At 46.1% G+C, this 112,304-nt stretch carries 116 protein-coding genes, 2 tRNA genes and 2 pseudogenes (2 of these 120 cut by a window edge); 75 read left to right on the forward strand and 45 right to left on the reverse strand.

Features of this window, described 5'->3' with window-relative positions; genetic code table 11:
• From ICV90_RS02030 to ICV90_RS02045, 4 genes are all read left to right on the forward strand, one after another.
• Positions 1-176, forward strand: partial view of an ABC transporter substrate-binding protein gene (locus tag ICV90_RS02030; protein WP_215359281.1) — the end only. 1,009 nt of this gene lie to the left of the window's left edge; only the last 176 of its 1,185 coding nucleotides appear in the window; the start codon falls outside the window, past its left edge; the stop codon is at positions 174-176.
• A 141-nt stretch (positions 177-317) separates the two neighbouring features.
• Positions 318-1,196 (forward strand): branched-chain amino acid ABC transporter permease, encoded by an 879-nt coding sequence (locus ICV90_RS02035; RefSeq protein ID WP_215359283.1) that lies wholly within the window; start codon positions 318-320, stop codon positions 1,194-1,196.
• A 2-nt stretch (positions 1,197-1,198) separates the two neighbouring features.
• Positions 1,199-3,127 (forward strand): ATP-binding cassette domain-containing protein, encoded by a 1,929-nt coding sequence (locus tag ICV90_RS02040; RefSeq protein WP_215360301.1) that lies wholly within the window; start codon positions 1,199-1,201, stop codon positions 3,125-3,127.
• Between the two features lie 30 nt (positions 3,128-3,157).
• The gene (locus ICV90_RS02045; RefSeq protein ID WP_215359285.1) at positions 3,158-3,886 is read left to right on the forward strand and encodes an ABC transporter ATP-binding protein; all 729 of its coding nucleotides are present in this window, start codon (positions 3,158-3,160) and stop codon (positions 3,884-3,886) included.
• A 161-nt stretch (positions 3,887-4,047) separates the two neighbouring features.
• Here ICV90_RS02045 and ICV90_RS02050 read toward each other — a convergent pair whose 3' ends face one another.
• Together ICV90_RS02050 and ICV90_RS02055 are read right to left on the reverse strand one after the other, a co-directional pair.
• Positions 4,048-4,863: a sulfite exporter TauE/SafE family protein gene (locus tag ICV90_RS02050; protein ID WP_215359287.1), complete on the reverse strand. Its 816-nt coding sequence runs from the start codon at positions 4,861-4,863 to the stop codon at positions 4,048-4,050.
• Positions 4,864-4,866: 3 nt separating this feature from the next.
• Positions 4,867-6,111 carry an FAD/NAD(P)-binding oxidoreductase gene (locus ICV90_RS02055; protein ID WP_215359289.1) on the reverse strand — a complete coding sequence of 415 codons (1,245 nt, stop codon included), beginning with the start codon at positions 6,109-6,111 and terminating at the stop codon, positions 4,867-4,869.
• A 146-nt stretch (positions 6,112-6,257) separates the two neighbouring features.
• Between ICV90_RS02055 and ICV90_RS02060 the strand changes: the two genes are divergently transcribed.
• Together ICV90_RS02060 and ICV90_RS02065 are read left to right on the forward strand one after the other, a co-directional pair.
• On the forward strand, positions 6,258-7,118 hold the full coding sequence (locus ICV90_RS02060) for an MBL fold metallo-hydrolase (RefSeq protein WP_215359291.1): 861 nt from the start codon (positions 6,258-6,260) through the stop codon (positions 7,116-7,118).
• Between the two features lie 44 nt (positions 7,119-7,162).
• Complete coding sequence (locus ICV90_RS02065; protein ID WP_369411868.1) at positions 7,163-7,444, forward strand: metalloregulator ArsR/SmtB family transcription factor; 282 nt, start codon at positions 7,163-7,165, stop codon at positions 7,442-7,444.
• A gap of 24 nt (positions 7,445-7,468) precedes the next feature.
• On the opposite strand, the gene ICV90_RS02070 is transcribed toward ICV90_RS02065, so the two are convergent.
• From ICV90_RS02070 to ICV90_RS02090, 5 genes are all read right to left on the reverse strand, one after another.
• On the reverse strand, positions 7,469-7,876 hold the full coding sequence (locus ICV90_RS02070; protein ID WP_251367764.1) for a hypothetical protein: 408 nt from the start codon (positions 7,874-7,876) through the stop codon (positions 7,469-7,471).
• Between the two features lie 14 nt (positions 7,877-7,890).
• Positions 7,891-8,712 (reverse strand): FAD:protein FMN transferase, encoded by an 822-nt coding sequence (locus tag ICV90_RS02075; protein ID WP_215359297.1) that lies wholly within the window; start codon positions 8,710-8,712, stop codon positions 7,891-7,893.
• Between the two features lie 2 nt (positions 8,713-8,714).
• The gene (locus tag ICV90_RS02080) at positions 8,715-9,230 is read right to left on the reverse strand and encodes an FMN-binding protein (RefSeq protein WP_251367765.1); all 516 of its coding nucleotides are present in this window, start codon (positions 9,228-9,230) and stop codon (positions 8,715-8,717) included.
• 65 nt (positions 9,231-9,295) lie between these two features.
• Positions 9,296-9,475 carry a hypothetical protein gene (locus ICV90_RS02085; protein WP_215321555.1) on the reverse strand — a complete coding sequence of 60 codons (180 nt, stop codon included), beginning with the start codon at positions 9,473-9,475 and terminating at the stop codon, positions 9,296-9,298.
• Between the two features lie 12 nt (positions 9,476-9,487).
• Positions 9,488-10,402 carry a DUF6662 family protein gene (locus ICV90_RS02090; protein ID WP_215359300.1) on the reverse strand — a complete coding sequence of 305 codons (915 nt, stop codon included), beginning with the start codon at positions 10,400-10,402 and terminating at the stop codon, positions 9,488-9,490.
• A gap of 151 nt (positions 10,403-10,553) precedes the next feature.
• Here ICV90_RS02090 and ICV90_RS02095 point away from each other — a divergent pair, with 151 nt between their 5' ends.
• On the forward strand, positions 10,554-10,796 hold the full coding sequence (locus ICV90_RS02095; protein ID WP_215359302.1) for a DUF3820 family protein: 243 nt from the start codon (positions 10,554-10,556) through the stop codon (positions 10,794-10,796).
• Here the strand turns inward: ICV90_RS02095 and ICV90_RS02100 are convergent.
• Positions 10,788-11,810 (reverse strand): DNA/RNA non-specific endonuclease, encoded by a 1,023-nt coding sequence (locus tag ICV90_RS02100; RefSeq protein WP_215359304.1) that lies wholly within the window; start codon positions 11,808-11,810, stop codon positions 10,788-10,790. The two genes, ICV90_RS02095 and ICV90_RS02100, sit on opposite strands and share 9 nt — an antisense overlap.
• A gap of 509 nt (positions 11,811-12,319) precedes the next feature.
• On the opposite strand from ICV90_RS02100, the gene ICV90_RS02105 reads away from it, so the two are divergent.
• Positions 12,320-13,312 carry a transglycosylase SLT domain-containing protein gene (locus ICV90_RS02105; protein ID WP_215359306.1) on the forward strand — a complete coding sequence of 331 codons (993 nt, stop codon included), beginning with the start codon at positions 12,320-12,322 and terminating at the stop codon, positions 13,310-13,312.
• An 82-nt stretch (positions 13,313-13,394) separates the two neighbouring features.
• On the opposite strand, the gene ICV90_RS02110 is transcribed toward ICV90_RS02105, so the two are convergent.
• The gene (locus ICV90_RS02110) at positions 13,395-13,742 is read right to left on the reverse strand and encodes an FKBP-type peptidyl-prolyl cis-trans isomerase (protein ID WP_215359308.1); all 348 of its coding nucleotides are present in this window, start codon (positions 13,740-13,742) and stop codon (positions 13,395-13,397) included.
• 87 nt (positions 13,743-13,829) lie between these two features.
• Here ICV90_RS02110 and ICV90_RS02115 point away from each other — a divergent pair, with 87 nt between their 5' ends.
• A complete protein-coding gene (locus tag ICV90_RS02115) occupies positions 13,830-14,846 on the forward strand; it encodes a DUF6352 family protein (protein WP_215359310.1) in 1,017 nt (338 codons plus the stop codon).
• Here ICV90_RS02115 and ICV90_RS02120 read toward each other — a convergent pair.
• Positions 14,843-16,039, reverse strand: a complete 1,197-nt coding sequence (locus tag ICV90_RS02120; RefSeq protein WP_215359312.1) for an MFS transporter — start codon at positions 16,037-16,039, stop codon at positions 14,843-14,845. The two genes, ICV90_RS02115 and ICV90_RS02120, sit on opposite strands and share 4 nt — an antisense overlap.
• Positions 16,040-16,274: 235 nt before the next feature.
• On the opposite strand from ICV90_RS02120, the gene ICV90_RS02125 reads away from it, so the two are divergent.
• The 6 genes from ICV90_RS02125 (at position 16,275) to ICV90_RS02150 (ending at position 21,769) form a co-directional block, all read left to right on the forward strand.
• Positions 16,275-18,509, forward strand: coding sequence for an NADP-dependent isocitrate dehydrogenase (locus ICV90_RS02125; protein ID WP_215359314.1), 2,235 nt, complete (start codon positions 16,275-16,277; stop codon positions 18,507-18,509).
• Between the two features lie 100 nt (positions 18,510-18,609).
• Complete coding sequence (locus tag ICV90_RS02130) at positions 18,610-19,017, forward strand: BLUF domain-containing protein (RefSeq protein ID WP_215359316.1); 408 nt, start codon at positions 18,610-18,612, stop codon at positions 19,015-19,017.
• Between the two features lie 56 nt (positions 19,018-19,073).
• Complete coding sequence (gene msrP, locus ICV90_RS02135) at positions 19,074-20,036, forward strand: protein-methionine-sulfoxide reductase catalytic subunit MsrP (protein ID WP_215359317.1); 963 nt, start codon at positions 19,074-19,076, stop codon at positions 20,034-20,036.
• 2 nt (positions 20,037-20,038) lie between these two features.
• Positions 20,039-20,599: a lipocalin family protein gene (locus ICV90_RS02140; RefSeq protein ID WP_215359319.1), complete on the forward strand. Its 561-nt coding sequence runs from the start codon at positions 20,039-20,041 to the stop codon at positions 20,597-20,599.
• An 18-nt stretch (positions 20,600-20,617) separates the two neighbouring features.
• Positions 20,618-21,541 carry an MBL fold metallo-hydrolase gene (locus tag ICV90_RS02145; protein WP_215359321.1) on the forward strand — a complete coding sequence of 308 codons (924 nt, stop codon included), beginning with the start codon at positions 20,618-20,620 and terminating at the stop codon, positions 21,539-21,541.
• A 72-nt stretch (positions 21,542-21,613) separates the two neighbouring features.
• A complete protein-coding gene (locus ICV90_RS02150; protein WP_215359323.1) occupies positions 21,614-21,769 on the forward strand; it encodes a hypothetical protein in 156 nt (51 codons plus the stop codon).
• On the opposite strand, the gene ICV90_RS02155 is transcribed toward ICV90_RS02150, so the two are convergent.
• The gene (locus ICV90_RS02155) at positions 21,752-22,276 is read right to left on the reverse strand and encodes a hypothetical protein (RefSeq protein ID WP_215359325.1); all 525 of its coding nucleotides are present in this window, start codon (positions 22,274-22,276) and stop codon (positions 21,752-21,754) included. The genes ICV90_RS02150 and ICV90_RS02155 overlap by 18 nt on opposite strands.
• Positions 22,277-22,413: 137 nt before the next feature.
• Here ICV90_RS02155 and ICV90_RS02160 point away from each other — a divergent pair, with 137 nt between their 5' ends.
• A complete protein-coding gene (locus ICV90_RS02160) occupies positions 22,414-23,184 on the forward strand; it encodes an SDR family NAD(P)-dependent oxidoreductase (RefSeq protein ID WP_215359327.1) in 771 nt (256 codons plus the stop codon).
• On the opposite strand, the gene ICV90_RS02165 is transcribed toward ICV90_RS02160, so the two are convergent.
• Positions 23,181-23,723, reverse strand: coding sequence for a DUF2889 domain-containing protein (locus ICV90_RS02165; RefSeq protein WP_215359329.1), 543 nt, complete (start codon positions 23,721-23,723; stop codon positions 23,181-23,183). The two genes, ICV90_RS02160 and ICV90_RS02165, sit on opposite strands and share 4 nt — an antisense overlap.
• Positions 23,724-23,825: 102 nt before the next feature.
• Between ICV90_RS02165 and ICV90_RS02170 the strand changes: the two genes are divergently transcribed.
• Together ICV90_RS02170 and ICV90_RS02175 are read left to right on the forward strand one after the other, a co-directional pair.
• Positions 23,826-24,551 carry a pseudouridine synthase gene (locus ICV90_RS02170; protein WP_215359331.1) on the forward strand — a complete coding sequence of 242 codons (726 nt, stop codon included), beginning with the start codon at positions 23,826-23,828 and terminating at the stop codon, positions 24,549-24,551.
• Between the two features lie 15 nt (positions 24,552-24,566).
• Complete coding sequence (locus ICV90_RS02175) at positions 24,567-24,854, forward strand: 4a-hydroxytetrahydrobiopterin dehydratase (protein ID WP_215359333.1); 288 nt, start codon at positions 24,567-24,569, stop codon at positions 24,852-24,854.
• Here the strand turns inward: ICV90_RS02175 and ICV90_RS02180 are convergent, their stop codons facing one another.
• Positions 24,855-25,070 (reverse strand): hypothetical protein, encoded by a 216-nt coding sequence (locus tag ICV90_RS02180; protein WP_068322043.1) that lies wholly within the window; start codon positions 25,068-25,070, stop codon positions 24,855-24,857. It abuts the gene before it with no gap.
• A 143-nt stretch (positions 25,071-25,213) separates the two neighbouring features.
• On the opposite strand from ICV90_RS02180, the gene ICV90_RS02185 reads away from it, so the two are divergent.
• The 4 genes from ICV90_RS02185 to ICV90_RS02200 all read left to right on the forward strand — a co-directional run bounded on the left by ICV90_RS02185 (position 25,214) and on the right by ICV90_RS02200 (position 28,999).
• Positions 25,214-25,711 (forward strand): (2Fe-2S)-binding protein, encoded by a 498-nt coding sequence (locus ICV90_RS02185; RefSeq protein ID WP_215359335.1) that lies wholly within the window; start codon positions 25,214-25,216, stop codon positions 25,709-25,711.
• A 10-nt stretch (positions 25,712-25,721) separates the two neighbouring features.
• Entirely contained in the window at positions 25,722-27,953 is a 2,232-nt protein-coding gene (locus ICV90_RS02190) for a xanthine dehydrogenase family protein molybdopterin-binding subunit (protein ID WP_215359337.1), read from the forward strand.
• An 83-nt stretch (positions 27,954-28,036) separates the two neighbouring features.
• On the forward strand, positions 28,037-28,642 hold the full coding sequence (locus ICV90_RS02195) for a sulfite oxidase heme-binding subunit YedZ (RefSeq protein WP_215359339.1): 606 nt from the start codon (positions 28,037-28,039) through the stop codon (positions 28,640-28,642).
• 30 nt (positions 28,643-28,672) lie between these two features.
• Positions 28,673-28,999 carry a hypothetical protein gene (locus ICV90_RS02200; protein ID WP_251367766.1) on the forward strand — a complete coding sequence of 109 codons (327 nt, stop codon included), beginning with the start codon at positions 28,673-28,675 and terminating at the stop codon, positions 28,997-28,999.
• On the opposite strand, the gene ICV90_RS02205 is transcribed toward ICV90_RS02200, so the two are convergent.
• A complete protein-coding gene (locus ICV90_RS02205; RefSeq protein ID WP_215359341.1) occupies positions 28,996-29,616 on the reverse strand; it encodes an SOS response-associated peptidase in 621 nt (206 codons plus the stop codon). The two genes, ICV90_RS02200 and ICV90_RS02205, sit on opposite strands and share 4 nt — an antisense overlap.
• Before the next feature lie 84 nt (positions 29,617-29,700).
• On the opposite strand from ICV90_RS02205, the gene ICV90_RS02210 reads away from it, so the two are divergent.
• Positions 29,701-30,543 (forward strand): peptidylprolyl isomerase, encoded by an 843-nt coding sequence (locus ICV90_RS02210; protein WP_251367767.1) that lies wholly within the window; start codon positions 29,701-29,703, stop codon positions 30,541-30,543.
• Positions 30,544-30,609: 66 nt separating this feature from the next.
• On the opposite strand, the pseudogene ICV90_RS02215 reads toward ICV90_RS02210, so the two are convergent.
• From ICV90_RS02215 to fdxA, 5 genes and pseudogenes are all read right to left on the reverse strand, one after another.
• Positions 30,610-31,970 (reverse strand): annotated as a pseudogene (locus ICV90_RS02215) (IS3 family transposase).
• A gap of 67 nt (positions 31,971-32,037) precedes the next feature.
• Entirely contained in the window at positions 32,038-32,526 is a 489-nt protein-coding gene (locus ICV90_RS02220) for a dihydrofolate reductase (RefSeq protein WP_215359343.1), read from the reverse strand.
• Positions 32,527-32,537: 11 nt separating this feature from the next.
• Positions 32,538-33,332 carry a thymidylate synthase gene (locus ICV90_RS02225; protein ID WP_215359345.1) on the reverse strand — a complete coding sequence of 265 codons (795 nt, stop codon included), beginning with the start codon at positions 33,330-33,332 and terminating at the stop codon, positions 32,538-32,540.
• Between the two features lie 45 nt (positions 33,333-33,377).
• Complete coding sequence (locus tag ICV90_RS02230; RefSeq protein ID WP_215359347.1) at positions 33,378-34,424, reverse strand: NAD(P)/FAD-dependent oxidoreductase; 1,047 nt, start codon at positions 34,422-34,424, stop codon at positions 33,378-33,380.
• Between the two features lie 20 nt (positions 34,425-34,444).
• Positions 34,445-34,768, reverse strand: coding sequence for a ferredoxin FdxA (gene fdxA / locus ICV90_RS02235; RefSeq protein WP_215359349.1), 324 nt, complete (start codon positions 34,766-34,768; stop codon positions 34,445-34,447).
• Between the two features lie 119 nt (positions 34,769-34,887).
• Between fdxA and ICV90_RS02240 the strand changes: the two genes are divergently transcribed.
• The gene (locus ICV90_RS02240; protein WP_215359351.1) at positions 34,888-35,904 is read left to right on the forward strand and encodes a D-glycerate dehydrogenase; all 1,017 of its coding nucleotides are present in this window, start codon (positions 34,888-34,890) and stop codon (positions 35,902-35,904) included.
• Positions 35,905-35,966: 62 nt separating this feature from the next.
• Here ICV90_RS02240 and ICV90_RS02245 read toward each other — a convergent pair whose 3' ends face one another.
• The 5 genes from ICV90_RS02245 to ICV90_RS02265 form a co-directional block, all read right to left on the reverse strand.
• Positions 35,967-36,260 (reverse strand): hypothetical protein, encoded by a 294-nt coding sequence (locus tag ICV90_RS02245; protein ID WP_072583151.1) that lies wholly within the window; start codon positions 36,258-36,260, stop codon positions 35,967-35,969.
• Between the two features lie 12 nt (positions 36,261-36,272).
• On the reverse strand, positions 36,273-37,589 hold the full coding sequence (glp, locus tag ICV90_RS02250; RefSeq protein WP_215359353.1) for a gephyrin-like molybdotransferase Glp: 1,317 nt from the start codon (positions 37,587-37,589) through the stop codon (positions 36,273-36,275).
• A complete protein-coding gene (gene mobA / locus ICV90_RS02255; RefSeq protein WP_215359355.1) occupies positions 37,586-38,191 on the reverse strand; it encodes a molybdenum cofactor guanylyltransferase MobA in 606 nt (201 codons plus the stop codon). The genes glp (ICV90_RS02250) and mobA overlap by 4 nt, the downstream gene beginning before the upstream one ends.
• Complete coding sequence (gene moaA, locus ICV90_RS02260; RefSeq protein WP_215359357.1) at positions 38,191-39,318, reverse strand: GTP 3',8-cyclase MoaA; 1,128 nt, start codon at positions 39,316-39,318, stop codon at positions 38,191-38,193. The genes mobA and moaA overlap by 1 nt, the downstream gene beginning before the upstream one ends.
• Before the next feature lie 93 nt (positions 39,319-39,411).
• Positions 39,412-42,036: an Rne/Rng family ribonuclease gene (locus ICV90_RS02265; RefSeq protein ID WP_215359359.1), complete on the reverse strand. Its 2,625-nt coding sequence runs from the start codon at positions 42,034-42,036 to the stop codon at positions 39,412-39,414.
• Between the two features lie 464 nt (positions 42,037-42,500).
• Here ICV90_RS02265 and ICV90_RS02270 point away from each other — a divergent pair, with 464 nt between their 5' ends.
• Genes ICV90_RS02270 through sppA form a run of 3 tightly spaced genes read left to right on the forward strand, consistent with a single transcriptional unit; the run spans position 42,501 to position 45,166 of the window.
• Positions 42,501-43,517 carry an RluA family pseudouridine synthase gene (locus tag ICV90_RS02270; RefSeq protein ID WP_215359361.1) on the forward strand — a complete coding sequence of 339 codons (1,017 nt, stop codon included), beginning with the start codon at positions 42,501-42,503 and terminating at the stop codon, positions 43,515-43,517.
• An 8-nt stretch (positions 43,518-43,525) separates the two neighbouring features.
• The gene (locus ICV90_RS02275) at positions 43,526-44,206 is read left to right on the forward strand and encodes an HAD-IA family hydrolase (RefSeq protein ID WP_215359363.1); all 681 of its coding nucleotides are present in this window, start codon (positions 43,526-43,528) and stop codon (positions 44,204-44,206) included.
• A 12-nt stretch (positions 44,207-44,218) separates the two neighbouring features.
• Entirely contained in the window at positions 44,219-45,166 is a 948-nt protein-coding gene (sppA, locus tag ICV90_RS02280; RefSeq protein WP_215359364.1) for a signal peptide peptidase SppA, read from the forward strand.
• 18 nt (positions 45,167-45,184) lie between these two features.
• Here sppA and ICV90_RS02285 read toward each other — a convergent pair whose 3' ends face one another.
• The gene (locus ICV90_RS02285) at positions 45,185-45,955 is read right to left on the reverse strand and encodes an SAM-dependent methyltransferase (RefSeq protein WP_215359366.1); all 771 of its coding nucleotides are present in this window, start codon (positions 45,953-45,955) and stop codon (positions 45,185-45,187) included.
• A 41-nt stretch (positions 45,956-45,996) separates the two neighbouring features.
• The gene (locus ICV90_RS02290; protein WP_215359368.1) at positions 45,997-46,605 is read right to left on the reverse strand and encodes a Maf family nucleotide pyrophosphatase; all 609 of its coding nucleotides are present in this window, start codon (positions 46,603-46,605) and stop codon (positions 45,997-45,999) included.
• Positions 46,606-46,647: 42 nt separating this feature from the next.
• Between ICV90_RS02290 and ICV90_RS02295 the strand changes: the two genes are divergently transcribed.
• The 17 genes from ICV90_RS02295 (at position 46,648) to nagZ (ending at position 62,017) form a co-directional block, all read left to right on the forward strand.
• Complete coding sequence (locus tag ICV90_RS02295; protein ID WP_215359369.1) at positions 46,648-47,223, forward strand: DUF177 domain-containing protein; 576 nt, start codon at positions 46,648-46,650, stop codon at positions 47,221-47,223.
• A gap of 105 nt (positions 47,224-47,328) precedes the next feature.
• On the forward strand, positions 47,329-47,508 hold the full coding sequence (rpmF, locus tag ICV90_RS02300) for a 50S ribosomal protein L32 (RefSeq protein ID WP_011902241.1): 180 nt from the start codon (positions 47,329-47,331) through the stop codon (positions 47,506-47,508).
• 83 nt (positions 47,509-47,591) lie between these two features.
• Positions 47,592-48,605 carry a phosphate acyltransferase PlsX gene (gene plsX / locus ICV90_RS02305; RefSeq protein WP_215359371.1) on the forward strand — a complete coding sequence of 338 codons (1,014 nt, stop codon included), beginning with the start codon at positions 47,592-47,594 and terminating at the stop codon, positions 48,603-48,605.
• Positions 48,602-49,588, forward strand: a complete 987-nt coding sequence (locus ICV90_RS02310; protein WP_215359373.1) for a beta-ketoacyl-ACP synthase III — start codon at positions 48,602-48,604, stop codon at positions 49,586-49,588. Before plsX ends, ICV90_RS02310 begins: the two co-directional genes overlap by 4 nt.
• 82 nt (positions 49,589-49,670) lie before the next feature.
• A complete protein-coding gene (gene fabD / locus ICV90_RS02315; RefSeq protein ID WP_215359375.1) occupies positions 49,671-50,606 on the forward strand; it encodes an ACP S-malonyltransferase in 936 nt (311 codons plus the stop codon).
• A gap of 50 nt (positions 50,607-50,656) precedes the next feature.
• Positions 50,657-51,400, forward strand: a complete 744-nt coding sequence (fabG, locus tag ICV90_RS02320) for a 3-oxoacyl-ACP reductase FabG (RefSeq protein ID WP_215359376.1) — start codon at positions 50,657-50,659, stop codon at positions 51,398-51,400.
• A gap of 101 nt (positions 51,401-51,501) precedes the next feature.
• Positions 51,502-51,741, forward strand: coding sequence for an acyl carrier protein (gene acpP, locus ICV90_RS02325; RefSeq protein ID WP_011902246.1), 240 nt, complete (start codon positions 51,502-51,504; stop codon positions 51,739-51,741).
• Between the two features lie 21 nt (positions 51,742-51,762).
• Positions 51,763-53,010 (forward strand): beta-ketoacyl-ACP synthase II, encoded by a 1,248-nt coding sequence (gene fabF, locus ICV90_RS02330; RefSeq protein WP_215359378.1) that lies wholly within the window; start codon positions 51,763-51,765, stop codon positions 53,008-53,010.
• A 50-nt stretch (positions 53,011-53,060) separates the two neighbouring features.
• Positions 53,061-54,509, forward strand: a complete 1,449-nt coding sequence (locus tag ICV90_RS02335) for a DegQ family serine endoprotease (RefSeq protein WP_215359380.1) — start codon at positions 53,061-53,063, stop codon at positions 54,507-54,509.
• Positions 54,510-54,645: 136 nt separating this feature from the next.
• Positions 54,646-56,451, forward strand: coding sequence for a translation elongation factor 4 (gene lepA, locus ICV90_RS02340; RefSeq protein ID WP_215359382.1), 1,806 nt, complete (start codon positions 54,646-54,648; stop codon positions 56,449-56,451).
• On the forward strand, positions 56,451-57,257 hold the full coding sequence (lepB, locus tag ICV90_RS02345; RefSeq protein ID WP_215359384.1) for a signal peptidase I: 807 nt from the start codon (positions 56,451-56,453) through the stop codon (positions 57,255-57,257). The genes lepA and lepB overlap by 1 nt, the downstream gene beginning before the upstream one ends.
• Before the next feature lie 5 nt (positions 57,258-57,262).
• Positions 57,263-58,054, forward strand: a complete 792-nt coding sequence (gene rnc, locus ICV90_RS02350) for a ribonuclease III (RefSeq protein WP_215359385.1) — start codon at positions 57,263-57,265, stop codon at positions 58,052-58,054.
• A 44-nt stretch (positions 58,055-58,098) separates the two neighbouring features.
• Positions 58,099-58,992: a GTPase Era gene (gene era / locus ICV90_RS02355; RefSeq protein ID WP_251367811.1), complete on the forward strand. Its 894-nt coding sequence runs from the start codon at positions 58,099-58,101 to the stop codon at positions 58,990-58,992.
• 6 nt (positions 58,993-58,998) lie between these two features.
• A complete protein-coding gene (recO, locus tag ICV90_RS02360) occupies positions 58,999-59,733 on the forward strand; it encodes a DNA repair protein RecO (protein ID WP_215359390.1) in 735 nt (244 codons plus the stop codon).
• 12 nt (positions 59,734-59,745) lie between these two features.
• On the forward strand, positions 59,746-60,489 hold the full coding sequence (pdxJ, locus tag ICV90_RS02365; protein ID WP_215359392.1) for a pyridoxine 5'-phosphate synthase: 744 nt from the start codon (positions 59,746-59,748) through the stop codon (positions 60,487-60,489).
• Positions 60,490-60,517: 28 nt separating this feature from the next.
• Entirely contained in the window at positions 60,518-60,910 is a 393-nt protein-coding gene (gene acpS, locus ICV90_RS02370; RefSeq protein WP_215359394.1) for a holo-ACP synthase, read from the forward strand.
• A 30-nt stretch (positions 60,911-60,940) separates the two neighbouring features.
• Entirely contained in the window at positions 60,941-62,017 is a 1,077-nt protein-coding gene (gene nagZ, locus ICV90_RS02375; protein WP_215359396.1) for a beta-N-acetylhexosaminidase, read from the forward strand.
• A 62-nt stretch (positions 62,018-62,079) separates the two neighbouring features.
• Here nagZ and efp read toward each other — a convergent pair whose 3' ends face one another.
• The gene (gene efp, locus ICV90_RS02380) at positions 62,080-62,640 is read right to left on the reverse strand and encodes an elongation factor P (RefSeq protein ID WP_072583128.1); all 561 of its coding nucleotides are present in this window, start codon (positions 62,638-62,640) and stop codon (positions 62,080-62,082) included.
• Positions 62,641-62,727: 87 nt separating this feature from the next.
• Complete coding sequence (earP, locus tag ICV90_RS02385) at positions 62,728-63,798, reverse strand: elongation factor P maturation arginine rhamnosyltransferase EarP (RefSeq protein WP_215359398.1); 1,071 nt, start codon at positions 63,796-63,798, stop codon at positions 62,728-62,730.
• Between earP and uvrC the strand changes: the two genes are divergently transcribed.
• From uvrC to ICV90_RS02410, 5 genes are all read left to right on the forward strand, one after another.
• Complete coding sequence (uvrC, locus tag ICV90_RS02390; RefSeq protein ID WP_215359400.1) at positions 63,797-65,707, forward strand: excinuclease ABC subunit UvrC; 1,911 nt, start codon at positions 63,797-63,799, stop codon at positions 65,705-65,707. The two genes, earP and uvrC, sit on opposite strands and share 2 nt — an antisense overlap.
• Before the next feature lie 33 nt (positions 65,708-65,740).
• Positions 65,741-66,316, forward strand: a complete 576-nt coding sequence (gene pgsA / locus ICV90_RS02395; RefSeq protein WP_215359402.1) for a CDP-diacylglycerol--glycerol-3-phosphate 3-phosphatidyltransferase — start codon at positions 65,741-65,743, stop codon at positions 66,314-66,316.
• A gap of 116 nt (positions 66,317-66,432) precedes the next feature.
• Positions 66,433-66,508, forward strand: a tRNA-Gly gene (locus ICV90_RS02400).
• Positions 66,509-66,557: 49 nt separating this feature from the next.
• Positions 66,558-66,631, forward strand: a tRNA-Cys gene (locus tag ICV90_RS02405).
• Positions 66,632-66,724: 93 nt separating this feature from the next.
• Complete coding sequence (locus tag ICV90_RS02410; protein WP_215359404.1) at positions 66,725-67,186, forward strand: hypothetical protein; 462 nt, start codon at positions 66,725-66,727, stop codon at positions 67,184-67,186.
• Positions 67,187-67,254: 68 nt separating this feature from the next.
• On the opposite strand, the gene lexA is transcribed toward ICV90_RS02410, so the two are convergent.
• Positions 67,255-67,974: a transcriptional repressor LexA gene (lexA, locus tag ICV90_RS02415; RefSeq protein ID WP_215359405.1), complete on the reverse strand. Its 720-nt coding sequence runs from the start codon at positions 67,972-67,974 to the stop codon at positions 67,255-67,257.
• Between the two features lie 59 nt (positions 67,975-68,033).
• Between lexA and ICV90_RS02420 the strand changes: the two genes are divergently transcribed.
• The 6 genes from ICV90_RS02420 to dnaB all read left to right on the forward strand — a co-directional run bounded on the left by ICV90_RS02420 (position 68,034) and on the right by dnaB (position 73,244).
• Entirely contained in the window at positions 68,034-69,110 is a 1,077-nt protein-coding gene (locus ICV90_RS02420) for an asparaginase (RefSeq protein WP_215359407.1), read from the forward strand.
• A 134-nt stretch (positions 69,111-69,244) separates the two neighbouring features.
• On the forward strand, positions 69,245-69,619 hold the full coding sequence (rpsF, locus tag ICV90_RS02425; RefSeq protein WP_072583121.1) for a 30S ribosomal protein S6: 375 nt from the start codon (positions 69,245-69,247) through the stop codon (positions 69,617-69,619).
• Between the two features lie 59 nt (positions 69,620-69,678).
• The gene (priB, locus tag ICV90_RS02430; protein ID WP_072583120.1) at positions 69,679-69,972 is read left to right on the forward strand and encodes a primosomal replication protein N; all 294 of its coding nucleotides are present in this window, start codon (positions 69,679-69,681) and stop codon (positions 69,970-69,972) included.
• A gap of 13 nt (positions 69,973-69,985) precedes the next feature.
• Positions 69,986-70,258, forward strand: coding sequence for a 30S ribosomal protein S18 (rpsR, locus tag ICV90_RS02435; protein ID WP_011902267.1), 273 nt, complete (start codon positions 69,986-69,988; stop codon positions 70,256-70,258).
• Positions 70,259-70,271: 13 nt separating this feature from the next.
• Positions 70,272-70,724, forward strand: a complete 453-nt coding sequence (gene rplI / locus ICV90_RS02440) for a 50S ribosomal protein L9 (RefSeq protein WP_072583119.1) — start codon at positions 70,272-70,274, stop codon at positions 70,722-70,724.
• A gap of 69 nt (positions 70,725-70,793) precedes the next feature.
• Complete coding sequence (dnaB, locus tag ICV90_RS02445; RefSeq protein ID WP_371743883.1) at positions 70,794-73,244, forward strand: replicative DNA helicase; 2,451 nt, start codon at positions 70,794-70,796, stop codon at positions 73,242-73,244.
• A 94-nt stretch (positions 73,245-73,338) separates the two neighbouring features.
• On the opposite strand, the gene ICV90_RS02450 is transcribed toward dnaB, so the two are convergent.
• Complete coding sequence (locus tag ICV90_RS02450) at positions 73,339-73,605, reverse strand: hypothetical protein (protein WP_215360307.1); 267 nt, start codon at positions 73,603-73,605, stop codon at positions 73,339-73,341.
• A 191-nt stretch (positions 73,606-73,796) separates the two neighbouring features.
• On the opposite strand from ICV90_RS02450, the gene ICV90_RS02455 reads away from it, so the two are divergent.
• Positions 73,797-77,039 (forward strand): autotransporter outer membrane beta-barrel domain-containing protein, encoded by a 3,243-nt coding sequence (locus tag ICV90_RS02455; RefSeq protein ID WP_215359409.1) that lies wholly within the window; start codon positions 73,797-73,799, stop codon positions 77,037-77,039.
• 33 nt (positions 77,040-77,072) lie between these two features.
• Here ICV90_RS02455 and ICV90_RS02460 read toward each other — a convergent pair.
• From ICV90_RS02460 to ICV90_RS02505, 10 genes and pseudogenes are all read right to left on the reverse strand, one after another.
• Positions 77,073-77,456 (reverse strand): annotated as a pseudogene (locus ICV90_RS02460) (C40 family peptidase); the annotation flags it as partial.
• A gap of 127 nt (positions 77,457-77,583) precedes the next feature.
• The gene (locus tag ICV90_RS02465; protein WP_215359413.1) at positions 77,584-79,245 is read right to left on the reverse strand and encodes a PhoH family protein; all 1,662 of its coding nucleotides are present in this window, start codon (positions 79,243-79,245) and stop codon (positions 77,584-77,586) included.
• Positions 79,246-79,477: 232 nt separating this feature from the next.
• Positions 79,478-79,945 carry a peroxiredoxin gene (locus tag ICV90_RS02470; RefSeq protein WP_215359415.1) on the reverse strand — a complete coding sequence of 156 codons (468 nt, stop codon included), beginning with the start codon at positions 79,943-79,945 and terminating at the stop codon, positions 79,478-79,480.
• A 32-nt stretch (positions 79,946-79,977) separates the two neighbouring features.
• Positions 79,978-80,895 carry a polysaccharide deacetylase family protein gene (locus ICV90_RS02475; RefSeq protein WP_215359417.1) on the reverse strand — a complete coding sequence of 306 codons (918 nt, stop codon included), beginning with the start codon at positions 80,893-80,895 and terminating at the stop codon, positions 79,978-79,980.
• A 22-nt stretch (positions 80,896-80,917) separates the two neighbouring features.
• Positions 80,918-81,964 (reverse strand): bifunctional UDP-4-keto-pentose/UDP-xylose synthase, encoded by a 1,047-nt coding sequence (locus ICV90_RS02480; RefSeq protein WP_215359419.1) that lies wholly within the window; start codon positions 81,962-81,964, stop codon positions 80,918-80,920.
• A gap of 25 nt (positions 81,965-81,989) precedes the next feature.
• On the reverse strand, positions 81,990-82,859 hold the full coding sequence (locus ICV90_RS02485; RefSeq protein WP_215359421.1) for a formyltransferase: 870 nt from the start codon (positions 82,857-82,859) through the stop codon (positions 81,990-81,992).
• Positions 82,860-83,822: a glycosyltransferase gene (locus tag ICV90_RS02490; protein ID WP_215359423.1), complete on the reverse strand. Its 963-nt coding sequence runs from the start codon at positions 83,820-83,822 to the stop codon at positions 82,860-82,862.
• Between the two features lie 41 nt (positions 83,823-83,863).
• Entirely contained in the window at positions 83,864-85,018 is a 1,155-nt protein-coding gene (locus ICV90_RS02495; protein ID WP_215359425.1) for a DegT/DnrJ/EryC1/StrS aminotransferase family protein, read from the reverse strand.
• Between the two features lie 11 nt (positions 85,019-85,029).
• Complete coding sequence (locus ICV90_RS02500; RefSeq protein WP_215359427.1) at positions 85,030-86,712, reverse strand: glycosyltransferase family 39 protein; 1,683 nt, start codon at positions 86,710-86,712, stop codon at positions 85,030-85,032.
• On the reverse strand, positions 86,712-87,089 hold the full coding sequence (locus tag ICV90_RS02505) for an Mth938-like domain-containing protein (RefSeq protein WP_072583107.1): 378 nt from the start codon (positions 87,087-87,089) through the stop codon (positions 86,712-86,714). The genes ICV90_RS02500 and ICV90_RS02505 overlap by 1 nt, the downstream gene beginning before the upstream one ends.
• 79 nt (positions 87,090-87,168) lie before the next feature.
• Between ICV90_RS02505 and ICV90_RS02510 the strand changes: the two genes are divergently transcribed.
• From ICV90_RS02510 to oxlT, 8 genes are all read left to right on the forward strand, one after another.
• Positions 87,169-88,425: a pyridoxal phosphate-dependent aminotransferase gene (locus ICV90_RS02510; protein WP_215359429.1), complete on the forward strand. Its 1,257-nt coding sequence runs from the start codon at positions 87,169-87,171 to the stop codon at positions 88,423-88,425.
• Positions 88,422-89,732 (forward strand): homoserine dehydrogenase, encoded by a 1,311-nt coding sequence (locus ICV90_RS02515; RefSeq protein WP_215359431.1) that lies wholly within the window; start codon positions 88,422-88,424, stop codon positions 89,730-89,732. The genes ICV90_RS02510 and ICV90_RS02515 overlap by 4 nt, the downstream gene beginning before the upstream one ends.
• A gap of 19 nt (positions 89,733-89,751) precedes the next feature.
• On the forward strand, positions 89,752-91,194 hold the full coding sequence (gene thrC, locus ICV90_RS02520) for a threonine synthase (protein WP_215359433.1): 1,443 nt from the start codon (positions 89,752-89,754) through the stop codon (positions 91,192-91,194).
• Between the two features lie 38 nt (positions 91,195-91,232).
• Positions 91,233-92,471 (forward strand): gephyrin-like molybdotransferase Glp, encoded by a 1,239-nt coding sequence (gene glp / locus ICV90_RS02525; protein WP_251367768.1) that lies wholly within the window; start codon positions 91,233-91,235, stop codon positions 92,469-92,471.
• A gap of 18 nt (positions 92,472-92,489) precedes the next feature.
• Positions 92,490-92,747 (forward strand): molybdopterin converting factor subunit 1, encoded by a 258-nt coding sequence (moaD, locus tag ICV90_RS02530; protein WP_215359435.1) that lies wholly within the window; start codon positions 92,490-92,492, stop codon positions 92,745-92,747.
• A 1-nt stretch (position 92,748) separates the two neighbouring features.
• Positions 92,749-93,201: a molybdopterin synthase catalytic subunit MoaE gene (moaE, locus tag ICV90_RS02535; protein ID WP_215359437.1), complete on the forward strand. Its 453-nt coding sequence runs from the start codon at positions 92,749-92,751 to the stop codon at positions 93,199-93,201.
• Positions 93,201-93,782, forward strand: a complete 582-nt coding sequence (locus ICV90_RS02540; protein ID WP_215359439.1) for a hypothetical protein — start codon at positions 93,201-93,203, stop codon at positions 93,780-93,782. Before moaE ends, ICV90_RS02540 begins: the two co-directional genes overlap by 1 nt.
• Before the next feature lie 212 nt (positions 93,783-93,994).
• Positions 93,995-95,263: an oxalate/formate MFS antiporter gene (oxlT, locus tag ICV90_RS02545; protein ID WP_215359441.1), complete on the forward strand. Its 1,269-nt coding sequence runs from the start codon at positions 93,995-93,997 to the stop codon at positions 95,261-95,263.
• A 75-nt stretch (positions 95,264-95,338) separates the two neighbouring features.
• Here oxlT and ggt read toward each other — a convergent pair whose 3' ends face one another.
• A complete protein-coding gene (gene ggt / locus ICV90_RS02550; protein WP_215359443.1) occupies positions 95,339-96,937 on the reverse strand; it encodes a gamma-glutamyltransferase in 1,599 nt (532 codons plus the stop codon).
• A 70-nt stretch (positions 96,938-97,007) separates the two neighbouring features.
• Positions 97,008-97,277: a GIY-YIG nuclease family protein gene (locus tag ICV90_RS02555; RefSeq protein WP_215359445.1), complete on the reverse strand. Its 270-nt coding sequence runs from the start codon at positions 97,275-97,277 to the stop codon at positions 97,008-97,010.
• 91 nt (positions 97,278-97,368) lie between these two features.
• Here ICV90_RS02555 and clpB point away from each other — a divergent pair, with 91 nt between their 5' ends.
• Positions 97,369-99,972, forward strand: a complete 2,604-nt coding sequence (clpB, locus tag ICV90_RS02560; RefSeq protein WP_215359447.1) for an ATP-dependent chaperone ClpB — start codon at positions 97,369-97,371, stop codon at positions 99,970-99,972.
• A gap of 52 nt (positions 99,973-100,024) precedes the next feature.
• Positions 100,025-101,257, forward strand: a complete 1,233-nt coding sequence (locus ICV90_RS02565; protein ID WP_215359449.1) for an MFS transporter — start codon at positions 100,025-100,027, stop codon at positions 101,255-101,257.
• Here ICV90_RS02565 and ICV90_RS02570 read toward each other — a convergent pair.
• Positions 101,254-101,973, reverse strand: coding sequence for a 5-oxoprolinase subunit PxpA (locus ICV90_RS02570; protein ID WP_215359451.1), 720 nt, complete (start codon positions 101,971-101,973; stop codon positions 101,254-101,256). The genes ICV90_RS02565 and ICV90_RS02570 overlap by 4 nt on opposite strands.
• Complete coding sequence (locus tag ICV90_RS02575) at positions 101,973-103,715, reverse strand: urea amidolyase family protein (protein ID WP_215359453.1); 1,743 nt, start codon at positions 103,713-103,715, stop codon at positions 101,973-101,975. The genes ICV90_RS02570 and ICV90_RS02575 overlap by 1 nt, the downstream gene beginning before the upstream one ends.
• Positions 103,716-103,822: 107 nt before the next feature.
• Here ICV90_RS02575 and ICV90_RS02580 point away from each other — a divergent pair, with 107 nt between their 5' ends.
• From ICV90_RS02580 to ICV90_RS02620, 9 genes are all read left to right on the forward strand, one after another.
• Positions 103,823-105,085: an MFS transporter gene (locus ICV90_RS02580; protein WP_215359455.1), complete on the forward strand. Its 1,263-nt coding sequence runs from the start codon at positions 103,823-103,825 to the stop codon at positions 105,083-105,085.
• A 10-nt stretch (positions 105,086-105,095) separates the two neighbouring features.
• Entirely contained in the window at positions 105,096-105,962 is an 867-nt protein-coding gene (locus tag ICV90_RS02585; RefSeq protein ID WP_251367769.1) for an amidohydrolase, read from the forward strand.
• A 260-nt stretch (positions 105,963-106,222) separates the two neighbouring features.
• The gene (aceA, locus tag ICV90_RS02590) at positions 106,223-107,521 is read left to right on the forward strand and encodes an isocitrate lyase (RefSeq protein WP_215359457.1); all 1,299 of its coding nucleotides are present in this window, start codon (positions 106,223-106,225) and stop codon (positions 107,519-107,521) included.
• A 103-nt stretch (positions 107,522-107,624) separates the two neighbouring features.
• Complete coding sequence (locus ICV90_RS02595; protein WP_215359459.1) at positions 107,625-108,065, forward strand: HIT family protein; 441 nt, start codon at positions 107,625-107,627, stop codon at positions 108,063-108,065.
• Positions 108,066-108,127: 62 nt separating this feature from the next.
• Positions 108,128-108,799: a 3-oxoacid CoA-transferase subunit A gene (locus ICV90_RS02600; RefSeq protein WP_215359461.1), complete on the forward strand. Its 672-nt coding sequence runs from the start codon at positions 108,128-108,130 to the stop codon at positions 108,797-108,799.
• Positions 108,796-109,458 (forward strand): 3-oxoacid CoA-transferase subunit B, encoded by a 663-nt coding sequence (locus tag ICV90_RS02605; protein ID WP_215359463.1) that lies wholly within the window; start codon positions 108,796-108,798, stop codon positions 109,456-109,458. Before ICV90_RS02600 ends, ICV90_RS02605 begins: the two co-directional genes overlap by 4 nt.
• Positions 109,455-110,438 (forward strand): tripartite tricarboxylate transporter substrate binding protein, encoded by a 984-nt coding sequence (locus ICV90_RS02610; protein WP_215359465.1) that lies wholly within the window; start codon positions 109,455-109,457, stop codon positions 110,436-110,438. The genes ICV90_RS02605 and ICV90_RS02610 overlap by 4 nt, the downstream gene beginning before the upstream one ends.
• A gap of 24 nt (positions 110,439-110,462) precedes the next feature.
• Positions 110,463-111,632, forward strand: a complete 1,170-nt coding sequence (locus tag ICV90_RS02615) for a thiolase domain-containing protein (protein WP_215359467.1) — start codon at positions 110,463-110,465, stop codon at positions 111,630-111,632.
• Entirely contained in the window at positions 111,632-112,039 is a 408-nt protein-coding gene (locus tag ICV90_RS02620) for a Zn-ribbon domain-containing OB-fold protein (protein WP_215359469.1), read from the forward strand. The genes ICV90_RS02615 and ICV90_RS02620 overlap by 1 nt, the downstream gene beginning before the upstream one ends.
• Positions 112,040-112,140: 101 nt before the next feature.
• Here ICV90_RS02620 and ICV90_RS02625 read toward each other — a convergent pair whose 3' ends face one another.
• Positions 112,141-112,304 carry the 3' end of a tripartite tricarboxylate transporter substrate binding protein gene (locus ICV90_RS02625; protein WP_215359471.1) on the reverse strand. Its footprint extends 826 nt past the window's final position, so only the last 164 of its 990 coding nucleotides appear in the window; its start codon lies off the right edge, out of view; it ends in the stop codon at positions 112,141-112,143.

The following is a 112,304-nucleotide window of genomic DNA, read 5'->3' on the forward strand; positions in this document are numbered from 1 at the left end:
TGGCAGCATTGCAAGATCTCAAGACTCCAGTTGAAGGCGTTGTGATTACTTACAACAAGCCATTTACTGCAACTGACCATGATGCTATTAAGGCAAAAGACGTGGTTATGGGCGTAGTTGAAAGCGGTCGCGTCCAGTTCTTGAATGCTGAAGACGCAACAGCGAAAAAGAAGTAATTTAAGCTCTAGGGCAGGTAATCTAAATAATTATTTTGCACTGCAGCATTAGATAAAGCAAAACGCCGCCTACAAGCGGCGTTTTGCTTACAATGTCGGATTCGTTAATAAAACAGTTTTTAGAATATTTAGGCCAATAACATGGACATGTTTGCACAAATCCTCTCGAGCGGCATAGCGGTGGGGATGATCTACGCGGTCATCGCTTTCGGCTTTCAGCTCACATTTGCCACATCTGGCACCTTGAACTTCGGTCAGGGTGAGGCGCTGATGTTAGGTGCTCTTGTAGGTTTAACTTGCGTAGATACCTTTGGCATGAACTACTGGGTGATGATTCCAGTCGTTTGCTTATTCGGAATGATTCAAGGTAGCTTTGTTGAGCTGATCGGTGTGCGTCCTGCAATCAAGATTAAATCTGAGTTTGGTTGGATTATGTCTACTATCGCGCTCGGTATTATTTTCAAGAACGTGGCTGAAAATATTTGGGGTCGTGATGCATTGCCATTTCCATCGCCACTACCAATGGAGCCAATGAGTTTCTTGGGCGCAAATATTCTCCCAATGGAAATCTTGGTTGTCGTTGGTGCGTTAGTGATGATGTTGTTGGTGGAGTTCTTTAACCGCAAAACTATTTACGGTAAGGCGGTTGTTGCTACAGCAAACGACCGTGATGCTGCTGGCTTGATGGGTATTAATACCAGCGTAGTAATTACCTTCTCCTATGCACTTTCTTCTTTAACTGCAGCGTTTGCAGGCGTATTGATTGCGCCGTTAACTTTGACTGGCGCAACCATGGGTGGTGCGTTAGGTTTGAAGGCTTTTGCTGTAGCGATTATTGGCGGCTTATCTAGCGGCCTTGGCATTATTGTTGGTGGCTTGATTCTCGGAATCGTAGAAACAGCAACTGGTTTTTATATCTCTACTGGTTACAAAGATGTGCCTGGTTTGATTTTGTTATTGCTCGTGTTGGCGTACAAACCATCTGGTCTCTTCGGCAAATCTGCGATTAAGAAAGTTTAATGATGAAATTGAAGTCTCTAGTACCTATATTGATTGCGATTGCGGGCCTGATTTGTTTGCCCCTCTTTGTTCATAACCCTTACTACATTCACTTAGTTGAAACAATTCTGATCTACACCATTTTGTTATATGGTTTGGATATCGTTGTAGGTTATGTTGGTCAAGTTTCATTGGGGCATGCAGCCTTATTCGGAATTGGATCGTATACCGCTGGTGTTTTGTATTTCCACTTTGGCATGCCAATCTGGGTCAATATCCCAGCCGCCATTATTGTTACCGCAATCTTCGGTGGAATCCTAGCGCTACCAGCCTTGAAAGTCATTGGCCCTTATTTGGCGATGGTGACCTTGGCGTTCGGTACGATTGCGCAGATTCTAATCAATGAGATGACTTGGTTAACCGAAGGTCCTTTGGGCATCAAGATTCCAAAGCCAGAGTTAATGGGTATTCCAATGACTAAGGCCGAATTCTTCTGGTTAGTTTCCGCAGTTTTGATCATTTCTCTGATCGTAGTCGATCGTTTTGTGAAGTCCCAAATTGGCCGAGCATTCGAAGCATTGCGTGATAGCCCAATTGCTTGTGACTGTATGGGGGTATCTGTATATCGCTTTAAGGTGATCGCATTTGTGATTAGCGCTGGCTTTGCTGGTTTGGCTGGTTGCCTATATGCCTATTCAGAGCAATACATTTCACCAAACACTTATAACAATGAATTGGCTGTTCTCTTCTTACTCGGCATCATCATGGGCGGACGTAAGTCTCGCTTGGGTGCATTGCTTGGTGCTGCCATCATCGTTTTGTTGCCAAAACTCTTGGACGATATCAATCTATTCCGCATCGTTGCCTCGATTATTGCTGTTGTGGTGGTGGTAGGTGCTGGTATGGCTTTGTCTAAACAGGTAACTACTCCAAGGCGTGTAGCTGTTCCGATTGCTGGTGTAGTCGGTTTGGCAGCATTTTCATTCTGGTTGAATAGCATCTCTGATTGGCGCCTCAGTATTTTTGGCTTTATGATTTTGTTGGTGGTGTACTACTTGCAAAACGGTATCGTTGGTTTTGCGAAGAGCTTCTATCAATCTATTGTTGGCAAAGCAAAAACTACTCGTGGCGGTGACGCTGAAGTGGTGGATGATTCCATTAGCTTCATTAGTACCGTTGCTAATCAAAATACGGGCGCTGAGCTCCTGAAAGTCGACTCTGTATTAATGCAGTTCGGTGGCTTAAAGGCATTGAACAATGTTGATCTCAGCATCAAGCGCGGCACTATTCATGGTCTGATCGGTCCTAATGGATCTGGTAAGAGCACGATGATGAACGTATTGACTGGTATTTACGTACCTACGGCTGGTAACGTTCTTTACTCTGGCGAAAGTGTTGTTGGTAAGACTTCTTCTGACATCGCACTATCAGGTATCGCACGTACTTTCCAAAACGTTCAGCTCTTCGGTGAGATGACTGCTATCCAAAACATTTTAGTTGGCTTGCATCACACTTTTAAATCAAACATGGTTGAGATTGCTTTGCATCTACCGCGTTACAAGAAGGAAGAGGCTGAAGCGCACGCTCGTGCGATGGCATTGCTCAAGTTCGTTGGCTTGGATGATTTGGCGAATGAAGAGGCGCGTAACTTGCCTTACGGCAAACAGCGTTTACTCGAGATTGCCCGTGCCTTGGCGTTAGATCCTGAGTTGCTCCTCTTGGATGAGCCAGCTGCAGGTTTGACAGCTCCTGATATTAAAGAGCTCTTGCGCATTATTCGTAAGATCCGCGATAGCGGTATTACCTTCATCCTGATTGAGCATCATATGGATGTGGTGATGTCAGTTTGCGATACCGTTTCTGTATTGGACTTTGGTCAGAAGATTGCAGAAGGTAAACCAGCTGAAGTTCAGGCAGACGAGAAGGTGATTCATGCCTACTTGGGTACTTAATCACTAGAACATATTGAATCGGTAAATACCATGTTATCTATTAAGAATCTTGAAGCAGGCTACGGCAAAGTTAAAGTCCTCCATGGCATCAATATTGATGTTCCTAAAGGGCAAGTGATTACCTTGATTGGCTCAAATGGCGCTGGTAAAACTACCACCATGCGCGCTATTACCGGCATGATTAAGCCAACAGCTGGCGAAGTCACATTAGGCGGCGAAAAAATTGACGGCTACGACTCTCATAAAATCGCCCGCCTAGGTTTGGCTCACAGCCCTGAGGGTCGCCGCGTGTTTACAACGATGTCCGTAACTGACAACTTGTTGCTTGGCGCGTTTCCACGCTTCACAGGTAGCCGCCCAAAAGGTGACATCAAGCATGACTTAGAAAAGTCTCTTGAAATGTTCCCACGTCTCAAGGAACGTCGCAATCAATTGGCTGGTACTTTGTCTGGTGGTGAGCAGCAAATGTTGGCAATGGCTCGTGCCGTGATGCTGAACCCAGAGATCATTCTTTTGGATGAGCCATCTATGGGCCTAGCCCCAATCTTAGTTGAGGAAGTATTTAGAATTATTTCTAACCTCAAGTCACAAGGCGTCACCATGTTGCTAGTTGAACAGTTTGCTGCTGCTGCTTTAAATGTAGCTGACTACGGTTATGTTCTAGAGAACGGCAAGATCGCTACTCACGGACCTGCTGCAAAGCTCAAGGACGATCCTGCTGTGAAAGCGGCTTACTTGGGTGGTGCTGGTGGTCACTAAGTAGTTTTCGAAGTTGAAGAAAATAAAAAAGCCCTTAGCAATAAGGGCTTTTTCTTCTGGAGATGTAAGCTACCCCGATTTAGTTTGATAAGCGCTTTATAGCCTCTCAAATCTTTAAGCACCGAGGCTGGAGGTCTTTTGAGTGCCGCCAAAATATGGCATCAATGATTTATTGTCTTGATCATTAAGCTCACGGCAATGATTAATGTAAAGACTGCAAATATTTGCTGAATTCTAGGGCCGCTTATTTTTTTCTCCAATACTTTTCCTAGCAGGAGTCCCAATAGTGAACCGCAGGCAAAAGGAATTGCAATGGTCGTATTCAGGGTTCCAGATGCAAGGGAGATAAAGGCGCCCCCAGCAGAAACAATTGCGAGCACACCAAGTGAGGTGGCAACAATTGATTTCATCGGCAAGTCAGTGAATTTATTTAAAGCAGGAACTAGAATAAACCCCCCGCCAACACCTAGTAGACCCGATAGAAATCCAGCAGTGGCCCCAGATATCATTAGTGCACGCGCACACGGTACTGTCCAAATCAGTTTTCCGATCGATGAGTCCAGTTGACAGGGCGGACTTTTAATTTGTGGAAGGGGTTTTCCAGAAAGATTTCTGGCTACCTGTAAAAGCATCCGAATAGAAACGTACATCAACACCAGGCTAAAGAGTATTAGTAGCGGAGTGTTCGGTACCTTCTGGGCTAGCCATAAACCAACCGGGGATAAGGCCAAGCCAAAAATCGCCATCAACATAGCTGCTTTATAGCGAAGTGCTTTGGCCTTGAATCCAATAACAGCGCCTGCAAAAGCCGAAATAGTAATTGCTGTTAATGCTATCGGCCCTGCCTCTGCCATTGGCAGATGCAGAAGAAACACCAGTAAGGGTACTGATAAGATGCCGCCCCCAGCTCCCGTCAGGCCCATTAAGACACCAACAAATGCACCAATTGCTAAGGTTAGGTAGGGCAAAAAGTCCATCAATTAATTTTCAAATGGACGCGCTAACCACTCTCTTCCCTTGAGCATTGCATTCCAGTAAAGCCAAGGAAGAACATCTTTCTTTAGAATCCAAGCGAGTCTTGTGGCTTTAAGTGGATTAATGAGCCAAGGAAAAGTGGGTAAGAGTTTTCCACCAAAACCAAACTCTGCCAAAACAATTTTTCCGTTTTCTACCGTCAGTGGGCATGAGCCATAACCATCGTATTTAGTTGGCAGTGGTTTGTTGTGTTTTGCTGCTAATAAGTTCTCTGCGACGACCACAATTTGTTTTCTGGCTGCAGCAGCAGTTTTAGAGTTTGGCGACGAACAGCAATCACCAAGTCCAAAGATATTCGGGTAGCGAGTATGTTGAAGGGTAAATTGGTCTACATCTACAAAGCCATCGGCATTGGAAACGGGGCTTCCCTTGAGGCAATCTTGAGGGCCTTGTGGGGGTACTACATGTAGCATGTCAAACGATTTTTCAACCTGCGTAACATTTCCATCTGCACCTTTGACTGCAAAAATCGCTTTTTTAGATGGACCATCTACGGAAATAAGATTGGTATTGAAATTGAGTTTGGCATTGTATTTTTTGACATATTCCATAAGCGGCGGGACAAAGTCGGCTACACCAAAGAGTGCGGCACCCGCATTGTCTAATTCAACCTCAATATTTTTTAGGCTACCTTGTTGCTGCCATTCATAACAGGATAGATACATTGCCTTCTGAGGTGCTCCAGGACACTTGATTGGCATAGGAGGTTGAGTAAAAATCGCTTTTCCAGACTTCAGGCCTTGAACAAGCTCCCAGGTATACGGAGAGTACTCATAACTATAGTTAGAGGTCACCCCATTTTTACCAAGTGTTTCCTTGAGCCCGGGTATAGCATCCCAGTTTGTCTTAATGCCTGTTGCAATTGCTAGTTGCTTATATTTAACTGCAGCACCATTACTAACCAGAACTTCATTGGCCTCTGGATTGAAGCCCACAATCTTCTCTTTAATCCAGCGCACTCCTGATGGAATGAGATCTTTAGTTTGACGACGACTATTTTTGACGTTAAATGCACCGCCGCCCACTAGCGTCCAAGAGGGTTGGTAATAGTGCTCTTCAGAGGGCTCAATGATTGCGATATTTAGAGAGTGGTCTCTGGATTTCAGGCTAGCAGCTAAGCCTATGCCAGCAGCGCCACCGCCTGCAATTACTACGTCAAATACATTGGAACTCGAGTTTGCTGAAGTCATGCTATCTCCACCTCTATGTTTTATTAGATCTAGGTCAATAAAATAGCTTGAATTATAGTGATTGGCTATCAGGGTTTATGATTAGTCTACATTTTTATATAGTATTTATCATAAAATAAATTATTTACAGCCAACTGGACAAATACATGAAACCGATTGTTAAGGGATTTTTTGACCCGGATACCTGGACCGTAACTTATGTGGTTTATGAGAAACCGGGTTCACCATGTTTAATCATTGATTCAGTGCTTAATTATGACCATAAGTCAGGGCGTACTAAAACGAAATCAGCCGATGAAGTGATTGAGTTCGTCAAGGCTAATAACCTAGCTACAGAATGGATTTTAGAAACCCACGCACATGCAGATCATGTTTCAGCAGCACCGTATCTAAAATCGAAATTAGGCGGCAAGATTGCCATAGGTGATCATATCTCGGTGGTGCAGGGGGTATTTAAAAAAGTGTTTAATTTGGAAGAGGCATTTAAAGCGGACGGCTCTCAGTTTGATGACTTGCTTAAAGATGGGGAAGAAATTCACTTTGGAAATCTAAGCTTTAAGTCCCTCTTTGTTCCCGGTCATACGCCAGCCTGCATGGCATATCAAGTAGGTGATGCCATTTTTGTAGGCGATACCATGTTTATGCCTGACGTTGGAACTGCCCGATGTGATTTTCCAGGCGGTGATGCACACACGCTTTATAAGTCGATGCAAAGGATTTTGAGTTTTCCTGGTGCGACTAGATTATTTATGTGCCACGACTATCCGCCAAATGGGCGTCCAGTAAATTACGAAACAACAGTGACCGAGCAGAAGAAATCGAATATACATATGCATGATGGTATTACTGAGGATGAGTTTGTTCAGATGCGCAGTAAGCGTGACGCCACATTAGATATGCCGGTACTTATTTTGCCTTCGATCCAAATTAACATTCGCGCAGGTGATATGCCTCCGAAGGAAAGCAACGGGATTTCATATTTAAAGATTCCCCTTAACGCACTGTAATTTTCATGTTGAGCGAAAAAAAGCGAATTGCTGAGCTTAAGAAGATGCAGTCTTCTGCCACAAAGGCTTGCGAGTTCTTAAAAGTACTTTCAAACCCGAGTCGACTGATGTTGTTGTGTGAAATCGCTGTTGAGGAGCGGTGCGTTGGGGACCTGGAGGAATCAACCGGAATACATCAACCAACCTTATCGCAACAGCTGACAGTACTACGTACTAAAAAGTTGGTTAAGACACGCAGAGACGGTAAGCAAATTTATTATTCTCTTTCCAGTGACATAACGTTATCGGTCATGAACTTGCTCTACAGTCATTATTGTAAAAAATAAACCTGTTTTTACCGCTCTCACAATTTAGTTAACAATTGTTTTTGGCTTCCTAATGGCGGTTAGGTGTAATAAAAAGATAACAGCGAACAGCAGGCCAATAATCCAGTGGGTGCTAATTACTCCATCGCGGATTTCCTCTGGCCCGTAATAAAGCATTCCGCCGGTAATGAGAAGTGCAAATAGAAAGCCCAGTTGGCCAAAGCCACTCCACAACTGCTTTCTGGACTTATAGCCCGCCTTGATATGAAATGGCATTACTGATCCAAGAGCTAAGGTAGCCAGCATTGCAGCAATGCCATGAGCTGCGAGAATGCTATGGGTGCCAAGAGTAGATCTTTGGATCTGAAATTCATGCCCCAGAAGATACATCAGGCCAGTGATTGAACAAGCCATCATGCCGCAGATGACAAACGTTCTTTGCCAGCTGGACATCCTCCCAAGGCGGCTCATGCGACTATCCTCAGTGCTTGCGCTGAGAAATGGCTGAAGCACGGGTGATGCTCATTATTGGATAGGGCTAAAACCTTGGTGAGTGCATCAGCATAAACACACTCTTTTGCAAGAATGGAGAATGATCCAGCAATCTCCACATGAACCTCAGAAAAATTCTGGGCTAGAGGATTGATAATATGACTCTTCTGGCCATCTCTTTTTGCAAAGTAAAGACTGCTTGTGGCAATAGCCCCATCTTTCAAAGAACCAATATCAATTAACTCCCCAGATCTCTCAGGATGGCGCACTTGAATTGGGAGGGAGGTATTCCCAAATACCCGCAGGTCGCCACCAGCATTCACTGAACCGGATGCGATGCCTTCTGATATTAAGACTCTGACCGCCATATCTACTGCAAACCCCTTGGCGATTCCGCCCAGATCCAGGCAGACTGGGCGGGAAGACTGAATCAAGTCGGGCGCTAAGAAGTGCATATCTTCAACGCCACCAAGCTCATGATTAGAGAAGTTGATATGGCGGGGCAATAATCCTGCAGCAACCAGACGGTGACCGATTCCACAATTAAATAGGCCATCGGATTCAATATGAACTTCTTTCGCTATTCGGATAACTTGTGCAGTCCAAGGATGAATCTCAACTGCTTCCATGTGGGCACTTCGATTGATTTGGCTTAGCTCACTTTCAGGATCATGAAATCCCATGAGGTCATGAATATTTTGAATGGCTGCAAAAGCATTATCAACAGCCGCTTGCCCATCATCTTGATGTATGGAGATCTCTACAAAGGTGCCAAGAAGTGGTTTGCAACGAAGCATTGTTACTTTCCGAGGCTGGGTTTTGAATGGGTGTTCTTCAGGGCTAGGTCATATAAAACCGTTACCCGCTTCACTCCATCAGTAAGGTGTTTGCAAGAAAGTGTTGCGCCACCAATATTCTGAATATCTTGATTAAGCTTGATGGGGTCATTTACGGTCTTACCTACAAACTGTTTACGCCATTGCGCTTCTGCTACTTCATAACCATAAGATTCAATATATTCCAAAACTTCGATACCAGCGATGCCACCATTTGGGTTGATGGCAACGGCATAAGTAATCATTTCATGTTTTCCTATGACTTCGTCAACCACAAACCAGCTACCATCAGCTGCCCTCCAGATGCGCTCGCCCTGAAAGGGGTAACGAATGCTGGATGCGATACGCATCTTTTCTTGCAAATCATCCGTAATGATGACGGGATTCTTCGTCAGTATTTTGTTAGGGAAAAGAATTTTTAGAGCTTGCTCTGCAGAAACATAAATTTTTGCATGGGCAATGATTGGTGCGCTCATCATTGCTATGCCAATAAGAGCTAAGGGGTTGGGTTTCCAGATCATGGGGTGATATCTAGGTAATGTATTTAGGCAGTAAGTAATTCATTCGCTTCATTACAAAGTGCTTGAATTTCTGGGTTGATGCCTTGGACATTTGAGAGTTTGTCAAACATCATCAACGCTCTTTTCTTGGCTGTTTGACATTGGGTGGCTTGAAACTTCAGCAAATGAGCTAAAGCTGCAACTAATAGATTCTGAATTTCCATAATTTCTTTCGCTTAATTAAGTGGGAAGCCAACTTTGACAATGAATTCATTTACTGAGTGACTATCCCAGACGCGAGCATCTGAGCATTCGGCCTCTCCACCACCCATGCAGGAGCCGCCTGCAAGTTGATAGCGCCAAGCGCCAGTAACCCACCAGTCTTTGGCTGCGTAGTGCATATTGGGGCCTACAAAAGTGGCTCTTTGAACTTGATTGCGTAAATTGAGCTCTGAATAATCATTATGAAAGCGAGCCTCTACACCGGCTGACCATTTCGGGGCAAAGCGATAGCTAGCACCCACAAGGAAATCGAGCATCGATTCAGGAACATTGCCGTTCTCAATAAACTTTAAGCGCTCATTCGCGGCTACAACGTTACCTGCCAAAATCAATCGGTCATCAATAAAGTTCGATTGAAGTAAAAGTCTCGCCTCGATCTCATCTTTATTTCTTCCCCATGTCGGTTCTAAGTAAAGCCCTACACCCACAGGTGAAGTCACTGGATTAGTGATGCGATAAATCGCTTCTAGAGAGCCGCCTTCAATGCCACTTTTCTTATACGCTGTAGAGGGGTCATGCGAAGAAGGAACACCGTAACCGCCGGTACAGGTTGGGGTATCTCCGCATGCTTCTGGATTGGTGTAATTTTGATTTGCATTAGTGTAGTAAGAGTTGATATAGCCGGCAACTTGCAAGTCGTTAGTTAAACCGTATTCCAGTTCTGTCCTGGCAGTTAATGCATCGTAAGTTCCTGCTGCTTGCTGTTGATTGAGTTGCAGGCGCTGCTCAAACTCCAGCTTGCCCTTAGGCTGCAAATCTAAGGTGTAAATCCAGCCAAACACTCCCTCGCCTGCATGGGCTAAAGAAAAGTGAAGTGTGGCAACTAAGAAGAGGCTAAAGGCAAGAAGTCTATTAATGGTCAATTTCATGGTCCCTTGAGGTTGGTGGTTAGCAATCTAAATGAGAATGGTTCTCAATATAGCATTGGATGAGAATGATTCTCAACTAAATAAAATAACCATCACCTAAGAAGTGACGAAATCTATAGGCCTATTCTTTTTTACTTGTAAGATTTCCCCAATGAACGCTGAGTCCTTGGAAAAATTGGTTTTAATGAAGATGCCTTTTGGTAAGCACGCAGGGCGTGCCTTGGCTGACTTGCCGGGGAATTATTTGGCGTGGTTTGCTCGCGAAGGTTTTCCTAAAGGCGAGCTTGGTGAATTATTGGAATTAATGCATACCCTAGACCATAATGGTTTGCGTGGACTCTTGGCGCCAATCCAGCGGGCACACGGCCTACAAGCAAAATCTAAATTACTTTGAGCGAACAATCAGCGTAACGCGATTTCGTTCGTAAGTCACTGTTGACGATTCTGGAGGGCTACTTTGAATTGGGCTGACTTTTAACTTGGTCTGAGATTCAATTTGAGAGGCTATCTGTTTTGCAAGAGATTCATTGTGGTCATATTGAATTTGAATGCTCGCCACCTTGCCTGACTTGATGTTGTTAACGACATCATTGAGTTTATTTAGGGAGTAATCGTCAAAAAATATGGGATACCAACCACCTACGAGATTCTTTTGTCTCATGATTTCATGGGCCTCCGTCGATATGCTGCTCGTTTTATTGCCTTCACCTACGGGTAAGTGAAAGTCAATTCCTGTCTTTTGTATTAACTCTTGATAAGAGATGGGCGGGTTCATAGTTGCTTCATTGGTGTTTTCAATCCAATAGGCCCAAGCAGTATTTTTGTTGGAGTCATATACCAACTTGTATAAATGGCTGGGAATCGTTACGCGACTTTTGCCAATACTGCCGCGGTTTCCAATCGATCCCGTGAATACGTAAATGTCGCCAGCAGCTCTTTTGACATAAGCCCTCGTCGGCTCCTCGATATTCTTAGCCCAGATTCCCTGATTATTTTGCCTGGCCTGGGGCATCATATTGGCCAGTGAGAAAGATTGAGCCATTGAGCGTTCGTTACTCATGTCGCCTGCTGGGGCGTTATGACCCCTATCAAAGCCGCTTCCGCGGTAATCTGAGAGCAGAGCCCGTTCGGAGAAGGGTAGTCTGGCTTCTTCATAAAACTGATTACTTCTTCGAGGGTGTGTGGCAGAGAGCTGCTCCCGACTGAGCTTCTCAACGGCATAGATTGGCTTTTTATCCTGAGGGGAGTAGTAGATGGCAAAACTATCAAAACAAAGATCACGCCCCACTTGTGGACTTGTGGGTATTTGCTGGGCCGGGAACAGATCTTTGCATTCCTCAAAAGCCGCCTGCGCATTTAATGAGACTGAAACCGCTACAAGGGCAAGAAGGTGACGAAGAAATTTCATGGGCTCTTAGTGTATGGCCTTCGCTTTTCGAGCGCATCTCTTTTTATCTTGCGCTAGCTCCAGAGCTAATAAGAATCAGTGCCCCCTCAATGTTTTTCTGTCCATCAAAATGCATTTTTTCTTAAGGGATACTCTATTAATAGCGCTTGGCAATAAATACCGCCTTGCTACTACCCCTAGAAAATTACGGAGACGAAAGCACTAGATGTATGATTTTTTTTGGTTGAATTTTTGGCTAAAAACATAAAAAAGTCCCGTTTAAGCCAATTTTTTATAGAGTGAAATTAGTGCTTCCTAACTTCTATAAGATATTGATTTTATTGACTTATATATGCTTATGGAGATCCATATACGGGATCTCCCGGATTCCTAGATCAATAAGTTATTGATTTCCACTTCTTTATTCTTGACTTGATATAAGAAACTTCTTAGGATGACCCATGTTTTTTAGATATTGCAATGCAGCATAGAACGGTAGTCTAGTTTTTTTGAGGCCTTGCAAACAATGAATGAGTAAATGTTTAGCTAACAATTTGAGCGATATGCAGAATGCACAGTCAAGCACTTTGACTGCTAAAGAGCTGCTAGCGCACGCCATGGCTCCGGTCTATAGGGTCATCAATGGCCTACTCGTTTTAACTGTGTTCATGGTGGTTGGGTTTTGGCTTTCAGGCAACGGCACTAATGCTGGCGCTTTTGACCTTGCTCGTATCCTTGTTCCTGATGAAGCGCGTCACATGGTTTGGAGTAACGGCTTTGGGATGATCAATCAATATAAAGAGTCCAATGAAGTATCAGCTGCCCAGGCCGCTGATACTGAGATCGCCGCTGTGATCTATGGCAAGTCTAAGATTCCTGCTTCAGTTGGTTTGACTAGTGCCAAGCAGCAGACCGTGGCTTTGTTAATGCCCTCTGTGGCGCAAATGCAGGTGAAATCCATTTCTCATCTGTCTGATCGCATCCCCACATCTAAGATGGACCCTCAGGCTTTAGATAGCAACTTAATGGGCTCAATTCAGAATCAACGTGCCGTAGCTGACTTCTTTGAGAAGAAATACAGTCTCGATCGCTCAAAGATTGAAGAGTACGTTTCAAACACGATTTTGATTGCAAAAGAGGTCAACATCGACCCAGTGCTTTTGTTGGCAGTAATCTCGGTGGAATCTAATTTCAACCCAAACACTAAGAGTCACGCCGGTGCGGAAGGCCTCATGCAGGTGATGACTTCAGTACACAAAGATAAGTATGCAATCTTTGGCGGAACTTCTGAGGCCGCTAAGCCTGAAGTCAATATCCGTGTTGGCGCCTATATTTTGAAATACCTGATTGCTACGGCTGGTTCATTGCGTAATGGCCTGAAGTACTACGTTGGCGCTGCGAATGCTGAGGATGATGGCGGCTACGCGGACAAAGTGATGGCCGAAAGAAATCGCCTGATTGGGTTGTGTCAAAACCGTTCGTCTAATCGCTTGACATTGAACGGCAAGGATCTGCGCTCTTAAGTTTTTAGATCTTAAGTAGATCAAGCTATATAAAAAGCCACCCACAAGGGTGGCTTTTGTTTTGCTGCTGAATACGCGAGCCTTAGTTAACGCCGTGGAGCTCCACATCAAATACTAGGGTGGCATTTGGAGGAATAACACCCCCTGCACCGCGAGGGCCATAGCCCATCTCAGAAGGAATGATGAGGGTGCGTTTGCCACCAATTTTCATACCAGCCACGCCTTCATCCCAGCCTTTGATGACATGTCCAGCACCCAAAGGGAAACTAAAGAGTTGCCCGCGATCTAAGGAGCTATCAAACTTTTGACCTTTGTGATCAGTAGCCTTCTCGTCATAAAGCCAGCCGGTGTAATGCACGTCTACATGATTACCTGGTGCAGCTTCTTTTCCGTCGCCCACAACAGTATCGATTTTTTTGAGTTCACTCATGATGTTTTCCTATTTCACACAAATTGATTGGCTAGTATATTCTGAGCTCTGTAAATCTCTTCGGTAATGATGTTTTAGCTCAAACGTATGACAAATTATTGGCCAAATTCTGCATATAACACTCTGACAATCAGTTCTGATGATCAGTTGTTGGTGACAGATGACTTTTTGCGTACTTATATGCAGAGGCCTGAGCTCAAGCTGGTTCCTGAATCCTGCGCTATCGAACGTTCACTTCACCAGCGTTTAACTGACAACCCTCGTGCAGATGTTACTGATGATGAAATCTCGGCGATGGCTGATGAGGATATTCAGGAGAACTATCGGGTTTGGCTGCGCTACCGAAAGCGTTTATTAGCGGCCAGCTCCCTAGAGAACTTTTATATGAGTTTATTTAAAGGCGAGGGCGTGGACGTACCACCTTTATTTATTGCTCAACTCGCCCAAATTTTCATTAGACATATTCTGGGTAATGATTCGCATCCATTGGAAGTGCGAATGGGAGAACTTTTTTTCAGAACTCAAAAGATTACCGTTATTGATGATGGCATCGTCATGGGGGCGGACGATGAGGTGGTTGCTCGCAACGCCCAAGCCAGTGATACGGGAAACATCATGGATTTGCTCAAAGGCAGGTCAATGACGATGCGTTCAGCCGATCTGGATGTACTGCATGAAGACAACGCTGATACCTATTGGTCTCGCAACGAAGATTTTGATTTAGCAGTTCAGTTAAATTTTGGGCATGAGCCTATTAATCATTTTTGTCGCGTCTTAGAGAAATGGATAAAACATTTCCTCGGAGTTAGTGTGCGCATTACCCCCATGCAGCAAATTACCGATCCTAAGTGGTCATGGCATGTTGGCTTAGATGCAGTTGCTACTGAAATACTCAATAAGCTTTACAACCAAGAATTGGTTGAGGCAGATGAATTGCAGAAAGTGATTTGTTTATTTCGCCTAGACTTTATCGATGAGGCTGCTGTTGCTAAGGCCCAGGCTGGTAAGCCGGTATATATGGCTATTGCCATGAACGACCAGCATCAGCTGAAGTTAAAGCCACAAAACCTTTTGTTTAACTTGCCGCTAGCTAAAGCCTCTTAGGTCATCACTCGCGGTTGTCTCCGTTGCTGAGCAAGCCAGAAAATCGCAAGACCGCTTACTACAACGGGGATGAGTGATCCCCAATTGAGGATGCTCCAACCATGTGAGGTGACTAGGGCGCCTGACCCAAAAGAAGTGAAGGCCATAGTTCCGAAGACGAAGAAATTAATGGCAGCCTGTGCTTTGTCCCGCTCATTGGGTTGATAGGCAGTCATCGCCAAAGAGGTGGCGCCAGTAAATAAAAAGTTCCAGCCAACGCCGAGTAAAAATAAAGCGATAAAGAATTGATGGAGATCGGTTCCGGTAAGAGCGATTGCAATGCAGATGAAGTTCAGAAACACCCCGGTCCCCATTATCTTTAATACCCCATATCGTTGGATGAGTGATCCTGTAAAAAATCCAGGAGCAAACATGCCAATCACATGCCACTCCAGTACTAAAGCGGTGTCCGAAAATGGTAGCCCACAGATTTGCATTGCCAAAGGTGTGGCGGCCATGAGTAGATTCATAACCCCATACCCTAATGCTGCACCAATGATGGCAACCATAAAGACGGGTTGCTGGAGGATGACTTTTAAAGGGCGTCCATCGGTAAGTGCATGCTGCGCCTTGAGTTCTTGTGGAAAGCGAATGAACTGCATCACGAAGATGCCAATGAACCCGGCAATGGATAGAGTGAGATATGCCCCCAGAAAGGCGGTATCAAATAGATCTCGCGTCCAGGAGGCTAGATTGGGTCCAATGACTGCACCAAGAATGCCACCAGCAAGTACCCAAGAGATCGCCTTATCGCGTTGACTCTGGTCTGTCAGTTCTGCTGCAGCAAAGCGGTAGAGCTGCCCATTGGCGCTGTAATAACCCGCAATAAAGGTCCCCAAGACTAAAAGCCAAAAGTTTCTTGTAATGGCGGCGTACGCGCATAGAAGTGCTGAGAGCATTGCTACTAGCAAGCCTAGCTGGAAAGAGACTCTGCGCCCAAAGTAGTTTTGAGATTTGGCCACAATGGAGGTGGAAAAGGCGCCCCCGACAACATAGCCCATGACGGGTAGGGTGGCCATCCAGCTGGCTGGTGCTAGGCTAAGCCCTACCAACCCGTTGATAGCGATAAACGTCACGTTATTGGTGAGGAATAGTCCCTGACAAATGATCAGCAGCACCAGGTTTTTGTTGAGTAAAGGATGTTTGCGGGTCATAGCTTGCAGTGTACGGCGAATTTAGAGCCTCTGCAGCCTTGGTGGATTCCCTTAAATTGCCCTTTATCGGGCGCTTTAAGGTGCAAAACCGGCATTTTTGCCAAGTCCGATGATTTAAAATGGAGCTCTCGCCTCATTGGCAAAAGGTGCGCTAAAAGCGACTTGCAAAATGTGGATTTGAGGGCGGCAGGGTAAAAACCTGACTCTGTAATTTTTCAATATTGAGGAAACATTCATGGCTTCAGAGAAATCAAAGATTATTTATACGCTGACAGATGAGGCGCCACTTTTGGCCACTCGTGCATTTCTGCCAATTATTCGTACTTTTGCAGCTCCTGCTGGCGTGGAGATCGTGACGAGTGATATTTCAGTTGCAGCGCGTATCTTGGCTGAGTTTCCTGATTGCCTGACGCCTGAGCAGCAAGTTCCGAATAACTTGGCTGAGCTAGGCAAAATGACCTTATTGCCCGATACCAACATCATTAAGTTGCCCAATATCAGCGCCTCTGTGCCCCAGCTGCTCGCCGCCATTAAAGAGCTACAAACTAAAGGCTACAAGATTCCTGATTTTCCTGAAGATCCAAAAACAGATGAAGAAAAATCCATTCGGACCCGTTATTCCAAATGCTTGGGTAGCTCAGTAAACCCAGTATTGCGCGAGGGTAATTCCGACCGCCGCGCTCCTCCCGCTGTAAAACGTTACGCCCGCAAGAATCCACACTCAATGGGGGAGTGGAGTCAGGCGTCGCGCACCCACGTTTCTCATATGCATGGGGGTGATTTTTACGCTGGTGAGAAGTCGATGACGATGACTAAGGCCTGTGATGTGAAGATGGACTTGGTGACGAAGAGTGGCAAGACTATTGTTCTCAAACCCAAAGTCTCTTTATTGGCTGGCGAAATTATCGACAGTATGTACATGAGCAAAAAAGCATTGTGCGAGTTCTACGAGAAAGAAATCGAAGACGCTTATAAGACCGGCATGATGCTTTCCTTGCATGTCAAGGCAACGATGATGAAGGTTTCCCATCCAATTGTGTTTGGTCATGCGGTAAAGATTTTCTATAAAGACGCTTTTGCAAAGCACGCTAAGCTATTTGAAGAGCTGGGCGTGAATGCCAATAACGGAATGAGCAGTCTGTATGAAAAGATCAAAGCCTTGCCAGAATCTAAGCGCGAAGAAATCATTCAAGATCTGCATGCCTGCCACGAACATCGTCCAGCATTAGCGATGGTGGATTCTGCTAAAGGTATTACTAACCTCCATTCTCCAAGCGATGTGATCGTTGATGCTTCTATGCCGGCAATGATCCGTGTAGGCGGCAAGATGTGGGGTGCTGATGGTCGTTTGCATGATACGAAGGCGGTCATTCCTGAAAGTACCTTTGCCCGTATTTATCAAGAAATGATCAATTTCTGTAAGACGCACGGTAACTTTGATCCAACAACGATGGGTACAGTACCGAACGTCGGTTTGATGGCTCAACAGGCTGAAGAGTACGGTTCACATGACAAGACCTTTGAAATTCCTGAGGCTGGTGTGGCCCGTATCGTTGCTGATGATGGCACTGTATTGCTTGAGCAACATGTGGAAGAGGGCGATATCTGGCGTATGTGTCAGTGTAAAGATGCGCCAATTCGTGACTGGGTGAAGTTGGCTGTGAATCGCGCGCGTCTTTCCAATACTCCAGCAGTATTTTGGCTCGATGAGTACCGTCCACACGAAGCTGAATTAATTAAGAAGGTAAATACCTATCTCAAAGACTACGATCTGAAGGGTGTAGATATTCAGATCATGTCTCAGACACGTGCAATGCGTTACACCTTAGAGCGCGTGATTCGTGGCAAGGACACCATTTCTGTGACCGGTAATATCTTGCGTGACTACCTCACGGACTTATTTCCAATTATGGAGTTAGGTACTAGTGCGAAGATGTTATCCATCGTGCCTTTGATGGCTGGTGGCGGTCTGTTTGAAACGGGCGCGGGTGGTTCAGCCCCTAAACACGTTCAACAGTTGGTAGAAGAAAACCATTTACGTTGGGATTCACTTGGTGAGTTCATGGCTTTAGCCGTATCTCTTGAGGATATCGGTGATAAGACTGGCAACAATAAGGTGAAAATCTTAGCTCGCACTTTGGATGATGCGACTGGTAAGCTGTTAGATAACAATAAGTCACCTTCACCGCGCACTGGCGAGTTGGATAACCGTGGTAGCCAGTTCTACTTAGCAATGTACTGGGCTGAAGCGTTAGCCGCTCAAACGGAAGATAAAGAATTACAAGCGCACTTTGCTCCTTTGGCAAAATCTTTGATTGAGAATGAGCAAAAGATTGCAGCCGAACTCAAAGCGGTGCAAGGTAAGCCAGCAGATATTGGTGGTTACTTTATGCCTGATTCTGAGAAGTTTGAAGCAGTAATGCGTCCTAGTGCTACCTTGAATGCAGCTTTAAAGGCAGCAAACGCGTAATAGGTGTAAGCGATAAGTACCTAATTTTTTAGATTAGGTTTAGCATTCAAAGGCAAACTTTCGGGTTTGCCTTTTTTCATTTGCCTCACCTATTTTTTTTATGTCTAAACCAAAAGACCTGGTTGAATTGAGTTATCTGAGTGAAGCTCTCTCGGATATGTCTTTTCTTGGCTTAATGCGCTTGCTCGAGTCGGCGCGCGCGTTTAATCAAAAACATAGTGTTACCGGCATTCTCTTTTACGATAACCAGCAGTTTGCTCAGGTGATTGAAGGTGAGCGTGCCAATATTATGAAGGTATGGAAGAGAATCCAGGATGATAAACGGCATCATCGTATTGAATTATTAGAGATTAAAGAAATTTCCAATAGAAGCTATCCAGATTGGCTACTCCGCTTTTATGGCGGCGAATCTTTAGTTAGAGACTACCCAGACTTGGCTGAAATGGTTGGCGGCATGGATAAATATAATCTCGCTTTGATGAACCAGATGCGGGCAAGTCAGTTTTAAGCAAGAAATTACCATCGGTAGCAAAATGGGTTGATTACATTCCTTAGGGGCGCGTTATGGGTTTTACCGATAAGACCATCCTTGCTAGCGATATCACTCCAAAAGCGGTTTTTGAAAACCGTAGGACCATTATCAAAACTGCGGCTGCAGGGGGTTTTGGAATGGCGCTGGCTCCATGGTTCTCTAGAGAAGCCCTTGCCGCAAACCCAGAAAGGCTGGCAGCCACCCTAAACCCTGCTTTTGCAGATAAAGACGGTCTAACCCCGCTTAAGTTTGTCACCGGCTATAACAACTTTTATGAATTCGGTACGGATAAGGCGGATCCAGCTGCGCATGCTGATAGCTTGCAAACTCGTCCCTGGACAATATCGATTGAGGGTTTGGTCAAAAAACCAATAACACTGGATATTGATGCACTCCTTAAATTAGCACCAATGGAAGAGCGCATTTACCGGATGCGCTGTGTTGAAGGTTGGTCTATGGTGATTCCTTGGGATGGCTACTCACTCTCTAAGTTGATTAATAAAGTGGAGCCACTGAGCTCGGCTAAGTATGTGGAATTTATTTCCTTGGCAGATCGCAAACAAATGCCGGGGGTGAAGAGCAACATTATTGACTGGCCTTATCGTGAAGGTTTGCGTATGGACGAGGCTATGAATTCATTAACGCTTCTCACATTTGGCTTATATGGCGAAGTCCTGCCAAATCAAAATGGCGCTCCGGTCCGTCTCGTGGTGCCCTGGAAGTATGGTTTTAAGAGTGCCAAGTCGATTGTCAAAATTCGTTTTACAGAAGAGATGCCCAAGACCAGCTGGAATCAATTTGATGCCCGTGAATATGGTTTCTATTCCAATGTAAATCCTCAGGTAGATCACCCGCGTTGGAGTCAAGCAGTAGAGCGCCGTATTGGTGATCCCAAAGGAATGTTTGCGCCTAAGATTAAAACCCAAATGTTTAATGGCTATGGTGAACAAGTGGCTGGTATGTATGCAGGCATGGATCTGAAGAAGTACTATTAGTAATGAGGAAAATTTATCCAATATTTTTTAGCGCTTGCATTTTGTTGTTTAACTTTTCTGCATACGGGCAGGGAAGTGATGCGCCGGTAAAGACGATTCAATCCCTTGATGTGCAGCGCTATCTGGGAGTCTGGTATGAGATTGCCAAATACCCAAACTGGTTTCAGAGGAAGTGCATTAGCAATACGAAGGCGGTCTATTCGGCTAGGGCTGATGGCACTCTCAAAGTGCTCAATAGCTGCAAAACTGCCGAGGGCGAAATATCGGAGGCCGAGGGTACTGCAAAGCAGATTGGGGCAAAAGACTCACCTAAGCTTGAAGTGCGATTTGCGCCTGCGTGGCTGGCCTTTATCCCTTTGGTTTGGGGTGATTATTGGGTGATTGATCTGGATGCTCAGTATCAAGTGGCTGTAGTAAGCGATCCTCGTCGTGAATATCTGTGGATTTTGTCCAGAACTCCACAGATAGATAAAAAAGTATATGAAGACACCTTAACGCGCATACAGGCGCAACAGTTCGATACACGTAAGTTAGAGCTAACTCCACAAGCAACTACCAAGTAAACACAAAGCCACTCAGTCATGACTACGCATTTGCTACCTCCAGGGATTGAAGTCTTTGAAAGAGGCTGGCTCTCTGCCAATAATATTTTTCACTTTGGTGAAAATGATGTTTCTTTGGTGGATTCTGGATATTGTGCTCACCAAGATCTGACTATCGGTTTGGTTCAGAATGCATTGCAAAAGCATCGTCTATTGAAATTAAATAGGGTGGTTAATACCCATCTGCATTCAGACCACTGTGGTGGCAATGCGGCTTTGGTAAAAGCATTTCATAGCGAGGTATGTATTCCGGCTGCTGAAGCGATAGCAGTTCAAAACTGGGATAGCGCTTTATTAAGTTATGACAACTTGGGTCAAGAGTGCCCTCAGTTTCCGCATCACGGTGTATTGATCCCGGGTGAGGAAATACTGTTAGGAAGATATCTCTGGAAGATATTGGCAGCACCAGGACATGATCCGCACTCTGTTATGTTGTACCAGGCAGATCACCGTATATTGATTTCAGCTGACGCCCTATGGGAAGAGGGTTTCGGAGTGATTTTTCCTGAGCTTTGGGGTGAAGTGGGTTTTGAAGAGGTGGCACAAACCTTGGATTTGATTGAGACATTGCCAGTCAATCTGGTGATCCCTGGGCATGGCGCACCTTTTACGGATGTTTCCAAATCTCTTGCTACAGCAAGATCGAGATTGGATTATTTGGCCTCTGATCCAGATCGGAATGCCCGACATGGCGCTAAAGTATTGTTGAAATACCGCCTCTTAGAATGGCGCAGCCGTGACATTGCACATGTGAATGAATGGATTGCGAATACACCTGCATTAATTAGTGCAGCAAAACTGCTCAACATGAGTATGGATGAATTTACGCAGTGGTTGCCTAAAGCCTTGATCAAGTCGGGTGCAGCAAAACTGGATAATCAAATGTTGGTTGATCTTGCCTAATGTTTTTTATCACTTATTTTAAAAGCTCAGCACAATTTTTCCATACACAGACCAGTTAGAGAGTTGGTAGGTTTGAACAACTTGTTTCGCACCGCCAATCGCTACCAAAAGATTTTTATTGATTCGTTGGGTCACCATCGCATCAATCGGCACAAACCAGCCTCCACCCGCGGCGTTAAAGACCGCGCCGTTCTCATCCCAAAAGCGAATCTAGGTGCTGGGACTTAAGTTCAAGCCGATAGTTGGATAAAGCTCAAGCTGACTTGTAATAGGAGGTAAGCTGGTGCCAGCAGGCGCCTTTGGATTGAAACCAAACATATACCTGGCTAGCGGTGAAGTATCTGAAAGGATATTTTTCTCACTACCAGCGGGTTTAAAAGAAGTGCTCACTTGAGGGCCGGCTAACCACTGGCCTGAATTGCTTAGTGGGGCGTATACCCGAGCTCCAATATTACCCAGCCAGCCTACTTGACCACCCCAAATAGTGAGCATGGCATTGTTAGGTGAAAAGCCGTCTGTGCCTTGTGCCGATTGTTGGGGTCCATAGCTTGCGGTGTAGGCGGTATCGAGTCGCATAGTGCCGTGCCAGTCTCCCAGATTAAGTGGGTTGTAGTAACGCAACTTGAGGGTATCGAGATAATTCTGAGATCCCTGGTAGTTATGGTAGCCCCAGAATTTCAGTATGTGATCTTGAGATCTCTCTTGGGGGGTATTAATGAGCCCTAAAATAGACACGGGAGAATATTGCTCGGCGGTACACACCAAACTAGTAGGAATGCAAAAGAAGGACAAGGTCAGCGCGCGCAGGAATCCCATATAGGCATTAATATTAAATTACAAACCACTATTTACTTAAGATTTGAAGAGGAAGCATGGAACATACCGTATTAGTTACTGGCGCTACCGCAGGATTTGGAGAGGCAACTGCCCGACGATTTTTAGCTCATGGGCATAAGGTTGCAGCTGTTGGTAGAAGAGCTGAGCGTTTAGAGGCGCTAAAAAGTTCCTTGCCTGCTGAGCAGCAGAAAAAACTTCTCACCATGGTTGTGGATGTTTGCGATAGTGCTCAGGTTGACTCTTTGGCAAGTGCGCTGCCAGCAGAATTTTCAAAGATAACTGTTTTGGTAAACAATGCTGGGCTTGCTTTGGGCTTAGAGCCAGCTCATAAAGCATTTTTGAGTGATTGGGATCAAATGATTGATACCAATATTAAGGGACTTGTGCATATGAGTCGCGCCTTCTTGCCCGGTATGGTCGATCGTAAGTGTGGCCATATAATTAATTTAGGCTCTGTTGCTGCAAACTATCCTTACCCAGGCGGCAATGTGTATGGGGGCACCAAAGCATTTGTTAAGCAATTTAGTTTAAATTTACGCGCCGATCTGATTGGCACTCCAGTACGAGTAACTTGTATAGAGCCCGGTATGTGTGCTGGTACAGAATTCTCCAATGTTCGCTTTAAGGGTGATGATGACAAAGCGGGGAAGGTATATACCGGTGTTCAGGCCTTGAGTGCTGACGATGTTGCTGAAGCAATTTATTGGTCAGCCACTTTACCGAGTCATATGAATATCAATGTCTTAGAGGTGATGCCCGTTCAGCAAGCTTTCAATGCATTCAATGTGCATCGTGGCGAGTTTTAAGTTTTAGTTTTATTCCACTGATAAAACTTGGGATACACGCGCATCACTACAGGACCATCAAAGTCCCAAGATTTGCATGTACCCAAGTAAAGTGGTGGCTTATCACCAGCTGGATCGAAGAATGCTCCTGGAATGGATTGATAGGCGGCAGTAGCAAGGCTGGAGAGAAGCTCGCGCAAATGCGTGCAGCCTTTAATCCCGCCAAGGTGGGTGTCAATCGTCTTGCGCCAGCCCTTCCCTAGTCGCGACCCAATTAAAGCATCCATTGGTGGAAGCGCTGCCGTACATTCTGCATGGGGGTGTCCATCCATTGCCGCCTCAATGTCTTTGATGACAAAGTCGCGGTCTAGCGTGATACGCACCCACATGTCATGAAAGGCCTCGCCTGGTTGCCAAGTCTTTGCGCTCGTCTGAAAAGGATTTGTCTTGAAGTCCTTTAAATGGCCTTCGATATCCCACAAGCCATCTTCTCTTATGTAGCCCTGAAAAGTAATTTCTCGGGTATGTAAAAGAGAGCGTGATGTTGGGGTGGAGAGCATGGTGATAGAGCTATTTAGTAGTGAGTATTCTAATGATAATGAATTGCGGCATAGGACTGACTCACTCAAGGTGGGCTTGCTCTGTAGTATGCTCTGCAACATATGGCAAAACCCATCTCCCTCGAAAAAATTCTTTTTAGCCAAGGCTTTGGCACCCGTCGCTATTGCGGTGATTTAGTGTATGCCGAACTGGTAAAGGTGAATGGTGTGCTGGCTGAAGATCCAGAGGAGAGAGTTGCTACTGAAAGCCTGATCCTCAATATAGAAGGCAAAGACTGGGAGTATCACGAGAAGGCTTACCTTGCTTTTAATAAGCCGGCAAATTACGAATGCTCACATAAAACGACGCATCATCCTAGTGTTTATAGTTTGTTACCCAGCCCCTTTGTCGAGAGAGGGTTGCAATGTGTGGGCCGCCTAGACTACGACACTACTGGCTTACTCTTAATATCGGATGATGGTCAGTTTATTCATAAGATGACGACTCCGAAGAAAAACATTGGCAAGGTTTATGAAATCACTACACCTGAGCCCATTACGCAAAAACAAATCGATCATTTAATGAATGGTGTTGTGTTAGATGACGATCCTAAACCTTGCTTTGCTTCGGCATGTAAGCTAATTTCTGATCATGTGTTGGCGATGACGATTGTTGAAGGACGCTATCACCAGGTAAAACGCATGATGGCGGCAGTTGGTAATCATGTGGCTAAATTACACCGCACCGAAATTGGCGCATACCGTACGCCTGCAGATTTGAATGAAGGCGAATGGCGCTGGCTTTATCCAGAAGATTTAAAGCAACTTTCCCAAAGTGTTTCTTCTTAAAGGTAATCAATTTTGATGGTCGATAGCTTCGATTTGGAAAAAGAAGTTCCCTTATGGTCCTTGGACGCCAGTGGAAAAAGAATTGCGAGGGAGTTTGCCTTTGCAGACTTCAAACAGGCTTTTGAATTTATGACTCTTTGCGCTCAATATGCGGAAGAAATTAACCATCACCCGGATTGGTCAAACTCTTGGAATAAGGTCGCTGTGGAATTGAGCACACATTCAGCTGGTGCTTTAACTAAACTAGATATTCAGTTGGCAAAGGCAATGGATGCCTTTGCCTTCCAGGTGAAACAAGACTAATTAGTGCTCGTCGCCTTCATGTTCTTCTTCATTCATGCTCATGAGGATGGTGGCGAGCAAGCCATAAACCACCTCGGTGGAGATCATGCCATCTTCATCTAGCTCATCAATTAAGTCGTTTAATCGATCTTCTGTAGGTTCGTTGAGCAAGGTCATTGCACACTCGCACCCATAGTCAAAATCTTCATCGTTCTGGGTTTGGTTCTCTTCGGTCATATTTATCCTTAATTGAGATTTCAGGATAGCAAATTACTGCCTAATTCGATAGGGTTTTGCCCTAGGCTGAGCCATTTATGTGCGAGCGCAAAAAGTCTAGAATGATTTATAGTCTTTTGAAAAGAAAAACCATAGGAGACAACATGCAATTAGATATTAATGGTCAGATTCAGAATATTGATGTGGAGCCCAATATGCCCTTGTTATGGGCTATTCGAGAAGTGGTCGGGCTCACTGGTACGAAGTACGGCTGTGGTGTCGCTCAATGTGGGGCGTGTACTGTCTACCTCAATGGCGAGCCAGTCCGTTCTTGTTCAATTCCAGTGTCTGCTATTGGTAGTGCCAAAATCACTACTATTGAAGCGCTCTCAAAAAATAGTACGCATCCAGTACAACAAGCTTGGATTGCACTTGATGTTCCTCAGTGTGGTTATTGCCAATCTGGTCAGATCATGGCCGCTGCAGCGCTGTTAAAGCGAAACCCAAAGCCTTCTGATGCTGATATCGATAATGCAATGGGTAATCTTTGTCGTTGCGGAACCTATCAAAAGATTCGTGATGGGATTCATGTTGCTTCCGGTCAAAAGAAATTGGCAGATGTCTTGGCGCAATACAACGCCACTCCTGCAACCCGTGGTTAAGGAGAAAAATATGACTATCAAAAATAAAGCCTCCCATTTAGATAATTCTTCCCGCCGTGATTTCATCATCAAGGGCACAATGCTTGGCGGTGGGTTGATGTTGGGTATAGGGGTCCTTCCGGATTCAGTATATGCACAGGCTGGCCCTAAATATGATCCTAATACACCAACGCAGATTGGCGAGGCGGAAGTAAATGCTTGGGTCAGCATAAAGCCGGACGATGCTGTCTATATCAGAATCGCTCGATCCGAGATGGGGCAAGGAACACGCACAGGCCTTGCTCAGTTGGTCACAGAAGAGCTTGAGTGCAATTGGAAGAAGGTTAAAACTCAGTCAGCTACACCAGGGCAAAGTTTGGCGCGTAAGCGCGTTTGGGGTGAGCATGGTACTGGTGGTAGTCGTGGCATCCGGATTTCTGAAGACTATGTGCGTCGTGGTGCAGCCGCCGCACGCATCATGCTCATGCAAGCAGCTGCCAATCAATGGAGTGTGCCCGTTTCAGAATTGACTGTAGATAAAGGTGTGATTACTCATGTATCAACAGGACGTAAAACAACCTACGGCAAAGTGGCTGAGTTAGCTTCTACCTTAACGCCCCCTGACCCAAAGTCGATTACCTTACGGGATCCAAGAAATTGGAAAGTTGCCGGACAACCATATGCACGCTTGGATACGGCAAACAAAGTGAACGGATCTAAAGTCTATGGTGTTGATTTGCAACTTCCTGGCATGCTTTGCGCATCCGTAAAAGCTTGCCCAGTCTTTGGCGGAAAATTAGTAAGCTATGACGAAGCCAAGATCAAGGGTATGCGTGGGGTGAAGGGTGTGGTCAAGATTGATGACAGCACCCTTGCAGTAGTTGCTGATACCTGGTGGCATGCTAATAGTGCGCTACATGCTATGCCGATTGTTTGGGATGAAGGCAAGGCTGCTAGCGTTTCACAAGATGGCATCAATAAAATGCTGCGTGACGGCTTAGACGAGCAAGGAGATTTTTGGCAGCGTAAGGAGGGCGATGCACCTGCAGCCATCAATAGTGCTACTAAGAAAGTAGAGGCCATTTATTACACGCCTTATCGTGCGCACGTCACGATGGAGCCTATGAACGCTACTGTCAAAATCACAGGCGATCGGGCGGAGGCATGGGTTCCCACCCAAAATGGTGAGGGCTCACATGCCGCCTTATCAGAAGCGACTGGATTGCCACTGGCTAATTGCGAGGTATATAAATTAGATTCGGGTTGCGGCTTAGGTCGTCGTGGATCTATGCAAGATTTCACGACCTATGCAGCTAAAGTTGCACAAAAATTTCCTGGGATACCAGTCAAGGTCATTTGGAGTCGTGAAGAAGACATGACTCATGATTATTACCATCCTATTGCGATGGCAAAAATGACTGCTGGTATTGATAGTTCTGGCAACGTAACTGGCATGCATATCAAGGTTGCAGGCCAGTCGATTAATGCCACGTTGGCACCGCAGGCCATTAAAGATGGCAAAGATGAGCGTCAGCTCCAGGGCTTCTACGAGAAGGGCCCCGATGCTCAACTCGGCTATACCTTCCCCACGCTCTTGACTGAGTATGTAATGAAAAATACCCATGTGCCGGTTGGCCCATGGCGTGGCGTAAACACGAACCAGAACGGCATCTTCATGGAATGCTTTATGGATGAGTGTGCTAAAGCAGCAGGCAAGGATCCTGTGAAATTTAGACAGGCACTCATGCAAAGTCATCCAAAACATTTGGGTGTTCTTAATGCTGCCGCAAAAAAAGCGGATTGGGATAAGCCGTTGCCAGCTGGAACGTACCGTGGTGTTGCCCAGTTTATGGGTTATGCCAGCTACTCCGCTTGCGTTGCTGAAGTAACCGTGCAGAATAATGTGGTGAAAGTTACTCGCTTAGTATTTGCCTTAAATTCTGGCCATGTTGTTAATCCTTACTTAACACGTGAGCAAATTGAAGGTTCTGTAGCAATGGCATTGGGAGCCATTTTCTTGCCAGAGATCTCTGTAGAAAATGGCCGCATCAAACAGCAGAATCTCGATACCTACCCATTACTAAAACTATCTGCAACTCCAAGAATTGAAACAGTCTTGGTTCCTAGCTTTGACTTTTGGGGTGGAGTAGGTGAGCCAACAATCTGTGTGGTTGGCCCTGCTGTTGCAAATGCAATTTCTGCCGCAATTGGCAGGCCAGTGCGGAACTTCCCGTTGAGTAAGGAAGGGCTGAGTTTGGCTTAGGCTTCGCTTAAGTTTTAATCTGGTTGCAGTTTATAAAATTGACCCCATTGATTCTGAATTAATGGGGTCGTTTAATATGTCTTATGAAGTTTATTAAGACAACTGTCTTTCTGTTATCTCTTATACCTCTAGGTCGCTTGATGTGGCTGGGGGCTTATGAGGGTTTGGGTGCCAATCCGATTGAATTTATCACCCGCTCTACCGGTACATGGGCGCTAGTTTTTCTGTGTATTACACTGGCGATGACTCCTTTGCGCTTAATGACAGGTTTGATGGTTTGGATCAAGCTGCGTCGCATGGTAGGGCTCTTTTGTTTTTTCTACGCTGCCATCCACTTTTCGATTTGGTTCTGGTTGGATCAGAACTTAGATATTTGGTTCATGTGGAGCGATGTTGTAAAGCGCCCTTTTATTACGATGGGCTTTCTAACTTTGGTATTACTAACGCCCTTAGCATTGACATCAAATCAGTGGGCCGCGCGTCACTTGGGTAAGCGTTGGACAATATTGCACAAGCTTGTGTACTTGATCGCATGTACTGCCATCGTTCACTATTGGTGGCATAAGGCAGGTAAAAATGATTTAGGAACAGTCTCGATTTATGGGGCAGTTATTTTTCTATTGCTGATGTGCCGTATCCCAGCAGTCAGAAATGTTCTCCAGAGTTACCGAAGGAATTCGCTTGGATGAAGTAATGACTGCTGCCATACAATGGGCCTTATGAATACATTCTTCTCGAGGTTAAGTTCAGTTCTGTTATTGATGGGTGTTTTGGCTTGTTCTCAAACCCCTCCCCAGCCCCCTGGGTCTGATACTTTTTCCCCATATACCCCCCAGCAGATCCAGGGCTTTAATAAGCAAGCTCTGTCGCCGGTAGAGGGGCCATTTGGCCCGGTCGATCCAAGAGCAGAAGATGCTCGTATAGCTAAAGAGCGTGCATCGGATGCGAAATTTTACAATCAACCACAGGGTGAAGAAGAGGCTGAGACGCTAGAAACGCAATCAGTCGACCCCAATCAAGCCACGAAACCAGTCATTACTTTCTAGGCTAGGGTTAGCTTGGGAATAGAGTCTATTTGCAATAGCACTTGCGCTTCTTCAGGCGTGGCATTGAGCCATGCATTGAAGAGTTCGGGCCGCAAGGGAACTACAGTGCGTTTTTCATCTTCCGGTTTATGCATATGTTGCATCAATGGATGATTGCTAGCATCAATAGTGAGCATGGAAAATGAAACGATCAGTTCACCAGTTTCCGATTCAGTCCAGGTGTCCCAGATAGAGGCAATCGCCATTGGTTCGTGATTAGCTTGCTTGATAGCGGTTCGGACTGCTTTACCAGATTCATAATAAGGCTCATAAAAAGTATCCGCCAAGGCTAAGGCGTAATGCCGCTTTGTCCAGGCAAGCTTATAAGAAGGCTTTTCGGCTACCGTTTCAACTCTAGCGTTATAGGTTTTTCTGCCGAAGGTTTCTTCTTTAGCCCATGACGGCAATAAGCCAAAGCGTGCCAAACCAATTGCGGTGCGATCAGTATTGTGACTTTTGAGGACGATGGGTCCTGGATAAGTTGGGAATACATCATGAGCCGTTGATATCGGTAAATCGAGATCAAAGTGAGTTTTTACCCAATCAGTATTTACGGTAGTGAGGTATTGAACGCACATAGGCCTATTTTACTGTGGCTTATTCCAAATTGACCCATGCCTGCTGGTACTATTGAGGCTAAATTTTAGAAAGATATCCCCCTTATGAAACCTTTTGCTTCTGTATTAAATCCAATGTTAGCGCGCTTTATTGTTGCTGGCATGTTAACAAGCGCGCTTGTAGGTGGTGCCTATGCGCAGCAAAGTGGTTTGCCAATTAATGCAGCGGCATCTGTGAACGGAACCATCATTACTAACGACATGGTGGAGCAAGGAATTAAGGTTGCCGTTTCTCAGGGGCAAAAGGATTCTTCAGAATTGCGCAAAGTAGTGATTGAGAAGTACATTGAAGTGCTCTTACTTTCGCAGCAAGCGGAAAAAGATGGTTTAGCAAATTCAGAAAAAGCCAATACTCAACTGATGATGATCCGTCAGAACTATTTGGCAGATCTCGAGCTATCAACTTATATGGCTAAAAACCCAATCACTGACGCAGATGTCCAAGCTGAATACAACAAAGAGGTGTCTTCCTTAGGTCCTCAAGGCATGATTGTCGAATACAAGTTGAGCGATATTGCAGTGGCTAGTGAGGCAGATGCTCAAGCAGCGTTAGCGCGCATTAAAAAAGGCGAGCCATTTGATAAGGTTGCCAAGAGCGTCTCCTTAGCTCCGAATAAGGTGCAGGGCGGTGCTGTAGGTTGGGTTCAGCCTGGTCAGGTGGCCCCAGAATTAGCCTCCGTGTTGATAACCCTTTCTAAAGGCCAGGTTTCACCTGCGCCAATTCAGATGCAGCAAGGCTGGTTTTTAATCAAGTTGGAGGACAAAAAATCGAGCAAGCCACCAGCATTCGAACAAGCCAAGGCTGCTATTCGTGCAGGCATGACACAAAGAAAGCAATACGAGTTCTTGGGTCAGATTGCAAAAGATGCAAAGATTGTCGTTCAGTAAAAGAACAATGCTTTCCTGTGAAAAAGGACTCTTAGTGAACTGCACCCCAAAAGTTGGACAGTTTGGTTAGGTTAGCACGAGGGATTGAGTTCGGTATTGCACTGGACTTAATCCCTTTTTTTTGCTTGATTCGATCGTGGTTGTAGTAGCGGATATATGCATGCAGCCCTTGTTTAAATGATTCAATGGTCTCAAACCTCTTCCGATAGAAGAACTCGGTTTTCATAATCCCAAACCAGTTCTCCATCACGGCGTTATCTAAGCAATTACCTTTTCTAGACATGCTTTGAGTAATGCCTTGCTTCTTTAGGGCTTGTTGATAAAACCCCATCTGATATTGCCAGCCCTGGTCTGAGTGCAGCAGCGGTTTATCAGCCTGCTTGAGATGCTTAAAAGCACTACTAAGCATGGTAGTCACCATACTCAGTTGAGGCTGATCACCAATCTCATACGAGACGATCTCTTGGTTGTAGAGGTCTAGGATGGGTGAGAGATAGACCTTTTGCCCTCTGATGCTGAACTCCGTCACATCAGTGACCCACTTTTGATTGGGCTTGCTAGCTGCAAAGTTGCGCTCTAACAAGTTGGGCGCTACTTTACCCACAGACCCCTTATACGAGCGATATCGCTTAGGGCGTACAGTCGATTTGAGCCCTAGTTGCCCCATGAGCTTTTGCACGGTCTTGTGGTTTAAGTATTCATGTTGATTGCGTAGCTCTAAGTGGACTCGCCGATAGCCATAGCGTCCTTGGTGAGCATTAAAGATGGCATTGATCTGGGTTTTGGTATCAGCATAGGGATCAGCCTGACTGCCGGCTTTTTGCCAGTAGTAATAGACGCTTTTAGGCATTTGGGCTGCAAGCAAAATAATTTGCAATGGATGGTGCTGCCTTAACTCAGTAATTACTTGGGCTTGTTCTTGCTTGCCAAGTGCTTTTGCTGGGCTAAGGCTTCGAGCTTTTTTAGATAAGCGTTCTCCACTTCTAAATACTGCGCTTTGCGCAGTAACTCTTCATGTGTGAGTGAAGTTAAGGGCTTGGCAAGCAAGGCCTTAATATCGCTAGGTTTTGACATGGGCGGCCGTCCCTTGGGCTTAGGTTCTAGGGCTGTGATACCGCCTTCATTGTAGAGGCGTTGCCATACTAGTACCGAGCTTGGGGCTGGGATATTAAAGTGGGCTGCAGTTTGGTTCACCGAGAGCTGGTGTTGCTCCATATGCTGCAAGACTGATAGCTTAAAACCACTTGAGTACTGGATGTAACTCTTATTGAGACTCTTTTGCCCATGGGCCTTAAAAAAGCATGAACCCATTTGCGAACGTAAGCGTATTTAACACCATACTGATCTGCAATGGCTTTAAAACCGCCTTTATCAGATAGATAATGCTCAATGACTGCTAGCTTGAACTCTTTGCTGTATTTGGACATGAAAACTGCACCTTAGAGGGTTGGACGAATGTCCAACTTTTGGGGTGCAGTTCATAGGAGTCCTTTTTTATTTGCGCTCTAGTGTAATGAAGCTAAAGGTAATATTACCTTCTGATCCAGGAGTGCGTTCTACTTCTTTCCAATCTGATGCATTGGGAACCGTAAAGAAAGTATCACCACCATCAATGTCCATATCAATCTCAGTAATATAGAGTCGGTCTGCTTTCGGAAAGGCCTGCGTGAAGAGTTGCTCACCACCAATGACAAAAACACGTGGGAACTCACTTAAGCTATTCAGGGCTTCATCGAGTGATCCAACTAATTCACCACCAGTAGCTTGATAGGTTGCATTGCGGCTCACTATGATGTTGCGACGTCCAGGAAGTGGGCGTCCAATGGATTCCCAAGTTTTACGACCCATGATTACTGGATGCCCCATGGTGACGCGCTTAAAGAACTGCAAATCAGCCGAGATCTTCCAAGGCATTTGATTGTCGCGGCCAATTACGTGATTGCGTGAGCGTGCAACAATCATAGAAATAGTAGGTTGAGTCATGATTACGATTCTTAAATGGCTACAGGAGCTTTAATGTGAGGATGAGATTCATAGCCGTCGATTTCGAAGTCTTCAAACTCGTAATCAAAGATTGAATCAGGCTTACGCAAAATATTAAGCTTAGGCAAAGAGAAAAAATCTCTCGATAGCTGAAGTTCTACTTGTTCAAGATGATTGCTATACAAGTGACAGTCACCACCAGTCCAAATGAAGTCTCCCACCTCCAGATTACATTGTTGCGCCATCATGTGCGTCAGTAAAGCGTAGCTAGCAATATTAAATGGCACGCCTAAAAAAATATCAGCGCTGCGTTGATAGAGTTGGCAGGACAATTTGCCATCGGCAACATAGAACTGAAAGAAAGCATGGCAAGGTGCTAAAGCCATGCGGGGAATATCTGCTACGTTCCACGCAGAAACAATAATGCGACGTGAGTCTGGATTCTTTTTGATCGTCTCAACCACCTCAGAGATTTGATCGATGTGCTGACCATTCGGCGCTGGCCATGAGCGCCACTGATAACCGTAGATAGGACCTAAATCACCATCGGGTGCTGCCCATTCGTTCCAGATAGATACGCCGCGCTCTTTCAGCCAGTTATTGTTCGTGCTGCCTTTGAGGAACCAGAGTAATTCATAGATGATGGACTTCAGGTGAAGCTTCTTGGTGGTTACCATGGGGAAACCATCGGCCAAGTTAAAGCGCATCTGGTGTCCAAATACGGAGACCGTGCCAGTTCCAGTTCTGTCGGACTTTTGAACCCCCTTGGCGAGGACTTCTTTCATGAGATCGTGATATTGATGCATATGGATTGGCTAAAAGTGGTTATGTATTAACGAATTAAGGATAGCTTACTCGAATGTGGGCGACTTCACCCCGAGAGCCTTGTGAAGCTTGGGGGAAGTAGTCGTATATTGCAGTTGAATCTGCTTTTCTGGGTTCAGGTACGAAGCTGCTGCAAAGGCAGCCAGGGCGGCCTCATGAAAGCCTGACAGAATTAGCTTCTTCTTGCCTGGGTAAACATTGATATCACCAACGGCATAAATTCCAGGGATGCTGGTTTGAAATTTTTCTGTATCAACACAGATTTGTTTGCGATCGATATTCAGGCCCCACTCTGCAATCGGACCCAGCTTAGGGGAGAGTCCGTAAAACACCAAAAGATCATCGAGTGGGATCTGTTTTGCTTCGCCATCAATATTGGTGAAGGTGATCTCAGAAAGCAGGCTATCTTTCGCTTCAAAAGCGCTCACCTGACCAATCAACAGTTGCATCTGGTTGCTAGCGCAAAGTTCACGCATTCTCGCAATCGATTTTGGCGCAGCCTTGAAGTCATCGCGACGATGAATCAATGTGACGCTAGAGGCAATCTCAGAAAAATGAATCGCCCAATCTAGTGCTGCATCGCCACCACCACAAATCACAATTCTTTTGTCTGTAAATTGCTCAGGATTTTTAGCGTGGTAGAAAACCTGCTTTCCCACAAAGGCATCAATGCCTTCAAGGTTGATGGTACGGGGCTGGAAGGCCCCTACGCCACCAGCAATAAAGACAGTTTTACTGAGGAAGTGATTGTCTAGTGAGGTGCAAACAAGAAAGCGTCCATCAGCCTGACGTTCAAGCTTGCTAACTTCTTGACCCAGATGAAATTGAGCGTTGAAGGGTTCAATCTGTTTGAGTAAATTATTGGTGAGTTCGCGTCCAGTGCACACTGGAATAGCAGGAATATCGTAGATGGGTTTATCTGGATAAAGTTCAATGCATTGACCACCAATCTCTGGGAGTGAATCAATGACATGCGTTTTAATTTCCAGGAGACCTAATTCAAAAACCTGAAAGAGACCCACGGGACCGGCGCCAATGATGACGGCATCAGTTTCTATGGGTGTATTCGACACAAATTTCTTTGGTTAGAAAATTACTTTACTAGCTGATCAAGTTTGTTTTTAACGTCTTTCCATTCTTCAGCATCTGGAAGAGCAGCTTTGGACTTGGTAATCGATGTCCAAGAAGGAGAGAGATCTGCGTTCAATTTGATAAATGTCTGTTGATCACCAGGTACGTCGTCTTCAGCATAAATTGCATTTACTGGGCACTCGGGTACACAAACCGCGCAGTCAATACATTCGTCTGGATCAATGACTAAAAAATTGGGGCCTTCGCGAAAGCAGTCAACTGGACAAACATCAACGCAGTCGGTGTATTTGCAACGGATACAAGCTTCGGTAACAACGTAAGTCATGGCGGTTTTGTTTCAAGAGCCCCAAAAAGCTGGGTGCTAAGTTATAAAAACTCAATTTTAGCTGAAATAGCCTATTTTTCAGGCGAAAGGGTCTATTTAGTTGAGGTAAAGTTCCCACTATGAATACCCAGTCAAATAAGCACGCTAGCAAGCAAAAACCCAGAATCCTGGTTGCAAGAGCCATTTTCCCAGAGGCTTTGGCTAAATTAGAGGAATCTTATCAGGTTCGGTCCAATCAAGAGGATAGGATTTTTAGTCCCGAAGAGTTGCAAAAAGAACTCTCTGGGGTTGTAGGGGCTTTAGTTGCTGGTAGCGAAAGAATTGATGCAAACGCCTTAATGCATGCCAAAGATCTAAAAATTGTGGCCAATATTTCTGTGGGCTATAACAATTTTGATGTGCCGGCAATTACTGCTGCAGGTGTGATGGCTACGAATACTCCGGATGTATTAACAGACACTACCGCTGATTTTGGTTTTGCGTTACTCATGGCAACAGCAAGACGTATTACTGAATCCGAGCATTGGGTGCGTGCAGGTCAGTGGGATAAGTGGTCGATTGTGAATAATCCACTTGGTATGGATTTGCATCACAGCACAGTGGGCATTATTGGTATGGGGCGTATTGGCCAAGGAATTGCTAAGCGTGCTTTAGGTTTCGGAATGAATGTGATTTATCACAATCGCAGCCATTTATCTGAGGCTGATGAAAAGGCCTGTGGCGCTAAATATGTTTCTAAAGAAGAATTACTTCGCACCGCTGATCACGTAGTTCTAGTGTTGCCTTATAGTGCCCAGAGTCATCATACAATTGGCGCTAAAGAAATTGCACTCATGAAGCCGACTGCAACCCTGATAAACATTGCCCGTGGTGGCATTGTGGATGATGCGGCGCTGGCTCAAGCTCTCAAGGAGAAGCGAATCTTTGCTGCTGGCTTAGACGTGTTCGAAGGAGAGCCTAAAGTACATCCCGAACTATTGAAATTGAGCAACGTTGTGCTTGCTCCACACATTGCTAGCGCCACAGAAAAAACACGTAGAGCAATGGTGGATTTAGCAGTGGATAATTTACGTACAGCGCTTGATGGAAAAAAACCACCTAGCCTCATTAATGCAGAAGTCTATGCAGTTAAGTAAAAAATAAAGCCGAGTCATACTCGGCTTTATTGCTTGAAGGTTAGCTTCGAATCTTGAGGCGCTTATTCAGCGTCAATTTCTTCTGGCAATTCGCGTAACGCTAATTCAATACCGCCAAATTTTCCAGCAACCCAGTTATAGACTTTGCAGGCAATCCACAACAACCCAAATCCGAGTAGGGCGTTAAGAATGAGTGCTGACAGCACAGTAAATCCAGGGATTGCGCCGTCACGTATGAAGGCTACAAAGAGGGCCAGCAACACGATTGGTACAGAGAAGCAGAGGTAAACCAAAACCAAGGTTTTGGCAGTATGCATAGGGTCTAGAAAGACGAGTTCTTTTTTGCTAAGTTTCATGATGACGCAATCTTAAAGCAGTCCATCAAAAAGCGCTATATCTACCCAGTCTCCAGCGGCAACATTTCCTTGTTCATGACCTAGGATCACAAAGCAATTAGCCTCACTCATCGAGCGCAAAATTCCGGCACCTTGGCTGCCAGTTAGTCGTACTGTTGGCTTGCCATCAGCCCCACGCCCCAGAATAGCGCGTTGAAATTCTGTTCGACCTGGCTTTTTCCGAATAGGAGCTTCGGCAATAGCTTGGGTAAGAGGCGGTTCAGTTTGATTGGCGCCATTGAGCTGCAGAAGTGCTGCACGGACAAATTGATAGAAGGTCACCATCACTGCTACGGGATTCCCGGGCAGACCAAAGAAAAGGGTTTTACGAGCAGGGGAATTTCCAGCTACTGGCTTAAGAACTCCAAAGGCCATGGGACGTCCTGGGCGCATGGCGATTTTCCAAAAGCCGACATCGCCCAACTCTTGCATGATCTGTTTCGTGAAATCTGCTTCACCAACCGAAACGCCCCCAGAAGAAATCAATACATCTGCTTTGCTAGCTGCCTCGATAAAGGCTTGCTTCAAAGAGGCGGGGTCATCGCGCACAATGCCGCAGTCAATGATTTCTAAATTCAGGCGATTGAGTAAACCAGTAAGGCTGTAGCGGTTGCTGTCATATATGCTGCCTGCATCCAATGCTTGACCAAGCGCACGCAACTCATCACCTGAAGACAGAATAGCCACCTTAAGTTTGCGCCTTACGGGTAAGGGGGTAATACCCAGTGACGCGGCTAAGCCCAGATCAGAAGGGCGCAGTAAGCGTCCAGCGGCGATTGCAGGCTTACCTTTTTGAAGATCTTCGCCACGCAGACGACGATTCTCGCCAGGCTTTAATTGATCTTGCCTAAACTCAATCGTAAGCTCATCTTTTGTGGCTGTGAATTCTTGTGGAATGACGGTATCGCAACCAGTAGGCATCAGAGCGCCGGTCATGATCTTCAGGCATTCTCCAGCTCCAATACTGCCGTCATAAGGCTTGCCTGCAAGCGCTGTGCCAACCACTCTTAATGAAATAGATGGATTGCTTGTATCGAGGCATTTGCCATCAAATGCATAACCATCCATCGCAGAATTGTCGGCAGCCGGAACATCGATGGGTGAAAGTAAGTCAGCCGCCAATATCCGATTAATCGCCTGATCCAATGGAGCGGTTTCAATATCTGCGGAATCATTCATTGCTGCAGCTTCTTGAATGAGATCCTCTACTAATGCAGCAATTGCCTTACGCGCATCATCAACATGCAGCGACGAGGTCAAAAGAATTGGTTGGTTTGGGGAGCGACTCATGCCGATACTTCTTCTAAGGACTTTAGCTCTTCAGGTGTATTTACATTGGCAAAAGCTTGAGAGTCATCAAATATAACGGTGCTGCTCCGTAACTCTTTAAACCAGCGATCAATTTTGAGATCTTCTTTTTGGAGAAATTGATTCAATGCATCCTGTAAGTTACTCTGCATGAGGCAAAAAACAGGCTGCGCCCATACCTTGCCATTGATCTCTTTGGTGGAGGCGTACACCAACTGAAAATCACCCCGCTCCATCTCGGCAATTAATGACTCTGCGAGATGATTGGGTAGCAAAGGTGAGTCGCAAGGCGAGGTAAGGAGGTAAGATGTCTTGCAGGCCTTCAGGCCTGCGGAGAAGCCTGCTAGCGGCCCTGAAAAATCTGGCGTCTCATCCATGATCACTGGGTATCCATAGCTCGCATACTTTGTGATGTTGCGATTGGCATTAATCACAATGGTTTGCACCTGTGGCTTAAGCTTTGCAATAGCTGACTCAATGAGTGGTTTGCCGTGAAAAGGAATCAGTCCCTTATCAATGCCACCCATACGTTGCGCACGTCCGCCAGCAAGTATGAGTGCAGTGATGTCTTTAGTGGAAATCATTAACCACCAATATAAGACATTTCAACCTTGCGGTTGCCGGATAACAGATTCGCGGTATGTGAACCCCGAATTTCGGAATAGTGATCGTCGCGAGTGGACCAGGTATTCATTACCGCGTTGGCAATTTCTAAATCACTCATGCCAGAGCGTAATAAGGTTTTGAAATCAAAACCTTCATTGGCAAAGAGGCAGAGATACATTTGTCCATCAGTCGAGATACGAGCTCTAGAGCATTCATGACAGAAAGTTTGGGTAACGCTGGAGATCACGCCAATCTCACCTGAGCCATCGACATAACGCCAGCGCTGTGCGACTTCACCGGTGTAGTTAGCCTCTACTGGCTCTAAAGGAAAAGCTTCATGAATTCTGGCAATCACTTCTTTAGACGGAAGTACCTGTTCCATATTCCAGCCATTAGAGCTGCCCACATCCATAAATTCAATAAAACGCAGAATGACGCCACTGCCTTTAAAGTGCTTAGCCATCGCAACAATCTCATGATCGTTGGTACCTTTTTTCACCACCATATTGACTTTGATATTTTGGAAGCCCGCTTCTTGGGCTGCGGCAATGCCATCGAGCACATCGGCAACTGGGAAGTCAACATCATTCATTTTTTTGAAGATGGCGTCATCTAGACCATCGAGACTGACTGTCAATCTTTGCAGGCCGGCAGTTTTTAGTGCAGCAGCTTTCTTGCGCAAGATGCTGCCGTTAGTAGTGAGGGTGAGGTCGAGTGCTTTATCTTCTGGAGTGCGCACTTTGGCCAACATCTCAATAAGTACCTCTAAGTTCTTGCGCAGCAAAGGCTCGCCACCAGTCAGTCTAATTTTTTCAACGCCCAAAGCAGCGAAGATAGAGGTGAGGCGAGTAATTTCTTCAAAGCTCAGTAATTCTTTATGAGCTAGGTAGGGATAGTTTTGATCGAATACTTCCTTAGGCATGCAATAGGTGCAGCGAAAGTTGCAGCGATCGGTCACGGAGATACGCAGATCTCTTAGGGTGCGCCCCCGAGTATCTTTGGTATGACTATGCGGCGTGATGAGTTGGGCGCCAATAGATGGCGTCAGGCCTTTGCCTTCATCAATGCGTATCGGAATTACTTTAGGGTTTACTTTTTCAACCATGCTCTCAATTATGGCTGTGAAACGGGGTTTCTGCCAAACCGCCAAATATCCTTTTGGGATAAATGGCGGTCTGGAGAAAAGCTTAAATAAGCGTTAAACCGTTTTTTCTTGGCCGCCGGTTTCAACTAAAACCATTGGGCCATCAGGAAGGCTTGCAGCCGGTTTAGGTGCTCTGCCCAAGTTATGAGCAACAGGCTCTGCCTGAATCTGGCTTTGAGCGTCAGCATGCTTTGAAGAGTCGGTAGCGACCCAAATCATGCCGGCTGATTGCACAACGCTATGCAACGAAGTTTCTTCAAGCGCCTGGAAGGCAACTTTAGGAAGTTCTGGTGCAGGTTTAGCGATGACCTCTAACGGAGCAGCCGCAACAGCGACTGGAGCTGGAGCAGATGCAGGAGCAGAGTTTTGTGCGGGACGATTTGATTGACGTGGAGCACGTGGTGCGCGCTCTGGCCTTTCTTGTTTCTCTACTGCAGGTTTTGCGTTGCCAAAGCTGTTCGCGATGTTCTGAATTGGCATGCTTGCTGATGCGCCAGCCATTCCTACAGGAGGGCCTGCAAATGGACTTGCGGACACAGCAGTTGCAGGTGTGTTGGTAACATCATTGCCGCCTTCTGTGCGTTCACCACGTTGACCGCGACCACGACCGCGACGATTGCGACCACGACCGCGACGCTCTTCACCATCGGTGCCTGGAGTAGTTTCGCTACCAGGAGCGGCTTCAGTTGCAGGAGTTACTGCTGCTGGATTGGCTTGATTGCGGTTCCCATCTTGACGTTCTGGCTTTGGACCATTTTGATTGCCTTGATTGCGGTTGCCGTTTCGATTGTTGCGGTTACGGTTGTTGTTAGCGCCTTCTGCCGGAGCACCTTCGGCTGCAGCAACTGCTGGGCGCTCAGTACGCTCACCACGGCGGTTGCGACCGCGATTGCGATCGTTGCCATTACGACCTTGATTACGGCCACGTGGATTGCTTGGCGCGGGCTTTTCTTCAACTGCTGGAGCTGAGGCGAAAAGCTTCTTAATAAATCCAAAGAAGCCGCCAGAACTTTCAGTCGCCACTTTTTCAGTACGTGCAGGACGTGGCTGGCTAACTGGCGCAGGTTGTGTTGGCGTGATTCCCTTGACCGCTGCTTCTGGACGTACTTTTACATCGGCATCTTTTTTGCTAACTGTCGTGTCTGTCTCGAGTTCGCGAGCAGCCTCTTCCGCCATCACATAACTAGCTTTTTGATCGTCAAGACGAGGATCGTCATGGCGCAAACGCTCAAGCTTGTAATGTGGAGTTTCTAAATGCTTGTTAGGAACCATCAAGACGTTCACTTTGAAGCGAGTCTCGATCTTGATGACTTCAGCACGTTTTTCATTCAAAAGGAAGGCAGCCACTTCGACTGGTACCTGTGTATGAATCGCTGCTGTGTTTTCCTTCATTGCTTCTTCTTGGATGATGCGCAGAACTTGCAATGCAGAAGATTCAGTATCGCGAATGTGACCAGTGCCGTTACAACGTGGGCAGGTTACATGGCTACCTTCAGACAATGCAGGGCGCAAACGCTGACGTGACATTTCCATCAAGCCAAACTTGGAGATCTTGCCCATCTGAACGCGCGCACGGTCATGACGCAGAGCATCACGCAAACGATTCTCAACATCTTTCTGTGCTTTGCTCGATTCCATATCAATGAAGTCGATCACGATCAAGCCACCCAAGTCACGTAAACGTGCTTGACGAGCGATTTCATCGGCAGCTTCTAAGTTGGTACGAGTAGCAGTCTCTTCAATATCAGAGCCACGGGTTGCGCGTGCCGAGTTAACGTCCACTGAAACCAAGGCTTCAGTGTGGTCGATCACGATTGCGCCGCCAGATGGCAGTGGCACAGTGCGTGAGTAAGCAGTTTCAATTTGATGCTCAATTTGGAAGCGAGAGAACAAAGGCACATCATCTTGATAGCGCTTTACTCGTGGCAAATTGTCAGGCATCACTACAGACATAAATGCTGCAGCTTGTTCGTAGATGTCATCGGTATCGATGAGGATCTCACCAATATCAGGCTGGAAGTAATCGCGAATTGCGCGAATCACCAAGCTGGATTCGAGGTATATCAATAGTGGAGCAGAGTTGCCTTTGGCAGCTTCATCAATCGCTGTCCACAACTGCATGAGATAGCTTAAATCCCATTGCAATTCAGTAGCGTCGCGACCAATACCGGCTGTACGAGCAATGATGCTCATGCCATCTGGTACTTGTAATTGGGACATTGCTTCACGGAGTTCTTGACGGTCTTCACCTTCAATACGGCGGGAAACACCACCTCCACGTGGGTTATTTGGCATTAATACCAAATAACGGCCCGCTAAGGAGACAAAAGAGGTGAGGGCAGCGCCTTTTTGGCCGCGCTCTTCTTTTTCTACCTGAACAATGATTTCTTGGCCTTCGCGCAAAGCATCCTTGATGGAAGCATTGCGAACGTCAACACCTTCTTTAAAGTAGGTACGGGCAACTTCTTTAAATGGCAGGAAGCCATGGCGTTCTTCGCCGTAATTTACAAAGCAAGCTTCGAGCGAGGGCTCAATGCGAGTAATAACACCTTTGTAAATATTGCCTTTGCGTTGTTCACGACCGGCAGCTTCGATATCAATATCGATGAGTTTTTGACCATCGACGATGGCAACTCGCAACTCTTCTTGTTGAGTTGCATTAAACAACATGCGTTTCATAACACTCTCCTATGGGGGAGGGCGTCGTTGCGCGCTGCGTTAGGGGACAAGTTAGATGCCGCTTAGGACTAAGCCCAAGGCGGTATATGAGTGTGGATCATGCAAATCTAGGCATTTTTTGCCTAGTTCACCAGCTTAACTGTTGGTTAATTTGGTGCCACACTTGACGATCGCCGCAGAGACCTCCTTTAGGTCATCAATGCAGGCGCGCGCCTGAAAACTGTCTTCTAATCGCGGGTCGCGGCATACGGCACACCAACCCTGCGCCTCATTACAACGGGGGAGGGGCAACCCCGGGAGTCTTTTAAAGGGCGACTCCAAGCTCCACGATTCAAACCTGACTTCAGGTTGGTCTCGGGCCAATAAATTGGCTAGAGCGTTGATTATACGGCACAAGTTGCGTGACAATGGGGTATTGTTGAGTCCCTTGTCATCCCCTGGTGGGGTCACAAGAGAGATAAATCATGAAATCCGAACCCATTTCCAAGCCTTTAATGGTAAAAACGCCCTCTACTTCAGTGCCTGCTGCAGTGCATCTTCAGACCATTGGTCCCGAAGAGGCCGGTCAGCGCTTGGATAACTATCTATTACGCTGGGCCAAAGGGGTTCCTAAAAGCCACGTTTATCGAATCATTCGATCTGGCGAGGTTCGGGTCAATAAAAAGCGGGCTGAGCCAACCACCCGTCTGATTGAGGGTGATGTGGTCCGCCTCCCCCCAGTTCGAATTGCTGAACCAGCCCAAATGGCTGCGGTCAATAGTGCTCAAACTAAATCTCGGGCGCATGGCTATTCAGACAAAATGCCCATCCTTTTTGAGGACGAAGCCCTCTTAATAGTGAATAAGCCAGCAGGTTTAGCAGTGCATGGTGGCTCAGGTATCGCCCTTGGGGTAATTGAGACTCTGCGCATTACCCGCCCCGAACTCAAGTTTTTGGAATTGGTTCATCGTTTGGATCGTGATACGTCAGGAGTTTTACTCTTGGCTAAAAAACGGAGCGCTTTAGTGGAATTGCACCGTCAAATTCGTGAGGGACAAACTGACAAGCGCTATTACTTACTTGCACATGGCGAAATCGTGCAAGGCGCTCAAACCATGCAACTCAAATATCCATTGCATAAATACCTGCTGCCTAACGGCGAGCGCCGCGTTCGGGTTGATCCAGATGGCATACCAAGTCACACTTCTTTAAGGGTGACTAAAGCGCTCAAGCGTGAGGGCGCGTCAATCACGCTGGCTGAGGCGCAACTGAAGACAGGGCGCACTCACCAAATCCGAGTTCATTTGCAAAAGCTGGGTCACGCAATTTTGGGTGATGATAAATATGGCTTTGAGGATTTGGATAAGGTGGTTAAATCCAAACGCTTATATCTACACGCTCATTTGGCTGGTTTTACACACCCACGTACTGGCGAAAAGATGCGGATTGAATCGCCATTACCTGCAGAATTTGCGGCCATGATAAAAACCTTTGAGCAGTAAATATCAGAATGTCTCAAGTAAATAAATCAAATCGACCTTATGACCTGATTGTGTGGGATTGGGATGGAACCATCATGGATTCCACGCCAACCATCGTGCATTGTATTCAGCAAGCCTGTCGCGATTTAGGATTTAAGGCTCCTGATGACACGTTAGCCAGTTCAGTAATTGGTTTAGGAATTCAGGATTCATTGCGCAGAGCAGTGCCATGGATAGAGCCGGCCCATTTTCCAAAACTGACAGAGCGTTTTCGTTATCACTACTTAGCAAAAGATCATGAGCTTGATTTATTTGTTGGCATTCGAGAGCTCTTAGAAGAGCTGCATGCTAAACAATATTTATTGGCTGTTGCCACTGGGAAGTCGCGCGTCGGATTAGATCGCTCGCTCGGGCATCATCAGATCGGCCATCTCTTTCATGAGACTCGTACGGCTGACGAATCTTTTTCTAAGCCTCATCCAGCAATGTTGTTGGAGCTATCGGATGTCACCCAGGTGCCGACCCGTCGTATGCTCATGATTGGCGATACGACCCATGACTTAGATATGGCAGCGAATGCTGGAGTAGATGCGGTAGCGGTAACTTATGGTGCCCACCCGCCCGATACTTTAAAAGCCTCGCCATCATTGGCGCATGTGGATGATGTCGCGCAACTTTCTCAATGGCTTAAAAATAACCTGCAACACTAAGAAAGTAAAAAGATGGAAAACAACCCAAATCCCAATTGGGAACGTCAAGCTCTCGAACATCTCTTATTGGAGAATTTAAAAGAGACCCGTAAGGCACGTCGTTGGAAGGCGGTATTGCGAGTACTTACTTTGCTAGTCATTGTTGGTGCACTACTTTCAATATTTGACTTTCATCTTCCAGGCAAGGGCATGGGGGTTGAAAAACACACCGCCTTAGTAACTCTTGAGGGGGAAATTTCTTCCAGCTCGATGGCTAATGCGATGGATATCAATTCATCCCTACTATCTGCATTTGAAAATGAACATAGTGCCGGAGTTGTATTGCGCATCAATAGTCCTGGGGGCTCTCCAGTTCAAGCCGGCATGATCAATGATGAGATTCACCGCTTACGCAAGCTTTATCCCAAGAAGCCGTTTTATGTCGTAGTTGAAGACATTTGCGCGTCTGGAGGTTACTACGTTGCAGTAGCTGCAGACCAAATCTTGGTTGATAAAGCCAGTCTGGTGGGTTCGATTGGCGTGATTATGGAAGGCTTTGGTTTTACAGGCCTAATGGATAAGTTGGGTGTGACTCGTCGCATGATTACTTCGGGCTCTAATAAAGGCATGATGGATCCGTTTAGCAAAGAAAACCCAAAGCAGGTTGAAATGGTCAAGACCATGATTGATGAGATTCACCAGCAATTTATTGCGGTTGTGAAAGAGGGTCGTGGCGATCGCTTAAAAGACGTGCCGGATTTATTTTCTGGTCGCATCTGGAATGGCGAGCAAGCTGTGAAAATTGGCTTGGCCGATGGTTACGGTACTGTCGATACAGTTGCGCGCGATATCTTTAAAGCGCCCGATATTCTGGACTACACCATGAAAGAGAATTTCGCGGAGCGTGTTGCTAAACGCTTTGGTGCGGAGGCTGGTGCAGCTGCTGGTAAAGCTTTAGTGAAGACACCAGACTTAAAGTAAAAATAAAGTATTGAAAAGCTAGGCTAATAGTAGAAATACTGTTGGCCTATTTTGTAGTGAGGCACAAGCAGCTTCATTCGGGTAGCGTTTGCGCCAATCCGCAATCGAAAGGGTGACAATCATTTCTGATGGCAGACTAAGATCCACTCCAAGACAGAGCAGGCTTTGTGGCGCTAACGAATTGATACAAGCCATGAGCATGGCAGTATTTCGATAGGGCGTCTCAATCCAAATTTGAGTTTGTTGTAATTTACGAGACTCAATTTCGAGTTGCTTAAGTTTGGCAGTGCGCTCATGGGTGTCATGAGGCAAGTACCCCTGAAATGCAAAACGCTGACCATTGAGTCCACTTGCCATTAGGCCTAACAAGATCGAGCTCGGTCCAACGAGTGGCTTCACTTGGGCGCCTAGTTTGTGAGCTGCCAGCACCAACTCAGCGCCAGGATCCGCAACGCCTGGGACTCCTGCTTCAGACATCAAGCCCATATCATTTCCAGCAAGCAAAGGTTTGAGTAAATCAGCCGGTTTGACAGCATCGCCATACTTTGCATTGCGTGCAGCACCACGCCATTCACTCATTTGCATTTCTTGAATAGTGCATGCCAATGGAGAAGCAGAATCGATTGCTTTTAATAGTGCGCGCGCTGTTTTGGCGTCTTCCACAATCCAGTGCTTTAGCTTGGCTGTTTGCGCAATCGTTTCGGATGGAAGAACCCAAGGCAATTGCTCAGCGCGACCATCATCACCGAGAGTGTTTGGAACTAAATAAAGAGTACCGAGTTTGCTCATGAATTATTTTTTTCTAATGATGCTAGTTATTAATTTTCGTTTTATGTTTTTGCTGGAATTACAAACCCAGCATCGCGCAGTAAGCCGGCTAATGCAATGAGTGGTAAGCCAATTAAAGCGGTTGGGTCATTACTCTGGATGGACTCTAGTAGGCTAATACCAAGGCCTTCAGACTTAGCGCTGCCGGCACAGTCATAAGGCTCTTCGGCAAGTAAATAGGCCTCTAATGCGCTGTCTGGAAGTTTGCGAAAGGTGACTTCAGTGGGAACGCATAAAGTGGTTTGGGTGTCACCCTTCATCAAGCACAGTGCCGTTTGAAAAGTCACTATTTGACCGCGCATCAGTTGTAGTTGCACTAATGCCCTTTCAAAATTACCTGGCTTACCAATCGCTGCACCACAAAGATCGGCAACTTGATCAGAGCCAATGACCCAAGCATCAGGATGTTGTTTGGCAACTGCAGCTGCTTTGGCTTGAGCAAGTCGAAGCGCTAAAGCAAGAGTGCTCTCGCCGGTGAGTGGGGTTTCATCTACCTTTGGTGAGATGACTTCAAAGGGGATGCGTAGGCGCTCTAAAAGTTCACGGCGGTATACCGAAGTGGATGCCAAGATGAGTCTTGGATTTTGAGGTGTATTTGTGGAGGTACTCATTTTTGCTGTGCTTTCTAAGGCGCCTTCATTTAGACTGATGCCATGAATCGTAATCAAGTTTTACCTCAAGTCGAACTATCTTCCGAGCCTAGCGCCTTAAAGAGGGTAGATTTTTGTGCCCCCCAATCTTATGCGGGGTCTGGTTTTTTAAGCATGTCAGATATGCCAAGGGTGGCCGAGGAGGCTTCAACCGTTAACCCAGCCGATGGCTTTAATTGGTCTGTGAGAACCTATTTTGAGGATTCCCCAGGTAGTGAGCCTCATCAAATCCTCGAATTGGGTCTAAAGGGTCGTTTGCACCTGGTATGCCAACGCTGTTTACAAGATTGCGCGGTAGATTTGGATGAAAAACGCCGATTTATTCTGGTTTTGACGGATTTTGAGGCTGATGAATACCCTGTTGAGGATGAGGAGCAAGAGCCCCTGGTCGTAAATCAGCATTTCAACCTCTTAGAAACCATTGAGGATGAGGTTCTATTGTCTTTACCCCTGATTCCAAAGCATCCAGATGGGTTTTGTGAACCCCATGCATCTACCTTTGGGGATGGCGGTGATGAGGAGCCATCAAATGAGCGGGAAAATCCCTTTAACGTATTGAAAAATATGAAGAAAAACTGAAATTAGGGGTCTGATTTCAGTTGTTGTTTTATGTATCTTCTGTCAATAAATCAAGCATTTAGGTGCATTTCCATGCTAGAATATTGCCTTGCTTAGGAGTTCAATATGGCCGTTCAACAAAACAAAAAATCACCTTCCAAACGTGGCATGCACCGTGCGCACGACTTCTTGACCGCACCTGCTACGGCTGTTGAAGCCACAACTGGTGAGGCTCATTTGCGCCACCACATTTCACCTAACGGCTACTATCGTGGTCGTAAAGTTGTTAAAACTAAAAACGACTAATTTTTTAGTCTAAACAGATAGAAGCGGCTCCAGTAAAAGCCGCTTTTTTCTTGGATAAATCACTTGCAGCAATCAATGAGCTTATGAGCGTTACTCTTGCTATTGATGCCATGGGCGGAGATCATGGAGTCGTCGTGACGGTTCCGGCTGCCTGCGATTTTTTAGAAAAACATGCTGATGTGAAGATCACCCTTGTTGGTGATTCTGATTTAATCAAGCAAGCATTGAGTAAATCTCCCAAAGCTCCGATGGAGCGAATTCAAATTATTCCCGCTAGTGAAGTTGTCTTGATGGATGATCCCATTGAGATTGCTTTGCGTCGTAAAAAAGATTCATCTATGCGTGTTGCTATTGAGCAGGTTAAAGAAGGCGCTGCTGATGCTGTAGTTTCTTCTGGCAATACTGGCGCACTCATGGCGATCTCTCGCTATATTCTCAAAACGCTTGATGGCGTTGATCGCCCTGCGATTGCTACCGCCATACCCAATGAATTAGGGCGCGGGACAACTATGCTAGACCTCGGTGCAAATGCCGACTGCGAGCCAATGCACTTAGTTCAGTTTGCCCAAATGGCAAACGTGATGGTGCAAGTGGTTGATGGCAAGGAAAACCCTTCAATTGGCCTTCTCAATATTGGTGAGGAAGTGATTAAAGGTAATGAGGTTGTTAAGCAAACCAGCGAGTTACTTCGCCAAACCTCTTTAAACTTTTACGGCAACGTAGAAGGTAATGATATTTTTAAGGGCACTACGGATATCGTGGTGTGCGATGGTTTTGTTGGCAACGTCGTTCTGAAAGCCAGTGAAGGTTTAGCAAAAATGATGAGTGGTTTGATTCGTCAAGAATTTAATCGCTCATGGCTTACCAAGTTGATGGCGATCTGTGCAATGGTGCCGTTGCTAAGAGTTCGTAAGCGGGTTGATCATCGTCGTTATAACGGTGCAGTATTGTTGGGTTTACGTGGTTGTGTAATTAAGAGTCATGGTTCTGCTGATCGCTTTGCTTTTGGCTTTGCCTTGGATCGCGCCTATGAGGCAGCTAAGAACCGCATGGTAGAGCGCATTGCTGCAGCCTTTGTGGTGGAGACAAAAGTATGAGTATTTTTGCAAGAGTAGCGGGTACCGGAAGTTATCTTCCTGAGTTGCGCTTAACTAATCAAGACTTAGTGGAGCGTCTGGCTAAAACTGGCCTGGAGACCAGTGATGAGTGGATTAAAACGCGTAGCGGTATTTCTGCGCGCCACTTTGCTGCTGAGAACGAATTAACTAGTGATCTAGCAGTGAAGGCTGCACAAGCTGCTTTAACTAGCGCCGGTATTACCTCTGAAGATTTGGACCTCATCATTTTGGCCACTTCTACCCCAGATCATTTGGGCGGCTTTCCAAGTACTGCTTGCGTAGTACAAGACAAATTAGGCGCGCACACTGCTTGTGCGGCTTTTGATGTGCAAGCAGTGTGCGCTGGCTTTACTTATGCACTTGCCATTGCAGATGCATTTATTCGTTCTGGTTCATACAAAAAAGTATTGGTCATCGGTGCAGAAACATTCTCCCGTATTCTGAATTTCCAAGACCGTGGCACTTGTGTCTTGTTTGGCGATGGTGCTGGAGCTGTTGTGCTGGAGGCTTCTCAAGAGGCGGGCATTCTCTCTACTGCATTACATGCTGATGGTAGTCAACGCGATATTTTGTGTGTTCCTGGGCGTGCTGGTAATGGCGAAGTGCATGGTTCCCCATTTATGACCATGGATGGTCCAGCTGTCTTTAAGCTTGCTGTGAAGGTTTTAGAACAAGTAGCTCACGAGGCACTCGAAAAAGCAAACCTCAAGGCTGAGCAAATCGACTGGCTAGTACCGCATCAAGCCAATATTCGCATTATGGAAGGCACGGCTAAGAAGATGGGTATGTCCATGGATAAAGTCATTGTTACTGTGCATGAGCATGGCAATACTTCGGCTGCATCCATTCCGTTGGCATTAGATGCTGGCGTGCGCTCTGGGCAGATTCAGCGTGGACAACATCTCTTGCTAGAGGGTGTTGGCGGCGGGTTCGCTTGGGGTGCGGTCACTATAAAGTATTAACGACGGGTAGAAATACGCCTCACAAAATCGATTCACTATTTCTATTCATTTCTTTAATTATTTAAATTAGCGAATTAATCACATGACATTTGCATTTGTATTTCCAGGTCAAGGCTCTCAATCCGTTGGCATGCTCAATTCCATTTCTGAGCGCCCGGAAGTGCGTGCAACATTGCAAGAGGCTTCTGAGGCATTAGGTGAGGACGTTGCAAAGCTGATTTCTGAAGGCCCTGCAGAGGCGCTGTCATTAACCACGAATACTCAGCCTGTGATGTTGACTGCGGGCGTTGCCTTTTATCGAGCCTGGTTGGCAGCAGGTGGATCTGCGCCCAAGGTAATGGCAGGTCATAGCCTTGGTGAGTACTCTGCCTTGGTTGCGTCTGGCGTTATTTCTTTTAAAGATGCTGTTCCATTGGTGCGCTTTCGTGCTGAAGCAATGCAAACTGCTGTACCGGTAGGTACAGGCGGTATGGCTGCGATTCTCGGCTTGGATGATGCAATCGTGATTCAGGTTTGTGCTGAAGCAAGCGCTGCTTCTGGCGGTGTTGTTGAGGCCGTCAACTTCAATGCCCCTGGTCAAGTAGTGATTGCTGGTGCAAGTGATGCCGTTACTAAAGCATGTGAATTATTGAAGGCTGCTGGCGCTAAGCGTGCCTTGCCGTTGCCAGTATCTGCACCATTCCATTCTTCTTTACTGCAACCAGCCTCTGAAAAACTCAAAGGCTACTTAGCCAATATTGAATTTAAAGCGCCAACCATTTCCGTTATCAATAATGTGGATGTTGAGGTATTGAATGACCCTGCAGCTATTAAAGATGCCTTAGTGCGTCAAGCTGCCAAGCCTGTTCGTTGGCAGGAAACCATTCAGGCTATCGCTTCTCAAGGTATTACTCAGGTAGTGGAGTGTGGTCCTGGCAAAGTATTAGCAGGCCTTACCAAGCGTATTAACGATCAAGTGACTGGTGTACCAGTATTTGACGAAGCTAGCTTGAATGAAGTTCTAGCAAGCCTGAAATAAAATCCAGATTAAATAAAATTAAGAAGTACTCAAAACAGCGGAAGACAAATATGAATCTCGACTTAAGCGGACAAATTGCTTTAGTAACTGGCGCCTCACGCGGTATTGGTCAGGCAATCGCGGATGAGCTAGTTAAGTGTGGCGCCAAGGTAATTGGAACGGCTACATCCGAGAGTGGAGCTAAAGCGATTGATGAGCGTTTAAAAGCTTCAGGCGGTGCTGGCAAAGTATTGAATGTGACTGCCCCAAATGCTTGTGAAGAAATTATTGATCTGATCGTCAAAGAGTATGGCGGCATCAATATCTTGGTGAATAACGCTGGCATCACTCGTGACAATTTAGCAATGCGCATGAAGTCTGAAGAGTGGACTGATGTGATTGATACCAACCTGAGTTCAGTCTTCCGTCTTTCTCAAGCAGTGATGCGTCCCATGATGAAGGCTCGTGGTGGCCGCATTATTAATATCACTTCAATTGTCGGCCATATGGGTAATCCTGGTCAGGCAAATTACGCTGCTGCAAAGGCGGGGGTTTCAGGTATGACTCGTGCTTTAGCCCGTGAGATCGGTAGCCGTAATATCACTGTGAATTGCGTAGCTCCTGGATTTATTGATACTGATATGACCCGTGCCTTGAGCGAAGAACAGCAAAATGCCCTAAAAGTGAACATTCCTTTGGCGCGTTTGGGTAGTCCTGAGGATGTCGCCCAAGCGGTGGCCTTTTTGGCCTCTCCAGCTGCTGGTTATATTACGGGTAATACCCTCCACGTCAATGGCGGACTCTATTTAGCCTAACGGCAAAGCCAGGATTTGGTCATTTTTAGGCGAATTTGCTAATTCGGTCCGCCAAACTGATAAAATCCTCTCATCGTTTTTTACAACCCCTGGGGAAATTAATGGACAACATCGAACAACGCGTTAAGAAAATCGTCGCCGAGCAATTGGGCGTCGCTGAAGGAGACATCAAGAATGAATCTTCTTTTGTGAACGACTTGGGCGCTGACTCTCTTGACACTGTTGAGCTGGTTATGGCTTTGGAAGATGAATTCGGCATCGAAATTCCTGATGAGGAAGCTGAAAAGATCACCACAGTTCAGCTCGCGATCGACTTCGCTACATCAAAAGCTCAGGGTTAATTCCCTAGCCTAGGTATTACTGTGTCAGCATCAAATGGCCGACGCCGGGTAGTAGTTACCGGCCTTGGTCTTATCTCACCTGTTGGTAATTCGGTTGATGTAGCTTGGTCTAATTTGCTTGCGGGCAAATCAGGTATTGCTACCATCACCAAGTTTGACCACACTCCGCTTAGCGTTCATTTCGCTGGAGAGGTGAAAGATTTCAATGTCGAGGAATATGTTTCTGCCAAAGAGGCGCGCCATATGGATACCTTTATCCATTACGGCATTGCCGCTGGTACGCAAGCCATTCGCGACAGTGGTTTAGAGATTACCGAACAAAACGCTGAGCGCATTGGCGTCATGGTTGGCTCCGGTATCGGTGGCTTGCCAATGATTGAGGCAACGGGTGCTGAGTTGTTGGCTCGCGGCCCCCGTCGTATTTCACCGTTCTTTGTTCCAGGCTCCATCATCAATATGATTTCTGGGCACCTCAGTATTTTGTTTGGCCTTAAAGGTCCAAACGTTGCTGCGGTAACTGCGTGTACTACTGGATTGCACAGCATCGGTTTAGCTGCTCGCTTAATTCAGTATGGCGACGCGGATGTGATGGTTGCTGGTGGTGCTGAATCAACTATCTCTGCATTAGGCGTTGGCGGCTTTGCTTCTGCAAGAGCGCTTTCTACCCGCAACGATGATCCTGCTACTGCGTCACGCCCTTGGGATAAAGACCGCGATGGTTTTGTTCTGGGTGAGGGCGCAGGTGTTGTTGTGATTGAAGAGTATGAGCACGCTAAAGCTCGCGGAGCAAAAATCTATTGCGAATTACTGGGCTTTGGTATGAGTGGTGATGCTTATCATATGACTGCACCAAATATGGATGGCCCCCGTCGTTGCATGGTGAATGCAATGCGTGATGCCAAACTCAATCCAGATCAAATTCAGTATTTAAATGCTCACGGAACTTCTACGCCTTTGGGCGACAAGAATGAAACCGAAGCGATTAAAGCGGCTTTGGGCGATCATGCCAAAAAGGCTTTAATAAACTCTACCAAGTCGATGACTGGCCACCTTTTGGGCGGCGCCGGTGGCTTGGAGTCTGTTTTCACGATTTTGGCCCTTCATAACCAAAAATCACCACCTACTATCAATATCTTCAATCAAGATCCTGAGTGCGACCTGGACTACTGCGCCAATACCGCTAGGGATGTGAAGATTGACCATGCAGTCAAAAACAATTTTGGCTTTGGGGGTACTAACGGTACCTTGATTTTTGGCAAACTGACCTAATATTCTTAATATCTTCTTTGTTGGTTTTCACCAAGTAGGTCTATAGCATTATGAAAAAGTATTTAATTGCGCTCTTGGCTATCTTTGGTCTGGGGCAAGTTGCGTTTATTCCACCTGCGTTAGCTCAAAATCCTCGAGTCACCATTCCTGACTTTGCGGATTTGGTTGAACGCGCTAGTCCTGCGGTCGTCAATATTCGTACTACTGAAAAAGTAGTAGTGCAGCAAGTGCAAGGTGGCATACCTGGGATGCCAGAAGATCAGGCGGAATTTTTCCGCCGTTTCTTTGGCGTACCTATTCCGGGAATTCCAAACGGACCTAAACCAGCGCAACCTAATCCAGGCAAGCCGCAAGAAGCAGATCGTGGCGTAGGCTCTGGTTTCATTATTGAATCCAATGGTTTGATTTTGACTAATGCTCATGTTGTTGAGGGCGCCACCACTATTTATGTAACCCTGACTGATAAGCGCGAGTTCAAAGCAAAGTTACTTGGCATGGATAAGCGTACCGATGTTGCAGTCGTCAAAATTGAAGCGCGTGATTTACCAAAGCTACCTTTAGGTGACTCATCCAAGGTGCGAGTAGGTGAGTGGGTCCTGGCAATTGGCTCCCCGTTCGGCCTTGAGAATACGGTGACTGCAGGTATTGTGTCGGCGAAGAGTCGCGATACAGGTGACTACTTACCCTTTATTCAGACTGACGTAGCTGTGAATCCTGGAAACTCTGGTGGCCCACTTTTAAATACTGCTGGTCAAGTGATTGGTATCAACTCACAAATATTTAGTCGCTCTGGTGGCTATATGGGGATCTCTTTTGCAATTCCGATTGATGAGGCAATGCGTGTTGCAGATCAATTGCGTACATCCGGAAAGATTTCTCGCGGGCGCATTGGTGTTGCTTTGGGTGAGATGACGAAAGAGGTAGCTGAGAGTTTAGGCTTAGGCAAACCACGTGGTGCTTATGTTCGTAACGTTGAACCAGGTGGCCCTGCAGCCGCCGGTGGAATTGAGGCGGGCGATGTGATTCTGAGCTTCAATGGCAAAGATATTTCTAAGTCCACCGATTTGCCTAGAGTCGTAGGTGAAACCAAGCCAGGCACTTCTGTGCCAGTACAAGTTTGGCGTAAAGGCGGAGCCCGTGATTTAACGGTCACTGTAACTGATACCGAATCTACTCAGGCGGCTAATAAAAAGGCAGATGCCCCTGCGGCAAATGGCAATAGCGCCAATACCCTGGGAGTTGTTGTTGGTGAACTATCGGATGCCAAAAAGAAGGATTTGAATATCAAGGGCGGGGTTGAAGTGACCGGGTTAGGGGATGGCCCTTTGGCAAAAGCGGGGATTCGACCAGGTGACGTCATTATTCGGGTGGCAGATGCCGATATTACGAGCGTTAAGCAGTTTGAGGCTCTAGTTAAGGGTTTGGACGCTAATAAGGCTGTACCGGTCTTTATCCGCCGCGCTGACAGCACTTTAGTCGTTCCTGTAAGGCCTAAATAACCCCATTTTGGGCCTAAAAAAGGGGTTTGGCGCCTTTTAGGCGCCACCCATTACAATCACTTTAAGACGACTTTTTGCAGCGCATCATCGTGGTGCGTTCTGACAAGGCGTTTTTTGAATGACCTATTAAGACGCTATGGATTTAATCCGCAATTTTTCTATCATCGCCCATATCGATCACGGCAAATCGACGCTTGCTGATCGCATTATTCAACTCTGCGGCGGTCTCTCTGATCGTGAAATGGAAGCACAAGTTCTAGACTCAATGGATATTGAGCGTGAGCGCGGCATCACTATTAAGGCGCAAACCGCAGCGTTAAATTACAAAGCCAAAGACGGCAAGATTTACCACATCAACCTGATTGACACCCCAGGACACGTTGACTTCTCTTATGAGGTCAGTCGCTCTTTGTCTGCCTGTGAAGGTGCCTTGTTAGTCGTAGATGCCAGTCAAGGTGTTGAAGCGCAAACAGTTGCCAACTGTTACATGGCGCTTGAGTTAGGTGTTGAGGTTGTACCAGTACTCAACAAGATAGACTTGCCGCAAGCCGATCCTGAGCGCGCCAAAAAAGAAATTGAAGACGTCATTGGTATCGATGCTTCTGAGGCCGTCACCTGCTCAGCCAAAACAGGTTTGGGTGTTGCGGATGTCATCGAGGAAATGATCGCCAGAGTGCCGCCGCCAAAGGGTAATGCAGAAGATCCATTGCAAGCCTTGATTATTGACTCCTGGTTTGACAATTACGTAGGCGTTGTCATGTTGGTGCGCGTTGTGAATGGCACTCTAAAACCAAAAGAAAAAATTACCTTGATGGCCAATGGTTCAAGCCATTTAGTCGAGCATGTAGGTGTGTTTAGTCCGAAGTCAGTAGATCGTCCAGAGTTATCTGCTGGTCAAGTGGGCTTTGTGATTGCCGGCATTAAAGAATTAAAAGCTGCCAAGGTTGGCGACACCGTGACACATACTCCCGGGCAGCAAGGGCGCGTTCCTGCGGCTGAGCCACTACCTGGTTTTAAAGAAGTGAAGCCCCAAGTTTTTGCTGGCCTATATCCAGTAGAAGCGAGTGAATACGATCAGTTGCGCGAATCCCTTGAGAAGCTCAAGCTAAATGATGCTTCACTCTTGTATGAGCCAGAGGTATCTCAGGCTCTTGGTTTTGGATTCCGCTGCGGCTTCTTAGGTTTGTTGCACATGGAGATTGTGCAAGAGCGTTTAGAGCGTCAGTACGGCATGAATCTCATCACGACTGCTCCAACGGTGGTGTATCAAGTGGAGCAGTCTGATGGCACGCTCATGATGGTGGATAACCCGTCGAAGATGCCTGAGGCCAGCAAGATCAATACGATTCTTGAGCCTATCGTGACCGTTAATTTATACATGCCGCAAGAGTATGTAGGGGCGATGATTACCTTGTGCGTAGGTAAGCGTGGTATTCAGATGGATATGAACTACTTAGGTCGTCAGGTCAAACTCACTTACGAGTTGCCGATGGCCGAGATTGTTTTGGACTTCTTTGACAAAATGAAATCCATCTCACGCGGATATGCCTCAATGGATTACGAGTTCAAAGAATATCGCCCAGCAGATGTTGTTAAGGTCGATATCCTGATTAATAGTGAGCGGGTAGATGCCCTCTCTGTGATTGTTCACCGCAGTAATAGTCAACATCGTGGGCGCGAAGTGGTGGCCAAGATGCGCGGCATTATTCCTCGTCAAATGTTCGATGTGGCTATTCAGGCAGCGATTGGTAGCAATATTGTTGCGCGTGAAAACGTCAAGGCATTGCGCAAGAACGTGTTGGCAAAGTGCTACGGCGGTGACATCTCCCGTAAGCGTAAGTTATTAGAGAAGCAAAAAGAAGGTAAGAAACGTATGAAGCAAGTAGGTAACGTGGAAATTCCACAAGAAGCCTTCTTGGCTATTCTGCAGGTGGAGGATTAATGAACTTTGCTCTAGTCCTTTTTATTTTGGTGATTGTTTCTGGAATCGCTTGGGTTGCTGACAAATTGCACTTTGCCCCGCAAAGACGTTTGGCTGGTATTGACCGTATGCCTTTGTGGCTTGAATACACCGCAGGCTTCTTCCCAGTTATTTGTGCAGTATTTGTATTGCGCTCTTTTATTGCTGAGCCTTTCAAGATTCCTTCCGGCTCAATGATTCCTACATTACAAATCGGTGACTTCATTTTGGTAAATAAATTTACCTATGGAATTCGTTTGCCGGTGCTCAATCAAAAAGTCGTTGATTTGGGTTCGCCTAAGCGTGGCGATGTTGTCGTATTTCGCTACCCCCGTGATGAATCGGTGGATTACATCAAGCGTGTAGTGGCATTGCCAGGCGATGAAATCACTTATGAAAATAAGCGCTTGATTATTAATGGGCAGCCCTTGCAATATAGTGGCGGTGAGCCGTATCTCGATCCTGAGAATATGCGCTATGCCAAACGTTTCACAGAAACCTACCCGGCAGATTTAGGTGGCAATCGTCATGACATCCTCAATGACCCAGATCGTCCAGCCACCGTATTTCCGACTGAGCGTTTTCCGGGTTCTGAGTTCTGCCAGTACCAACAGTCAGGCGTGACTTGCAAGGTGCCCGCAGGGCATTACTTTGCGATGGGTGATAACCGTGATAACAGCGCAGACTCACGTTACTGGGGCTTTGTACCGGATAAAAACATTGTTGGCAAAGCCTTCTTTGTTTGGCTTAATCTAGGCAATCTTGGCCGCATAGGCGGATTCGAGTAAATATTATGAATGCGCGCGCCGTTATCGAAACTGGACCGCTGCAAGAGCGCCTTGGCTACACCTTCAAGAAGTCGGAGCTACTAAATCAAGCATTGACTCATCGCAGTCATAGCAAGAAAAATAACGAGCGCTTGGAGTTTCTGGGTGACTCTATTCTGAATTGCGTTGTTGCGGAAATGCTCTATGAGCGTTATTCGGACCTGGATGAGGGCGACCTCTCTCGCGTACGTGCAAACTTAGTAAAGCAACAAGCTTTATACGAAATTGCCCAAACTTTATCCTTGTCTGATTACTTGCGCCTGGGCGAAGGTGAGTTGAAGAGCGGTGGCTTCCGTCGTCCCTCTATTCTTGCTGATACCTTAGAGGCAGTAACTGGTGCGATCTTTATGGATGGTGGTTTTGAAGCAGCTAAGGCCAGCTTACGTAAGCTGTATTCCATTATCTTGGCACACGTTGATCCTAAAACCTTAGGTAAGGACGACAAAACTTTATTGCAAGAATGCTTGCAAGGCTATCAATTGCCATTGCCGACCTATAACGTTACTGGCACTACTGGCGCTGCACACAACCAGCAGTTTGAAGTGGAGTGTTTGATCCCTAGCCATAAAGTGGCAGTCAAGGGTGAGGGTGCCTCGCGTCGTGCTGCTGAGCAAGCCGCAGCAAAGTTGGCTTTGATTGCAATGCTCAAGGCTTTGCCGCAAGAATCTCGTAAACCCAAGAAGACTCGGTCGGCCAAGAAGAAGGCGGCTAAAAAAGAAGTGACTGAAGAGCAGTTCAATCTTAAGCTGAAGGGCTAATCGTGTTTAGATGCGGCACCATCGCCATTGTTGGGCGTCCTAATATGGGTAAATCAACTCTTCTGAATGCATTGGTTGGTCAGAAGATCAGTATTACCTCTCGCAAGGCGCAAACTACGCGTCATCGTATTTTGGGAATTCAGAATCGCGAAGAAGCGCAGTTCATCTTTATTGATACCCCAGGCTTTCAGACGCGTTTAATGAACACCTTAAATAAAGCGCTGAATCGTACTGTCACCACTGCCTTACAGGACGTGAATGTCGCTTGCTTCGTGGTTGAGGCTGGGTACTTTGGTGAAGATGATAAAAAGGTATTAAAGCTACTGCCAGATGACTTGCCGGTTGTACTGGTTTTAAATAAATTAGATTTGTTTAATAGTCGCTTTCAGACTCCATCAGAGCGTGACCAAGCACTTCTTAGCTTCATTAAAGATATGGCTCGCCCTTGGTGCGAACTAGGTGGCCATGAAGATCAGAAGTGTGAGTTTGCTGAGATCGTGCCAATGAGCGCTAAGAGTCCTGGCGATATTGAAAGATTACTGGATGTACTTGAGGGCTATTTACCTGAGGCGCCAGCTGTCTACGATGGTGATACCATCACTGACCGTAGTGAACGCTTCCTGGCTGCTGAGATTCTGCGTGAAAAAGTATTCCGCTTTACTGGTGAAGAACTGCCTTACACCAGCACGGTAGTCATCGACCAGTTCAAGATGGATGGCAAGATGCGTCGCATTGCCGCAACCATTTTGGTTGATCGCGATAGTCACAAGGCAATGATCATTGGTCAAAAGGGTGAGCGTCTCAAGAAGATTTCAACTGATGCTCGCATCGATATGGAAAAGCTCTTCGATGGCAAAGTTTTTTTAGAGACTTGGGTGAAAGTCAAACGTGGCTGGGCAGACGATCGTGCCGAACTTCGGGCCCAAGGACTGGAATAAGTTCCGATGGCCTCGATTCGCATTGCTGACGAGCCTGCTTTTGTATTGCATAGCATTCCCTATAAAGAGACCAGCTTAATTCTGGATGTCTTTACTCGGCAATATGGTCGTATGGCTTTGATTGCCAAGGGCGCCAAGCGTCCACACTCCACACTAAGACCAGTATTGCAGCGCTTTCAACCGCTGCTAGTCTCTTGGAGCGGTAAATCAGAGTTGCGTACCTTAACGAAGTCGGAGTGGGTGGGGGGTATGCCTTCTTTGGTTGGCGATGCTTTGCTCTGCGGCTTCTATCTCAATGAATTACTCGTCAAGTTTTTAGCGCGTGAAGATGATTACGAAAGGCTTTACGATCGCTATTCCGAGACTATTAATGCTTTATCAAATCTGGAGTTCGAGTCTAAGGGCTTAGAAGAGATTTTGCGTCCATTTGAATTGGCACTCTTGCAAGAGACGGGTTATGCGGCTGCCTTGGATCGCTGCGTTGAAACCAATGAAGCGCCCCTGGCTCAAGAGCAATACATCTATCAACCAGAGCGGGGTGTTCGCCCAGTTCAAGTGGATGATCCAGGACATTGGCCCGTTCTCACTGGGAAATCTCTTTTAGCGATTGCGGCGGGGGATTTCTCTGATCCCGAGACATTGTCTGAGAGTAAGCAATTGATGCGCTTTCTGCTTGGCCTGCATTTACAGGATCAAGTCTTAACAACCCGCCAAATTTTGATTGATTTGAAGAAAATCTAGTAATCTACAGAGATGAGCAGCCATCCAAGCCTTGAACTGGGTATCAATATCGATCACGTTGCCACTTTGCGTAATGCACGCGGCACCGTCTATCCTGATCCATTAAGGGCGGCAGCTCTGGCTGAGGAGGCGGGAGCAGATCTCATTACCCTGCATTTACGAGAAGATCGTCGACATATTAAAGATGCGGATTTATTAGCACTGCGTCCACTAATTAAAACGCGCATGAACTTAGAGTGTGCGGTAACGCCCGAGATGATTGATATCGCATGTAAGGTTAAGCCACACGATGTTTGCTTAGTTCCGGAGAAACGGGAAGAGGTCACAACGGAAGGTGGACTGGATGTCTTGGGACATTTTGAGGCAGTGAAATCCGCTACAAAAAAATTAGTTGATGCTGGTATTCGGGTATCTCTATTTATTGATCCAGAAGAAAAACAAATCCAAGCAGCTAAAGAAGTTGGTGCAACCGTAGTGGAATTGCATACAGGTCGTTACGCCGATTTGTCTGGAGCTGAGCAAGCAAAAGAGTTGGAGCGTATTCGTAAGGCTGCGATATTTGGAAAAAGTATCGGCCTGAGAGTGAATGCGGGTCATGGCTTACATGAAGGTAATGTCAAACTAGTAGCTGCCATTACTGAATTATCTGAACTCAATATTGGCCATGCGATTGTTGCTGAGGCCTTATTTAAGGGCTGGCAAAAAGCAATCATCGACATGAAAGCCTTGATGGCTCAGGGCAGAGCCATCACTTAAGAGTCAATAATAAAAACTACTGACATCCATGATCATCGGCATCGGCACAGATATTCTGCAGATTGAGCGCTTACAAGCAGCTTACGATCGCACCAATGGCCGTCTAGCTGAAAAAATTCTGGGACCAGATGAAATGCTGGTATTTAAACATCGCCTTGCCAGAAATCATAAGCGCGGGATTGCATTCTTAGCTACGCGTTTTGCCGCTAAGGAGGCCTTTTCAAAAGCGATTGGGCTTGGTATGAGAATGCCGATGACCTGGCGTTCACTTCAAACCCTAAATGAGCCTAGTGGCAAACCAATCACTTCTTACTTAGGAGCTTTGGCACTATTTATGAAAGAAAAAAATTGGGAAGCTCACGTTACTGTGAGCGATGAACAAGATATGGCAATTGCGCATGTCATCGTTACTCAAAAGTAAGTAAAAAATACAGTTGAAATAGAGGAATAAATGAGTACTTTAACCATGGTCCCTGGCCCAGTCACCCTGGATGTTGTTGGTCTGGAATTAAATGTCGAGGATCGTCGACGCATCTTGCATCCCCTGACTGGCGGCGTCATTTTATTTGGTAGAAACTTCGCCAATCGTCAGCAACTCACCAAATTAACCGCTGCCATTAAGAAGCTGCGCCCCGATGTGCTTATATCCATTGATCATGAGGGCGGTCGAGTACAGCGCGCTAAATCCGATGGCTTTACCCATTTACCAGCAATGCGCAAATTGGGTGAATTGTGGGGAGCCAAAAATAAATCCACTCACGCTGCAGAATCTGCTGCTATCGCAATGGCTGCAGCAACAGCCTGTGGGTATGTGCTTGCCGCTGAGTTGCGTGCCTGTGGTGTTGACTTTAGTTTTACCCCGGTACTGGATTTAGATTTTGGTCGCAGTGGAGTGATTGGCGATCGATCTTTTAGTCGTGATCCACAAATAGTCTTTGCTCTAGCAAAAAGTTTAAATGAAGGTTTGCGTCTTGCTGGCATGGCCAACTGTGGCAAGCACTTCCCTGGACATGGCTGGGCTGAGGCGGATTCGCATGTAGCCATTCCGGTAGACGAGCGCTCCTTAAAAGAAATCTTGAATGATGATGCTAAGCCGTATGAGTGGTTGGATTTGAGTTTGGCTTCAGTCATGCCGGCACATGTGATTTATCCGAAGGTGGATAAGAACCCAGCAGGATTTTCAAAGATCTGGCTCCACTCCATTCTGCGTCAAGAATTAGGCTTTGAAGGTGTGATCTTTAGCGACGACCTATCCATGGAAGGCGCTAGTGTTGCTGGATCGGTAGTGAAGGGCGCAGAGATGGCGCTAGAGGCTGGTTGCGATGCGGTATTAATTTGTAATCGTCCTGATTTGGCAGATCAGCTACTCTCTAAATTGAAGGTATCAAAAGCCAAGCTCAGCGAATCTAAAGCTCGTTTAAATCGCTTGATGCCAACTGCTGTAGCGCCTAATTGGGAAGTCCTTCAAGGCGAAGTTGAATATCAACATGCAAAAGGCTTGCTTGAGCAGTTAAAGCTGATTGCATAAAATAATTGCTGCGATAAAAAAAGCCCGGCATGCCGGGCTTTTTAACTTTCGTAGTTCGCTAATTAGTTAGCGCGGCTACGGTATTCACCAGTGCGAGTATCGATCTCGATTTTGTCGCCAGTGTTGCAGAACAATGGAACTTGCAATTCATAGCCGGTAGCTAATTTTGCGTTCTTCAATACCTTGCCTGAGCTGGTATCACCTTTAACTGCTGGCTCTGTGTAAATGATTTCACGAACCAATGAGTTAGGCATTGCTACTGAGAGTGCTTTACCTTCGTAGAACACTACTTCGCATGGCATGCTTTCTTCGAGGTAGTTCAATGCATCACCCATGAACTCAGCTTCAACTTCGTACTGGTTGTATTCAGTATCCATAAATACATACATTGGATCTGCGAAGTAAGAGTAAGTACATTCTTTCTTATCGAGAATCACAACATCAAACTTGTCATCCGCTTTGTAAACGCCTTCGTTTGGCGCACCAGTTAACAAATTCTTAAATTTCATTTTCACAACAGAGGAGTTGCGGCCAGAGCGGCTGTATTCGGCCTTTAAAACGACCTGGGCATCAGTACCAATCATGACTACGTTACCAACGCGGAGTTCTTGTGCTGTTTTCATCTTGCTATTCCTGGGGGCAGAGCTAATTTTCTGCGGTTTTTATCAAAAACAAGATTGTAACCGCCCGCAAGCCTTTATTGCTTGGGATTAGGCGACAAAGCGGATTAAACGCGCTGGCAAGCCGCCATCCGCGTGTTTTTCCAGTAAATGGGTGCGCCAGTGCTTGGCATGTGTATTCCAACTGTTTAGGTCCTTAAACCATTCGCTGGGCATTGCCCAGGTCATGGCGGCAATCGTAGCTAGCCTTAACCCTTGGCTAGCCTCCTCCAGGTAGAGGTCCAGAAAAGCCGCTAATTTCACCTCATGGGCACGATCTTCTTGTGGGTAGATATGCCAAATGAATGGTTTTCCCGCAAGCTGAGCACGTACAAAAGAATCTTCTCCCCGCACAATGTTGAAGTCGCATTGCGATAGCACCCAGTCATATTCATCCTGAGATACGAATGGCATCGAGAGCAACTGGATATTGTTGGGCAGAGAGATCGGTTGCTCCCCATAAAGGCTGAGTTGCTCAGCATGACCATGGGCAAGCAAGACATCAACATCTTCACCAAGACGTCCTAAGTCAGCTAGCCATTTTTTGAGAGGAGCGCCGGGGTAGCAAAAGATGCTGATCCGTTTTGCACCAGGACGCAACTTGGACCATGTAGCCTTCAGGTCGCCAGGAATATTTTTTGCCACAAGATGATCTTCTGGTGGGATGGGATCCAGTAATAGCCCACCCACCTCATTCTGAAAGCCGGGAAAGAAAAAATATTTCGGAATGCCGTGTGACTGGGGTGACGCTTTGCCATGAAAATCAATTACCCAGGGCTCTGCGCTCAAGTATTCCAAGTTAATGATGATGGGTTTGATTGGAGCAATGAATAGGCCTGCCAAGTAACGTTCTGGCAATTCACAGCCAAAAGCCTCAATCACAACATCGGGCATTTGTACTGGGTGACGAGCGTTAGCGTAGCTAGCTTCCCATGGCTGGAAATCAATTTTTTGCTTTATGGATGGATCTACTCCTGATGCGAGTAAATTAAGGGTTGGCAGGTCATCGCAAAAAATACGGACCTCTTGCCCATGAATGCTTGATAAGCTTCGGGCTAGACGCCAGCAAACACCGGCATCACCATAGTTATCAACGATTTGGCAGAAAATATCCCAACGCATGAGTAATTCGCTTTTCGAAACCCTTCAGCAGGATGTTAAACGGCTACCCGGATTGCCGGGGGTATATCGCTTTTTTGATGAAGCGGGGCATATTCTGTATGTAGGCAAAGCTCGCAACCTCAAAAAGCGTGTCTCAAGTTATTTTCAGCGTACCCAGTTATCACCACGTATCGAACTGATGGTGGGCAAAATTGCCCGCTATGAGACAACGGTAACACGGACTGAAACTGAAGCTCTTATTCTAGAGAACAATCTCATTAAAGAGTTGGCTCCACCATTTAATATTTTGTTTCGTGATGACAAGTCTTATCCGTATGTCATGTTAACGGGGCACCAGTTCCCAAGATTGGCTTCATATCGCGGTAAGGTGGATAAGCGCAATCATTATTTTGGGCCATTTCCGAATAGTTGGGCAGTGCGCAATAGTGTGCAGATTCTTCAAAAAGTATTCCGCTTAAGAACTTGTGAGGATTCTGTATTTAAGAATCGCAGCCGTCCTTGCCTCTTGCATCAAATTCATCGCTGCAGTGCCCCATGCGTCGGTCGCCTTAGTGTTGAACAGTATGGACAAGATGTTGCTCAAGCTACTCGATTTTTAGAGGGTGATCACAGCCGAGTCTTGTCTGAGCTTGAAAAAGATATGCACAAGCATAGCGAAGCAATGGAGTTTGAGATGGCTGCGGTATTACGCGATCGCATCGCTGACTTATCTAGTGTGTTACAGCAACAGTCGATGGATACCGTTGCTGAGGGTGAGGGTGATGTGGATGTGATTGCAGTAGCGCAAATGGAAGGTATGGTTTGCGTGAACTTAGCAATGATTCGTGGTGGTCGTCATTTGGGTGATAGGGCGTATTTCCCCAAAGGTTTGCGCTCCACTTCCGGTGAGTTGCCATCCCCAGCAGAAATACTAGAAGCCTTCATTACTCAGCATTATTTAGAAGAGCATGCCGATGAGACTGCTGCGAATTTAATTCCACCGGTTCTCGTTCTAAATCATGCCCTGCAATCAGCAAGCGACGACCTTGCTCAGCTTAATGAATCTCCCCCAGAAGATTTACACGAGTTATTAAATGCACAAGCTGGCAGAAAAATTACTTTCTTGCATCAACCTCAAGGTCAAAGACGTCACTGGCTTGGGATGGCGGAGGGAAATGCGAAGATTGCACTTACTAAACGCTTAGTTGAGACGGGTGGGCAGTTAGCTAGGGCACGTGCATTGGCTGATATCTTGAGCCTCGAATTGGAAAGTCTTGAGCAGTTGCGCATCGAATGTTTTGATATTAGCCACACCTCTGGTGAAGCAACCCAAGCATCTTGTGTGGTGTATGCCAAAAACGCAATGCAATCGAGTGAGTATCGACGGTTCAATATTAATGACATCACACCAGGTGATGATTACGCAGCTATGCGCCAGGTCTTGCAGAGACGCTATGCCAATTTTCAAGAGCTGCCTGTTGAAAAGATTCCTCAAGTGATTTTGATTGACGGCGGCAAAGGCCAGGTAGAAATGGCAAGACAAGTTCTTTCTGAATTTGGCATGGACGTTGGATTGATTGTGGGCGTTGCTAAGGGCGAAGGTCGCAAGGTTGGACTGGAAACACTCATTTTTGCAGATGGACGTAAGGCGTTGGAGTTGGGTATTGATAGTGCGGCATTGCTATTGGTAGCCCAAATACGGGATGAGGCGCACCGCTTCGCCATTACTGGTATGCGCGCTAAACGCGCTAAGGCTAGGACTATCTCCCGTCTAGAGGAGATTGAGGGCATTGGTGCCAAGCGTCGTCAAAAGTTGTTGGCTCGTTTTGGTGGCTTAAAGGGTGTCTCCAATGCCAGCATCGAAGAGATCGCCAGTGTTGAAGGCGTCTCCTTAACACTCGCTGAACAAATATATCGTCAGCTTCATTAGGAGCAATGACCGTTCTTGGTTTATGCTTATCCAATGCCTTTCAATCTACCGATCGCCCTAACCTGGTTGCGTGTTGCAGCGATTCCGCTGTTGGTAGCTATTTTTTATCTTCCTAATTCCTGGCTTACTCCGTTTGATAAGAATCTGATTGCAGCAATCATCTTTATCTCTGCCGCTATTACTGATTGGTTAGATGGTTTCTTGGCCCGCCGTTTAAAGCAAGAATCTGCATTTGGTCAGTTCTTGGATCCTGTTGCAGACAAGCTGATTGTTGCTGCCGCTTTATTGGTTTTATTAAACATGGATCGCGTCCAAGTTTGGGTTGCACTCATCATCATTGGTCGTGAAATCACGATCTCCGCCCTGAGAGAGTGGATGGCTTTATTGGGAGCCGGAAAAAGCGTGGCAGTTCATATGGTTGGCAAGCTCAAAACAACTGCTCAACTCGTGGCCATTCCCTTCTTATTGCTCAATGACACCTTATTTGGTTGGTTAAATTGTGCGCAAGTAGGTACCTGGTTAATTTGGATTGCCTCATTTTTAACGCTTTGGTCGATGTTCTATTACATGAAAAAGGCTTTGCCGCAGTTGGCTGGAAAAATCGATTAAGCGTTATAAAGCCCAGCCAGTTAAGCCTCTAGGGGCAATTGGATTCCCTCCATTTTTATGTTTTACAAGGAATAATGCTTTCTTCCCGATTGTTTGTTAAACTACTGCCCTGTTATGCGGGAATAGCTCAGCTGGTAGAGCGATACCTTGCCAAGGTATAGGTCGGGAGTTCGAACCTCCTTTCCCGCTCCAAGTTCGATGGGAAGCCCTCAAAAGCTTCCCATTTTTGATTCAAAAGTATGGCGCGTTGGCCGAGTGGTTAGGCAGGAGCCTGCAAAGCTTCGTACGGGGGTTCGATTCCCTCACGCGCCTCCAGTAATTTGTCTTGACGAATTAGGTGCATCACCTAAAATACTTTTAACTATCGTAAGTAAAAAGCGTCAACTACCTTAATCAAATGCTACACACATGATCACAATTCAAACTTTAAAAGTTAGTGCCCTCGCATTATTTTTAACAGCGCTCTTGGGTGCATGTGCCAGTTCAGGAGATTCTCCTACCGGTACAGCAGAAGAGATTCAGGAAGTGCAATCACAACTTTTGGGTGATATGCCTTTGCCGCAAGGTGCACGTCTGTCTGGTGGCGATTCCATCATTATTGGTCGTGGCAATGAGTGGGTTGGTAGAGCGGTTGTGAATGCACTGCAAGGCGCAACGGATGTCTACGCATTTTTCCAGTCAGAATATCCAAAGGGTGGCTGGACTACTGTTACTGCAGTGAAAGCAAAAACAAGTATTTTGGTTTTCACTAAAGGCGATAGAACTGCTACTGTTGAAATCGTTGATGGATCTCTCGGCGGTCCTAAGTCAGTCATCATCGTGACTTCTTCACCAAAGAATGCAAACGTAGTTGCCCCAACTCGTAAATAAGGTTACTGAGTAAAGTGGTAAATAAAAAAGGCCTCTAACAAGAGGCCTTTTGCTTGGGCGGCTCTAGACTAGAGCCCTTCAGCCCTGATCAAGCCAACTGCCTGGCCTTCAATTGCAAAGTTGGGTTGACGATCATCCACCAAAATGTTTTTGAAGTCTGGGTTCTCTGCTTGGAGTTCGATGACCATACCGCTCGCAGTTTTCTTTTGCTGCCAACGCTTCACAGTCACCTCATCATCAAGGCGAGCAACAACAATGTCACCGTTGCGAACTTCGGTTGTCTTTCTGACGGCTAAATAATCACCATCCAGGATGCCGGCATCGCGCATGCTCATGCCTTTTACTTTTAATAAGTAATCGGCACCTTTACTAAATAAATTGGGGTCAACCGGAACATGCTTTTCAATATGCTCCACTGCCATGATCGGAGATCCGGCGGCAACGCGACCAATCAATGGCAATGTGAGTTGTTGTAAGGCGCCTGACGGTAAAGATAGTTGGCGATATTTATTACTGTTGTGTGATTGATTGAATCTTTGTGGAATGCGAATGCCGCGTGAAGTGCCAGGCGTTAATTCGATATAACCTTTTTTGGCAAGTGCGCGCAAATGTTCTTCGGCGGCGTTGGCAGAAGCAAATCCGAGTTGGTTAGCGATCTCTGCACGAGTTGGCGGCAGGCCACTCTCATCGATGGCTTTAGTAATCAACTCCAAAATCTCATTCTGGCGTGGAGTGAGCTTGGGGAGGGCAGTCAGCTCCTCTGGAAAATCGACTGTGTTTATGTCCATACTGGGATTGTATACAGCAGTATTTGATAGATCAAGCTATTTAAGGGGGATAATGGGGTATGAGCTCTCAACAAAATACTCCTGAAACTTCACCCCATATCTTGGTGTTGGGTATGGGTGGCACGATTGCCGGTTTGGCGCCGAGCCCAGCTGAAAATCCTATGCAATATGAAGCTGGCCAGGTCGAAGTGGCCTCGTTGCTTGCCCATATTCAGTCCGCCGTTCCAGAAGGTATTCGCTTAGTTTCAAGGCAGGTTGCCAATATCAATAGCCGCAACCTGACAGAATCTTTATTGACCTTACTGGGCGAGACTGTAAGAGAGGCCCTTGCTAATTCCTTGGTCAAAGGAGTAGTGGTCACTCACGGAACTGACACGATTGAAGAAACGGGTGTCTTTTTGCAGTTGACTTGTGGCAAATATGCTCAAAATTTAGGCAAAAGAGTCATCTTGACTGGCGCTATGTTGCCGTCCAATGCCCCTAAGGCGGATGGCCCATCGAACTTGCTAGATGCCATTCGTTGGGCATCTACCCCGATAGATAACTGCCCGGGTGGCGTTTATGCGGTCATGGATGGCAGAGGCTGTTTGGCTATGGATCTGGCAAAACGCCATGGTAGCGCCCTCAATGCACCCATCCAAGCCTCTCCTAGTAGCTCAGTTGGGTTGATTAATCCATCTTGGCTGTCAGGTGTTAAGGCGGTTCAGGCCCTTTGGAGTGAAGATTTGCCCATTCCCAAAGAGGGTGAGTGGCCTTGGGTAGAGATATTGACTAGCCATGCTGGCGCTCGCTCAGAAACGATTACCCATTGGCTGAACTCCAAAGTAAAGGGCTTGGTCCTTGCGGGCTCTGGCATGGGAGGCTTTCATGATGCCTGGAGGGATTCTCTGGGTGCAGCGGTAAAGCATGGAATTGCCTTGGTCAGAACCACCAGAACCGGCGCGGGTGAAACCTTGCCCGATTTGCCTGAAAAGGACATTGGCGGTTGTTTAGCATCAGGCAGCCTTACTGCTCCTAGGGCAAGAATTGCACTCCAGCTAGCGCTGAATGCCGAAAAACAGTCTCAAATAGCTGGTAAATCCCTGACTTGGCAGGATTTTTTTGCTAGAATAGCGGTCTTACCTGTAATCCGGTAAGTGCTGAAAAGCAGCTGTAAAAGTGTTGTAAGCAGTACCTACAATTTGTTACTACCTTGTCACACTGGCGCTGAGTTCACAACCATCAGAACTTAGCAAGACGCCCAGGTGACTTAATCCTTAAGGAGTGTTAGATGCGTCATTATGAAATCGTCTTTATCGTCCATCCGGACCAAAGCGAGCAAGTGCCAGCGATGATCGATCGTTACAAAGCTACATTAGCAGCTGCGGGCGGCAAAATTCATCGTATGGAAGACTGGGGTCGTCGTCAGATGGCTTACATGATCGACAAGCTTGCTAAAGCCCATTACGTTTGCATGAACATTGAGTGCGACCAGAAAACTCTGGAAGAGCTTGAGCATGCGTTCAAATTTAACGATGCTGTTTTGCGTCACCTCATTATCAAGACTAAGAAAGCTGAAACAGAGCCTTCTATCATGATGAAAGAAGTGCAACGTGAAGAAGCGCGTAAATCTGCTCAAGCCGACGCTCCTGTAGCGACAGCCTAAGTTAGAAATTTGAAGAGGAATACACAGACTAGAAAACGTATCAGAGAAGCGGAGCGGCGTTGAATCATTTCACCCTCACTGCAATCTTGGTATCTAAAGACGCGATTCGATTTACACCAGCAGGAATACCGGTGATGCATTGTCAGCTAGAGCATAGCGGCCAAGCAAACGAGGTAGGAGTGGCAAGGAAAATTCAGATGAACGTTGAAGCCATCACAATCGGTCCGATACAAAAGGACTTAGAGCGAATGGATTTAGGAACTGAGGCAGTGTTTGAGGGATTCTTAGCACCCAAGACTCTACGTAATCAAAGACTTGTTTTCCATATTACCCATATTCAATTGAAAAATTAAAGAGGAAATCATCATGGCGTTTGGAAAGAAACCCGATTTCAAAAAGAAACCAGCTCAGAACCCATTGTTCAAGCGTAAGCGTTATTGCCGTTTCACTGTTGCTGGCGTAGAACAGATTGATTACAAAGATGTAGATACATTGAAGGACTTCATTGGCGAGAACGCCAAGATCACTCCTGCTCGTTTGACAGGCACAAAAGCAAAGTATCAGCGTCAATTAGACACTGCTATCAAGCGTGCTCGTTACTTGGCTTTATTGCCATTCTCCGATCAACATAAGAAATAATTGGGAGCCCTCAATGCAAATCATTCTTTTAGAAAAAGTAACTAACCTGGGCAACCTTGGCGACGTAGTTCGCGTTAAAGACGGTTTCGCTCGTAACTTTTTAATCCCACAACGCAAAGCCCGTCGTGCAACTGAAGCAGCGATTGCTGACTTCGCAGTTCGTCGTGCTGAGTTGGAAAAATTGGCTGCTGAGAAATTGGCTGCTGCTGAAGTAGTTGGCGCAAAGCTTAAGGACTTGGTTCTCGAAATCGGTCAAAAAGCGGGTGTTGACGGTCGTTTGTTTGGTTCTGTAACCAACCATGACATCGCTGATGCTTTGAAAGCTAAAGGCTTCACAATTGAGAAGTCTTCAGTTCGTATGCCTACTGGCCCATTGAAAATGGTTGGTGATCACCCTGTAGCGGTTGCTGTTCATACCGACGTAGTTGCAGACATCACTATTCGTGTAGTTGGCGAGCAAGCTTAAGTTTTAGATCTGTAAACTAGCCACATGGCTGAATCCCGTTCACGTTCCGTTACGCTGAATCCCGGCATGATGGGTTCTGGGGATGCAGTCGTGCAGGCTTTAAAAGTCCCGCCGCATTCTGTAGAAGCCGAGCAATCTTTGCTCGGCGGTCTACTGATCGATAACTCTTCTTGGGATAACCTGGGTGGAGTATTAAACGATAAAGATTTCTATCGCCCCGAACATGCTTTGATCTACAAAGCGATTGCCCGTTTGGTTGGCGACAATCATCCCGCTGACGTTATTACCGTTCATGATGCAATTAAATCAGAGCAAGGTGGCGACTTAGTTGGTATTGATTACCTAAATTCATTAGCGCAAAACACTCCCAGTGCAGCGAACATTAAAGGCTATGCTGATATTGTTCGTGACCGCAGTATTTTGCGTCGCTTGATTGAAGTGTCAGACAGCATTGTTAATTCTGCATTCGTTCCTGAGGGACGCACTGTTAGAACGCTGTTGGATGAAGCTGAGTCACGCATTCTTCAGATTGGTGAAGAAGGTAGTCGCAAAGCTGACTATCTTGAGATTGAGCCTTTGCTGAAAGCTGTTGTTGCCCGTATTGATGAGCTCTATAACCGCCAAGGCGGTAGCGACATCACTGGTATTGCAACTGGCTTCATAGATTTAGATAAGCAAACTAGTGGTCTGCAAAAAGGTGACTTAGTGATTGTTGCGGGAAGACCCTCGATGGGTAAGGCGCAACCACTGGATGCAAAAGTGAAAACGGTTGATGGCTGGAAGTTGATGGGTGATCTTAAGTTTGGTGATCGCCTGGCTTCCGTTGATGGCCAGCATTCAATGGTGACTGGCATTTATCCGCAAGGTCTTAAGCAGATATACAAAGTTACCTTTTCCGATGGCCGTCAAGCTGAGTGCTGTGATGAGCATCTCTGGCGGGTGATGTATCGCGATTGGTCCGAGCCACGCGTTATTAATACAACTCGCTTGATGGAAATGTTGCAGTGTGTGCGATATAAAAATAGGCTTTGGATTGAACCAGTAAGTGGAGAATTTGGACATTCAAAAGAACTGCCCATTCATCCTTGGGTTCTTGGTGCTTTGTTAGGTGATGGAACTCTGGCGCTATCTCACAGTAGTGTGATGTTTTCGACTAAATCACCTGAGTTTATAGATCGCATGAATATGCTTGCAGGCTATGAGATGGAGTTGGCTCATGCTAATGCATACGACTGGAGAGTAGTCTCTAAAGCTAGAATCGCAGCCAATGGCGCACGTCAAGCAGTTCCAACGAATTATTTCAGGTCTGCATTGCAGGATTTAGGTGTTCTTGGCTGCAGAAGTTTTGATAAATACATTCCCTCTACTTATCTAGAGGCGAATAAGAATTCTCGTCTTGCATTGTTCCAGGGTTTGATGGATACGGATGGATGGATTGAGAAGTGGGGCTCTATTCGCTTTTGTACAGCAAGCAAACAATTATCTGAAGATGTTGCAACTTTAGCCAGATCTTTGGGTGGTTTTTGCTCAATAGCGCATAAGCAGACAAGCTATACCTACAAGGGTGAAAAGAAGCAAGGTCGCCTAAGTTATGTTTTAAATATGAGTTTTGGCCCTGGTTTTCAAGCTTTTACTCTGCCTGAAAAGACTGAAAGGTTAAGAGCCAACTGGGATCGACAGCGTAGGTTGACCTTTACGAGCATTGAGTCATCCAGAGTGACTGAAGCGCAATGTATTTCAGTTAGCCATCCTCAAAGAACTTACGTAACGAATGATTATGTCGTTACTCACAACACTGCATTTGCCTTAAATATTGCCGAGAACGTTGCCTTAGCAGAAGGTTTGCCTGTTGTTGTGTTCTCCATGGAGATGTCAGGCGAACAATTGGCTGCCCGTTTATTGGGTTCGGTGGGGCGCGTAGACCAAGGTCGTATGCGTACTGGTAAGTTGCAGGACGATGAGTGGCCGCGTGTCACTGATGCCATTGCACGTTTAAGTAATACCCAAATTTTGATTGATGAGACTGGTTCTTTATCCAGCTTAGAGTTGCGCGCACGCGCACGTCGTATCGCCAGAAACTTTGGCGGCACACTTGGCTTGGTGGTGATTGACTACTTACAGTTGATGAGTGGTTCTGGTTCTGAAAACCGCGCAACCGAGATTTCTGAAATCTCACGCTCACTCAAATCACTTGCAAAAGAATTGCAGTGCCCTGTAGTGGCGCTCTCTCAGTTAAACCGTGGTCTTGAGCAACGCCCTAATAAGCGTCCGATCATGTCTGACTTGCGTGAGTCAGGCGCTATTGAGCAAGATGCCGACTTAATTATGTTCATCTATCGTGATGAGGTGTATCACCCTGATACCACTACCGATAAAGGTGTGGCAGAAATCATCATCGGTAAGCAGCGTAACGGTCCAATCGGTACAGTGCGCTTAAGCTGGCAAGGTCCATATACCAAGTTTGATAACTTAGCGATGGGCTCTGTTGGATATTCATCTGGTGGATACGAGCCGTTCTAAATAAAACAATAAACAGATAAAGAAAAAGCCTCACACTGTGAGGCTTTTTTAATGCAGAAAATTTATCGGATCAAAACAGAGGAAATAACTAATCTTATTTACCGCCTTCACATTTCTTAATTGAGGCTGCTTTAGCTGCACCATACAGTGGCTTACCATCTTTGCTAATTGCTTTAGCTTCACAATCGTTCGGCTTGGCATCACCCATGCACTTCTTAATGGAAGCATCTTTAGCTGCGCCATACAGCGGCTTTCCTTCTTTGCTCACTGCCTTGGCTTCACAGGCTGCTTGATCAGCAAAAGCGTAAGTAGGAAGCGCAAAGCTCAGGGCAATACTTAAAGCGATGATGATTTTTTTCATGCTCATTCTCCAGGTGGGTGATTAGGCTCAAGCTTACTTTAGTTCTCAAAACAATTATTGATGATTATGTAAGTTGGAAGTATTAGCCCTAAGGTTAATAGATATTAACTATATGGGTAATTATTATTAACCCTATTAATATCAGTGGCTTAGCCACTTCTTTTATATCTAAATCCGCTAGAGCAAGCCCAATGAAAAGCAAGATTCTGTTTCGCAGCCTATTAAGTTTTGGAGTTACTTACATGCTCCTAGGTTTCTCATCATTCTCGATCGCAGCAGGTAGCTGTGATAACTACACTCCGGATATAAACGGAACTGTAGTGACGTGTACTGGAGTCGGTAGCACATCAGCAGGCGTTATTTCGACCCAGTCAAATACAACAGTGGGCAATAGCGTTACTGTAAACATTAACTCTGGTACTTCATTAATCATCAATGGCTCTACAGTGGGCATTGGTAGTGCAGCCACAGTAGTTAATGATGGAAATTTAAATACCAGTGCATTTTATTTTGGCTATGGTATTTCATCAGGAGTTAACGGAAGATCTCAGGCAGGTGGCAGCAGCATTACTAACAACGGCACTATTTACACGGGTGGTACGAGCGCATCAGGCATTTACATCAGTGCAACTAATGCTGGTTCTGCGGCTAATACGATCATCAATACTGGCTCCATCACAACAGCGGGCTCTGGTGCAAATGGTATTCAGGTTGTTAATGGTGGAGCAATCACTGCCATTAATAACTCGGGAGTAATTTCTGCTCAAGGGGCTAATTCAAATGGAATTCAAGTAACGGGCGCAGCAAATATCACTAACTCAGGAACCATATGCCCATCAACGGTTGTTGGCAGCAATTGCGCTGCAAGTGGCGCGGGTAGTGGCAACGGCATCCAAATTGATAACAATGCCAATGCCAATCGCACTACCATCACCAATACATCATCCGGCTTAATAGGTGCTCCTACAGCAGCAAATTACGCAATCTACAGCGCTCAGCAACCTGGGGTGGATGTATATAACTACGGAAAAATTATTGCTGCAAGTGCTGCCGCTACTGCAATTAATTTTGCTGGCTCGACAACGGGCGGATCTAATAACACTGTTACTTTATATGGCGGCTCTACTTTGTTAGGCGGCATTAGTTTTAATAAGGGCAACACACAAGAAACCCTGAGCTTTAACGGGCTTTCAAATACAAACTTCAGTAATGCCGTAACTGGTCTGAATATCATCAACGCCACTAATAACTCTAACGTAGTGATGAATAGCTCCTCCGGATATGAATTAGTGTCTGGAAAAGTTGCTGTAGATAGTACTTCCAGCTTAGCTATTTCTGGAGTAATTCAGGATCAAACTAGCCCAAGTGCTGCTGCTTCTAGCATTGAGAAAAGTGGGGCTGGAACTTTAGTTTTATCCGGTGCTAATACTTACACGGGTGGCACAGTGTTGAATGCGGGAACCATTGCGGTTGCCAATAATACAGCCCTCGGTACTGGTTCTGTAACGATGGCAGGTGGCACAACCCTGCAAGCAAACTCTTCAGTAAATCTTGCTAATAATGTTGCTTTATCTGGTGCGAGCACTATCAACACCAATGGAAATAACATGGGCCTGTCAGGGAATATGGCGGGATCTGGTGGATTTACAAAAATAGGTGCTGGCACCTTAACCCTCTCCGGTACCAATACCTATAGTGGTGGTACTACCGTTTCAGCAGGCACGTTGGCCGGTAATACCTCAAGTATTCAAGGTAACGTAGTTAACAATGCAATCCTTAATTTCAATCAGTCTGCCAATGGCGCATATGCTGGCGTGATGAGTGGATCAGGTAGTCTGGTTAAAGATGGCTCTGGCACCGTAACAATTTCTAAGGTCAATACTTACACCGGCGATACAAACATTAATGCGGGTAGTCTCATAATAACTGGCTCGACTACATCAAATACTTCTATTGCTGCCAGTGCTAACTTGCAAGGCAGTGGTGTTATTAATGGCAACGTAACTAACTCAGGAACAATTACCCCATCATTTAACGGTACTGCAACCAACCTGACAGTTAACGGAAACTACGTTGGTAATAATGCTGCCTTTGTTGGTGGTGTATACGCTCCAGTTGCTTCACCTGTTGCAGATACCTTGACTGTAACTGGCAACACCACAGGTTCTACTGGACTCACTATTACTGATAAGGGTGGTCTCGGTAATCGCACAACTGGCAATGGTATTCCGGTAGTGATTGTGAATGGAGCTTCCGCATCCAATGCATTTGCATTAACTCAGCGTGTTGCAGCTGGTGCCTATGAATACCAGTTATACAAAGGTGGTACATCTGGAGTGGGAAATTCTTGGTACCTGTTTACTCAAGCACCAGCTCCAGCATCCACACCTGGCTCTGGCGGCTCAACGCCAGCTCCTGTTACTCCAGCCGTTCCTGCAGCCCCAGTCATCACTCCAGCGGCTGGTGAGCGTATCGAGGTTGCTGTTTATCCAGCCGTACCTTCATTAGTGCAGTTGTATGCGCAGACAGCCGTAGATACACTAGATCAACGCCGTGGAGATCTTAATTTGGTTGATCCGCAGGGTGGCGCCAAGAAGAGCTCTAACGATTGGGCTCGTATTATTGGTAAGGCAGGCACATCAACTCCATCTTCAGCGAATGATGGCCCGAAGATGAGCTTTAATGCTTATGCTTTGCAGTTGGGTGTAGACGTGTATCAGAATGAAGAGCAGAGTGGATCAAGATCATATGTCGGCCCTTATGTAACGATTGGTAGCGCTAATGCCAATACCTCTAGTCAGACTGGTGGGATCTCTACCGGTAGCATTAATGGCATGCAGGCCTACTCTCTAGGCTTATACGGGACCCACTTTGCTGCTAATGGCCTGTATGTTGATGCTCTTGCACAAGGTACTCGCTACCTCAATGCGGGGGCCAGTTCTGCACAAGGTGCGCAGCTCAGAACACAAGGATCTGGCTTTACTGGATCCCTTGAGGGTGGCGGTCGCTGGAACTTCGATAAGTTCTTAATTTCTCCGCAAGCTCAAATCGTGTATGACGCCATTGGCATGAATAATGCTACTGATGCCTACGGTCAAGTGAACTTTAATAAAAGTGAGATGACTCGTGGCCGTTTAGGTTTATTAGCTGGTCATAAGGATGTTGTTGGTAGCACTCCCATCTTTGCGTATTTGCGTGCCAGCTATTGGAGTATCTTTAATGCAGGCACCAGCACGACTATGGCTTCGCTCTATGGTGTTAATCCGATCACTTTTCAGTCGCAAGCAAACTCACGCTGGATGACTGTAGATGCTGAATTAAATGCACGCATCACAAAAGACACTAATCTGTTTCTGAACTTAGCTGTTGATAACTCCTTAGTGGGAACTTATCAGGCTTACTCCGGAAGAATTGGTCTGCAGACTCGTTTCTAAAGCAGACCTGATATAACCCTTGCGCGATTACTGAGGTACTACGCGACGTGCTTCAGTAAACTTTGCCGCCCAATAGGGTGAAGTGATGTAATCGAGACGCACCGTTCCGCCTGCACTCGGGGCATGCACAAATCTGCCTTGCCCCACATAGATTCCAGCATGAGAATATTTCTCACCAGTGGTATTGAAGAATACTAAATCACCTGGTGCGGGAGGTTGCCCTTCAATGCTTCTACCTTTGGTGCTCATTAATTGAATAGTGCGCGGTAGTTTTACCCCGGCCGCTTTGTTATAGACATACATAATCAGCCCACTGCAATCAAAACCACCTTTTGGGGTATTGCCACCATATCGATAGGGCACGTCCACTAAGCCTACGGCTGCAATGGAGATATCTTCAGTGCCAACACTAGTATCTTGTTTGAATTGAGAAACTTTTGAAGAGGATCCTGATTTACCGCTGAATGTGCTGCATCCGCTTAGGATGAGTAAGCTACAAATAAAAATGCCGCACCCAAGAAGAGTGCGGCATGAGAGGGATTGCTTAGAGTGCGTCAGCAGCATGATCCGCAAGGCGTGAGCGCTCACCGCGAGCCAATGTCACATGACCGCCGTGACGCCAGCCTTTGAAGCGATCCACCACATAAGTTAAACCAGAGGAGCCTTCTGTTAGGTAAGGCGTATCAATCTGAGCGATATTACCCAAGCAAATGATTTTGGTTCCAGGACCTGCACGGGTTACCAAAGTCTTCATTTGTTTAGGGGTTAAGTTTTGCGCCTCATCAATGATGACAAACTTGCTGACAAAAGTTCTGCCGCGCATGAAGTTCATGCTCTTTACTTTAATACGGGAGCGAATCAACTCTTGGGTTGCAGCGCGACCCCATTCACCGGGACCGCCATCTTCGTTGCGCTGTAATACCTCGAGATTGTCGTCAAATGCACCCATCCAAGGTTGCATCTTTTCTTCTTCGGTACCAGGTAGGAAGCCAATATCTTCGCCTACAGGCACTGTGGCACGAGTAATGATGATTTCGTTATAGCGTTTGCTATCGAGAACCTGCTCAAGTCCGGCAGCCAATGCTAACAAGGTTTTACCAGTTCCTGCCTGACCCAATAAAGTCACAAAATCCACATCCGGATTCATGAGCAGATTCATGGCAAAGTTCTGCTCTCGGTTGCGTGCAGTAACACTCCAAACATTGTTCTTTTGGTGCGAGAAGTCTCTTAAAGTTTGCAGGAGAGCAGTCTTGCCATTAATTTCTCTAACCTGTGCGTAGAAAGGCGTGGAGCCATCAGGATTTTCTTGATAGACAAACTGATTGACCAGCATGCTTTGTACGGATGGCCCGGTAACTCGATAAAACATCGTGCCGGATTTAGAATCAGCCCAGCTTTCCATATCCTTGCCATGTTTAGGCCAGAAGTCTGCATTCAGTTGCATGACTCCGGCATACATCAAGTCACGATCTTCTAAAACTTGGTCATTGAAATAGTCTTCAGCCGGTAAGCCAAGTGCGCGGGCTTTGATGCGCATATTGATATCTTTCGATACCAACACTACTTCTTGCCCTTTGCGAGTTTTTTGCAGCTCACTGACTACTGCCAAAATCATGTTGTCGCCCTTACCTTCGGGCAAGCCCTCCGGTAATGCTTGTGTGGAGAATTTAGTTTGGAAGAAGAGGCGACCGGTGACATCTTGGTTGCCTAACTTATTCAGTGGAATGCCTTCATCTAATGTGCCACTTGTTCCGGCAATCAGTTGATCCAATGATCTACTAACTGTACGAGCATTGCGGGCTACCTCGGTCATACCTTTTTTGTGATTGTCCAGCTCTTCAAGAGTGGTCATTGGCAGATAGAGATCGTGCTCGGAGAAACGGAATAGCGAGCTTGGATCATGCATCAATACGTTGGTATCGAGAACAAATAAGCTCGGCGGTCCAGTACGAATTACACGTTTAGGTTTTGCGGGTGTAGGTGCTTTACTTTCGTTTCGTGCGCTCGAAGTGGGGCGATGATCCGCTTTGATCTTTTCAAGAGCTACTTCTGCAGCAGATAAATCTTCCTCTGCGTCATTAGTCCAATCAACGGCTTCCACTACCACTGGTTTTGCTTGAGCAGGGCGTTTCTTTAAGTCGGGAGTATCTTTGCGACTGAGTTTGACTTGATCAGCAATTTGAGTGGGGATTGGGGGCAGTGGCATGGACTCTCCTAAAAGAAAAAACCGCCAAGCGGATTGCATTGACGGTTTATTACGAAACTGGTTGTATTAAGGTCTGAAAAACGGAGGGGGTTGCTCCCCGTACCTGATCTGAGATATTCAGGTTTCTGATTCAAACGGATTGTCAGACTTTCCCGTCGTTTACGGTGCATATGAATCACTTTACCCCAAATTTTGGGGTTTGCAAGCACCTCAGATCAAATTGTTGTAAAAATTATTTAGTGGCTTGAGCAGCTTGTAATACCTCTGTCACATGACCCGGAACCTTCAGGCCGCGCCACTCTTTTGCGAGTTTGCCGGCGGAGTCAAATAGGAAGGTGCTGCGCTCGACGCCACGGACTTGTTTGCCATACATATTCTTCATCTTCATAACGCCAAAGATCTGGCAAAGCTTTTCTTCCGTGTCAGCAACTAGCTCAAACGGGAGTTCTAGTTTGCTCCGGAAATTGTCATGTGACTTGAGGCTATCTCGGGATACACCTACCACCAGAGTATTGGCTTTAGTGAATGCTTCAATGTTGTCTCTAAATTCTCCGGACTCAGCTGTGCAGCCTGGGGTCATATCTTTAGGGTAGAAGTAGAGGACCAGCTTTTTACCTTTTGCAGACGCAGGTGAAAACATTAATCCAGAAGTTGCTGGAATCGCGCACTGTGGCATAGGTTGACCGATGGCTACTGTCATGATGATCCTTTGTTGGTTATTGTCTCTGAGGTCTAGTTATTTTGAATGATTAAGTCGCCGCTGCGATTGGGTATTTCACCCCAGGTCAGCGGTAGTACAGCTATTTTATCGAGTTGCTTGGTGGCTTCCCAGGATTTGTGAAGCTCACCCATGGTGACGAGGTCGTGGCCTTGATTTAGCCATCCAGCTAGGAGTTGCTCGAACGCAGGCAATAGCTTTTGTCCCTCTAGTTCAGCATGGAGCGTGAAGACTTGGTCATTTGGATTGCTTTGGGTGATCTCTAATAACTTTTTGACTACGCCAAATTCATCTGCGCCATCGATGCCAATAAGTTCATCAAAGGTCGGGAGTGTTGTTGGGTACTGAACATGCTTCGCTTTTCCTGAAGGCAGTGCAAGGCGATAAGGCATGAGATTGGGTTCAGCTCTACCGTCAGAGGAGTAAGCAATGCCCCATTGATCGAGTTGCTCAAAGGCGGCATCGTTCATTTGCCAACCAGCAGCACCATAAGTTACTGGCGCATGCCCAAAGATTTCTACAAAACGATCCCAACTTTTTTGCATCATCGTTTTTGTCCAAGGTGCATCTTGATTACGAACTGCGTCTTGCCAGGCAACGTGATCCCAAGTATGAATACCTGTTTCATGACCTGCTTTGTCAATTGCACGCATTTCTGCTGCAGCTTTCTTGCCAATATCGGGGCCCGGAAGAAGCACTCCGTACAAGAGCGTCTTAATGCCGTAGTGCTCAACGACTGAAGTACGACTGACTTTCTTTAGAAAGCCCGGACGAAAGACGCGCTTTAAGGCCCAGCCGGTATGGTCAGGACCAAGGCTAAATAAGAAGGTGGCTTTAAGACCAAAACGCTCTAGAGTACGAGCAAGATTGGGTACGCCTTCTTTAGTCCCGCGTAAGGTATCAACATCAACCTTGAGAGCAATCTTAGCCATGTACCTTTGAATTTACTTTCGCTTATTCTTTGTCTACTAAAGTGCGGGCTTTTTCTACATCTTCGCGATAGGCTTCAAAAATATTCTTGAGCGCATCAGACATCGTAGTAGTTGGTTTCCAGCCTAGTTCGCTCATCGTGTTATCAATTGCTGGAACACGATTTTGAACGTCTTGATAGCCTTCGCCATAGTAAGCGCCAGAAGTAGTTTCTACAATCTTCACTTCATTCGCATTCTTTGCATACTCAGGAATGCTGCGAGCGATTTCCAACATCTGATTAGCAAGTTCGCGAATAGAGTGATTGTTCTTTGGGTTGCCGATGTTGTAGATTTTGCCGTTGGCAACACCATCTTTGTTGTCGATGATGCGCATTAAAGCATCGATGCCATCGTCAATATAAGTAAAGGCGCGTTTCTGGGCGCCACCGTCAACAACGTTAATGGATTCACCACGAACGATGTGACCTAAGAACTGAGTCACAACGCGGGAAGAGCCTTCTTTTGGTGTGTAGATGCTATCTAAGCCAGGGCCAATCCAGTTAAATGGGCGGAAGAGGGTAAAGCGTAAGCCTTCCATGCCATAGCCCCAGATCACACGGTCCATCAATTGTTTAGAACAGGCGTAGATCCAGCGTGGCTTGTTGATTGGGCCATAAACCATATTGGATTTAGCGGGATCAAATTCGCCATCCTCACACATTCCATACACTTCAGAAGTTGATGGGAATACCAAATGCTTTTTGTACTTAACGGCAGAGCGCACGATTGGGAGATTGGCTTCGAAGTCAAGCTCAAATACTTTGAGTGGCTGTTGAACATAGGTTGCCGGAGTTGCAATGGCCACTAAGGGCAAGATGACATCGCATTTGCGAATGTGATATTCGACCCACTCTTTATTGATCGTGATGTCACCTTCAAAGAAGTGCATGCGCGGATGATTAACTAAGTCACCAAGACGATCGTTTTGCATATCCATGCCGTAGACATCCCAGTCTGTTGTCTCAAGAATGCGCTTGGAAAGGTGGTGACCAATAAAACCGTTAACACCAAGAATGAGTACTTTTTTCATCTCTACTGCCTCGTTTTAATCTAATTTATTTGCTTGCTGGAAACCATTCCAATACTTCAACTACTTGATGGTCGCCACAAATGCCGAATACCCGATTATCAACCACTTGGATGCCGCAAACCCCAAGATTGAGCTTGCTCGGAAATGGACCGTTTAAGCTGGTACGGGCCACAATCATGGCCTTCCCCTCGTGAACAGTAAAGGCGCCTGGATAAGGGGGTGCAACAGCCCTAACCAGGTCATGGACCTGTTTGGCGGTCTGATTCCAGTGAATTTGGCCATCTGCAGGCTTTCTACCGCCAAAATAGCTCCCTTTTTGGAGCTGATTTGCCTTGCGGGGAACAGTTCCCATTAAAAGGCTTGGCAAGACTTGATCGATTACGCTGACGGCAGCCTGACTGACCTTGCCAAATACATCCGTAGCGGTTTCATCTGGGCCGATGCTGACGGCTGCTTGCCCAACAATATCTCCCGCATCCGGTTTTGCTTCCATAACGTGTAAAGTTGCGCCGGTCTCTGTTTCGCCATGCAGGATGGCCCAATTCACTGGCGCACGCCCACGATATTTTGGGAGTAGTGAGCCATGCATATTAAGTGCGGCAATTTTGGCGCAAGCCAAAATCTGTTCCGGAATCATGAAGCGATAGTAGAAAGAAAAAATATAGTCAGGCGCTAAAGCTTGAAGCTTGGGAACTAAATCTATTAATTCATTAGCGCTTGGAGTGATGCAAGAAATATTTTTTTCTTGACAGAGTTTTGCAACGCTCCCAAACCAAACATTCTCATTAGGGTCATCTTGATGAGTTACTACTAGATCGACTTTTATACCCGCATTGAGAAGTGCTTTGAGGCAGTTGACGCCAACATCATGATAGGCAAAGACGACTGCGTGCAATTATTTTTTCTCTAAAACGGTTTGCACCACATAGCGTGGACGTTTGCGGATTTGCTGGTAGATGCGGCCAATGTATTCACCTAAAAGTCCGAGCCCAAAGAGCATCACACCAATTAGGAAGAAGGTCAGGGCGAAGAGGGTAAATACACCCTCAACCTCAGCGCCTAGAACGAAGCGGCGAACTAGCAGGTAGGCAAACAAGCTGCCAGCAGCAAGGGAGAGAAGCATGCCCAGTATTGAGAAAATCTGCAGCGGCATGACAGAGAACCCAGTGACTAAGTCAAAATTTAAACGAATGAGTTGATACAAGCTGTATTTGGACTCACCCGCAAAACGCTCTTCGTGTTTGACGGTAATTTCAACTGGATTTGCGGAGAAGGTATAAGCCAGTGCCGGGATAAAGGTATTGCTTTCATCACATTGGCGGACTAAGTCAACAATGCGACGGCTATATCCACGCAACATACAACCTTGATCAGTCATCGTGATGCGCGTAATATTTTCACGCAAGCGATTCATAGCCCGTGAAGCAAATTTTCTAAAGAAGCTATCCCGACGATCGGCGCGAATAGTGCCCACGTAATCATGACCTTTTAATAACTGCTCAGTCAATGCATCAATTTCTTCAGGAGGATTTTGTAGGTCTGCATCCAAAGTAATGATGTGTTCACCTTTGGTGTATTCAAATCCAGCCATGATGGCCATATGTTGGCCAAAGTTACTGTGAAATAAAACTGCACGAGTTACATCAGGACGTAACTCCACTTGCTTGGAAAGAATGCCGGCAGAACGATCTTTGCTGCCGTCATTCACAAATACGATCTCGTAGGTGACCTTGCGTTTGGCAGCCAGGGCATCCAATGCCGGATAAAGGCGATCAAATAGAGCCTGAAGACCATCTTCCTCGTTGTAAACGGGAATAACAATGCTGAGTGTTGGGTTGGCAACTAAATTTGCAGTCATGCTGCAATTTTGCCTGATTCTTTGGGTTTAACCCAGGAACGCTAGTTTTTGCGGTATTTCTGCAGAATTCCGACCAATCCACTGGCTATACGGCCAATATCTTCATCTGCCATTGCCGGAAATAAGGGGAGAGTCAGAATGGATCGACCAATGCGTTCGGCTATCGGAGTGTCTGAAGTTTTGTAGCCCTGGTTTTTATAGAGAGTGAACCCAGTGATTGCGGGGTAATGAACGCCAGTGCCAATACCCAGGTCTTTTAACTCGGTCATCACTTGGGCGCGATTAGTGTTGAGCTGCTCAAGTGGCAGAACAACTTGAAACATATGCCAGTTACTATCAGTGAAATTTTCTACTGGAAGTTCTAAATGTAGGCTTTCCAATCCAGCTGATTTCAATTTCGCACGAAGTACATCAAAGTATTGGCGCGCGAGTTCAGCGCGACGTGTTTGATAAGAGGGAAGTTGCTTGAGCTGTTCAAGGCCGATAGCTGCATTCACATCGGTCAAGTTATCTTTGCCACCCAATACGTCTACATCCATGCCATCCATGCCTTGACGAGTTAATCCTTGGAGGCGGAATTTCTCAGCCAGTTTTGCTTCATCGAAATTATTGAGAACAAGGCAGCCACCCTCAACAGTGGTGAGGTTCTTGTTGGCCTGGAAGCTAAAGCTCACCAGGTCACCAAAGCTACCAATCTTCTTGCCTTGCCACTGTGAGCCAAAAGCCTGGGCTGCATCCTCAATCACGCGAAGTTTGTATTGTTTGGCTAATGCGTAGAGCTGATTCATATCAACGGGCAGACCTGCCAAATAGACAGGCATGATCGCGCGCGCCTTAGGTGTGATTGCGGCAGCAACTTTATTGAGATCAATATTGCGTGTAACGGGATCGATATCCACAAATACTGGTTTTGCACCAACACCCAAAATCACATTAGAAGTTGCCACCCAAGAAATTGGGGTGGTGATGACTTCGTCACCATTGCCAATGCCAGCAACTTGTAGGGCGATTTTCATGGTTGCGGTGCCATTGGCAAAACAGCGTACCGGACGACCGCCAAAGTATTGGCTTAAAGCAGCTTCAAACTCGGCCAATTTCGGTCCAGATGTCACCCATCCTGAACGCAATACCTCTGAAACAGCATCAATGGTTTCTTGATTGAAGCTAGGGCGTGTGAAGGGGATGAAGTTTGACATGGTGTCCTATATTACTGCGAGATATCTGGGTGCTTGACAATGACCCTGCGTGAATCACGATCGACTTCCTGCATTGGGAAGCCCTGAGTCTTAAGCGCATCAAACTGCTCTGGAACCATGATGGCGTAAGCCGTTTGATCTTCTTGCCAGCGGGTAATAAAGGCGTCTAATGTCGGCATCCAAAGTTCTGGCTCTTGATGAACCCCAAACTCAAGCTCATCGGGTGATTCAACCATGATCATCGTTCTGCTTAAATAGAAAGGCACGGTGTGATCTAAAAGACGCACTGAATAAAAGTTCACTTTTTCTGGAATAGAGGCTTTGACTCGCTCTACTAGATCGATACCAGAAACTGCGCGACCCAATGTCTCGTGACCTGTTCCCGCGATGATCGCACAGAGAAAGAACCCACAAGCAAAACTGACAATACTTTGAATACCATTGCGCTTGCTTTGCCATGCAGCGTAAGCGCTAAAACTGACAAGTGCTACTATTGCAGCAATCACCCAATAGGTATATTGCGCATAAGCTTCAATCTCATCAGGTCTTGCTTGTTTACCGATGGCGTCTAAAAAGAAAAATCCAATACACCCTAAAATTGCAAAGCAAAGTGTCTGTAATTTCCATGGCAATGCCATGGTGTTGGTGTGACCAAGTAAGCGATCTAAACGATTGCCAATAATTAAAGCGAGCGCTGGGAAAATGGGGATGATGTAACCCGGTAGCTTGGAGTGCGATACGCTAAAGAATGCAAAGATCACGGCAAACCAGCAAACTAATAACCAGCCTGCTGAGAACTCACGACGGCGCTCGCTCCATGCTTGTGCAATGGCCCCGGGGACCTGTAGAAACCAGGGGAGTAAGCCAATCAGGAGTAACGGTACAAAGTAGTAAATCGGGCCAGTTCTGCTGTGATCATCTTGTGTGAAGCGCTGCAGATGTTCGTGAATAAAGAAGAACTCTAGAAACTCGGGATTGCGTTGCGCAACCAATACAAACCAAGGGGCAGTGATAGCTAAGAAAAAAATAGTTCCGCTAAATAAACGTAAGCGCGCCCAGATTTTCCAGTCCCATGTACTGATGGAATAAGCAATAAAAACCATTGCAGGAATCGCTGCACCAATAACGCCTTTGGATAGCGTTGCTAGCGCCATAAAAATCCAGCAAGCCCACATCCAGTTGCGACAATTAATTTTGTTATGAGAAGTTTGTGCAAGCAAGAGACTACATAGGGCTCCCACTAAAAATGAGGACAAACCCATGTCGAGCGAATTGAGGTGACCACTGATAATCCACATTGGGCTCGATGCCAATACAACAGCAGCCAACCATCCTGCTCTCGGGTTGAAGATGCGCGCACCAGTAAAGCCGACCAAAAGAATAGTTAGGAAACCCGTTAGCGCTGTCCAAAGGCGCGCTTGCCAATCGCCAATACCAAATGCCTGAAATGCGGCGGCAGTTGCCCAAGCCTGAAGAGGGGGTTTTTCAAAATACTTGTAACCGTTGTAACGCGGAGTAATCCAATCACCGGTAAACAGCATTTCTCGGGCTATTTCTGCATAGCGGCCTTCATCGGATGGGATGAGGTGGCGGTAATTGAGGGTGCCAAACCAAAGCAAGCCGTAAATAATGACCAGCAGCAAAATCTTTCCTGGGTGCAGGGCTGATGACTGCCGAATTTGGCCAAATTGCATTAAGTAGGTTCCACAATCAGGGCAAGCACGACCTGACGACCCTCGCCGACTAGGATGTTGTAGGTGCGGCAGGCGGCTTGAGAATCCATGATTTCAAAGCCAATTTTGGCCTCAATCAAGGATTTAAGGAGTTCTGGCTTGGGAAAGCGCTGACGGCTACCGGTCCCGATGAGGATTAATTCTGGTTTTAAATCAACCATTTGCGCGAAATGACTGGCTTCTAAGCTATCAAATGTTTGCGCAGACCAGTTAGAGATGGCGCCGTCCGAGCTGAGTAGGACTGCATGGTCGTAAGGGATCTTATTGATCTCTACGTAGCCATCGCCATAGCCAGTGATCGTATTCGCTCCGGAATGGGGGTCAGATTGAAGCTTCAAGTGGACTCTCTGTCATAATTATGTGGATTATAGCTAGCTGTTTTTTCTCATATTTCAAGAACTTACCCTTAAATTTATTGTGAAACCGATCCTAAAGTCCCAAAAGCTCGATAACGTCTGTTATGACATACGTGGGCCGGTGCTTGAGCTTGCTCAGCGCATGGAGGAAGAGGGCCACAAAATCATCAAATTAAACATCGGAAACGTAGGGGTTTTCGGTTTTGATCCCCCTGAAGAGATTCAGTTGGACATGATTCGCAATTTAAGCAACGCGTCAGCTTATTCGGATTCCAAGGGAATCTTTGCTGCTCGCAAAGCCATCATGCAGTATTGCCAAGAAAAGGGCATTCAAGGCGTGACCTTGGATGATGTCTATACCGGCAATGGTGTTTCTGAACTCATCGTTCTGTCGATGAATGCACTCTTAAATGATGGTGATGAGGTATTGGTCCCAACACCAGATTACCCGCTTTGGACTGCTGCAGTCAGTTTGTCGAGTGGCACACCAGTGCACTATCTTTGTGATGAATCCAAAGAGTGGGCGCCAGATTTAAGCGATCTTCGTAAAAAAATTACACCGCGTACCAAAGCGATTGTGGTGATTAATCCAAACAATCCTACTGGTGCGATTTACTCTAAAGAAGTATTGCTTGAGTTAACTCAAATTGCTCGTGAGCATGGTTTGATTTTGTTTGCGGATGAGATTTACGACAAGATGCTGTACGACGGCGAGAAGCATCTCTCATTAGCTTCTTTGTCTACCGATGTAGTCATTATTACCTTCAATGGCCTTTCTAAAAATTACCGTTCCTGCGGCTACCGTGCTGGCTGGATGGTGGTTTCAGGCGATAAAGAAATGGTCCGTGACTATATCGAGGGCCTCAATATGTTGGCCTCAATGCGCTTGTGTGCGAACGTGCCAGGTCAGTATGCGATTCAAACAGCATTGGGTGGTTACCAAAGTATTAATGATTTAGTGGGTGAGGGCGGTCGCCTTGCAAAGCAACGTGATCTTGCATGGAAACTCATAACTGATATTCCAGGCGTGACTTGCGTGAAACCAAAATCTGCTTTGTATTTATTTCCAAAGCTAGATCCTGAGGTTTATCCAATTGAAGATGATCAACAATTTGTTGCTGATCTTTTAAAAGAAGAAAAAGTATTGTTAGTGCAGGGCTCCGGTTTTAACTGGGGCAAACCTGATCACTTCCGTGTAGTGTTCTTGCCTCACGAAGATGTGCTCAAGGAGGCTATTAGCCGCCTTGCTCGTTTTCTGGAGCGTTATCGTAATAAGCACAGCCGTAAGGCTTCTTCAACTGCAGCAAAGGCATCATGAAACCGATTCAAGTAGGTCTGTTAGGTATTGGCACTGTTGGTGGTGGCGTATTCACTGTTCTCGAGCGTAACCAAGATGAAATTACTCGTCGTGCTGGGCGCGGCATTCGCATTAATACAGTTGCTGATTTAAATGTAGAACGTGCCAAAGAATTAGTTAAAGACCGCGCACAAGTGGTAAGTGATGCCCGTGCCGTGATCAATAACCCAGAGATCGACATCGTTGTTGAGCTTATTGGTGGTTATGGCATCGCTAAAGACTTGGTTCTTGAGGCAATTGCCGCAGGTAAGCATGTAGTTACAGCTAATAAAGCATTGATTGCTGTTCACGGTAACGAAATCTTTAAGGCGGCGCATGCTAAAGGCGTGATGGTTGCCTTTGAAGCCGCTGTAGCTGGTGGCATTCCCATTATTAAAGCCTTGCGTGAAGGCTTAACAGCAAACCGTATCGAATGGATTGCCGGCATCATTAACGGCACAACCAATTTCATCTTGTCAGAGATGCGCGACAAAGGTTTGGATTTCGCAACAGTACTTAAAGAAGCCCAACGCCTAGGCTATGCAGAAGCGGATCCGACTTTTGATATTGAAGGTGTTGATGCTGCTCATAAAGCGACCATCATGAGTGCGATTGCGTTTGGTATTCCAATGCAGTTTGAAAAAGCACACATCGAAGGCATCACTAAATTAGATGCAATTGATATAAAGTATGCAGAGCAATTAGGCTATCGCATTAAGTTGCTTGGTATTGCCAAGAAAACGTCAACTGGTGTTGAGTTGCGTGTTCACCCAACTCTCATTCCTTCGAAGCGTTTGATTGCAAACGTTGAGGGCGCCATGAATGCTGTGCAAGTATTTGGCGATGCCGTTGGAACGACTTTGTATTACGGCAAAGGCGCAGGCTCTGAGCCAACCGCTTCTGCAGTGATTGCTGACTTAGTGGATATCACTCGTTTGCTAAGCGCTGACGCTGAACATCGCGTACCTTACTTGGCCTTCCAGCCAGATGCTGTTCATGACACACCAGTGCTCCCTATTGGCGAGATCACTACTAGTTACTATCTGCGCTTGCGTGTAGCTGATCAAGCTGGCGTATTAGCTGATATCACTAAGATTTTGGCATCGCATGGCGTTTCCATTGACGCACTCTTGCAAAAAGAAGCTGATGAGGGTGAAAGTCAAACTGATTTGGTGGCTTTAACTCACGAGACTAAAGAAAAGAACATGCTTGCCGCGATTAAAGAGATTCAGAATCTCAAGACAGTTGCTGGCGAAGTGGTGAAGATCCGTTTAGAAAATCTGTCTTAAGTAAAACTCAGCAAAATATATGCGTTACCAATCTACTCGTGGCAATAGTCCACAACAATCCTTCTTAGAAATTTTGTTGGGTGGATTGGCGCCTGATGGCGGCTTGTATTTACCTACTCAATACCCGCAAGTCACTGCAGCGCAACTAGATTCTTGGCGTGGCTTGTCATATGCAGATCTCGCTTATGAAGTATTGAGTCTGTATTGCGACGATATTCCCGAAGCAGATTTGCGTGCAATCTTGCGTAAAACGTATACCGAGCAGGTCTACTGCAATGGCCGTGCACAAGATGACGCTAAAGACATCACGCCTTTGCATTGGCTTGGCGAAGAGCAGGGAGCACGCATTGGGCTATTGAGTCTTTCAAATGGCCCAACGTTGGCTTTTAAAGACATGGCTATGCAATTGCTGGGTAATCTTTTTGAGTACGCCTTAAAGAAAAAAGGGCAGCAGCTCAATATTTTGGGTGCTACTTCTGGTGATACGGGTAGTGCTGCTGAGTATGCAATGCGTGGTAAAGAGGGTGTGAAAGTATTTATGCTGTCACCGCTTGGCAAGATGAGCGCCTTTCAGTCGGCGCAAATGTATTCCTTGCAAGACCCCAATATTTTTAACTTAGCAGTAGCTGGCGTCTTCGATGACTGCCAGGATATTGTTAAGGCAGTCAGCAATGACCATGCCTTTAAAGCGAAGAACCAAATCGGTACAGTGAACTCTATTAATTGGGGTCGTGTTGTGGCTCAGGTGGTGTACTACTTCCAAGGCCATCTATTGGCTACTAAGTCCAGCTCTGAAAAAGTCTCATTCACGGTGCCTTCCGGCAACTTCGGTAATGTCTGTGCTGGCCATATCGCCCGCATGATGGGTTTACCTATCGAGCATCTTATTGTTGCCACCAACGAAAATAATGTGTTGGATGAATTCTTCTCCACAGGCGTTTATCGTGCCCGCAAGTCCGCTGAGACATTGCATACTTCCAGCCCTTCGATGGACATCTCTAAAGCTAGTAACTTCGAGCGCTTCGTATTTGATTTCATGGGTCAAGATGGTAAAGCGACTGCTGCTATGTTTAAGCAGGTTGATGAGGCGGGTGGGTTTGATATCTCGAAAGAATCCATCTTTAAAGAGCTTGGTAAATACGGGTTCCAATCTGGTCGTAGCACGCATGAGAATCGCCTAGAAACGATTCGTGATATTGACAAGCGCTACGGTGTAATGATTGATACCCATACCGCTGATGGCGTAAAAGTGGCTCGTGAGCATTTGCAAGCCGGAATCCCGATGATCGTGCTCGAGACAGCGCTCCCCATAAAGTTCGAAGAAACGATTGAAATTGCCTTAGGCCGACCAGCTGAATGCCCACCAGCATTTAAAGATATCAAATCAAAGCCACAGCGCGTAGAGAATATCGATGCCGATGTAAATCAAGTTAAAGCTTTTATTACTAAACATCTAAGTTAATTTTTAACCTAGAAAATTCAGGCATTAAAAATAATCTTATGACAAAGCCACCAATGTTGACTGCGCAGCAGGCTTTAGATCATTTACTCTCGCATGCTCAAACTGTTGGTGAGAGTGAGAAGGTTGCCATGCAGGCTGCATTGGGCCGAGTGCTCGCTGAAAACGTCAATAGCCTAGTGGATGTACCTCCGCTCGATAACACTGCGATGGATGGATATGCGGTTCGCTCTGCTGATACCGCCACTCCAGGGAAAACACTCAAGATTGCTCAACGTATTCCGGCTGGATCGATGGGAGCCCCGTTGGAGTCCGGCACTGCTGCCAGAATTTTTACGGGAGCCCCTGTGCCTCCAGGTGCTGATGCAGTCGTGATGCAAGAGGATTGTTCGCTAGAGGGTGAAGGCGGTCAAGTGATTATCAATATTACTCCAACAGCAGGTCAGTGGATTCGTCGCAAAGGCGAAGATCTCACGGCTGGAAAAACTGCTCTCACTGCAGGTGCTTTCTTGCGCCCACAGGAGTTGGGTGTGGCTGCTTCAGCAGGTTTGACTCACTTAAGCGTTAAACGTCGCGTTAAGGTGGCTGCCTTTTTTACGGGTGACGAGTTAGCTCTTCCGGGCGAGCCTCTAAAGCCAGGTGGCATTTACAACTCGAATCGAGATACCTTGTTGGCTTGCCTAAAATCCTTGGGATGCGATGCGACTGATTTAGGTATTGTCCCGGATCGCCTGGATGCGACACGTGATGCATTGCGTAAAGCTAGCAAAGATCACGATTTAATCATCACTTCTGGTGGTGTATCGGTTGGCGAAGAAGACCACATCAAGCCTGCAGTGACAGCTGAAGGAAGATTAGATTTATGGCAGATCGCTATCAAGCCTGGTAAGCCGCTCGCCTTTGGTGCGGTACGTAAATCAGATGACCCTAAAGATGGTGAGGCCTGGTTTATTGGTTTGCCAGGCAATCCTGTATCCAGCTTTGTCACCTTCTTGTTATTTGTACGCCCTTTTATTCTCAAATTGCAGGGACGCGAAGCCAGGCTTCCACAGTCCTACTTCATGCGAGCAGATTTTGATTGGTTGAAAGCTGATCGACGCAATGAGTTCTTACGCGTCAAATTGAATAGCAATGGGGGGCTTGATTTATTTCCTAATCAAAGCTCTGGCGTTCTCACTAGTGCTTCCTGGGGTGATGGCTTGGTGGATTGTCCGCCAAATCAGCCAATTAAAGCTGGTGATCTGGTGAAGTACATCCCTTTTGATGCACTCCTCAAATAATCGGTTTACGATTAGTTTATGAAACTCGAATTACGATTCTTTGCCTCACTACGTGAAGCGCTTGGCATCTCGCAAGAGAGTATTGCCATCCCGGCGACAGTAAAAACCATTGCCGATCTCAGAACACACCTTATTGAACGTGGCAATCCATGGTCTGAAGTCTTGGCGGATGGCAAAGTCTTGCGTTGCGCCTTGAACCAACACATGGTTGATGCAAATACAGCATTGCAAGATGGTGCAGAAATTGCTTTCTTTCCTCCGGTAACTGGGGGCTGATATGCCAATCAAAATCCAAGAAAGCGATTTTGACCTTAGTGCTGAAATAGCAGCGCTACGCAAGGGTGACCCACGAGTAGGTGCGGTAGTTTCTTTTTTGGGTGCCGTGCGAGATATGAATGACGGCAGCCAAGTAAAGAGCATGACGCTTGAGCATTACCCCGGCATGACTGAAAAAGCGCTACAGGAAATTCTGGATCAAGCCAAAGCACGCTGGGACATTTATCAAACATTAGTGATCCATCGTGTTGGGCCTTTGTTGCCCGAAGATCAAATCGTATTGGTGGCAGTCACTAGCGCACACAGGGGCGAGGCATTTGCTGCCTGCGAGTTCATCATGGACTACCTCAAGACTGCAGCCCCGTTCTGGAAAAAAGAAGATACCCCCGAAGGTTCTCGCTGGGTTGATGCTCGGGTTACAGATGAGGTAGCTCTATCTAAATGGAAGAAATAATGAAACATGCCGCAGTCAGTAAGCTCTTATTTTGTATGTCGATACTTTCTGCAGTAGGTCTATCTGGTTGCGGTGCGGGTGATAGCGTACAGGCGCAATCAACCCCATCTACTTTGGCAACAAAAGATCTTTCTGCTTTTGTGGATACGTATTGGTATGTGCCTACTGATTACCTGTTAGCCTATGCATGTAGCTCTTCGGGAAATCCAAAAACTAGTGCGGTAAACGATCAGACTATTTGGCATATCACTTCTGTAAATCAGGGATTTTTATTAGGCTGCTCTTTTGCTAGCACTAACAATGGTGCCAATTGGTCAGCATCAACAATAGTGGGGTCCGTAACGGCTAATAATTCAGTATCTATTGGTTTTTATGGATCATCCCTAACCGTAGGCTCTGGGCAGTTAACTACATCTAGCGGTCAACCTACATTTTTGATGCAGATGTCAACTGGCAATGGGACGGCTGGCCTCACGCACTGGGCTTATATGCTGCCCGTAACCTCATCTAATCCTGTGTGGTCTAGTTTGCCTGGCACTAATGGTGTGAGCGTTCCCACGGCAACTGCTTCCGGATGCTAGAACAAACTCGTTTTACATAAGCGGCTTCCTATTTAAAAAGATGAACCACCCCTAGGGGTGGTTTTTGTTTTTATTGGTGCATCATGCCGCATCAAAATAAACGTTTCTGCACCATCTAAGGGAATTCCTTAGTAATTACCCGCAAATTTAGATCAAAATGCATGTACAAAAGTATTTAGAAATTTTGATTAAATAATAAATGGGAGATTCATATGACTTCAGCTGTAATGGGTGCGGAAAGTACCAGTAAGAACCCCCTCAAGTCGAAGTGGGTGCAATTAGCATTGGGCGTGATTTGCATGATGTCCATTTCTAGTCCGCAATATGTATGGGCTTTATTTACTAAGCCAATCATGGGTCAACTTGGCGTTACTTTGACCGAATTACAAATCACATTCTCAATCTTAATTGTGTTGCAGACTTTCTTCTCACCATTTCAGGGTTACTTAGTTGATAAATTTGGCCCTCGTCTTTTGTTGTCCATTGGCACTATTCTGACGGGCGCAAGCTGGGTTCTTTCAGCTAACCTTACTACCGTATCCAATCTTTACCTCACCTACGGCGTTTTGGGTGGACTGGGTACCGGCATTGTTTACATCGGCGTTGTAGGTTTGATGGTTCGTTGGTTTCCAAATAATCGTGGATTTGCTGTGGGCATGGTTGCTGCTGGTTATGGTATCGGCGCATTGCTGACTACTTTTCCAATTTCCGCTAGTTTGACTGAGACGGGTATTCAAGGTACGTTGACATTCTTTGGCTACATTATTGGCGCTGTTGGACTATTGGCTGCACAAGGTATTCGTGTTCCTCACGCTGATCGTGTGCAAACAGCTGATCAAAAAGAGGCTGCTGCATCGGGAGTTGCGCCAAAGACAATGTTAAAGACACCAGTTTTTTGGCTCATGTTTTTGATGATGTCCATGATGTCTACATCAGGTTTGATGGTGATCTCTCAGATGGGTGCATTTGCAAAAGACTTTGGTATTACATCGGCCATGGTTTTTGGTATGGCTGCTTTACCTTTAGCCTTAACGATTGATCGTGTTACCAATGGTTTAACTCGTCCAATATTTGGCTGGGTATCTGATCGTATCGGACGTGAATACACAATGACGATTGCTTTTGGTTTAGAAGCAGTTGCTATGTTTGCTTGGGTAATGACACGCTCAGATCCTGTTATGTTCGTATTGCTCTCAGGTATTGTGTTCTTTGGTTGGGGTGAGATTTTCTCTTTATTCCCATCTACTTTGACTGATACTTTTGGTCAAAAGCATGCCACTACAAACTATGGCTTCTTGTACATGGCTCAAGGTGTTGGCTCCATTATCGGCGCTCCAGTTGCAGCCTATATTCATGGTGTCACTGAAAGCTGGATACCAGTATTTGCCATCATGATCGTATTGGATGCTACTGCAGCCATCCTAGCGTTCTTCGTACTGCGCCCAATGCGCGCTAAGTATATGAAGACGCGTGCTGCATAAGTAGTAAAAAATTGTATAGAAAAAAGGCTACCAATTCGGTAGCCTTTTTTAATTGCACAAGATCAATACTCACTACTAGAACGAGCTCACAGCGCCATCGCTTCTGGGATCCCATCCCCCTTGCAATATTCCAGATGGATCACGAATGATGCAGCCTGCATGGCCAACAGTTTCGTCAAAGGCGTCTAGCATTTCAATTTCATGACCTAAAGCTTGAAGTTTCTTTGCGACTTCTGGACCAAAGCGTGATTCTAGTTTTAAGCTATCACTCGTTTGTCCCCAGGTACGGCCAAGCAACCAGCGTGGGCGACTAATCGCATCCTGTGGATCAAGGCCATAAGTTGCTGTTCGAGTAAATACTGCGCACTGGGTTTGAGGTTGTCCATCTCCACCCATCGTTCCATAAACCATTGAGCGACCATCTTTAAATAAGGCCATCGCTGGGTTAAGGGTATGAAAAGGCTTGCGATAGGGCTCAAGGTGATTGAGTGTATTTGGGTCAAGAGAAAAGCTGCAACCGCGGTTTTGCCAGTTGACTCCTGAGGTGGGAAGCACAATGCCTGCGCCAAACTCATGATAGATACTTTGAATAAAAGAAACGCAATTACCGTCACCATCAATTACGCCCATCCAAATGGTATCTGCAGGACCTTTACCCTGGCCCCATGGGAGCGCTTTATTAGGGTCAATATTCTTGGCTAACTTTTTCAGGAACGCAGGTGATAAGAAAGATTGCGCATTCTTTGTCATGTACGCGGGGTCTGTTACAAACTGATCTCGAATCTTAAATGCTTGCTTGGTGGCTTCAACGCAGTGGTGAACGTATTCTGGGCTATCCACTTTGAAGCGTTTTAAGTTCAATTGATCCAAGATGCCAATAATCATCAATGAGACAACACCTTGTGTAGGTGGAGTCATGTTGTAGACATTGCCCTTGCTATGTTTGAGCTCAAGAGGGTCTATGAGTTTTGCCTCGTGACGGTGTAGGTCGTCTAATCTCAGTGGGCTTCCCAGTTCAGTGAGTTCTTCTGCTAGGGATTCAGCTAGTTCGCCACGGTAGTAATCATCCGTCCCTTTTTTGGCAATCTGACGTAAGGTTTTGGCAAGACGTTCTTGCTTAAAGATGCTACCAACGGCAGGCGCCTTGCCATCCACTAAAAAAGTCTCTGCGAAACCTGGAATTGGACTCAGTTCTTGACGCTTCTTTTCTGTGAGGCTGGATTGGCTGAAAGTAACTGGTGTCCCGGCCTCTGCATAGTGAATCGCATCAGCTAATAGGCGTGAAAGCGGTAGTTTTCCACCCAGCCCTTGCTTGGAGAGCTTGTGTGCTGCGCCCCAGCCAGAGATAGTGCCTGCAACCGTATTGGCAGCTACTGGACCGCGAAATGGAATGGCTTTGGTGATGCCGCGTTCTGCATACCATTGTTTGGTGGCCAAACCAGCAGCTGCGCCGCAGGCGTCAATTCCGCCCATAGCCTTGCCTGGGGAGTGAATCACCCAGAACGAGTCGCCGCCTATGGAGTTCATATGGGGGTAGACCACTGCAATAGTTGCAGCAGCCGCAACCATTGCTTCTAAGGCATTGCCGCCTTCTCGTAAAACAGCTAAAGCAGATTCTGATGCTAGAGAATGTGGCGCTACCGCCATTCCTCTGGTTCCCCATTTTGGTTGCATGATTGTTGTCCGGTTAAATAATTGGTTTTGTTATGGCTATATTGTATTGCTGGCTTAAAGATTGCTCTGGCTAAATGTGCCCAGTTTTGGTGGCGATCTCAATCTCAAAAAAAGCGAGTTTTTTAGACCTTGGTAAACGCTTTAAGCGGAGCTCCGCTTTAGAGGCTTCAGAACGGTCGGGGTGTTCTTGTGTTGCTAAGAGGACAACTGGACTGCGTGATCTTGTATAACGAGCGCCTTGCCCCGAATTATGGGCGTCTAGGCGATGCTCTAAACGATTGGTAATACCGGCATAGTAGGTGCCATCTGCACACTCAAGTAGGTATACAAGCCAGGTCAAAATAGATCAAATTTGGGTTAAAAGTGCGTTGGATGCTTGAAATTATCATTAATGCCCTTATATTCTATAGATAGATATATGGAGTGCAAAAATGAGAATAGATAAATTAACAACCAAGTTTCAGGAGGCCTTAAGTGAGGCCCAAAGTATCGCTTTAGCTAAAGATAATCAATATATTGAACCTGCCCACGTATTGCTGGCAATGTTGCGTGATTCTGATGGTGGCGCCAAGAGTTTGTTGACCCGAGCTGGGGTGAATGTTTCTGGGTTAGAAAAGGGCGCAGAGAAAATCATCGGCAATCTTCCTGAGGTGCAAGGCACGGGTGGAGAAGTGCAGGTCGGCCGTGATTTAAGTAACTGGCTCAACCTATGTGAAAAAGAGGCCAATAAGCGCAATGATCAATTTATTGCAGGCGAATTGTTCTTGCTAGTGGTGGCTGATGACAAAGGTGAGCTCGGTAAAGTGGCTCGTGAGAATGGATTAAATCGTAAATCGTTAGAAGCGGCTATTGATTTAGTGCGCGGAGGAGAGTCAGTGAATAGTGCGGATGCTGAAGGCCAACGTGAAGCCTTAAAGAAATACACAGTCGATTTAACTGAGCGCGCGCGCATGGGCAAGCTCGATCCAGTCATTGGGCGTGATGATGAGATTCGTCGCACCATTCAAATTTTGCAACGTCGTGGCAAGAACAATCCGGTACTCATTGGTGAGCCAGGTGTTGGTAAGACTGCTATCGTTGAAGGCTTAGCGCAGCGTATTGTTAATGGTGAAGTTCCTGAGACTTTGAAAAATAAGCGTGTCTTGGTCTTGGACATGGCCTTGTTATTGGCTGGTGCCAAGTACCGCGGTGAATTCGAAGAGCGTCTCAAGGCTGTTCTGAGTGATGTCGCCAAAGATGAAGGTCAAACCATTATCTTTATCGACGAGATTCATACGATGGTAGGTGCTGGTAAAGGTGATGGCGCAATGGATGCTGGAAATATGCTCAAGCCTGCCTTGGCCCGCGGTGAATTACATTGCATTGGTGCAACTACCTTAGACGAATATCGTAAGTACATCGAAAAAGATCCAGCGCTGGAACGTCGTTTCCAAAAAGTGATGGTGGAAGAGCCTACCGTCGAGGCAACTATTGCCATCTTGCGAGGCCTTAAAGAGCGCTATGAACTACATCATGGTATCGAAATTACTGATCCAGCTATTGTTGCGGCTGCTGAGTTATCGCATCGCTACATTACGGATCGTTTCTTGCCAGATAAGGCGATCGACCTAATTGACGAAGCGGGTTCGCGCATTCGGATGGAGATTGATTCTAAGCCTGAGGTGATGGATAGGCTGGAGCGTCGTCTGATTCAATTAAAGATTGAGCGCGAAGCGGTTAAGAAGGAGAAGGACGATGCTTCGCAAAAACGCCTAGGTCTCATTGAGGATGAAATTAAACGTCTAGGCGCTGAATATGCTGATTTAGAAGAGGTTTGGAAAGCGGAGAAGGGCGCTGTATTAGGCGCAGCTCAGCTGAAAGAGGAGATTGAGAAAGTAAGGGTAGATATTGCAAAGTTACAACGCGATGGCAAGTTGGAAAAAGTTGCGGAGTTGCAGTATGGTAAGTTGCCTGAGCTTGAGGCTAAGTTGAAGTCTGCTGCTGCAGCCGAAGCTAAGGGTGATAAAGATGGCGTAGTGAAGAACAAGTTACTTCGCACCCAAGTTGGCGCCGAAGAAATTGCTGAAGTGGTTTCTCGTGCAACAGGTATTCCGGTATCAAAGATGATGCAAGGTGAGCGCGATAAGTTGCTCAAGATGGAGGAGCTGCTGCATAAGCGTGTGGTTGGCCAAGAAGAGGCCATTCGCGCAGTATCAGATGCTATTCGTCGTTCCCGTGCTGGTTTGGCTGAAGAGAATCGTCCTTATGGATCCTTCTTATTCCTTGGGCCTACCGGGGTTGGTAAAACCGAGCTCTGTAAAGCCCTAGCTGGCTTCTTGTTTGATAGCGAAGATCACCTCATTCGTATTGATATGAGTGAGTTTATGGAGAAGCATAGCGTGGCGCGTTTAATCGGCGCGCCTCCGGGCTACGTTGGCTACGAAGAGGGTGGTTATTTAACCGAGCAAGTTCGTCGTCATCCATATAGCGTGATCTTGTTTGATGAAATCGAGAAAGCTCACCCAGATGTATTTAATGTTCTCTTGCAGGTATTGGATGATGGTCGTCTAACAGATGGTCAAGGTCGCACCGTGGACTTCAAGAATACCGTCATCGTCATGACCAGCAATATTGGTTCGCATTTAATTCAGTCAATGGTGGATAAGAAGCAAGCAGAAATTAAAGAAGCGGTATTTGAAGAGCTAAAGAATCATTTCCGCCCTGAGTTCTTAAACCGTATTGATGAAATCGTAGTGTTCCATGGTCTAGACAAGGGCAATATTGCGAGTATTGCGAAGATCTTGCTGAAGAACTTGTCAGATCGTTTGGCAAAAGTGGATATGCAGCTTGAGGTCAGTGATGCAGCCTTGAATAAGATTGCCGAGGTGGGTTTTGATCCAGTCTTTGGAGCAAGGCCACTTAAGCGGGCGATTCAGCAGCATATTGAAAACCCAGTATCTAAGATGATTTTGGAAGGTAAGTTTGGACCCATGGATGTAGTGCCTGTCGATGTTGATAAAGCCGGTGACTTTAGCTTTAGCCGTCAGGTCCATTAAGTAGTCAAAATATAGTTCAGCAGGAATATTCCTGCGCCAGTAAACTTGGTACATGACTGTTGCGCTTAGTAGGCGTGCCAGTGATGTCCGGGTTATTGGTCTCATTAGCCTAGCTCACGGCAGCTCCCATTTCTTTCATTTAGTGCTTCCTCCCATGTTCCCATGGTTGAAGGATGCTTTTGCATTGAGTTATGCCGAACTCGGTTTACTCATGTCGGTCTTCTTTGTTGTGTCTTGTGTAGCTCAGGCTACATCTGGTTTTTTAGTGGACCGTATTGGAGCTCGGCCAGTTTTATTTAGCGGCATAAGCATGCTTGTCATTGCAGCACTGGTGTATTCCCAAAGTAATGGTTATGCCATGCTCTTATTGGGGGCGGTCATTGCTGGTTGCGGTAACGGTATTTTTCATCCTGTTGACTACACACTCATCAATCACAAGGTGTCGCCACCCAATCTTCCATATGCCTATTCAATGCATGGTGTCACAGGGTACTTGGGGTGGGCAGCTGCGCCAGCCTTCATGGTGGCGATTGCTCAATTGGCCGATTGGCGTATTGCATTCTTATCTGCAGTACTACTGGAGGTTTGTGTCTTAGCGATTCTTTGGATCAATAGAAATTATCTTTTAGACAATGTTAAAGAGCGTCATGAGAATACGCATGCAAGTACTCAGGCTGCTAATCCTGGCATTGCTCAGGAGAGCCCATTCGCATTCTTGAGGTTGCCAGCTGTTTGGTTATGTTGGGCCTTCTTTTTCTTCAGTATGGCCTCCACCTCGAGCTTACAATCTTTTGCGCCAAGTGCACTTTTTAGTATTTATGAAGTTCCTTTAAATGTAGGTAGTTACTACATTACGCTTTTGGCATTGGGGAGTGCTGGAGGAGTTTTATTTGGGGGCTACTTGGCGGCAAAGTTGCAGGCACCAGAAAGAATTGTCTCCATATGCCTCTCTATTACGGTAGTAATGTGCTTGCTGTTATCTACAGGATTCATTTCAATTGATCTCATTCCTATCATCTTCTTTGCGCTGGGATTCGGGTATGGAGTGGTGGCACCTTCGCGAGATCTATTGGTGAAAAAGGCAACACCTCAAGGCGTAGCTGGACGCGTATATGGAATCGTCTATTCAGGAATTGATTTGGGTGCCGCAGTTGGCCCATTTATTTTTGGCTTCTTTATGGATGCTGGATTGCCAAAGGCGCTATTTCTTGGGATTGTCGTGTTCCAGCTCATGATTATTCCAACTGTCTTTAAGGTAACCTCAAAGAATCGGCAAGCAGCTTAAACTAGAGCCGCTTTAATCCTTTTTGCAAATTCAACCGCATGCGGATTATCACCATGAATGCATAAGGTGTCAGCCTGGATTTTGATTTCACTACCATCAATTGCAGTGACTTTTCCATTCTTTGAAAAATAGATTGCTTGATTGAGCGCATCCGATTCATCTTCAATTACTGCGCCCGCTTGAGTACGCGGGACCAGAAAGCCTTCTTTGGTGTATCTGCGATCCGCGAATACCTCTTGCCATACCGGAACATTTAGCTCTTTGGCAGCATCGATCAAGCAACTTCCTGCAAGGCCGTACAAAATAACTTCGGATCCTAAATCTTTTACAGCCTGTGCAATACCTCGCGCGAGTTTGATGTCTTTAGCTGCCTGGTTATAAAGAGCCCCATGCGGTTTGACATGATGAAGCTTATTTCCAATTGCATCCACAAAAGCTTTTAATGCGCCAGCCTGGTAAAGAACATAATTGTAGGCATCTTGTTCGGATATGGCCATCTCACGTCGCCCAAAGCCTTCTAGATCTGGAAGGCCTGGATGTGCGCCAATATGAACCCCTTTTTTACTTGCCATTTCAACTAACTTTTTCATACGCGCTGGATCGCCAGCGTGCCACCCGCAGGCAATATTGGTCGATGTAATGTAGTCAAGCAATAACGCGTCATTGCCCATATCCCAGGCGCCAAAGCCTTCGCCCATATCGCTATTAATATCCATTACGAATTTCCACTGGTTTGAATAATTGTTTGAATTGAGTTAATTGTTGATTCTTCTAACTTTAATGCTTCTGCATTTAAACGGTCTGCCTCTTCAATATCTATTGGAATAAATCGTATTTTTGAGCCGGGTTTAACTTGTGCCAATTTAATGAGGTTGGAATGAATTACCTCGGCTAAGCGTGGGTATCCGCCAGTGGTTTGGTGCTCTGCAAGCATCACAATAGGTTCATGTGAGGGTGGAAATTGCACAGTTCCAAACGTAATCGCTTGTGATGGAATATTAGGCAAATTCTTTTTAACCTTAAACTCGCCTTGTAGACGTAGACCCATACGATTGCTTTGGTTGCTCACAGTCCAAACGGTCGACCAAAATAACTCTCGCTCTTTAATCGATAAAAAGGGTAGGTGAGGCCCTGCCAAGCAATAGATTGGCGTGATTGCTGCCAATGGCGTGAAAGGTGACTTGATATGCCATTTTGCGAAACATGGCAAAGCATCTTCTTTAAGGAGTGACTTTAAGAAAGGCGACTGCAAAGGTGATTGGGGGTTGATGAGCGATAAGAGCTGCCCCTTTTCAAGGCGTTTTGGTCCCATATCAGCGCTGATGTGTGAGCCTGAGCGGCCCAAGATTTTAGGTAATTGCAGCCCGCCACCAATAGCCAAAAGCGCTCGAAACCCAGGATTAAGCGGCGAAAATTTGAGCACGCTGCCTTTTGCCAACCATACGGGTCTATTGCCTGGGATGCGTTGATCATCAACAATGCCGTCACAGTGTGCGCCAACCCAGGCTACACAAGTTGCTTGATGAAAGAGGAGGCTTGGACCGCTGGAGGTTATCTCTATGGTGGCCATGTCTACTGAGTTGCCTACCAAAGCATTTGCTAGATGAAGAGATGATAAGTCGCAGGCTCCACCAGGACCAACCGCCCAATGAGAAAGGCCAGATCTTGGCTCATCCTGAATAGTGCTAAAGGTTCCAGACTGTAATACTTCAATCGATGCTTTGTTATTAACCTTATCTAATGCGTGAATAATTTCTTGGTGAGCGTTCTTTTGATCTTGTTTGTAAAACTCATCCAATGTAATTTCTTCAATCTGCATTTGATCTCCAGCCATAAATAATCCTGGCGGTTGATTTTGGATGTCAAACATTTGATTGGGTGAGCGACCAATTAGATTCCATCCTCCTGGCGTGGTTCGAGGGTAAATTGCAGTTTGTAATTCTGCAATCGCAACGCTACCTTTAGGGACTGCTGGTCGAGGAGAGGGTAGGCGAGGTAGGCGTAACTTAGGGTCAAGGCCACTAAAGTATGCAAACCCAGGCATAAAGCCCAGAATATCTGCCGTATAAAGATTTTTCTTGTGAAGATGAATTGTCTCTTCAATAGACAGTTGGCAGGCCTTAGCAATGGCGTGTAGATCTAACGCAACATCCGGGTGATAACAAACTTGAATCCGGTGAATCTTAGCCGGATAAGTTGAGCGCTTCTTTTGTTTTGCCAGCTGATGCTGAATTTTCTCTAGTTCTGCAAATGCTTGTTGACGCGTTAGGTTTGGACCTTCATGCGTATATTGCAATTGGATGACCAGCGAATCTAGGCCAGGAACGATTTCAGCGGCCCATAAGGGTTTGTTGGCCAACAGTAGCTTGCTTAGCTCATGAATATCTTTTAAGGCATCTGATGATTTGGAGAAATCAATCAATATGCTGTGGTCGCCAATTAGTGTGCAATGCATCATGATGGAGTGTTAGGGGTTTTCTCTAGTATGTGCTTTAGCGGGAATAATTGGGTTATAAAGATGGTACTCATTCATTAATTTAAAGCCTAAAAAATAAAGGAGACAAAATGAGTCAACAACAAGATACCAGTCTGACTGGTTTTTATAAGGTCATGAACCCCAAGGAAAAGAAAACTTTTTGGGGTTGTTTCTTAGGCTGGGCATTAGATGGCATGGACTTCATGATTTACCCCTTGGTGATTGGAACCATTATTGCAGTATGGCAGGTTGACCGTGGTATGGCCGGCCTGGCTGTAACAGGTACTTTATTGGCTTCTGCATTTGGTGGATGGTTTGCAGGTTATTTAGCCGATCGAATCGGTCGCGTACGCACGCTTCAGTTCACGATTCTTTGGTTCTCTAGCTTCAGTTTAATTTGCGCATTCACGCAAGACTTTAATCAGCTCATGATTGCTCGCGCACTCTTGGGTTTTGGTTTCGGTGGTGAGTGGGCAGCTGGTGCGGTACTGATGGGCGAGACGATTCGTGCTGAATATCGTGGTCGCGCTGTAGGAAGTGTGCAATCCGCGTGGGCGGTAGGTTGGGGCGCTGCTGTACTCCTGCAAGCTATTATGTTTAGCTTGCTTCCTGCTGATATGGCATGGCGCGCAATGTTTGTTGTGGGCTTCTTCCCTGCATTACTCTTACTCTACATCCGTCGTAATGTAGAGGAGCCTGAGATTGCGAAGATTGCTCGTGAAAAAGTTGTAGCAGCTGGTGACTCACCATCAATCTTTGAGATTTTCAAACCGGGTATCTTGAAAACCACAATCTTGGCATCTTTGTTGACCATGGGTGCGCAAGGTGGTTACTACGCAATTACTACTTGGGTACCAACCTTTCTAAAGGCTGAGCGTAAATTAACAGTGGTTGGCTCTACCGGTTATTTGGCATTCCTGATTGTTGGTAGCTTTGTTGGCTATCTAGTTGGCGCGTGGATGGCTGACCGCTTTGGCCGTCGGAAACTATTTATGACTTTCTCATTGGGGGCAATTATTTTAGTGTTGGCATACACCCAGTTAGAAATCACTAATGAAATGATGATGTGGCTTGGCTTCCCCCTAGGATTTTTTGCCAGCGGTTATTTCTCGGGTATGGGCGCATTCCTAACAGAATTATTCCCAACTCGTTTGCGTGGATCTGGTCAGGGCTTTTGCTATAACTTTGGCCGTGGTATTGGTGCTTTGTTTCCTGCTTTGGTCGGCTACTTCTCGGCTCAATATGGACTAGCGATGGCAATTGCGATCTTTGCTGTCATTGCTTATGGTGTTTTCTTTATAGCTGCTGTGATTCTTCCTGAAACCAAAGGACGCGAATTGCAGGCTAATTAACGGCTTCTCTGTGTCACCAAAAGAAATTCCGTTTTGCCCAGGACCGCCCGATCATCAGGGTGGTCCCTTTTCTTTTAAGATGCCTTTCGGCGCAGTGGATACGCATGCGCATGTCATTAGCGCAGCCAGTTTTGTACCTGATCGTTCCTACACCTCTCCAGAGGCAACCGAAGAGCAATATATTCAAATGCTTGATGAGGTTGGTATGACCTACGGTGTGCTGATTCAAGTTAGCGTGAATGGCCAAGACAATGAGCCTATGCTTAAGGCGTTAAGGAATCATCCGCAGCGATTGCGTGGGGTTGCTGTGCCGCTCCTTGGTCAAGTAGATTCTTATTATCAAAAGATGAAGGATGCTGGTGTAGTTGGTGTTCGTATGAACCTCATGTTCTCTGGAGGTGGCTTAGATATTTCGAAGCTTGAAGAGTGCGATGCTCTAGCAAGAGATTGGGGTTGGCATATTCAATTTTTGTTAGATGCAAATGATCTTCCAATGCTAATGCCGCGTATGCAGAAGTTAAAGTCCATATTAATGATTGATCACATGGGCTACTTAAGAGCTTCTGTTGGTTTGGATTCGCCTGGTTTTAAAGCGCTCGTTGATTTGGTACGAGAGAGGGCATGGGTCAAAGTATCGGGTGCCTATCGTTTAACTGATCAAGCGCCTCCTTATGAAGATGTGGTTCCTTATGCACAAGCATTAATTGATGCCGCACCTGAGCGATGTGTATGGGGCTCCGATTGGCCGCATGTTGCTAATTGGGGTGTTATGCCATCAGTAGCGCAGCTACTTGAAAGTCTTGCGTTATATGCGCCCGCTGAAGCACTACGCAATCGAATTCTTTGCTCCAACCCACAAAATCTATATTTTTCATAATATGAAATGTCATTACGCTGCGTAAAATGCAGTGCAGTATGCGGTTGATCTTTTCATTCCAAGCAGTGAATAACTATTTCACATAGTAAAAATACAAATATAAGTTATTGAATTTAAATAACTAAATATTTTTAAAAATATCATAAATTTCCCTTGATTGCTTTTTTGAACTGTCTAAACTCTTATATAAGACATAAGACTTGAATGGGTCTTAAAGATCCTCAAATTTTGAAGTACTTGTTTAACTTAGGGAGAAAAACATGGCAGATCGCAAAGCAGAAATCGCAGCACTACAAAAAGACTGGGATACCAATCCACGCTGGAAAGGTATTACTCGTGGCTATACAGCCGAGGACGTAGTACGTCTTCGTGGTTCATTGAAGATTGAGCACACTTTAGCTAAGCATGGCGCTGAGCGTCTTTGGGAATTGGTAAACAACGAGGCCTACGTAAACTGTTTAGGTGCCTTGACTGGTGGTCAAGCAATGCAGCAGGTTAAAGCCGGCGTACAAGCTATTTACTTATCAGGTTGGCAAGTTGCTGCTGATGGTAACTCTTATGCTGCAATGTATCCTGATCAATCTTTATATCCAGTAGATTCAGTTCCTAAGATGGTTGAGCGTATTAATAACTCATTCCAACGTGCTGATGAAATTCAAACAGCTAAAGGTATCAACAAAGGCGACGCTGGTTATATTGAATATTTTGCCCCAATCGTTGCTGACGCTGAAGCTGGTTTCGGTGGTGTATTGAATGCATTTGAATTAAGCAAAGCACTGATCAAGCAGGGCGCTGCTGGCGTTCACTTTGAAGATCAATTATCTTCCGTTAAGAAGTGTGGTCACTTAGGCGGTAAGGTATTGTTACCTACTGCTGAGTCAGTTCAGAAGTTGATCTCTGCACGTTTGGCTGCTGATGTGATGGGTGTTTCTACTATCATTTTGGCCCGTACTGATGCTGAAGCCGCTGACTTGTTGACTTCTGATTATGACGCGAATGACAAGCCATTCTTGACAGGCGAGCGCACACCAGAAGGTTTCTACAAAACACGCAAAGGCTTGGATCAAGCGATCTCACGTGGTTTGGCATATGCTGCTTACGCCGACATGGTTTGGTGTGAAACTGGTACCCCTGATCTTGATTTTGCTCGTCAATTTGCTGAAGCAATTCGTGCGAAGTTCCCAGGCAAGATGTTGGCCTACAACTGCTCACCTTCTTTCAACTGGAAGAAGAACTTAGATGACGCAACTATTGCTAAATTCCAACGTGAATTAGGTGCAATGGGTTACAAGTATCAGTTCATCACATTGGCCGGTATCCACTCTATGTGGTACAACATGTTCGACTTGGCTCAAGACTACATGCAGCGCGGCATGACTGCATACATCGAGAAAGTGCAAGAGCCAGAATTTGCTGCTCGTGACCGTGGTTACACATTCGTTTCACATCAGCAGGAAGTTGGTACTGGTTACTTCGATGATGTAACGACTGTTATCCAAGGTGGCAAGTCTTCTGTAACGGCATTAACGGGTTCTACTGAAGAAGAGCAGTTCCATTAAGAATCCCTAAGTAGTACGTTGTAAGCAGTGGCACCATACTGCCGCGGCACCTAAATGACCCCACAAGGGTGACTTAGGTGCCGTTTTCGTTTACATTCTTCAGATGACTAATTGCGTACTCTGTAAAGACAAACTCAAGCCCGAAGAGGGTCAACTCATATGGCGTGGAGATGACTGTCGAGTCATCTTGGTAAATGATGCTGATCTACCTGGATTCTGCAGGGTGATTTGGAATCGCCATGTGGCTGAGATGACCGACCTTACCCATGGCGAGCGGGAGCATTTAATGGCCCTTGTGTTTGCTGTAGAGGAGGTAATGCGCGACGTCATGCAGCCCGATAAGATTAATCTTGCTGCTCTTGGGAATGCGGTTCCACATATTCATTGGCATGTCATTCCGAGATATGTCGATGATGCCTTCTTTCCCGGGTCAATATGGTCAGTAAAAACGCAGCAAACATCAAATGTAATACTGGCTGCGAGAAGGCAAAGAGCGCTTGAATTGCCGCCGGCAATTCGGGTGGCAATTTCAGGATTATATTAAAGTGGTGATTTGGCTCAAAAGCCAAATAGCAGTACTTATAATAAAAATAGACGGAGACTTTTGTGATTCAAAAAATAATGCCTAGCGTAGTTGAGGCCTTGCGAGATATCGCTGATGGTTCGACTATCCTCGTTTCTGGATTTGGTGGTGCCGGCCTACCCATTTTTTTATTGGATGCGCTCCATGAACAAGGCGCTAAAGACTTGACCATAGTTAGTAATAACGCGGGTAACTCAGGAGTGGGAATTTCTAAATTGATAGGGGCTGGGCGCGTCAGAAAAATGGTGTGTTCTTTCCCTCGTCAGCCAGAGTCTGGTGCATTCGATGATCTCTATCGTGCTGGCAAGATTGAATTAGAGCTTGTTCCACAGGGAACTCTGGCCGAACGGATTCGTGCTGGTGGTGCTGGTATTGGTGGTTTTTATACGCCTACTGGTTTTGGTACTGAGCTGGCCAAGGATAAAGATATTCGTGAAATAGATAGCGTTAATCATATTTTTGAGAAGGCTATTAAGGCAGATTACGCATTAATTAAGGCCGATAAGGGTGATCGCTGGGGTAATCTCACTTACCATGCCACCGGCAGAAATTTCGGTCCAATTATGGCTACAGCGGCACTTTGCACTATTGCTCAGGTAAATCAAGTGATTGAGCTTGGAAAGCTTGATCCAGAAAACATTGTGACACCCGGAATCTTTGTGAAGCGTGTTGTGAAAGTGGAGGCGTCATCATGATTGATCTTTCTAAAATCAAAAAACGTTCAACAGCAGATATTGCTAAGAGGATTGTTCAGGATATTCCTGATGGCGCTAGCGTGAATTTAGGCATTGGCCAGCCAATGACTATTTCCAATTACTTGCCAGAGGATCGTGAGATCTTGTTGCATAGCGAGAATGGTTTGCTTGGGATGGGGCCCTTAGCTACTGGCGATGACATTGATGAGGAATTAGTGAATGCAGGTAAGCAGCCAGTAACCATGCTTCCTGGTGCGTCGATTTGTCACCACGCTGATTCGTTCGTAATGATTCGTGGTGGACATCTTGATATTTGTGTCTTAGGGGCTTTTCAGGTTTCGGTAAAGGGTGATATTGCTAACTGGCGAACTGGCGACCCAATGGCTATACCAGCAGTGGGCGGTGCCATGGATTTGGCTTTAGGTGCCAAGAAGTTGTTTGTGATGATGGAGCATCTGACTAAATCAGGTCATTCCAAGTTGGTTCAGGAATGCACATATCCGCTAACTGCCCTTGCTGCAGTAGATTGCATCTATACCGACTTAGCAACCATCGAAGTGACGCCAAGTGGATTGCGTGCAGTAGATTGGGTGGATGAATTGAGTTTTGAGGAGCTGCAAGAAATCAGCGGGGTCCCACTGTTGAATGCAAGGCAATGAGCCGAATCTTTATTTCTCTGATTTTGCAGTCGCTACTATTGGGTGTGAGTATTTCTACTCTCCATGCGGCGAATCAAGAGGGGGTATATCCCAGTAAGCCGATTCACCTAGTTGTTGGTTTTTCTCCCGGCGGTTCTGCTGATACTGTTGGTCGCGCTTTGGCGGAGGGGCTTTCCACTCGACTTGGACAACCTGTGATTGTTGAGAATAGAGCTGGGGCAAATGGAAACATTGCTGCAGAAATGGTCGCACGAGCTGCCCCCGATGGATACACGATTTATTTTCCATCGATTGGGCATGCGGTCAATGCATCTCTATATAAAAAATTGCCCTATGACCCAATTAAAGATTTCACGGCAATTGGCGGAGTATTTTCCGCCCCTAATATGTTAGTAGTGCCGCTGAATTCGCCTTATAAATCTGTTGCCGATGTCATTAGTGCGGCTAAAGCTAATCCGGGCAAGCTAACCTTTGCTTCTAGCGGTAGTGGTACCTCTGTGCATCTTTCGGCTGAGCTATTTGAAAAGATGGCTAAGATTGAGATGATTCACATACCTTATAAGGGGACTGGTAGTGCAATGCCTGATGTTATTTCGGGGCAGGTTGATATGAGTTTCCCAAATTTGCCGAGTGCTGTACCGCAGGTAAAGGCCGGTAATCTGCGTGCTTTAGGTGTTACCACTGCAAAGCGATCTGCTGCTGCCCCAGGTATCCCAACGATTGCTGAATCCGGTTTGCCTGGTTATGAAATGGCCACATGGTATGGATTACTAGCCCCGGCAAATTTACCGGTAGGCATCCGTAATCGCTTGAATAAAGAATTACAAAGTATTTTGGCGGATCCAAAATTTAAAGATAAATTAATTGCACAGGGCGCTGACCCAATGCCAGGAACGCCAGAGCAATTTTCTGGATTGATTAAAAGCGAAATTGAACGTTGGCAAAAATTAATTCTGCAATCAAAAATTACCATTGAGTAGTCTATTTATCCCTAAGGAAAGTCTATGTCTTTTTCTAAAAATGCCTGTATCGCTGGAATTTATGAGCATCCCCTTCGGGTTGCCCCCAATCATACGGTTGCTCAATTGCATGCTGAAGTTGCCCATGGCGCTCTACAAGATGCTGGTTTGACATTAAACGATGTTGATGGCTATTTTTGTGCGGGCGATGCTCCAGGAATGGGGCCTGTTTCAATGGCTGATTACTTGGGATTAAAGAACTTAAGTTACTTGGATTCAACTGATACAGGCGGATCGTCGTATTTAACTCATGTAAATCATGCGGCTCGAGCTATCAGTGCTGGGCAATGTCGTGTAGCCTTAATTACTTTGGCCGGCCGCCCAAAGTCAGAGGGTTCTAGTGGCACCCAAGTGCGTAGTCAATATGCTAGCGCTCCAGATTTTGCTTTTGAAAAACCGTATTCCCCGGCACCATTAAATACTTATGCCATGTGTGCCATGCGCCATATGTATGAATTCGGAACTACTAGTGAGCAACTGGCCTGGATTAAAGTGGCTGCTTCGCATCATGCACAGCACAATCCCAATGCGTTATTAAAAGACGTTTTAACTGTTGAAGATGTCTTGAATTCTCCAATGATTGCAGATCCATTACACCGTGCAGATTGTTGTGTGGTCACCGATAGTGGTGGTGCTCTAGTAGTGGTACATCCTGATATTGCTAAAACATTGAAGAAGCCTGTGATTACGATGATGGGCGCTGGCGAGTCCACCAAAGGCCAAATGGGTGGTAAGGTTGATTTAACCTATTCCGGTTTAGCATGGGCTGCCCCGCGTGCGTTTGAGGAGGCGAAGTTAACGCCTGACCAGATTCGATATGCATCCATTTACGATAGCTTCACTATTACCGTTCTGATTCAACTTGAGGATCTGGGGTTTTGTAAAAAAGGCGAGGGTGGTCGCTTTGTTGAGGATGGGCAGTTGATTTCCGGGAGGGGGAAGCTGGCTTTTAATACCGATGGCGGGGGCCTTTGCAATAACCACCCCGCAAATCGTGGCGGCATGACCAAGGTTATCGAGGCAGTAAGACAGCTCCGGGGTGAGGCTCATCCTGCGGTGCAGGTGCCTAATCTTGAATTTGCTTTGGCATCCGGTATTGGCGGCGCCCTAGGGACACGTCATGGTGCCGCAACTCTTATTATGGGGAGGTTGTAATGTTAAAAGGAAATCAAGTGGTTCATCGTCTGCCTAGTCCAATCATTAATCCAGAAAATCAGGCTTTTTGGCAAGCAGCCCAAGATGGTAGGCTGGTATTAAAAGCGTGCAACTCTTGCAAGGAAGTGCACTACTACCCCCGAACAATTTGCCCTCACTGCGGCGGTAATGACACTGCATGGCTTGATTCCGAAGGTGTTGGTGAAATCTATTCATACACGGTCATGAGGCGTGGAGTAGAAGTTCCTTTTGCAATGGCCTATGTTCTTCTTAAAGAAGGCATCTCTTTGCTGACGCACTTATGCAATTGTGATTTTGATGCAATTCGCATTGGGCAAAAGGTTCGGGTAGTATTCCAAGAAACTCAGGACGGTCAGAAGACACATCTATTTGAGCCCTTGGCTTAACTTAATAAGCTAGGAAAGCTGACTACATTCCCTCAGAAACCAATAGGGGGACCACTATGAGTCCCCCTATTGGTTTTTACCGCGGCTAAGTACAGTTCAAATTATTCAGCTTCAATTTTCGCCTGTTGAGCAACTAACTCCCACTTCTTCTTTTCTGCAGCAATAAAAATTTTGGTATTGGCTGGTGTATCACCCACAGCCCAGCCACCTAGATCTTTCCAGCGCTGCTTGATTTCTGGAGTTTCTAGCGCCTTCTTAACAGCTA

The sequence above is a fragment of the Polynucleobacter sp. JS-JIR-II-b4 genome, assembly GCF_018687815.1.
In the GTDB taxonomy this organism is placed as follows: Bacteria; Pseudomonadota; Gammaproteobacteria; order Burkholderiales; family Burkholderiaceae; genus Polynucleobacter.

What these genes read in the sequence shown, in the direction of transcription:
- ICV90_RS02035 (WP_215359283.1), top strand. Translation starts at nt 318, where the DNA reads ATGGACATGTTTGCACAAATCCTCTCGAGCGGCATAGCGGTGGGGATG.
- ICV90_RS02040 (WP_215360301.1), top strand. Translation starts at nt 1,199, where the DNA reads ATGAAATTGAAGTCTCTAGTACCTATATTGATTGCGATTGCGGGCCTG.
- ICV90_RS02045 (WP_215359285.1), top strand. Translation starts at nt 3,158, where the DNA reads ATGTTATCTATTAAGAATCTTGAAGCAGGCTACGGCAAAGTTAAAGTC.
- ICV90_RS02050 (WP_215359287.1), bottom strand. Translation starts at nt 4,863, where the DNA reads ATGGACTTTTTGCCCTACCTAACCTTAGCAATTGGTGCATTTGTTGGT.
- ICV90_RS02055 (WP_215359289.1), bottom strand. Translation starts at nt 6,111, where the DNA reads ATGACTTCAGCAAACTCGAGTTCCAATGTATTTGACGTAGTAATTGCA.
- ICV90_RS02060 (WP_215359291.1), top strand. Translation starts at nt 6,258, where the DNA reads ATGAAACCGATTGTTAAGGGATTTTTTGACCCGGATACCTGGACCGTA.
- ICV90_RS02065 (WP_369411868.1), top strand. Translation starts at nt 7,163, where the DNA reads ATGCAGTCTTCTGCCACAAAGGCTTGCGAGTTCTTAAAAGTACTTTCA.
- ICV90_RS02070 (WP_251367764.1), bottom strand. Translation starts at nt 7,876, where the DNA reads ATGTCCAGCTGGCAAAGAACGTTTGTCATCTGCGGCATGATGGCTTGT.
- ICV90_RS02075 (WP_215359297.1), bottom strand. Translation starts at nt 8,712, where the DNA reads ATGCTTCGTTGCAAACCACTTCTTGGCACCTTTGTAGAGATCTCCATA.
- ICV90_RS02080 (WP_251367765.1), bottom strand. Translation starts at nt 9,230, where the DNA reads ATGATGAGCGCACCAATCATTGCCCATGCAAAAATTTATGTTTCTGCA.
- ICV90_RS02085 (WP_215321555.1), bottom strand. Translation starts at nt 9,475, where the DNA reads ATGGAAATTCAGAATCTATTAGTTGCAGCTTTAGCTCATTTGCTGAAG.
- ICV90_RS02090 (WP_215359300.1), bottom strand. Translation starts at nt 10,402, where the DNA reads ATGAAATTGACCATTAATAGACTTCTTGCCTTTAGCCTCTTCTTAGTT.
- ICV90_RS02095 (WP_215359302.1), top strand. Translation starts at nt 10,554, where the DNA reads ATGAACGCTGAGTCCTTGGAAAAATTGGTTTTAATGAAGATGCCTTTT.
- ICV90_RS02100 (WP_215359304.1), bottom strand. Translation starts at nt 11,810, where the DNA reads ATGAAATTTCTTCGTCACCTTCTTGCCCTTGTAGCGGTTTCAGTCTCA.
- ICV90_RS02105 (WP_215359306.1), top strand. Translation starts at nt 12,320, where the DNA reads ATGAGTAAATGTTTAGCTAACAATTTGAGCGATATGCAGAATGCACAG.
- ICV90_RS02110 (WP_215359308.1), bottom strand. Translation starts at nt 13,742, where the DNA reads ATGAGTGAACTCAAAAAAATCGATACTGTTGTGGGCGACGGAAAAGAA.
- ICV90_RS02115 (WP_215359310.1), top strand. Translation starts at nt 13,830, where the DNA reads ATGACAAATTATTGGCCAAATTCTGCATATAACACTCTGACAATCAGT.
- ICV90_RS02120 (WP_215359312.1), bottom strand. Translation starts at nt 16,039, where the DNA reads ATGACCCGCAAACATCCTTTACTCAACAAAAACCTGGTGCTGCTGATC.
- ICV90_RS02125 (WP_215359314.1), top strand. Translation starts at nt 16,275, where the DNA reads ATGGCTTCAGAGAAATCAAAGATTATTTATACGCTGACAGATGAGGCG.
- ICV90_RS02130 (WP_215359316.1), top strand. Translation starts at nt 18,610, where the DNA reads ATGTCTAAACCAAAAGACCTGGTTGAATTGAGTTATCTGAGTGAAGCT.
- msrP (WP_215359317.1), top strand. Translation starts at nt 19,074, where the DNA reads ATGGGTTTTACCGATAAGACCATCCTTGCTAGCGATATCACTCCAAAA.
- ICV90_RS02140 (WP_215359319.1), top strand. Translation starts at nt 20,039, where the DNA reads ATGAGGAAAATTTATCCAATATTTTTTAGCGCTTGCATTTTGTTGTTT.
- ICV90_RS02145 (WP_215359321.1), top strand. Translation starts at nt 20,618, where the DNA reads ATGACTACGCATTTGCTACCTCCAGGGATTGAAGTCTTTGAAAGAGGC.
- ICV90_RS02160 (WP_215359327.1), top strand. Translation starts at nt 22,414, where the DNA reads ATGGAACATACCGTATTAGTTACTGGCGCTACCGCAGGATTTGGAGAG.
- ICV90_RS02165 (WP_215359329.1), bottom strand. Translation starts at nt 23,723, where the DNA reads ATGCTCTCCACCCCAACATCACGCTCTCTTTTACATACCCGAGAAATT.
- ICV90_RS02170 (WP_215359331.1), top strand. Translation starts at nt 23,826, where the DNA reads ATGGCAAAACCCATCTCCCTCGAAAAAATTCTTTTTAGCCAAGGCTTT.
- ICV90_RS02175 (WP_215359333.1), top strand. Translation starts at nt 24,567, where the DNA reads ATGGTCGATAGCTTCGATTTGGAAAAAGAAGTTCCCTTATGGTCCTTG.
- ICV90_RS02180 (WP_068322043.1), bottom strand. Translation starts at nt 25,070, where the DNA reads ATGACCGAAGAGAACCAAACCCAGAACGATGAAGATTTTGACTATGGG.
- ICV90_RS02185 (WP_215359335.1), top strand. Translation starts at nt 25,214, where the DNA reads ATGCAATTAGATATTAATGGTCAGATTCAGAATATTGATGTGGAGCCC.
- ICV90_RS02190 (WP_215359337.1), top strand. Translation starts at nt 25,722, where the DNA reads ATGACTATCAAAAATAAAGCCTCCCATTTAGATAATTCTTCCCGCCGT.
- ICV90_RS02195 (WP_215359339.1), top strand. Translation starts at nt 28,037, where the DNA reads ATGAAGTTTATTAAGACAACTGTCTTTCTGTTATCTCTTATACCTCTA.
- ICV90_RS02200 (WP_251367766.1), top strand. Translation starts at nt 28,673, where the DNA reads ATGAATACATTCTTCTCGAGGTTAAGTTCAGTTCTGTTATTGATGGGT.
- ICV90_RS02205 (WP_215359341.1), bottom strand. Translation starts at nt 29,616, where the DNA reads ATGTGCGTTCAATACCTCACTACCGTAAATACTGATTGGGTAAAAACT.
- ICV90_RS02210 (WP_251367767.1), top strand. Translation starts at nt 29,701, where the DNA reads ATGAAACCTTTTGCTTCTGTATTAAATCCAATGTTAGCGCGCTTTATT.
- ICV90_RS02220 (WP_215359343.1), bottom strand. Translation starts at nt 32,526, where the DNA reads ATGACTCAACCTACTATTTCTATGATTGTTGCACGCTCACGCAATCAC.
- ICV90_RS02225 (WP_215359345.1), bottom strand. Translation starts at nt 33,332, where the DNA reads ATGCATCAATATCACGATCTCATGAAAGAAGTCCTCGCCAAGGGGGTT.
- fdxA (WP_215359349.1), bottom strand. Translation starts at nt 34,768, where the DNA reads ATGACTTACGTTGTTACCGAAGCTTGTATCCGTTGCAAATACACCGAC.
- ICV90_RS02240 (WP_215359351.1), top strand. Translation starts at nt 34,888, where the DNA reads ATGAATACCCAGTCAAATAAGCACGCTAGCAAGCAAAAACCCAGAATC.
- ICV90_RS02245 (WP_072583151.1), bottom strand. Translation starts at nt 36,260, where the DNA reads ATGAAACTTAGCAAAAAAGAACTCGTCTTTCTAGACCCTATGCATACT.
- glp (WP_215359353.1), bottom strand. Translation starts at nt 37,589, where the DNA reads ATGAGTCGCTCCCCAAACCAACCAATTCTTTTGACCTCGTCGCTGCAT.
- mobA (WP_215359355.1), bottom strand. Translation starts at nt 38,191, where the DNA reads ATGATTTCCACTAAAGACATCACTGCACTCATACTTGCTGGCGGACGT.
- moaA (WP_215359357.1), bottom strand. Translation starts at nt 39,318, where the DNA reads ATGGTTGAAAAAGTAAACCCTAAAGTAATTCCGATACGCATTGATGAA.
- ICV90_RS02265 (WP_215359359.1), bottom strand. Translation starts at nt 42,036, where the DNA reads ATGAAACGCATGTTGTTTAATGCAACTCAACAAGAAGAGTTGCGAGTT.
- ICV90_RS02270 (WP_215359361.1), top strand. Translation starts at nt 42,501, where the DNA reads ATGAAATCCGAACCCATTTCCAAGCCTTTAATGGTAAAAACGCCCTCT.
- ICV90_RS02275 (WP_215359363.1), top strand. Translation starts at nt 43,526, where the DNA reads ATGTCTCAAGTAAATAAATCAAATCGACCTTATGACCTGATTGTGTGG.
- sppA (WP_215359364.1), top strand. Translation starts at nt 44,219, where the DNA reads ATGGAAAACAACCCAAATCCCAATTGGGAACGTCAAGCTCTCGAACAT.
- ICV90_RS02285 (WP_215359366.1), bottom strand. Translation starts at nt 45,955, where the DNA reads ATGAGCAAACTCGGTACTCTTTATTTAGTTCCAAACACTCTCGGTGAT.
- ICV90_RS02290 (WP_215359368.1), bottom strand. Translation starts at nt 46,605, where the DNA reads ATGAGTACCTCCACAAATACACCTCAAAATCCAAGACTCATCTTGGCA.
- ICV90_RS02295 (WP_215359369.1), top strand. Translation starts at nt 46,648, where the DNA reads ATGAATCGTAATCAAGTTTTACCTCAAGTCGAACTATCTTCCGAGCCT.
- rpmF (WP_011902241.1), top strand. Translation starts at nt 47,329, where the DNA reads ATGGCCGTTCAACAAAACAAAAAATCACCTTCCAAACGTGGCATGCAC.
- plsX (WP_215359371.1), top strand. Translation starts at nt 47,592, where the DNA reads ATGAGCGTTACTCTTGCTATTGATGCCATGGGCGGAGATCATGGAGTC.
- ICV90_RS02310 (WP_215359373.1), top strand. Translation starts at nt 48,602, where the DNA reads ATGAGTATTTTTGCAAGAGTAGCGGGTACCGGAAGTTATCTTCCTGAG.
- fabD (WP_215359375.1), top strand. Translation starts at nt 49,671, where the DNA reads ATGACATTTGCATTTGTATTTCCAGGTCAAGGCTCTCAATCCGTTGGC.
- fabG (WP_215359376.1), top strand. Translation starts at nt 50,657, where the DNA reads ATGAATCTCGACTTAAGCGGACAAATTGCTTTAGTAACTGGCGCCTCA.
- acpP (WP_011902246.1), top strand. Translation starts at nt 51,502, where the DNA reads ATGGACAACATCGAACAACGCGTTAAGAAAATCGTCGCCGAGCAATTG.
- ICV90_RS02335 (WP_215359380.1), top strand. Translation starts at nt 53,061, where the DNA reads ATGAAAAAGTATTTAATTGCGCTCTTGGCTATCTTTGGTCTGGGGCAA.
- lepA (WP_215359382.1), top strand. Translation starts at nt 54,646, where the DNA reads ATGGATTTAATCCGCAATTTTTCTATCATCGCCCATATCGATCACGGC.
- lepB (WP_215359384.1), top strand. Translation starts at nt 56,451, where the DNA reads ATGAACTTTGCTCTAGTCCTTTTTATTTTGGTGATTGTTTCTGGAATC.
- rnc (WP_215359385.1), top strand. Translation starts at nt 57,263, where the DNA reads ATGAATGCGCGCGCCGTTATCGAAACTGGACCGCTGCAAGAGCGCCTT.
- era (WP_251367811.1), top strand. Translation starts at nt 58,099, where the DNA reads ATGGGTAAATCAACTCTTCTGAATGCATTGGTTGGTCAGAAGATCAGT.
- recO (WP_215359390.1), top strand. Translation starts at nt 58,999, where the DNA reads ATGGCCTCGATTCGCATTGCTGACGAGCCTGCTTTTGTATTGCATAGC.
- pdxJ (WP_215359392.1), top strand. Translation starts at nt 59,746, where the DNA reads ATGAGCAGCCATCCAAGCCTTGAACTGGGTATCAATATCGATCACGTT.
- acpS (WP_215359394.1), top strand. Translation starts at nt 60,518, where the DNA reads ATGATCATCGGCATCGGCACAGATATTCTGCAGATTGAGCGCTTACAA.
- nagZ (WP_215359396.1), top strand. Translation starts at nt 60,941, where the DNA reads ATGAGTACTTTAACCATGGTCCCTGGCCCAGTCACCCTGGATGTTGTT.
- efp (WP_072583128.1), bottom strand. Translation starts at nt 62,640, where the DNA reads ATGAAAACAGCACAAGAACTCCGCGTTGGTAACGTAGTCATGATTGGT.
- uvrC (WP_215359400.1), top strand. Translation starts at nt 63,797, where the DNA reads ATGAGTAATTCGCTTTTCGAAACCCTTCAGCAGGATGTTAAACGGCTA.
- earP (WP_215359398.1), bottom strand. Translation starts at nt 63,798, where the DNA reads ATGCGTTGGGATATTTTCTGCCAAATCGTTGATAACTATGGTGATGCC.
- pgsA (WP_215359402.1), top strand. Translation starts at nt 65,741, where the DNA reads ATGCCTTTCAATCTACCGATCGCCCTAACCTGGTTGCGTGTTGCAGCG.
- ICV90_RS02410 (WP_215359404.1), top strand. Translation starts at nt 66,725, where the DNA reads ATGATCACAATTCAAACTTTAAAAGTTAGTGCCCTCGCATTATTTTTA.
- lexA (WP_215359405.1), bottom strand. Translation starts at nt 67,974, where the DNA reads ATGGACATAAACACAGTCGATTTTCCAGAGGAGCTGACTGCCCTCCCC.
- ICV90_RS02420 (WP_215359407.1), top strand. Translation starts at nt 68,034, where the DNA reads ATGAGCTCTCAACAAAATACTCCTGAAACTTCACCCCATATCTTGGTG.
- rpsF (WP_072583121.1), top strand. Translation starts at nt 69,245, where the DNA reads ATGCGTCATTATGAAATCGTCTTTATCGTCCATCCGGACCAAAGCGAG.
- rpsR (WP_011902267.1), top strand. Translation starts at nt 69,986, where the DNA reads ATGGCGTTTGGAAAGAAACCCGATTTCAAAAAGAAACCAGCTCAGAAC.
- rplI (WP_072583119.1), top strand. Translation starts at nt 70,272, where the DNA reads ATGCAAATCATTCTTTTAGAAAAAGTAACTAACCTGGGCAACCTTGGC.
- dnaB (WP_371743883.1), top strand. Translation starts at nt 70,794, where the DNA reads ATGGGTTCTGGGGATGCAGTCGTGCAGGCTTTAAAAGTCCCGCCGCAT.
- ICV90_RS02450 (WP_215360307.1), bottom strand. Translation starts at nt 73,605, where the DNA reads ATGAAAAAAATCATCATCGCTTTAAGTATTGCCCTGAGCTTTGCGCTT.
- ICV90_RS02455 (WP_215359409.1), top strand. Translation starts at nt 73,797, where the DNA reads ATGAAAAGCAAGATTCTGTTTCGCAGCCTATTAAGTTTTGGAGTTACT.
- ICV90_RS02465 (WP_215359413.1), bottom strand. Translation starts at nt 79,245, where the DNA reads ATGCCACTGCCCCCAATCCCCACTCAAATTGCTGATCAAGTCAAACTC.
- ICV90_RS02470 (WP_215359415.1), bottom strand. Translation starts at nt 79,945, where the DNA reads ATGACAGTAGCCATCGGTCAACCTATGCCACAGTGCGCGATTCCAGCA.
- ICV90_RS02475 (WP_215359417.1), bottom strand. Translation starts at nt 80,895, where the DNA reads ATGGCTAAGATTGCTCTCAAGGTTGATGTTGATACCTTACGCGGGACT.
- ICV90_RS02480 (WP_215359419.1), bottom strand. Translation starts at nt 81,964, where the DNA reads ATGAAAAAAGTACTCATTCTTGGTGTTAACGGTTTTATTGGTCACCAC.
- ICV90_RS02490 (WP_215359423.1), bottom strand. Translation starts at nt 83,822, where the DNA reads ATGACTGCAAATTTAGTTGCCAACCCAACACTCAGCATTGTTATTCCC.
- ICV90_RS02495 (WP_215359425.1), bottom strand. Translation starts at nt 85,018, where the DNA reads ATGTCAAACTTCATCCCCTTCACACGCCCTAGCTTCAATCAAGAAACC.
- ICV90_RS02500 (WP_215359427.1), bottom strand. Translation starts at nt 86,712, where the DNA reads ATGCAATTTGGCCAAATTCGGCAGTCATCAGCCCTGCACCCAGGAAAG.
- ICV90_RS02515 (WP_215359431.1), top strand. Translation starts at nt 88,422, where the DNA reads ATGAAACCGATTCAAGTAGGTCTGTTAGGTATTGGCACTGTTGGTGGT.
- thrC (WP_215359433.1), top strand. Translation starts at nt 89,752, where the DNA reads ATGCGTTACCAATCTACTCGTGGCAATAGTCCACAACAATCCTTCTTA.
- glp (WP_251367768.1), top strand. Translation starts at nt 91,233, where the DNA reads ATGACAAAGCCACCAATGTTGACTGCGCAGCAGGCTTTAGATCATTTA.
- moaD (WP_215359435.1), top strand. Translation starts at nt 92,490, where the DNA reads ATGAAACTCGAATTACGATTCTTTGCCTCACTACGTGAAGCGCTTGGC.
- moaE (WP_215359437.1), top strand. Translation starts at nt 92,749, where the DNA reads ATGCCAATCAAAATCCAAGAAAGCGATTTTGACCTTAGTGCTGAAATA.
- ICV90_RS02540 (WP_215359439.1), top strand. Translation starts at nt 93,201, where the DNA reads ATGAAACATGCCGCAGTCAGTAAGCTCTTATTTTGTATGTCGATACTT.
- oxlT (WP_215359441.1), top strand. Translation starts at nt 93,995, where the DNA reads ATGACTTCAGCTGTAATGGGTGCGGAAAGTACCAGTAAGAACCCCCTC.
- ggt (WP_215359443.1), bottom strand. Translation starts at nt 96,937, where the DNA reads ATGCAACCAAAATGGGGAACCAGAGGAATGGCGGTAGCGCCACATTCT.
- clpB (WP_215359447.1), top strand. Translation starts at nt 97,369, where the DNA reads ATGAGAATAGATAAATTAACAACCAAGTTTCAGGAGGCCTTAAGTGAG.
- ICV90_RS02565 (WP_215359449.1), top strand. Translation starts at nt 100,025, where the DNA reads ATGACTGTTGCGCTTAGTAGGCGTGCCAGTGATGTCCGGGTTATTGGT.
- ICV90_RS02570 (WP_215359451.1), bottom strand. Translation starts at nt 101,973, where the DNA reads ATGGATATTAATAGCGATATGGGCGAAGGCTTTGGCGCCTGGGATATG.
- ICV90_RS02575 (WP_215359453.1), bottom strand. Translation starts at nt 103,715, where the DNA reads ATGATGCATTGCACACTAATTGGCGACCACAGCATATTGATTGATTTC.
- ICV90_RS02580 (WP_215359455.1), top strand. Translation starts at nt 103,823, where the DNA reads ATGAGTCAACAACAAGATACCAGTCTGACTGGTTTTTATAAGGTCATG.
- aceA (WP_215359457.1), top strand. Translation starts at nt 106,223, where the DNA reads ATGGCAGATCGCAAAGCAGAAATCGCAGCACTACAAAAAGACTGGGAT.
- ICV90_RS02595 (WP_215359459.1), top strand. Translation starts at nt 107,625, where the DNA reads ATGACTAATTGCGTACTCTGTAAAGACAAACTCAAGCCCGAAGAGGGT.
- ICV90_RS02605 (WP_215359463.1), top strand. Translation starts at nt 108,796, where the DNA reads ATGATTGATCTTTCTAAAATCAAAAAACGTTCAACAGCAGATATTGCT.
- ICV90_RS02610 (WP_215359465.1), top strand. Translation starts at nt 109,455, where the DNA reads ATGAGCCGAATCTTTATTTCTCTGATTTTGCAGTCGCTACTATTGGGT.
- ICV90_RS02615 (WP_215359467.1), top strand. Translation starts at nt 110,463, where the DNA reads ATGTCTTTTTCTAAAAATGCCTGTATCGCTGGAATTTATGAGCATCCC.
- ICV90_RS02620 (WP_215359469.1), top strand. Translation starts at nt 111,632, where the DNA reads ATGTTAAAAGGAAATCAAGTGGTTCATCGTCTGCCTAGTCCAATCATT.